Annotated in this window: 98 protein-coding genes (2 of these 98 running past the window's edge); 33 read left to right on the top strand and 65 right to left on the bottom strand. The window is 44.0% G+C overall.

Translation table 11 applies throughout. The annotated features are described in order from the left end of the window. Window positions 1-274: the 3' end of a G1 family glutamic endopeptidase gene (locus MKY99_RS08930; RefSeq protein ID WP_339269964.1), read on the top strand. Its footprint begins 398 nt before the window's first position; 274 of the gene's 672 nt are visible here — the last part of the coding sequence; its start codon lies beyond the left edge, outside the window; its stop codon occupies window positions 272-274. A gap of 172 nt (window positions 275-446) precedes the next feature. Here the strand turns inward: MKY99_RS08930 and pyk are convergent, their stop codons facing one another. The 6 genes from pyk to MKY99_RS08900 all read right to left on the bottom strand — a co-directional run bounded on the left by pyk (window position 447) and on the right by MKY99_RS08900 (window position 8,715). Then, window positions 447-1,865, bottom strand: coding sequence for a pyruvate kinase (pyk, locus tag MKY99_RS08925; RefSeq protein ID WP_042186514.1), 1,419 nt, complete (start codon window positions 1,863-1,865; stop codon window positions 447-449). Between the two features lie 332 nt (window positions 1,866-2,197). Then, window positions 2,198-3,199: an acetyl-CoA carboxylase carboxyltransferase subunit alpha gene (locus MKY99_RS08920; protein WP_042186511.1), complete on the bottom strand. Its 1,002-nt coding sequence runs from the start codon at window positions 3,197-3,199 to the stop codon at window positions 2,198-2,200. Window position 3,200: 1 nt separating this feature from the next. Continuing rightward, window positions 3,201-4,094 (bottom strand): acetyl-CoA carboxylase, carboxyltransferase subunit beta, encoded by an 894-nt coding sequence (gene accD, locus MKY99_RS08915; RefSeq protein WP_042186509.1) that lies wholly within the window; start codon window positions 4,092-4,094, stop codon window positions 3,201-3,203. 72 nt (window positions 4,095-4,166) lie between these two features. After that, window positions 4,167-4,355: a hypothetical protein gene (locus MKY99_RS08910; RefSeq protein WP_042125966.1), complete on the bottom strand. Its 189-nt coding sequence runs from the start codon at window positions 4,353-4,355 to the stop codon at window positions 4,167-4,169. A gap of 146 nt (window positions 4,356-4,501) precedes the next feature. Beyond that, the gene (locus MKY99_RS08905) at window positions 4,502-5,002 is read right to left on the bottom strand and encodes a phosphatidylglycerophosphatase A (RefSeq protein ID WP_076300905.1); all 501 of its coding nucleotides are present in this window, start codon (window positions 5,000-5,002) and stop codon (window positions 4,502-4,504) included. Window positions 5,003-5,076: 74 nt separating this feature from the next. Further along, window positions 5,077-8,715: a DNA polymerase III subunit alpha gene (locus MKY99_RS08900; RefSeq protein WP_339271562.1), complete on the bottom strand. Its 3,639-nt coding sequence runs from the start codon at window positions 8,713-8,715 to the stop codon at window positions 5,077-5,079. 325 nt (window positions 8,716-9,040) lie between these two features. Here MKY99_RS08900 and MKY99_RS08895 point away from each other — a divergent pair, with 325 nt between their 5' ends. The 3 genes from MKY99_RS08895 to MKY99_RS08885 all read left to right on the top strand — a co-directional run bounded on the left by MKY99_RS08895 (window position 9,041) and on the right by MKY99_RS08885 (window position 10,283). Continuing rightward, a complete protein-coding gene (locus tag MKY99_RS08895) occupies window positions 9,041-9,364 on the top strand; it encodes a YtrH family sporulation protein (RefSeq protein WP_042186502.1) in 324 nt (107 codons plus the stop codon). 5 nt (window positions 9,365-9,369) lie between these two features. Next, window positions 9,370-9,876, top strand: a complete 507-nt coding sequence (locus MKY99_RS08890; protein WP_283911060.1) for a hypothetical protein — start codon at window positions 9,370-9,372, stop codon at window positions 9,874-9,876. Window positions 9,877-9,962: 86 nt separating this feature from the next. Next, window positions 9,963-10,283 (top strand): YtpI family protein, encoded by a 321-nt coding sequence (locus MKY99_RS08885; protein WP_280786982.1) that lies wholly within the window; start codon window positions 9,963-9,965, stop codon window positions 10,281-10,283. A gap of 95 nt (window positions 10,284-10,378) precedes the next feature. Here MKY99_RS08885 and MKY99_RS08880 read toward each other — a convergent pair whose 3' ends face one another. After that, window positions 10,379-11,713, bottom strand: a complete 1,335-nt coding sequence (locus MKY99_RS08880) for a DRTGG domain-containing protein (protein WP_042186494.1) — start codon at window positions 11,711-11,713, stop codon at window positions 10,379-10,381. A 177-nt stretch (window positions 11,714-11,890) separates the two neighbouring features. On the opposite strand from MKY99_RS08880, the gene MKY99_RS08875 reads away from it, so the two are divergent. Beyond that, window positions 11,891-12,724, top strand: coding sequence for a hypothetical protein (locus tag MKY99_RS08875; RefSeq protein ID WP_339269954.1), 834 nt, complete (start codon window positions 11,891-11,893; stop codon window positions 12,722-12,724). Between the two features lie 104 nt (window positions 12,725-12,828). After that, window positions 12,829-12,969, top strand: coding sequence for a hypothetical protein (locus tag MKY99_RS08870; protein WP_179085720.1), 141 nt, complete (start codon window positions 12,829-12,831; stop codon window positions 12,967-12,969). A gap of 360 nt (window positions 12,970-13,329) precedes the next feature. Here MKY99_RS08870 and MKY99_RS08865 read toward each other — a convergent pair whose 3' ends face one another. Beyond that, on the bottom strand, window positions 13,330-13,614 hold the full coding sequence (locus MKY99_RS08865; RefSeq protein ID WP_042186490.1) for a hypothetical protein: 285 nt from the start codon (window positions 13,612-13,614) through the stop codon (window positions 13,330-13,332). A 192-nt stretch (window positions 13,615-13,806) separates the two neighbouring features. On the opposite strand from MKY99_RS08865, the gene MKY99_RS08860 reads away from it, so the two are divergent. Further along, on the top strand, window positions 13,807-14,382 hold the full coding sequence (locus MKY99_RS08860; RefSeq protein WP_042186488.1) for a hypothetical protein: 576 nt from the start codon (window positions 13,807-13,809) through the stop codon (window positions 14,380-14,382). Window positions 14,383-14,508: 126 nt separating this feature from the next. On the opposite strand, the gene MKY99_RS08855 is transcribed toward MKY99_RS08860, so the two are convergent. Continuing rightward, window positions 14,509-14,847: a YlbF family regulator gene (locus tag MKY99_RS08855; RefSeq protein WP_042186485.1), complete on the bottom strand. Its 339-nt coding sequence runs from the start codon at window positions 14,845-14,847 to the stop codon at window positions 14,509-14,511. A 330-nt stretch (window positions 14,848-15,177) separates the two neighbouring features. Between MKY99_RS08855 and MKY99_RS08850 the strand changes: the two genes are divergently transcribed. Genes MKY99_RS08850 through MKY99_RS08825 form a run of 6 tightly spaced genes read left to right on the top strand, consistent with a single transcriptional unit; the run spans window position 15,178 to window position 21,873 of the window. Beyond that, the gene (locus MKY99_RS08850; RefSeq protein ID WP_076283327.1) at window positions 15,178-16,545 is read left to right on the top strand and encodes a YheC/YheD family protein; all 1,368 of its coding nucleotides are present in this window, start codon (window positions 15,178-15,180) and stop codon (window positions 16,543-16,545) included. 10 nt (window positions 16,546-16,555) lie between these two features. Continuing rightward, entirely contained in the window at window positions 16,556-17,734 is a 1,179-nt protein-coding gene (locus tag MKY99_RS08845; protein ID WP_339269951.1) for a YheC/YheD family protein, read from the top strand. Next, on the top strand, window positions 17,735-19,108 hold the full coding sequence (locus tag MKY99_RS08840; RefSeq protein WP_042186478.1) for a YheC/YheD family protein: 1,374 nt from the start codon (window positions 17,735-17,737) through the stop codon (window positions 19,106-19,108). Further along, window positions 19,105-20,217 carry a YheC/YheD family protein gene (locus MKY99_RS08835; RefSeq protein ID WP_339269949.1) on the top strand — a complete coding sequence of 371 codons (1,113 nt, stop codon included), beginning with the start codon at window positions 19,105-19,107 and terminating at the stop codon, window positions 20,215-20,217. The genes MKY99_RS08840 and MKY99_RS08835 overlap by 4 nt, the downstream gene beginning before the upstream one ends. A 25-nt stretch (window positions 20,218-20,242) precedes the next feature. Beyond that, entirely contained in the window at window positions 20,243-20,761 is a 519-nt protein-coding gene (locus MKY99_RS08830; RefSeq protein WP_339269947.1) for an N-acetyltransferase, read from the top strand. Continuing rightward, the gene (locus MKY99_RS08825; RefSeq protein WP_076300900.1) at window positions 20,743-21,873 is read left to right on the top strand and encodes a YheC/YheD family protein; all 1,131 of its coding nucleotides are present in this window, start codon (window positions 20,743-20,745) and stop codon (window positions 21,871-21,873) included. The genes MKY99_RS08830 and MKY99_RS08825 overlap by 19 nt, the downstream gene beginning before the upstream one ends. 120 nt (window positions 21,874-21,993) lie before the next feature. On the opposite strand, the gene MKY99_RS08820 is transcribed toward MKY99_RS08825, so the two are convergent. Both MKY99_RS08820 and MKY99_RS08815 read right to left on the bottom strand, forming a co-directional pair. Then, a complete protein-coding gene (locus MKY99_RS08820) occupies window positions 21,994-22,269 on the bottom strand; it encodes a hypothetical protein (RefSeq protein WP_042186467.1) in 276 nt (91 codons plus the stop codon). A 217-nt stretch (window positions 22,270-22,486) separates the two neighbouring features. After that, window positions 22,487-23,212, bottom strand: a complete 726-nt coding sequence (locus MKY99_RS08815; RefSeq protein WP_149645921.1) for an HAD family hydrolase — start codon at window positions 23,210-23,212, stop codon at window positions 22,487-22,489. Window positions 23,213-23,406: 194 nt separating this feature from the next. Here MKY99_RS08815 and MKY99_RS08810 point away from each other — a divergent pair, with 194 nt between their 5' ends. Beyond that, window positions 23,407-24,570, top strand: a complete 1,164-nt coding sequence (locus tag MKY99_RS08810) for an ABC transporter permease (protein WP_339269943.1) — start codon at window positions 23,407-23,409, stop codon at window positions 24,568-24,570. Between the two features lie 96 nt (window positions 24,571-24,666). Further along, window positions 24,667-25,176 carry a PadR family transcriptional regulator gene (locus tag MKY99_RS08805; RefSeq protein WP_042186461.1) on the top strand — a complete coding sequence of 170 codons (510 nt, stop codon included), beginning with the start codon at window positions 24,667-24,669 and terminating at the stop codon, window positions 25,174-25,176. 144 nt (window positions 25,177-25,320) lie between these two features. On the opposite strand, the gene MKY99_RS08800 is transcribed toward MKY99_RS08805, so the two are convergent. The 6 genes from MKY99_RS08800 to MKY99_RS08775 form a co-directional block, all read right to left on the bottom strand. Continuing rightward, the gene (locus MKY99_RS08800) at window positions 25,321-25,578 is read right to left on the bottom strand and encodes an AbrB/MazE/SpoVT family DNA-binding domain-containing protein (RefSeq protein WP_042125931.1); all 258 of its coding nucleotides are present in this window, start codon (window positions 25,576-25,578) and stop codon (window positions 25,321-25,323) included. Window positions 25,579-26,118: 540 nt separating this feature from the next. Further along, window positions 26,119-27,171 carry a CapA family protein gene (locus MKY99_RS08795; protein WP_339269941.1) on the bottom strand — a complete coding sequence of 351 codons (1,053 nt, stop codon included), beginning with the start codon at window positions 27,169-27,171 and terminating at the stop codon, window positions 26,119-26,121. Between the two features lie 94 nt (window positions 27,172-27,265). Next, window positions 27,266-27,925 (bottom strand): class I SAM-dependent methyltransferase, encoded by a 660-nt coding sequence (locus MKY99_RS08790; protein ID WP_339269939.1) that lies wholly within the window; start codon window positions 27,923-27,925, stop codon window positions 27,266-27,268. 152 nt (window positions 27,926-28,077) lie between these two features. Next, on the bottom strand, window positions 28,078-29,100 hold the full coding sequence (locus tag MKY99_RS08785) for an SDR family oxidoreductase (protein ID WP_339269937.1): 1,023 nt from the start codon (window positions 29,098-29,100) through the stop codon (window positions 28,078-28,080). Window positions 29,101-29,182: 82 nt separating this feature from the next. Further along, window positions 29,183-30,031, bottom strand: coding sequence for an NAD(P)-dependent oxidoreductase (locus MKY99_RS08780; protein WP_076283337.1), 849 nt, complete (start codon window positions 30,029-30,031; stop codon window positions 29,183-29,185). Between the two features lie 30 nt (window positions 30,032-30,061). Next, on the bottom strand, window positions 30,062-30,994 hold the full coding sequence (locus MKY99_RS08775; protein ID WP_042186453.1) for an aldo/keto reductase family protein: 933 nt from the start codon (window positions 30,992-30,994) through the stop codon (window positions 30,062-30,064). Window positions 30,995-31,168: 174 nt separating this feature from the next. Between MKY99_RS08775 and MKY99_RS08770 the strand changes: the two genes are divergently transcribed. Beyond that, on the top strand, window positions 31,169-31,513 hold the full coding sequence (locus MKY99_RS08770) for a helix-turn-helix domain-containing protein (RefSeq protein ID WP_042186450.1): 345 nt from the start codon (window positions 31,169-31,171) through the stop codon (window positions 31,511-31,513). 157 nt (window positions 31,514-31,670) lie between these two features. Here the strand turns inward: MKY99_RS08770 and MKY99_RS08765 are convergent, their stop codons facing one another. The 10 genes from MKY99_RS08765 to MKY99_RS08720 all read right to left on the bottom strand — a co-directional run bounded on the left by MKY99_RS08765 (window position 31,671) and on the right by MKY99_RS08720 (window position 49,994). Further along, the gene (locus MKY99_RS08765; RefSeq protein ID WP_339269933.1) at window positions 31,671-32,672 is read right to left on the bottom strand and encodes an anti sigma factor C-terminal domain-containing protein; all 1,002 of its coding nucleotides are present in this window, start codon (window positions 32,670-32,672) and stop codon (window positions 31,671-31,673) included. Then, entirely contained in the window at window positions 32,669-33,160 is a 492-nt protein-coding gene (locus MKY99_RS08760; protein WP_042186445.1) for an RNA polymerase sigma factor, read from the bottom strand. The genes MKY99_RS08765 and MKY99_RS08760 overlap by 4 nt, the downstream gene beginning before the upstream one ends. A 179-nt stretch (window positions 33,161-33,339) precedes the next feature. Beyond that, window positions 33,340-41,061: an Ig-like domain-containing protein gene (locus tag MKY99_RS08755; RefSeq protein ID WP_339269931.1), complete on the bottom strand. Its 7,722-nt coding sequence runs from the start codon at window positions 41,059-41,061 to the stop codon at window positions 33,340-33,342. A 157-nt stretch (window positions 41,062-41,218) separates the two neighbouring features. Next, on the bottom strand, window positions 41,219-42,331 hold the full coding sequence (locus tag MKY99_RS08750) for a response regulator (RefSeq protein ID WP_339269929.1): 1,113 nt from the start codon (window positions 42,329-42,331) through the stop codon (window positions 41,219-41,221). Further along, on the bottom strand, window positions 42,328-45,414 hold the full coding sequence (locus MKY99_RS08745) for an ATP-binding protein (RefSeq protein ID WP_339271560.1): 3,087 nt from the start codon (window positions 45,412-45,414) through the stop codon (window positions 42,328-42,330). Before MKY99_RS08745 ends, MKY99_RS08750 begins: the two co-directional genes overlap by 4 nt. A 168-nt stretch (window positions 45,415-45,582) precedes the next feature. After that, complete coding sequence (locus MKY99_RS08740; protein WP_339269927.1) at window positions 45,583-46,710, bottom strand: hypothetical protein; 1,128 nt, start codon at window positions 46,708-46,710, stop codon at window positions 45,583-45,585. Between the two features lie 5 nt (window positions 46,711-46,715). Further along, window positions 46,716-47,579, bottom strand: coding sequence for an ABC transporter ATP-binding protein (locus MKY99_RS08735; protein ID WP_076301124.1), 864 nt, complete (start codon window positions 47,577-47,579; stop codon window positions 46,716-46,718). Then, window positions 47,569-48,393, bottom strand: coding sequence for a hypothetical protein (locus tag MKY99_RS08730; protein ID WP_339269924.1), 825 nt, complete (start codon window positions 48,391-48,393; stop codon window positions 47,569-47,571). Before MKY99_RS08730 ends, MKY99_RS08735 begins: the two co-directional genes overlap by 11 nt. Further along, window positions 48,390-48,995 (bottom strand): RNA polymerase sigma factor, encoded by a 606-nt coding sequence (locus MKY99_RS08725; RefSeq protein ID WP_339269922.1) that lies wholly within the window; start codon window positions 48,993-48,995, stop codon window positions 48,390-48,392. Before MKY99_RS08725 ends, MKY99_RS08730 begins: the two co-directional genes overlap by 4 nt. A 141-nt stretch (window positions 48,996-49,136) precedes the next feature. After that, window positions 49,137-49,994 (bottom strand): LysR family transcriptional regulator, encoded by an 858-nt coding sequence (locus MKY99_RS08720; protein WP_076301126.1) that lies wholly within the window; start codon window positions 49,992-49,994, stop codon window positions 49,137-49,139. Between the two features lie 124 nt (window positions 49,995-50,118). Here MKY99_RS08720 and MKY99_RS08715 point away from each other — a divergent pair, with 124 nt between their 5' ends. From MKY99_RS08715 to MKY99_RS08700, 4 genes are all read left to right on the top strand, one after another. Continuing rightward, window positions 50,119-50,628 carry a GNAT family N-acetyltransferase gene (locus tag MKY99_RS08715; protein ID WP_339269920.1) on the top strand — a complete coding sequence of 170 codons (510 nt, stop codon included), beginning with the start codon at window positions 50,119-50,121 and terminating at the stop codon, window positions 50,626-50,628. 66 nt (window positions 50,629-50,694) lie between these two features. Then, window positions 50,695-51,735, top strand: a complete 1,041-nt coding sequence (locus tag MKY99_RS08710) for an ROK family protein (RefSeq protein WP_339269918.1) — start codon at window positions 50,695-50,697, stop codon at window positions 51,733-51,735. Between the two features lie 74 nt (window positions 51,736-51,809). Further along, entirely contained in the window at window positions 51,810-52,427 is a 618-nt protein-coding gene (locus tag MKY99_RS08705) for a sugar O-acetyltransferase (protein ID WP_076283349.1), read from the top strand. A gap of 66 nt (window positions 52,428-52,493) precedes the next feature. Then, complete coding sequence (locus MKY99_RS08700; RefSeq protein WP_339271558.1) at window positions 52,494-53,693, top strand: MFS transporter; 1,200 nt, start codon at window positions 52,494-52,496, stop codon at window positions 53,691-53,693. A 156-nt stretch (window positions 53,694-53,849) separates the two neighbouring features. Here the strand turns inward: MKY99_RS08700 and MKY99_RS08695 are convergent, their stop codons facing one another. Beyond that, a complete protein-coding gene (locus MKY99_RS08695; protein WP_339269916.1) occupies window positions 53,850-54,602 on the bottom strand; it encodes an HAD family hydrolase in 753 nt (250 codons plus the stop codon). An 80-nt stretch (window positions 54,603-54,682) separates the two neighbouring features. Between MKY99_RS08695 and MKY99_RS08690 the strand changes: the two genes are divergently transcribed. Then, on the top strand, window positions 54,683-55,372 hold the full coding sequence (locus tag MKY99_RS08690) for a Crp/Fnr family transcriptional regulator (RefSeq protein WP_339269914.1): 690 nt from the start codon (window positions 54,683-54,685) through the stop codon (window positions 55,370-55,372). Between the two features lie 16 nt (window positions 55,373-55,388). Here MKY99_RS08690 and MKY99_RS08685 read toward each other — a convergent pair whose 3' ends face one another. The 3 genes from MKY99_RS08685 to MKY99_RS08675 all read right to left on the bottom strand — a co-directional run bounded on the left by MKY99_RS08685 (window position 55,389) and on the right by MKY99_RS08675 (window position 57,020). Beyond that, window positions 55,389-55,727, bottom strand: coding sequence for a hypothetical protein (locus MKY99_RS08685; protein WP_339269912.1), 339 nt, complete (start codon window positions 55,725-55,727; stop codon window positions 55,389-55,391). Next, window positions 55,728-56,111 (bottom strand): cupin domain-containing protein, encoded by a 384-nt coding sequence (locus tag MKY99_RS08680; protein ID WP_339269910.1) that lies wholly within the window; start codon window positions 56,109-56,111, stop codon window positions 55,728-55,730. A gap of 159 nt (window positions 56,112-56,270) precedes the next feature. Then, window positions 56,271-57,020 carry an AraC family transcriptional regulator gene (locus MKY99_RS08675; RefSeq protein WP_076301038.1) on the bottom strand — a complete coding sequence of 250 codons (750 nt, stop codon included), beginning with the start codon at window positions 57,018-57,020 and terminating at the stop codon, window positions 56,271-56,273. A gap of 110 nt (window positions 57,021-57,130) precedes the next feature. Here MKY99_RS08675 and MKY99_RS08670 point away from each other — a divergent pair, with 110 nt between their 5' ends. Next, a complete protein-coding gene (locus MKY99_RS08670) occupies window positions 57,131-59,419 on the top strand; it encodes a glycosyl hydrolase family 65 protein (protein WP_339269908.1) in 2,289 nt (762 codons plus the stop codon). Window positions 59,420-59,438: 19 nt separating this feature from the next. Further along, a complete protein-coding gene (gene pgmB, locus MKY99_RS08665; RefSeq protein ID WP_339269906.1) occupies window positions 59,439-60,131 on the top strand; it encodes a beta-phosphoglucomutase in 693 nt (230 codons plus the stop codon). A gap of 122 nt (window positions 60,132-60,253) precedes the next feature. Here the strand turns inward: pgmB and MKY99_RS08660 are convergent, their stop codons facing one another. From MKY99_RS08660 to MKY99_RS08580, 17 genes are all read right to left on the bottom strand, one after another. Continuing rightward, the gene (locus MKY99_RS08660) at window positions 60,254-61,969 is read right to left on the bottom strand and encodes an ABC transporter ATP-binding protein (protein WP_339269905.1); all 1,716 of its coding nucleotides are present in this window, start codon (window positions 61,967-61,969) and stop codon (window positions 60,254-60,256) included. A 72-nt stretch (window positions 61,970-62,041) separates the two neighbouring features. Next, entirely contained in the window at window positions 62,042-63,844 is a 1,803-nt protein-coding gene (locus MKY99_RS08655) for an ABC transporter ATP-binding protein (protein ID WP_339269903.1), read from the bottom strand. Between the two features lie 229 nt (window positions 63,845-64,073). Further along, window positions 64,074-65,453 (bottom strand): MATE family efflux transporter, encoded by a 1,380-nt coding sequence (locus tag MKY99_RS08650; RefSeq protein ID WP_339269901.1) that lies wholly within the window; start codon window positions 65,451-65,453, stop codon window positions 64,074-64,076. Then, window positions 65,450-65,812, bottom strand: a complete 363-nt coding sequence (locus MKY99_RS08645; protein ID WP_339269899.1) for an MmcQ/YjbR family DNA-binding protein — start codon at window positions 65,810-65,812, stop codon at window positions 65,450-65,452. Before MKY99_RS08645 ends, MKY99_RS08650 begins: the two co-directional genes overlap by 4 nt. 183 nt (window positions 65,813-65,995) lie before the next feature. Further along, the gene (locus MKY99_RS08640; RefSeq protein WP_149645896.1) at window positions 65,996-66,565 is read right to left on the bottom strand and encodes a manganese catalase family protein; all 570 of its coding nucleotides are present in this window, start codon (window positions 66,563-66,565) and stop codon (window positions 65,996-65,998) included. Between the two features lie 50 nt (window positions 66,566-66,615). Beyond that, window positions 66,616-66,882 carry a spore coat protein CotJB gene (locus MKY99_RS08635; RefSeq protein ID WP_042186389.1) on the bottom strand — a complete coding sequence of 89 codons (267 nt, stop codon included), beginning with the start codon at window positions 66,880-66,882 and terminating at the stop codon, window positions 66,616-66,618. Window positions 66,883-66,885: 3 nt separating this feature from the next. Beyond that, the gene (locus tag MKY99_RS08630) at window positions 66,886-67,104 is read right to left on the bottom strand and encodes a spore coat associated protein CotJA (protein WP_042186387.1); all 219 of its coding nucleotides are present in this window, start codon (window positions 67,102-67,104) and stop codon (window positions 66,886-66,888) included. Between the two features lie 201 nt (window positions 67,105-67,305). Next, window positions 67,306-68,322: an AI-2E family transporter gene (locus MKY99_RS08625; protein ID WP_042186385.1), complete on the bottom strand. Its 1,017-nt coding sequence runs from the start codon at window positions 68,320-68,322 to the stop codon at window positions 67,306-67,308. A 48-nt stretch (window positions 68,323-68,370) separates the two neighbouring features. Further along, window positions 68,371-68,865 carry a DedA family protein gene (locus MKY99_RS08620; protein ID WP_042186384.1) on the bottom strand — a complete coding sequence of 165 codons (495 nt, stop codon included), beginning with the start codon at window positions 68,863-68,865 and terminating at the stop codon, window positions 68,371-68,373. A gap of 7 nt (window positions 68,866-68,872) precedes the next feature. Continuing rightward, a complete protein-coding gene (gene pssA, locus MKY99_RS08615) occupies window positions 68,873-69,397 on the bottom strand; it encodes a CDP-diacylglycerol--serine O-phosphatidyltransferase (protein WP_042186382.1) in 525 nt (174 codons plus the stop codon). Between the two features lie 41 nt (window positions 69,398-69,438). After that, the gene (locus MKY99_RS08610; RefSeq protein WP_339269894.1) at window positions 69,439-71,193 is read right to left on the bottom strand and encodes a HAMP domain-containing sensor histidine kinase; all 1,755 of its coding nucleotides are present in this window, start codon (window positions 71,191-71,193) and stop codon (window positions 69,439-69,441) included. Then, complete coding sequence (locus MKY99_RS08605) at window positions 71,190-71,870, bottom strand: response regulator transcription factor (protein WP_060624606.1); 681 nt, start codon at window positions 71,868-71,870, stop codon at window positions 71,190-71,192. Before MKY99_RS08605 ends, MKY99_RS08610 begins: the two co-directional genes overlap by 4 nt. Before the next feature lie 164 nt (window positions 71,871-72,034). Continuing rightward, on the bottom strand, window positions 72,035-73,363 hold the full coding sequence (locus MKY99_RS08600; protein ID WP_339271556.1) for a hemolysin family protein: 1,329 nt from the start codon (window positions 73,361-73,363) through the stop codon (window positions 72,035-72,037). A 51-nt stretch (window positions 73,364-73,414) separates the two neighbouring features. Then, window positions 73,415-74,551: a radical SAM/CxCxxxxC motif protein YfkAB gene (gene yfkAB, locus MKY99_RS08595; protein WP_149645890.1), complete on the bottom strand. Its 1,137-nt coding sequence runs from the start codon at window positions 74,549-74,551 to the stop codon at window positions 73,415-73,417. Between the two features lie 231 nt (window positions 74,552-74,782). Continuing rightward, on the bottom strand, window positions 74,783-75,886 hold the full coding sequence (locus tag MKY99_RS08590; RefSeq protein WP_339269892.1) for an HD-GYP domain-containing protein: 1,104 nt from the start codon (window positions 75,884-75,886) through the stop codon (window positions 74,783-74,785). 145 nt (window positions 75,887-76,031) lie between these two features. Further along, complete coding sequence (locus tag MKY99_RS08585) at window positions 76,032-76,859, bottom strand: undecaprenyl-diphosphate phosphatase (RefSeq protein ID WP_042186371.1); 828 nt, start codon at window positions 76,857-76,859, stop codon at window positions 76,032-76,034. A gap of 72 nt (window positions 76,860-76,931) precedes the next feature. After that, window positions 76,932-78,371, bottom strand: a complete 1,440-nt coding sequence (locus MKY99_RS08580) for a bifunctional UDP-sugar hydrolase/5'-nucleotidase (RefSeq protein WP_339269890.1) — start codon at window positions 78,369-78,371, stop codon at window positions 76,932-76,934. A gap of 136 nt (window positions 78,372-78,507) precedes the next feature. On the opposite strand from MKY99_RS08580, the gene MKY99_RS08575 reads away from it, so the two are divergent. The 3 genes from MKY99_RS08575 to MKY99_RS08565 all read left to right on the top strand — a co-directional run bounded on the left by MKY99_RS08575 (window position 78,508) and on the right by MKY99_RS08565 (window position 81,203). Beyond that, the gene (locus MKY99_RS08575) at window positions 78,508-79,221 is read left to right on the top strand and encodes a molybdenum cofactor biosynthesis protein MoaE (protein ID WP_339269888.1); all 714 of its coding nucleotides are present in this window, start codon (window positions 78,508-78,510) and stop codon (window positions 79,219-79,221) included. A 77-nt stretch (window positions 79,222-79,298) separates the two neighbouring features. After that, on the top strand, window positions 79,299-80,339 hold the full coding sequence (locus tag MKY99_RS08570; protein ID WP_339246409.1) for an HD-GYP domain-containing protein: 1,041 nt from the start codon (window positions 79,299-79,301) through the stop codon (window positions 80,337-80,339). A gap of 615 nt (window positions 80,340-80,954) precedes the next feature. Next, complete coding sequence (locus tag MKY99_RS08565; RefSeq protein ID WP_042186363.1) at window positions 80,955-81,203, top strand: hypothetical protein; 249 nt, start codon at window positions 80,955-80,957, stop codon at window positions 81,201-81,203. A gap of 69 nt (window positions 81,204-81,272) precedes the next feature. Here the strand turns inward: MKY99_RS08565 and MKY99_RS08560 are convergent, their stop codons facing one another. The 9 genes from MKY99_RS08560 to MKY99_RS08520 form a co-directional block, all read right to left on the bottom strand. Then, window positions 81,273-83,132, bottom strand: a complete 1,860-nt coding sequence (locus MKY99_RS08560; RefSeq protein ID WP_042186361.1) for an ABC transporter ATP-binding protein — start codon at window positions 83,130-83,132, stop codon at window positions 81,273-81,275. A gap of 5 nt (window positions 83,133-83,137) precedes the next feature. Then, the gene (locus MKY99_RS08555) at window positions 83,138-84,898 is read right to left on the bottom strand and encodes an ABC transporter ATP-binding protein (protein WP_042186359.1); all 1,761 of its coding nucleotides are present in this window, start codon (window positions 84,896-84,898) and stop codon (window positions 83,138-83,140) included. 472 nt (window positions 84,899-85,370) lie between these two features. Then, window positions 85,371-86,768, bottom strand: coding sequence for a Fe-S cluster assembly protein SufB (gene sufB, locus MKY99_RS08550; protein WP_042186357.1), 1,398 nt, complete (start codon window positions 86,766-86,768; stop codon window positions 85,371-85,373). Window positions 86,769-86,786: 18 nt separating this feature from the next. Then, window positions 86,787-87,224 (bottom strand): Fe-S cluster assembly sulfur transfer protein SufU, encoded by a 438-nt coding sequence (gene sufU / locus MKY99_RS08545; RefSeq protein ID WP_339269885.1) that lies wholly within the window; start codon window positions 87,222-87,224, stop codon window positions 86,787-86,789. Next, window positions 87,211-88,437 carry a cysteine desulfurase gene (locus MKY99_RS08540; RefSeq protein ID WP_339269883.1) on the bottom strand — a complete coding sequence of 409 codons (1,227 nt, stop codon included), beginning with the start codon at window positions 88,435-88,437 and terminating at the stop codon, window positions 87,211-87,213. Before MKY99_RS08540 ends, sufU begins: the two co-directional genes overlap by 14 nt. Next, a complete protein-coding gene (gene sufD / locus MKY99_RS08535) occupies window positions 88,434-89,735 on the bottom strand; it encodes a Fe-S cluster assembly protein SufD (protein WP_042186353.1) in 1,302 nt (433 codons plus the stop codon). Before sufD ends, MKY99_RS08540 begins: the two co-directional genes overlap by 4 nt. A gap of 27 nt (window positions 89,736-89,762) precedes the next feature. Beyond that, window positions 89,763-90,545 (bottom strand): Fe-S cluster assembly ATPase SufC, encoded by a 783-nt coding sequence (sufC, locus tag MKY99_RS08530; RefSeq protein WP_042186351.1) that lies wholly within the window; start codon window positions 90,543-90,545, stop codon window positions 89,763-89,765. A gap of 285 nt (window positions 90,546-90,830) precedes the next feature. Continuing rightward, complete coding sequence (locus MKY99_RS08525; protein ID WP_042125852.1) at window positions 90,831-91,292, bottom strand: DNA starvation/stationary phase protection protein; 462 nt, start codon at window positions 91,290-91,292, stop codon at window positions 90,831-90,833. 243 nt (window positions 91,293-91,535) lie between these two features. Continuing rightward, complete coding sequence (locus MKY99_RS08520; protein ID WP_042186349.1) at window positions 91,536-91,838, bottom strand: DUF1805 domain-containing protein; 303 nt, start codon at window positions 91,836-91,838, stop codon at window positions 91,536-91,538. A gap of 215 nt (window positions 91,839-92,053) precedes the next feature. On the opposite strand from MKY99_RS08520, the gene MKY99_RS08515 reads away from it, so the two are divergent. Then, a complete protein-coding gene (locus tag MKY99_RS08515) occupies window positions 92,054-92,581 on the top strand; it encodes a hypothetical protein (RefSeq protein ID WP_042186347.1) in 528 nt (175 codons plus the stop codon). 79 nt (window positions 92,582-92,660) lie between these two features. Here the strand turns inward: MKY99_RS08515 and MKY99_RS08510 are convergent, their stop codons facing one another. Beyond that, window positions 92,661-93,047 carry a DUF423 domain-containing protein gene (locus MKY99_RS08510; protein ID WP_076284185.1) on the bottom strand — a complete coding sequence of 129 codons (387 nt, stop codon included), beginning with the start codon at window positions 93,045-93,047 and terminating at the stop codon, window positions 92,661-92,663. Between the two features lie 169 nt (window positions 93,048-93,216). Between MKY99_RS08510 and MKY99_RS08505 the strand changes: the two genes are divergently transcribed. Then, on the top strand, window positions 93,217-93,678 hold the full coding sequence (locus MKY99_RS08505) for a hypothetical protein (RefSeq protein WP_052404212.1): 462 nt from the start codon (window positions 93,217-93,219) through the stop codon (window positions 93,676-93,678). Between the two features lie 87 nt (window positions 93,679-93,765). Here the strand turns inward: MKY99_RS08505 and MKY99_RS08500 are convergent, their stop codons facing one another. Continuing rightward, window positions 93,766-94,233 carry a hypothetical protein gene (locus MKY99_RS08500; RefSeq protein WP_076284187.1) on the bottom strand — a complete coding sequence of 156 codons (468 nt, stop codon included), beginning with the start codon at window positions 94,231-94,233 and terminating at the stop codon, window positions 93,766-93,768. A 204-nt stretch (window positions 94,234-94,437) separates the two neighbouring features. On the opposite strand from MKY99_RS08500, the gene MKY99_RS08495 reads away from it, so the two are divergent. The 4 genes from MKY99_RS08495 to yhbH all read left to right on the top strand — a co-directional run bounded on the left by MKY99_RS08495 (window position 94,438) and on the right by yhbH (window position 104,873). Continuing rightward, window positions 94,438-95,082 (top strand): methyltransferase domain-containing protein, encoded by a 645-nt coding sequence (locus MKY99_RS08495; protein ID WP_339269879.1) that lies wholly within the window; start codon window positions 94,438-94,440, stop codon window positions 95,080-95,082. A gap of 121 nt (window positions 95,083-95,203) precedes the next feature. After that, the gene (locus tag MKY99_RS08490) at window positions 95,204-101,941 is read left to right on the top strand and encodes a hypothetical protein (protein ID WP_339269877.1); all 6,738 of its coding nucleotides are present in this window, start codon (window positions 95,204-95,206) and stop codon (window positions 101,939-101,941) included. Further along, on the top strand, window positions 101,938-103,623 hold the full coding sequence (locus MKY99_RS08485) for a DUF11 domain-containing protein (protein ID WP_339269875.1): 1,686 nt from the start codon (window positions 101,938-101,940) through the stop codon (window positions 103,621-103,623). Before MKY99_RS08490 ends, MKY99_RS08485 begins: the two co-directional genes overlap by 4 nt. A gap of 86 nt (window positions 103,624-103,709) precedes the next feature. Continuing rightward, entirely contained in the window at window positions 103,710-104,873 is a 1,164-nt protein-coding gene (gene yhbH / locus MKY99_RS08480) for a sporulation protein YhbH (protein ID WP_042193520.1), read from the top strand. Window positions 104,874-105,078: 205 nt separating this feature from the next. Here the strand turns inward: yhbH and MKY99_RS08475 are convergent, their stop codons facing one another. The 6 genes from MKY99_RS08475 to MKY99_RS08450 form a co-directional block, all read right to left on the bottom strand. Next, entirely contained in the window at window positions 105,079-106,584 is a 1,506-nt protein-coding gene (locus MKY99_RS08475; RefSeq protein WP_339269873.1) for an alpha-glucosidase/alpha-galactosidase, read from the bottom strand. 118 nt (window positions 106,585-106,702) lie between these two features. After that, complete coding sequence (locus tag MKY99_RS08470) at window positions 106,703-107,626, bottom strand: AraC family transcriptional regulator (protein ID WP_339271554.1); 924 nt, start codon at window positions 107,624-107,626, stop codon at window positions 106,703-106,705. Between the two features lie 175 nt (window positions 107,627-107,801). Next, window positions 107,802-109,856 (bottom strand): methyl-accepting chemotaxis protein, encoded by a 2,055-nt coding sequence (locus MKY99_RS08465; RefSeq protein ID WP_339269871.1) that lies wholly within the window; start codon window positions 109,854-109,856, stop codon window positions 107,802-107,804. 92 nt (window positions 109,857-109,948) lie between these two features. Continuing rightward, complete coding sequence (locus tag MKY99_RS08460) at window positions 109,949-110,791, bottom strand: sugar ABC transporter permease (RefSeq protein WP_339269869.1); 843 nt, start codon at window positions 110,789-110,791, stop codon at window positions 109,949-109,951. Next, the gene (locus MKY99_RS08455; protein ID WP_042125830.1) at window positions 110,788-112,101 is read right to left on the bottom strand and encodes a sugar ABC transporter permease; all 1,314 of its coding nucleotides are present in this window, start codon (window positions 112,099-112,101) and stop codon (window positions 110,788-110,790) included. Before MKY99_RS08455 ends, MKY99_RS08460 begins: the two co-directional genes overlap by 4 nt. Window positions 112,102-112,208: 107 nt before the next feature. Then, window positions 112,209-113,543 carry a maltose ABC transporter substrate-binding protein gene (locus MKY99_RS08450; RefSeq protein ID WP_339269867.1) on the bottom strand — a complete coding sequence of 445 codons (1,335 nt, stop codon included), beginning with the start codon at window positions 113,541-113,543 and terminating at the stop codon, window positions 112,209-112,211. 792 nt (window positions 113,544-114,335) lie between these two features. On the opposite strand from MKY99_RS08450, the gene MKY99_RS08445 reads away from it, so the two are divergent. Further along, window positions 114,336-115,343: the 5' portion of an alpha-glycosidase gene (locus MKY99_RS08445; protein ID WP_076300000.1), read on the top strand. The gene runs 738 nt beyond the window's last position; only the first 1,008 of its 1,746 coding nucleotides appear in the window; its start codon is at window positions 114,336-114,338; the stop codon falls past the right edge of the window.

The following is a 115,343-nucleotide window of genomic DNA, read 5'->3' as shown; positions in this document are numbered from 1 at the left end:
TTTAAGCAGAAATTGGACCTTCCGAACGCTTCAGCGATATACTGGTCCGCAGACCTCCGGCGAATGGATTATGGAGGCTCCTGAGGTCGATGGTTCCATCGCAAAGCTGGCCCGCGTGGGCACTACCTGCTTCAACTGCTGCCGAATCAATGGAAAACGACCTAGGTTAACTCTTTCTAATGGAGGGATCATGGTCCAGAATAACACCACCGTTGCGGTTCCTTCCAGTCCAAGCCCTCGAGGGGACTCTTTTAGCGTCAAACGTATATACTAACAGCATAAATGGATTCAGTACAAAAAAAAGAGCTGCCTCATTTGTAGATTTTCACTACATCTGAGACAGCTCTTCTATTTCTCGCATAAACGCTTACCGTCCTTTAGGGACGCCAACCGCGTTTGGGCTTGGCTAATTAAAAACTATGAATCAGGCAAAGCACAGTCGAGTACTACTCGATTGTGCTTACTTTTACCAAGTTAGTGGAACCGGAACGTCCAAGTGGAATTCCTGCAGTAATCACAACTAGGTCGCCAGCTTGAACCAGACCGGAATCCTTACCACCTTGGATTGCTGTTTCAAGCAATTCATCTGTGGAAGTAGCTACTTTACCGAATACTGGCGTTACGCCCCAAACGAGGGACAATTGACGCATAGTTCTTTCTTGTGTCGTAACAGCAATGATTGGTGCTTTAGGACGGTATTTGGAAACAACGCGTGCAGTATGACCTGTAACAGTCGAAGAAAGAATAGCCTTAGCGTTCAGATCCAAAGCGGAAATTGCAACGGATTGGCTGATAGCTTCTGTAACTGTAGTTTCTTGTAAAGTTTGTTGTTTTGAGAAAATTTCACGGTGGTCCAGAGCGGACTCCGCTTTCTCAGCAATACGGGACATTGTAAGAACGGATTCTACTGGATATTTACCAGCAGCAGTTTCTCCGGAAAGCATGATTGCATCTGTTCCGTCGAAAATAGCGTTTGCTACGTCACTTGCTTCAGCGCGAGTAGGACGTGGGTTACGTTGCATAGAATCCAGCATTTGTGTAGCTGTGATTACTGGTTTGCCAGCAACGTTACATTTTTGAATCATCAATTTTTGAGCCAAAGGTACATCTTCAGCTGGAATTTCAACACCAAGGTCACCACGAGCAACCATCAGGCCATCGGAAGCTTCTAAAATTTCATCAAGGTTGTCAACACCTTGTTGGTTTTCGATTTTGGAAATGATTTGAATGTGAGAAGCGTTGTTTTTCGAAAGCAGCTCACGAATTTCCTGAACGTCGCTAGCTTTGCGAACGAAGGAAGCGGCGATAAAATCGATGTCCTGTTCGATACCAAAAAGAATATCGTTGGTGTCTTTTTCCGTAATACCCGGCAAGGAGATGTTTACTCCTGGTACGTTAACGCCCTTCTTGCTCTTGATCGTACCACCGTTTACAATACGGGTCTTGATTTCAGTTCCTTGAATGTCGACAACTGTCAAACCAATCAGACCGTCATCAATAAGGATGGTGGAGCCTACTTGAACATCATTAGGAAGCTCGCTGTACGTGATGGAAATACGTTCTTGGGTGCCAAGGATTTCTTCCGTAGTTAGTGTCAGGTACTCGTCCTGAACTAGTTCAATCGGTTCTACTTCCAACTTGCCTGTGCGAATCTCCGGTCCTTTTGTATCGAGCAGGATAGCAACAGTTTTGTTCAGTTCCTTAGATGCTTGACGGATCGTTTTAATCCGAGCACCATGCTCTTCAAAATCGCCGTGGGAGAAATTCAAACGGGCCACATTCATACCAGCCAAAATCAATTTTTTGATATTCTCCAACGATTCACTCGCAGGTCCGATCGTACATACAATTTTACTTTTCCGCATTAGGTTTTCCTCCGTTTTTTCGTTCTCTCTGTCTCACTTTTTCCAACTACAAAATCTACTACAAGGCTAACTAATTAAATAGGAACTTTGTCACATGTGCCTTTAACTACGCCCTTATGAATATTACTGCAACTTAGACACAAAATCAATGTTGTAGGCTCTTTTAGATGTAATTTGAGCTCGAATTATCTGAACGCACAAAAAAAATTAAAATAATCCCGGCATTGCGTCGAGATTATTTTAATTCCAATAAAATGTATAATTTACACTTAATTCAATATGGTCCACTAAGTATGGTTATATGTCTTAAAGTGCAAATGGAAAGGCACTATTCACACTTCAGATTCCACTTCTTCTTCAAGGAAAATCTGCTCCTGCTGGACTTCAGCAAACTCACCAATTTTACGGAATTTACGATAACGATCTTCTTTCAATTCCGCTCTGTCCAGAGGAATTAGCTCCTGCAAGTGACGCCATAATGCATCCTTAATTGCAGCTGCCGTAGCTTCGTAATCACGATGTGCGCCGCCTTTTGGCTCAGGAACAATCTCTTCGATGACTTCCATTTCAAGCAGATCAGATGCCGTTATCTTCATAGCTTCTGCCGCTTGATCAGCCTTCGAAGCATCCTTCCATAGAATTGATGCAGCACCGTTAGGAGATATCGCTGAATAAATGGCATGTTCCAGCATAAGCACTCTATTACCAACTGCCAGTGCTAATGCGCCCCCACTTCCGCCTTCACCGATAACCACACAGATTACAGGAACACCAAACTGAGACATCTCGCGTAAATTACGGGCAATTGCTTCGGATTGTCCTCTTTCCTCAGCTGTATTGCCTGGATATGCACCTTTCGTATCTACAAAGGTTATAATGGGACGATTGAACTTGTCCGCTTGCTGCATCAGACGCAGTGACTTACGGAAGCCCTCAGGGTGTGCACTGCCGAAAAAGCGTAAAATATTCTCCTTCGTATCTTTACCGCGCTGCTGGCCAATGACCGTAACCGGGACGCCGTTAAGTTTAGCGATACCGCCTACAATTGCAAGATCATCCCCAAACATTCGATCCCCGTGAAGCTCGATAAAATCTGTGAAGATCTGCCCCATAAGATCAAGAGAAGTCGGACGTCCTTGATGTCTAGCTAGATGCATTTTTTGGGAAGGCGAGATATTAGAATAAACTTCCTCCTCAAGCACACGGTACCGTTCTTCCAGTCTTGCTACCTCATCCGTAAAATCAATACTTTTCTCTTCGCCAAACTGCTTTAGCTCGGCAATTTTCTTGCGCATTTCAACCAGAGGCATTTCAAAAGGCAACTCTCCTGCCAACCTAAAATCCCCCTTTCACATCATGCAATTCCAAAATTTTGGTCAGTGTGGCGCGCATTTCTTTACGGTGCACAACCATATCAATCAAGCCATGCTGCAGATTAAATTCAGCCGTCTGGAAATCATCCGGAAGCTTTTGGCGAATTGTCTGTTCAATGACTATACGTCCTGCGAAACCGAATACCGCCCCAGGCTCAGCAATAATAATATCGCCAAGACTAGCAAAACTCGCAGATACCCCGCCAGTTGTCGGATCCGTAATTATAGAAATATAAAGGCCGCCCACTTCGTTGAAACGAGCAAGCGCTGCACTGGTCTTCGCCATTTGCATAAGACTTAGAATACTCTCCTGCATTCTCGCTCCGCCAGAAGTAGAGAAAATAAGGAGTGGAAGCTGCTTCTCCGTGGCTTCTTCAATCGCCCGGGTAATCTTCTCACCAACTACAGATCCCATACTGCCAGAGAAAAATTCGAAATTCATCACAGCTACGATCACTGGATGTCCGCCAATAGATCCCTGACCCGTAATCACGGCATCAGTTTGTCCCGATTTTAGTTGCTGTTGCTCCAGTTTAGAGGCATAACCCGGGAATTTCAGCGGATCTATAGAATACATTTCACTATCAAACTCAATAAAGCCCTCTGGGTCTAACGTCATAGCAATACGCTCTACGGCGTTCAAGCGCAAATGATGACCACAAGTAGGACATACTTTTAGATTCTTTTCCAATTCCTTGCTATACTGGATCGTTCCGCATTTATTACATTTACTCATTAATCCTTCTGGAATTTCCCGTTTGGGGCGTTCGCCTTCTGCAGGCACGCCGCTTCGCTCCAGACGTTCTGAAGGAATAGTCGCGTACTTCCGTTTCTTCTGAAATAAATCTTTGAACACACCCGCACCTCTTCAGCCGTTTATTTGCGTTATGCAGCTTGCCGCTGTCATGACTTTTCTCTTGATAGAAATTCAGGGATGCAGAATAAGATTAAGGACTTCCTGTACTTCCTCCAGTTCACCCGAAGGAACCAATATCTCAAACTGCTGCTTGGACATATTGATTGGACGGCATTTTACTAAAAAACCTTCTTCAGTCAGCTTACTCTTAATCATATCCGCCACTTTGGCGGTCGGCGCGATATATATTACCGTCCACATGCCTTGCAAGGCCTCCCCAATCTTAATTCCCAGCCGTATCCCGTATAATGGAATTATGATAACACAGTTTACTTTTTTCCCGCAACAGGCGTAGGGCAAAGGAAGCAAGACTGAGGAACTCGTTCAAACGAAATGAATCGGGTCATTTATTCCGTATCCGTGACCAGAGGATATACTTTTGCCCCTTCCTGCCGATGAGCGATTCTAGCAGAAGCAGCTGCAGCGATACCCGCTACTAAGTCATCCAAGAACACGTGAATCCTCCCCTTATCATCGTTCAATTCACCAATGATTCCAAGCTTTATTTTGTCCAAGTACCCAAATCCTGTAAGTCCGATCATCCCATATACCCCTGTGATGCCAAGGGCTAGAGTCTCGTCCGCTCCATAAAGTGATTCATCCGCTTCCATTACTGCCTGGAGCGGCTGCGGAAGCAGTCTTTTCTCTGCCAGCTCATCAAGTGCGATCCCCGTCATTAACGTGTACTGCACTTCTCTTTTTCCCAATACAGATTTCACACTGGAAAGGCATTCTTCCTTGGATAAACCGGGATAATAGACCGATTGTAAAATATATACGATTTCAGCAATGGAAGAAAGTGTTACGCCTCTACGTTCCAACAGATCAACTGCCATTTGATAGGACATGATGTGATTCCCCTTTCCGCCCAGGGATTCGCCCTGTGGTTTCCTAATGTATGCGGAAAAGGGTGGAATTGTTCTTATTTTATTCTTACGGTACCTGCCCCCAGCATAGACTCGATAGCCGCGAATAGCTCCTCGGTAGGCTTAATCCGATAATTATCGCTAAGGGCCAGGAGCTTCTGATCCCGTTCGTAGAACAGAATCGTCGCTACTGGGCCTGGATGATTCTGCAGCAGCTCCTTCAGGCGCGACAGCTGCGCAGCATTCTCGGCGGCCGGCGTGATCTTGATAAAGACACGCTGGCCTGAGCCCGGCGCTGGCGCAGCGGCCGGTGCAGGTGTTGCAGGCGCAGCTGCGCCGCCTGCAGGTCTGCCAGCGGGGCCAGTGGCGGCCCCGCTAGCCCGCGAAGCAGGAGCCGCGCCACGCGGCGGCGCTCCTGCTGAGGCCGAGCGTCCTGCGCTATACGGGCGGGACGCAGCGGCACTACGGCGCTGCAGCAGGCCGCGGAGTGTCTCCGCGGATAGCAGCGCCACTTCCTCGGCCAGCAGCTTGAAGCCTTCGTCCTCCTGCTGCACCTTGGCGCGCAAGGCCAGCAGCGCACCCTTGGCAATCAAGCCGCGGCTTCGCTTCCACACCTCGGGGAAGAGCACGACTTCGCAGCGCTCGATCTGATCTTCCCATTCGATGAAGGCCATCGATTTTCCTTGCTTCGTCGTAATTTCCTTAACGGATACGACCATGCCGGCCGTAACCGTCTGGCTCTCATCTGCGGCTTCGCCGAGATCCATAAGCCGCTGTATACCCGTCTCCTCAAGCAGCTCAACACTATCGTCGAGCGGATGACCTGACAGATACAGCCCCAGCAGCTCACGTTCCATCTCCAGTTGCTGTCCTACTGTAAACTTAGAGATATCCGGATAGCGAATCTCCCAATTCGGCGTCTCCACCAAATCATCGAACAACTGAATTTGCAGTTCATCCCGCTCCTTGCGCCATTTCGTCGCGGCGTCAACGGTCTCGTCCAGCATAGCCAGCAGCTGGGCCCTATGACCCGGCAGACAGTCAAAGGCTCCTGCCTGCAGCAAAGACTCCACTACCCGCTTGTTGCAGACCCGCAGATCCACACGTCGACAGAAATCGAGCAGGCTGTCGAACGGCCGCTCCTTGCGGACCGACATAATATTCTCCACTGCTAGCGTGCCGACGTTCTTAATCGCTGCGAGCCCAAAGCGGATATGCCCTGTTCCCGTTTCCTCTCCTGGAACAGGGGTAAACAGTACGCCGCTCTCATTCACATCCGGCGGTAATACGCCGATGCCCGTCCGGCGGCAGTCCAGTACATATTCCGCCACCTTACGGTGGGTTCCCATCACAGCGGTCAGCATAGATGCCATAAACTGTACCGGATAATGCGCCTTAAGATAAGCCGTCTGAAAAGCCAGCACACCATAAGCCGCCGCATGCGCACGCGGGAAGCCGTAATCGGCAAATCGTACGATCATATCATAAACGGCATTCGCATCCGTTTCGTTATATCCTTGCTGCAAGCTCCCCTGTACAAAATGACTGCGTTCCTTATCCAACGTCTCGCGCTTCTTCTTAGAAACCGCTCGGCGGAGCAGATCCGCTTCACCAAGCGAGAATCCAGCCATAAGTGAAGCAATCTGCATAATCTGTTCCTGATACACAATTATCCCATAGGTATCCGCTAATATAGATTTCAAATCAGGATGCGGATACTCTACTTCGATCTGACCGTGCTTACCTGCTATATATTTCGGGATAAACTCCATCGGACCCGGACGATACAAGGCTAGGACCGATACGATATCTTCAAAACCATTAGGCTTCAAATCCTTAAGCACACGTCTTACACCCGCCGACTCCAGCTGGAAGACCCCAGTCGTCTCACCAGCACCTAACATTTCATACGTGAGCGGATCATGATCTGGTATGATTTTAAAATCTGGAACACTGCCACTCATTTCTTTAATCGAATTCATGCAGCGTTCGATAATCGACAAAGTACGCAGGCCCAGAAAATCCATCTTCAGCAGCCCAACACTTTCCAAATGCTCCATAGAGTATTGAGTTAACGCTGTACTTTCGTTGCCCTCTTGAAGGGGTACAGCATCAGTTAACGGACCTTTGGAAATAACAACCCCGGCAGCATGTGTCGAAGCATGACGAGGCATACCTTCCACTTTCATTGCCATATCCAGCAAGCCTTTGATCTTCGGATTACTGTCATACAGCGCTTTAAGGTCTGGAGTAGTCTCTAGTGCTCTAGCAAGGCTGATACCTAGTTGTCCTGGGATGAGCTTGGCAGCCTTATCTACCTCGTTATAAGGTAAATTCAGTACCCTGCCCACATCACGAACTGCAGCCCGTGCAGCCATGGTTCCGAACGTAATGATCTGTGCCACATGTTCTTTGCCGTATTTCTCCACCACATAAGCGATAACCTCATCACGACGCTCATCACTAAAATCGATATCAATATCCGGCATCGTGATCCGTTCTGGATTTAAGAAACGTTCAAAGAGCAAGTTATACTTAAGCGGATCTACATCCGTGATTCGTAGGGAATAAGCGGTAAGACTCCCCGCGGAAGAACCCCGGCCCGGACCAGTAGCAATCCCCTGACGATGACAATAAGCGATAAAATCCCACACAATTAGAAAATAATCACTAAAACCCATATTCTCGATGACGCCAAGCTCATAGGCAAGACGCTTTTCAGCGGTTTCTCTTTGCTCAGTTGATGCCCAAAGCGGTGTGTCTATATACCGTTCTTCAAGCCCTTTAAAGCACAACTCTCGCAAATATGCAGCGGAGTCCTTACCTTCTGGAATTGGTGAATAGGCAGGCAGAATGTGTTGACCGAAGGTAAGCTCCAAATTACATTTTTCTGCGATCAATAGCGTGTTACTGATAGCTTCAGGCACATGCGGGAACAACGCCGCCATCTGATCACTGCTTTTGAGAAACAGCTGATCTGTTCCGATCTTGAGCCGTTCCTCATCATCCACAGTTTTACCTGTTCCAATACAGATCAGAACATCCTGTACCTCTGCATCTTCCTTGGCTAAATAATGAACGTCATTCGTAGCTACAAGTGGGATCTCACAGGCCTTGGCAAGTGCGATCAGCTTCGGATTTACTCGCTTTTGCTCGGAAATTCCGTGATCTTGAAGCTCCAGGTAGAAGTCTTCGCCAAAAATCTCCTTATATCGCAGCGCAGCTTTTCGCGCCTCGTCATCTCTTCCATGCAACAAATGCTGCGGCACTTCGCCACCAAGACAGGCACTGAGGCATATGATCCCCTCCGAATGAGCGGCCAAAACCTCCATATCAATACGAGGTTTATAGTGATGACCTTCCAGATGACCGATAGAGATCAGCTTCATCAGGTTCTTGTAGCCGGTTTCATTCTTGACGAGCAGAATCAGGTGATAAATCGGTTGATCTTTACGACTGCCTCGCTCACGGCGAGAGCCCGCGGTTAAATAGGCTTCACAGCCGATAATCGGCTTGATTCCATTCTCTTTACACGCTTTATAAAAGGGGATCGCCCCATACATCACTCCATGATCCGTAAGCGCCAGCGACTTCATGCCGTATTCGCCGGCCCGGCGCACGAGATCGGTAATGCGCGCCGCCCCGTCCAGTAAACTGTATTCGCTGTGCACATGCAAATGCACGAAAGGGCTCATCATCCCACTTCCTTTCTACTACAAAAATCAAACATAAATAGTTGTTCAAAAAGTCCGCTTTTGATCACGAAGTAACCCAAGAAGCTTACTCGACATCGAATATTGGATTCAGGCGAAACTTCCGATGCTCACGTAGCTTCCACTACGCTCCGCTCCTCATTTTCTACCTTCTTTCAATCTTCTCGGTGCTGAAAACCGTACTTTTTGAACTCGCACTATAAGATGAAACTATTTTATCATATTAAAGGGGGACCCGCCCATAGAATGGATTAAGAGCACATGGACAGGCAACGATTAGAGATGCCTCGTCCGGGAAGGGGCCTTTATGAGCATTTTTATGAGCAAAGCCATCCTCGATTTCTTTATCGCCTTCGGCATCGTACTTGGCGGAGCTATGGTCGGCGGAATCGGCGCCGTAGTATCCCTGCAACCACCGACGCAAACAATGCTAGATGTAGCAGACCGGATTAAAATATGGGCACTTGCCGCCGCTGTAGGGGGTACTATGGACCCTTTACGGGTCATTGAAAGCAATGTGATTGGAGGTAACCTCTCCCCCGCCATCAAGCAAATCATGTATATTGCCTTCGCTTTTCTCGGAGCTCATATGGGCAGCGAGCTAGTAAAATGGGTGTGCGGCAGGGGGTAACGCCAGTGAGAGTTCCACCATTCAGTCGTTTTCGTAGATTCACCCAAATTTCCGCTATATTCATGCTGGGGATCGTCGTAGGAGCTGTCATATACAATGCTATATACCATGTTGGATTTAACGTGTTATGGCTGAATAATGCAGACCTGCGTGCACAGATCGAGCAATATCAAGAGGATATTAAAACACTCAAAAAATACAATAATACCTCTACGGTAATCAGAGAAATCAAAATTCGATCAGAGGAAAGCAAAGCCCAAGCAGAAGGCTCACCCTCAGTTGACCCCGTAACTTTAAAATTAATACTTAGTGAAATACGATCAGATCTGGAGCCGATGCGTGGCCGCAGCATGTTCGATATTGACACAGACAGTAAACTGGTTAGACTGCTGCTGGATGGAAAACTTTACATTGTGCGGGATAAAGAATACTCTGTCAAAATCCGGACGATGCTCGTCATGGAAGGTGTTCTGCAAATCTGGGTGGAAATCAGTCCTTTTAAGCGCAACTAACAACCATCGTGTGATACAATAATGGACAGACAAAAGTGGAAATTACTTCAAGGTTTTTCACGACATGATAAAGGAGCTGGCTGTCCATGGTTTTATTTATCAAGTACTTATTGTTTATCCTGCTGGTGATCTTTGTAATCGGTGCCGCTGTGTACAGCTTATCCTCTCGCCGTGCCTTAAATCCCCAAGATAAGGGGCTAAAACGCTCCGTCATGAATGTGATGCTGGGTGCAATGCTCGTAACACTCTCCCTGATTTCCATGTTTCTATTTCGCGGCTCCACCATTAATATCATTGTTGAAGCTGCCTTTCTTCTAATCGGTGTGTTTAACATCTTCTCAGGAATACGCAGCTATAGTTATTACAGCCGTAGCCGTAGCCAGGAACAACACCAGTCGAAAGCCTAGACTATCCCTCTGATAGGGTTACAAGAATAAAATAGACTACCCTCACTATCATCGTTGAGGGCAGTCTATTTAGCATGTTTGTGATTCATTATCTATTAGCCGTGATCAATGGATTGCAGCATCAGGACAGCTTTCGCTACCAGGGTATCCGAATAGCTGATCTCTATTTCAAGCTTACATGTACGGCGACTAATTTCGAGCAGTCTCGGCATTACAATAATCGCATGTTCGATCTGTACCGGCCGGATAAAATAGGTGGACATATTATCTAATACATAGTCATTTCCTGTAATATCCTTAGCTGCTTTAAACGCAGAGAGCGTCATTAGCGTAGACAATACACCTTCAGAAATGGTACCAAGGTCTGTGGCCATCTGAGGCGTAATAAAGCCGTGAAAAAACAATCGTCCCTCTTCATCCCGCTCATCCGCAAAACCGTTCCAGATGAGATGATCGAAGGTCTCCCCAAGCTGTGGAGTGTTACGGACATCTCGCAGACTTTGCAGCACTTCTTTACGGGTTAGGGAGCCCACCAATTTGCGGTTACGGTCTACAATGGGGAGAAAATCGACACCTTCCCACATCATGATCTGCGCAGCTGAAGCTAGTGAGGTATGCAGCGCAGCGGTAACCGGACTCCGAACCATAGCCTTTTCAATACTTTGCCCTTCTGTCAGGTTCTCTACTTCGCGTCGGCCGATAATCCCAATCACTCGGTTCCATTCATCTGTAACGGGAAAACGTTGCTCTCCAGTTTCCTCTGAAATCTGTCGTAGCTCACCTACGGTGCTTGAAATTTTTAACGTAATCATACGCGGTTTGCTGTCGACAATATCTTCTACCAGCATAATTTTTTTCTTAATCAATCTATCAAAAATCGCTCGGTTAATCATTGATGCCACGGTAAACGTGTCATGTCTTGATGAAATGATGGGGAGATCCAGTTCGTCGGCTAATGCCTTCACTTCACGACTCGTCCCGAAACCGCCTGTAACCAGAACTCCGGCACCCTGCTCTAGCGCCAAGGAGTGAACATCATCGCGGTTACCCACAATAAGCAGACTGTCTGCGTCTATATAACGAATCATCGCGTCGACCTTCATCGCACCGATTACATATTTATGTAGATGTTTACTCAGTCCGCTAGCCCCGCCGAGAACATGACCTTCCACAATATCAACCACGTCACCAAACGTCAGCTGTTCAGAAATGTTACGAGGCTTCTTTTCTACACGTACTGTACCAATCCGTTCCTTCGTAATTACAATTCCAAGATTCTCAGCTTCCTTAACGGCACGATAAGCCGTTCCCTCACTGACCAACATTTCTTTTGCAAGCTTACGAACAGATATTTTGGAGCCTACCTTAAGACTTTCAATATGCTGCAGCAGTTGCTCGTGTTTAGTAATTGCATCGCCTTGACCTTCCAACTGTTACACCCCCGTACTCCGATCTGTACTATACTGTACTCATTATACACGGAGAGAATGGCACAGTACAACCGATTCATAAGCATCGAATTCGAATTTAATTGCCTGTTATTTAGCAACCTTTTCCTCTTTTTTATAGTCTGAGAGTTAAAGAAAGAGGAAAGGAGCATTGTGGATATGAACAAGACCATGTTAATAATATTTACCATTACTTTGCTTTTCATAGGACTGATCGGCTGTGGAAATGCGAGAACCGAAGTAAAACAATCAAGCCAAATAGAGCTGGATGCACAAAATATAGTTTCTATTAACTTAATAGAAAAAGACCAGCCGGTGACGACTATTAATGAAGCATCATCCTTGGAACGTTTCGTTCAAGCCATAACTGCTGCTGAATATGATAAAGGACAACTAGATATTGCTCCAAGCGATTACAGAACCACCGTAAACATGAAGGACGGCATAAGTTATGAGTTCTCTTTTTGGATCGTCGGAAGCAACAGTGGGTTACTCATTAAATCGGGTCAAATGGGTCACTATCGTCTTTCAGATATCAGCAAAAAAGATCTGTTGGACTTATTCCAATCGACTGTTAAAGAAGATAAGAATTCTCCAGCAGACACTACTAACCCACGGCCCCCTAACGTTCAAGTTACTGTTGGCGATGAGCAATTCGCTGCCATTCAAGGCTCTTATTGCTGGAATGACAATGGCAAAGGCGTCTGTGTAGATATGGCTACTTACGATCAATTAGTTACCAAACAGAAGGTACATCCCAAAGCCACCAGCCGAGATCAGGTAAAACTCAAATTCTCATCTGCACCCAAGGAGATAGAGGTTGTGGCTTCATTTCCTGGTGAGGAACGTCCGGACGAAGCTCTTTCCGTAGAAAATAACAGTTTTCAACTCGCAGCAGGTAGCGGAAAACATCTGTATATAATCCAAGCAAGATGGCCTCAGGGGAGCGCCAGTTATGTATTTGAAGTAGAATGCTCTGCCAGTAAAGAGTAACCCGTTTGTTAGACAACCTGGGTAGTGGGTAGGCGAATAGAGAATAGTCCCTTAAGAAAAAAGGAAAAATATGTTATGATGGAGAGGTGAAAGGGGATGACTTTATGCAATTTCTTTTTATACTCGCGATTCTCGTTCCTGCGGTGTGGTACTACGCGGCTCTAGGTAAACGGATATCTGCAGAAGAAAAGAAAGCTGGAAAAGATCTCTCGGATGAGATCAATCCTTTTACAGGTGCAAGATAACTTTAATCCCCCTGCTTTGCGGGGCAATTTTAAAGCCCACTGGCTTAAGCTAGTGGGCTTTTCTGTGAATCTAGGGGATTTATACCCCTCTTTTCGCCAATTCGGTGCTTCTCACGGCAATCTAGGGGATTTATACCCTTCTTTTTGCTAATTCGGCGCTTTTGTCGGGAATTTAGGGGATTTATACCCCTCTTTTCGCCAATTCGGTGCTTCTCACGGGAATATAGGGGATTTATACCCCTCTTTTTGCTAATTCGGCGCTTTTCACGGGAATTTAGGGGATTTATACCCCCCTTTTAGCTAATTCAGCACTTTTCACGGGAATATCAAATCAAGTTACTTAAGGAAGCTACCCCAATTCTATGATCTTTGTGTAACTCTAGTTTCTTCTTTCCATTTGGACTGCCATTGCTCCAATTTTGCTTTTCGCACAGCTTCCAAACGCTTGGTCTTCTCCTCATCAACACCGATAATAAAATGCAGATGTGCCGCAATGACCATAAAGGCAAAAAGTGACCAGACCACCCCAAAACCAAATACCCAGCTAGGCCCATTCGCAAGCGATAACTTCGGCAGAGCATACAAAAGCATGGCCAACGCCAGCAACAGATAGACACCATGTTTAAACTTGTTTCTTTTTCTCATAACCAACAGCTCCTCGTAGACAAGATATTCGATTGAATCTATATCTCTACTCTATGAACATGAAGCCCGTAATATGAGACAAGTCCATAAAAATATACTTCTAATCAAAAAATTATATAAAATAATACGCATTTATGTAGCTAGCAAAGCTTATATATGAGATGATTATTTCATTTAGGGGGCGATTTAGAATTGAATGCAACTTATACTCATACCGAATACATAATTCGAAAAAAGGTATTTTCGATCATGGGTGCGAAACTTCATATTTATGATAACGCCGAGCAGCTTGTACTCTATTCACAAATGAAAGCATTCAAGTTGAAAGAGGATATTGCACTGTACACGGATGAGTCTATGCAAAAGGAGCTTCTGCGTATAAAAGCCCGCAATGCCATCGACTTTAGTGCTGTTTATGATGTACATGATTCGGAGACTGGCGAACACGTTGGTGCTCTTCGGCGTAAGGGACTCAAATCGATTTTGAAAGATGAATGGACGATTCTCGATCATCATGATCAGGAAATCGGAAAAATCAAGGAAGATAGCACCGCGATGGCTATACTCCGCCGCTTCATCTCTATTATCCCTCAAAAATATAATATCGAGATGAATGATACAACGATCCCGACTTTCAAACAAAATTTTAATCCATTCGTTACTAAAATCATCGCTGACTTCTCTGAGGATCCCAAGGGAATGCTTGATCGCCGCCTAGGTTTGGCTGCTGGTATTCTTCTCTGCGCAATCGAAGGAAAACAAGATTAGCGAGTTTACTCATGTGCTAGTCACAAGAATAAATAGGGTGTTCCCAATGCCAACCGGCTTCGGGAACACCCTATTTAGATTGCACTGATCAAACTTTTCAGGTGAATACCCGCTTACTAAAAGCGTTTATTCGCCATACAATTGCGACAAGCTCTCGGTAATGATCTTGTTTACATCCTCAATTACAACACTCAGACGGCGTTCTGCATCGAACAGACGGCGAATCCCAAGATTCATGTTAAGCACCTCGAATAATTTCTCCATCTTCTCCATTTCTTCCTGTGGAGGCATATCTCCGCTCATCATCCGTTGTTGAAGCTCCAATTGACCATTGCGGAAGTTGTCGAGCATTGCCTTGGCTTCAGGATCTGTTTCTACCAGTTTCATCGCGTTGGTGATATCCGCTACCTCAGTGCTTTCTTTAATGGCTTTCGCCAGTTCATGTGCTTTGTCGTGAATACTCATTATGATTCCTCCTAAAAGTTTTGTAAGTCACTACTTCTCGATTCGTCTTCGTACAAAACTCACTTCGAAAGCGATGCTTAAGTTTTGTTAGCGTTCGCTTCCTAGAGTTACTTCGTACAAAACTCACTTCGGAAGCACTGCTTAAGTTTCCAAATATTGATTCATCCCATGCTTGTTTCGCTTCTTGGGTCAGACTTATGAAATGATGCGGCAAGGTTTTTAAAGAGTAGGTCAATCACCAAGGGTCATATGTCTCCATATGATGAATGATATGTAACCCTTAGCTACCAAATTGCCGGCATCATGCTGCCTACCGGAAGGAGATCCACGATGTCCCAATTCAAGATCCCGGTCCATACGGTCCACACGGGCATCCTGCAGGAAAACGCTATAATGCTTGGCGAACGATCCATGAAAAGACTCAAAATCCCGGCTCACGGAACGCTCCAGCTGGCTTTCGGCTCTTTCCGGCAGGAGGTTACCATTATCCCGGCTCCCAAATCCGAAAGCCTGCGTGTAAGCGAAGGACTGGCGCGGCGGACCGGATGGAAACATCGGCAAACCCTCAACGCCTCTTACAGCTCCGTAAGTCGTACCTTGCGACTCGGACCGTTGATCGGTGTACTCGTCAGCCGTGACCATCCAGATAATCTCGACAGGCTGTTTGGACCCATTACCATGTTCTGTCGAGAATTAACAAATGCCTGCCACTCACAAGGCGCCTATGTATATTTCTTTACCCCGGAAGCGCTGGAAACAAGCAGCTCTTCCATCCAGGGCTGGGTATACAACGAGGGTTGGAGGAAAATGAGTCTGCCCATTGCCGATGTAATCAACAATCGGCTAACGACGCGAAAGGTGGAGAATAAACCTAGCGTACAGCATTTTTTGGCGGATGTAAAATCACGGTATGGAACGCATTTCTTCAACGAAAAATTTCTTGACAAGACAGAAGTATTTGAAGCTTTAGCGCAAGACCCTTCATTGAAGCGGTATTTACCGGAATCGCATGCTTTAAACGGTTTTGCTGTTGTAAAGAAAATGTGTAGCCAATACCCAAGCGTGTTTCTAAAGCCTGTACGGGGCAGTCTCGGCAAAGGCATTCTCCGAATCTCCAAAGATGAAGGCGGAGGATACCGTTTGTTATCTACTACCTCTATAGGTACACGCAAACAAAGCTACCCGACATTAGCTAAACTGTACCAGTCCATTGCTCCCAAGATGAAGACAACGCGCTACCAGATTCAACAAGGATTACCTTTGATGGAGCTCGGTAAGCGTCCTGTAGATTTCCGAGCACTTGTACAGAAGAATGGTACCGGAAAATGGGGCGTTACCTCCATTGTCGCTCGCACCGCTGGAAGCAATCATTTCGTCTCCAATCTAGCAAGAGGTGGCAGTCTCAGTACTGTCCGTGAAGCCGTTAGCAAGAGCAGCCTTCCTCCAGGTACCAAGGATAGCGTACAGCTTCAGCTTCCAAGAGCAGCACTTGCCATTGCAAGAGGAGTAGAAACCTTTATCCCTGCTCATTTCGGAGAGCTCGGAATCGATCTGGCACTGGATCAATCCGGACGAATATGGCTCTTGGAGGTCAACTCCAAACCTTCCAAGAACGATAATACACCGCTAAACGATCAAAAAATCAGACCGTCCGTCAAGCAAATGATTCTGTATTGCCGCTATTTGGCCGGTTTATAAGGAGGACACAATGACTGAAACAGCTATGGGGTTCCTCGGCATTATGACGGGCCGTCGCCATGGGAATCCTCCGATTGCCGAGCCAGAATTTTGCAGTCATTTATGCCGTGCAGCTCCGCGATACAACCTTAAAGTCCTCGTGTTTCATCCGGACGGAGTAGCGGCAGACGGGTCATCTATAACCGGTTATACATGGAAAGACGGAAGCTGGCACAATACGACCTCTACACCACCAGATATCATTTATAATCGTTGTTTTTACAATAGTCCGAAAGAAAGAAAAGAAGCCTCGTCTGCACTCTCTTTCCTTCACCGCTCACTACCTTGGTCAAGAGGTTTACCTGATAAATGGGGCGTATACGAGATCTTGAAGCGCAACCGAAGAGCCGCTATTTTACTGCCGGAAACTGTTCTTTATACCGGTACACGCAAGTTAAGCAATATGCTCGCTGAAAGAGAATACGGGGTCTTCCTAAAACCCAAAGCAGGCTCTCATGGCAAACGTACATTGCATGCCATACTGCAGAACAGACGCTCTGGAGGAGGCATAAGAGTACGAGGGCGTGATGGGACAAATACACCCTTTCAATATGTATTCAGCTCGCAGGATGAAGGACTGAACTGGATTCATGAATTTATCGGCAGACGCCGCTATATTATACAGCCTTATCTGCACCTAACTAATCGTAAGGGGCAACCGTTCGATGTGCGTGTATTGATGCAAAAGAATGGCCTCGGTCGCTGGGATCTTACTGGCATGGCCGTTCGGCTGGGTAATCATGGTTCACTGACTTCGAACCTGCATGGCGGTGGAACTGCGGTTCCTCCCTTGCCCTTTTTACTTGCAGAATATGGTCAGGACGGAAAAGACATCATGCAGGAGCTTGCTGCAGAAGCTGCATACTTGCCTCCTCTTCTGGAGGCCGCATGCGGTAGGCTTGGAGAACTCGGCCTAGATTTCGGTATTGATTCGAGCGGTCGGATTCATTTACTTGAAGCAAATTCCAAGCCAGGGCGCACGGTATTCCGGCTGACGGGCGACCGCCGGGCTGCTAAGCTCGCCGCCGAGAATCCACTGTCTTATGCGCGCCATCTGCTACTCACACAGCGACGGATACCATCCCTATCTACGGACAGCTCCGTTATAAACGGGAGAATGATAACAATGGTTCCTAAGGAGGATTCATAAATGAGTCTCACTTTTTGCAATGTGCATTTTACTAAGCAGCCCCAAAGAGTTGTATATGTATCAGGTGCACTGATGAAAAGCTTGAAATTAACCGGGAAGAAGAACATTCGCCTTAGACTCGGTAAAGATGCCATCCCGACCATGATCAAGCCCATCAAGCGCGCCGGAAATCATCTATTCCTCGCCACTGGTGTAAAGAGTGCTATCAAGGTTCCGAAATCTGGTGGTATCTATTTACGCAATCTGCAAAACGACGAGGTACAGCTTGGACCTTTGGTCGGTGTTTTGACCGATGGGCCAGCATCTTCAAATCAACCCTTCGGTTCTCGCACTGGCTTTATAAAGCAATTACTGCGGGAAGGCAGTAACAAATGTTATATATTTGCCTTTATGCCGCGTGATATCAACTGGCAACAGGAGCAGGTCTATGGTTATTTCTTAACCGCAGGCGGCAAATTCGAACGTAAAATGGTTCCTCTGCCTGATGTCGTCTACAATCGGCTCCCCAGTCGGAGAGCGGAGACTTCACCTTATATCAACCAGCTTCGCGAACGCTTTATGCGCAAGAAAATCCCTTACTTCAACTGGAGCTTCTTCAATAAGTCCGATATTTATCGGTTGCTAGAGAATGACGGAGCTGCAAACCGTTACGTACCTGAGACACACAGCAATCCCTCCTCCGAAAAAATGAGGGAAATGCTGGATCACCACCATTTTGTATATTACAAACCTTCCGCAGGCAGCCTGGGTCACGGGATTTACCGACTTACCTATCTGCCGAAAAAAGGATATTTTGCCCGCTACCGCAAGGGTGGAAAAAACGTACTTCTGCGCTTCACTACCTTTGAAAGCCTCATGCGTATGCTTCGGTCACGACACGGTCAAGGCCTGCAAAATTATATCGTCCAACAAGGAATACGTTTGATTGAAATTGATGGCTGCCCCATTGACTTCCGATTCCATATGCATAAAAACGGCAGTAATCAATGGATTGTAGTCGGAATAGGCGCTAAGAAAGCCGGCCGGGGCAGTGTCACCACTCACCTCAAAAACGGGGGGGCATTGCTTACACCTGGGCAGGCGCTCGGGCGTGTATTCGGCAGCCGAGCAGATGAAGTATTACAGCGTGCGAAGAGTACAGCCATTAAGCTGGCAGAATCCTTAGAAATCCAGCATCGTCATTTGCTCGGTGAAATTGGCTTTGATCTCGGCATTGATCAGGATGAAGACATCTGGATGTTCGAGGCCAACGCCAAACCAGGACGTTCCATCTTCCGTCATCCTTCCCTGCGCGCTGAGGGCAAAGCTTCCATCGAGCACATTCTGGAGCATTGTCTATACCTCAGCAAATTCCGCAGGAGGGATGAGATGTGAACACCCATATTCCGGATGAAACAAAACCCGTTATTGCCATACTGACAACCAGCGATAAAGTAAGGCATTTTAATGGCAACCGTAATAATTTCCGGGACATCATTCGCACAGGCAAGGAACTGGGATTTCTTGTCTACGTCGTCACTGTCCGTGACTTGAAGCTCGAGGAACGGATGGTGAACGGCTATGTCCCATCATCCAGCGGAAGAATATGGTACAGCATTCCGGTACCTCTTCCACAAATCATATATAACCGAATTCCTACCCGTGAGGATGAGGAAAAACCTGCTGTCGTACGCAAAATAGCTCAATGCCTGGAACATCCAGGCATTAAGCTATATAATCCATATTTTTTCAATAAATGGAGTCTATTTGAATGGTTGAAAGGCTCGTATGCTACCTCGAAGCATGTTCCAAAAACCAGACGTTTACGCAGTGCAAACACGCTTATTGCCATGCTAAATAATCATACCAGTCTCTACCTAAAACCTGAGAATGGCAAAGCAGGTAAAGGAATTATGCGTTTAAAATACCGTGCAGATACCACCTTACCCTATCGGCTGCAAATTCAAAGCGGCAAAAAAAATGTGACCTACAAAGCTGCCTCAGTAGAACGCCTCTGGGCACGGATAGGCAAAGAAAAGGGGAACTCGCGCTACATCGTACAGCAAGCTATTGAACTAGCGACTCACCGAGGACGACCATTTGATCTACGTGTACTTCTGCAGAAAAACGGCAGAGGCGGCTGGGCAATGACTGGCATAGGTGCGCGTCTAGCTGGTGCCCGCAGCATCACTACGCATGTACCTCGTGGCGGAAGTATCGAGGAGCCCTCCACCATGCTGGAAAGCACATTTGGAACCGAAAGAGCAGCCTCTATCTTAAAAAGTGTACCTACAACTGCTCTGTTAATTGCCAGACAAATTGAAAGAGCCTCTGATTCTATGCTTGGGGAGATGTCGATGGATCTCGGTGTCGATGAGAACGGTGGACTCTGGTTCTTTGAGGCAAACTCCCGGCCGATGAAATTTGATGAGCCTGCGATTCGCAAGCTTTCTTTGGAGCGAATCTTTCAATATGGCCAGCACTTAGCACGCCATATCAAGTAGAATTCATTAAAGGATGTGACACAGCATGCAGATATCCTCTATCTACGACACTGACGCTAAAAAGTGGAAATCGCGGCTAACCGGACTGCTTGAGTTTATAAGAGAGCATGGGGAGCGTCGGATTACAAACCAGGCTTGCAAGGTAATGGCCCGATTAACTCCAGAACAGTTGTCAGAGCCGGGTGTCTCGCTGCTTGTCGCCACCGTACGCGGTCAGAATGGGCGCCAGCTAGCAGGAGTAAGCTTCGTATCCGGTTTCGGTGAAGAGGCCTGTCTCGTTGCCGTGCATCCCTTATACCGAAATAGGCATACCGGCACCGCCCTTATGGCCGCCCAGTTAAAGCGTTTAGGCCGTCTGGAATGCAGTGTTGCCAGCGATAATACAGCCAGTCTGAAAATGTGTTTCAATGTTGGTCTTGCCGCAGTGGCGCTTACTAGTGGCCCTACTGGCAAGCCAACTTTATTGATCCGGTCACCACAGAATACCGTCAGTACTACAAACTCTACACAAGAAGGTGAACTCCTGTGCCAGAGCCCGTCTTAGGCATTCTTACTTTGTATATAAATGAAGCCAAGCAGCTTGAAGAAAAGGCCGTGTACCGGAGAATGATCATTGAGGGCAATCGAATGGGCTTGGATGTTTTTGTGTTTACCCCCATGGATGTCCATCCCAGCAAAGAGCAGATCCATGCCCTTGTCTTTGATCCAAAGAGCGGGAAATGGTCACGCAAATGGCGTTCCTTCCCGAACATGATTTATGACCGTTGCCGTATCCAGCGCAGCACGCGCTTTCAACAATTGCTTCGTTTCCGTGAACGCTATAAACATCTGCTGTTTCTGAATCGTCCACTGCGCAACAAATGGACCATACACCAAACATTCTCACAAAAGAGTCGCTTCCGGCAGCATATGCCAGAAACATTACTGTATCATTCCTCTGCCGATCTGCACCGAATGTTGAAGCAGAGCCCGGTACTCTATATCAAGCCAGCAAACGGCACAGGTGGACGCGGTATCCTTAGAATTGAGCGGGTAAAGGACAGTAAAGGGGGATTTGATATTCAAGGCCGTCGCCAAGATCGCCGGATTATTCCACCCCGAAAGGTCTCTGCCTCCCGATTGGATTCCATCGTTCGACAATGGTGTATTGGTGGACGTTTCCTCGTCCAACAGGGGATTCCACTACGTCTGCCTGGTGGACGTTTCCATGATTATCGCATGCTCGTTCAAAAGAATGGGCAAGGCGTCTGGGAACTGACAGGTATGGCAGCAAGGGTCGGTGCGGCGCGAAGCGTAACCTCCAATCTTCATGGCGGTGGGCACGCCGTTCGAGCTGAAACGCTCCTGAAGGAATGGCTGGGTAGTCAAGATAAAACCGATAAGGTTATGAAAACAGCCGAAAGGTTAGGTCTTGATGCCGCTGCCTTCTTGGAAGAAAGTTTCGGAGCCTTATGTGAACTTGCACTGGATCTTGCCATTGATCGAGAAGGAAAAATCTATGTGCTGGAGGTTAATCCAAAGCCTGCACGTGAAGTGTTTGCCCGATCAGGGGACGGCAACACCTATCGCAAAGCACTAGTGCGACCTTTAGAATATGCGTTATGGCTATATAATAACAAAGGTGCCCCAACCACAGCTAAGACTACTGAGGAATAAATTGATACTCAACAACAAAACGACCGCCTCTCTGCAATATGCAGAAAGTGCGGTTGTTGTATGACTTCTGATGTTCTGAGGAACTTATATTAGAAAAAATCGTTGTATTGAAGATTTTAATTAGCTGAGCCAAGGCGTTAGAAAAAAGAAGAGCATAGTTGTACCCACACAAATATGGAGCAAGAGCTGTAAGTCCTTCTCTAATAGATGTTTTATAAACAAAAGATAGCTCACGATACACAACAAAAAAACAGCAATATAAAAAAATAAGGAATCATAATGAGTAACTATAAATAAGTCTCCGCCACCAATAGAAAAGACTATACCTATTACTAAAAACCACATGCCCACTCCAAGTGCAGCGCTTAAAGCAATAAAAAGGAAGCTCATTATCATTTTTTATACTCCTTTAACATGCTTCTCTATTCCTTATCATCACATAGGAATAACCCCTTTCCATGATCTATCGGATCATCCCCTTTGTTTATGTATATCTTTTTAGCTTTGAGCTATTCCTGCATCTGCATTTAGAACCTTAACATTAAAAAAGGCAACCCTCTGCTTAGATGAGGTTTGCCTTTTATTCGTTTACCAAATACAAATCGCGATATTCCTATTCGCTAACCAATGCGTTGTCGTACAAGTCTATCAACTCATCGAAGGAAGTGATAATTACATCGGAGCCCTTCAGCTCATCCTGACGTCCAAAACCTGCATACGCACAGCCGATGACGGTTTGAGCATTTCCCTTACCTGCCTCCACATCGGACGAGCGATCGCCTACCATCCAGGCACTCTTGATTCCATGATTGTCCAGCAAAATGCGTAGCAATTCTGTCTTCGTCGCAGTGCCTTGACCACCGGCACTATACAATCCTTCAAATAACTCTTTAAGCTCATGCACCACAACTATACTGTGAATGTATTCCTCCAGCCCATTACTAGCCACAAACAACCGTACTCCACGCTCTTTTAGGGCAGTCAGTGTTTCGACCACCTGAGGATACAGCAACGTCCCACCTGCTTCAAGTCCTTCGACCTCAAGCTGCAATAGCAGCTCATCTGCACGGCGGTGCACCGCCTCATCGGCGTCAGGCATAACCTTCTTCCAAATATCTGCCAGCAGCATCCCTAAGCCGCTTAGAATAAGCTCTTCCGGCGGTGTTGGTCCTGAGTATAATCCCTCTTCCCGCAAAATATCGAACATTTTATGATATGCAGGTAATAAAAGACTTTCAGTCTGGAACAATGTTCCATCCATATCAAAAACAATCGCTTCCGGCTTGTTCAACTCCGAGTGAACCGCGTTCAGTTCTGTTCCTTGTACCTCTTTACTCATCTGTTGTTCCTCCCCATTCTCTTTTGCTTCAGGTAAGCACATTCATCTGCACGAAATTTCCAGTACAAGCCCTATGATATATGATATCACTTCGGAATGTCCATGCTCTCCACTTTTCTTGTTGCAGTTTATATTTCAACATGTTATATTACAACCTGTAATATAACATGTTGAAATATAAAGGAGAGATAACCATGTCACGTCCATTAATCATGCGCTTCCTCAAGCAGCCTGCTACCATCGTCGGGATTATAACTGCACTGTTGTTCCAAGTCTTTTTCAGCTTAATCTGGATTACAGGGTATGACCATGTAACTGATCGGATAGATCGGTTGCCCATTGCTATTGTGAATGAGGATGGTGCGAATGCTCAGCCTGTAGTCGATGGCATTACCCAGTCCCTTCAGTTCGTAACCAGACAGGACCTTCCACTAAAAGCTGCCAAGGAAGCCCTTGAGCATAGAGAAATCCGCATGATTATCAATATTCCACAAGGGTTCACCGGAGCGATTAGTAATCCATCCGGAAAGACTGAACTCCGTTACCTCATAAATGAATCTAATCCGCAAATGGTTAGCAATGTTATGCAGACTGTAGCCCTTAAAGTCACGGCTGCCATGAACACACAAAGCAGTAATACAGCACTAAACCAAACCCTCGAAGCTATGAAGCTGCCACAAGCACAAGCAGAGATCATCAAAAGTGCGGCAAGCAGCCGAATCTCCGCAAACATTGAAGTCATCCATCCTACAACTAATTTTGCACAAACTATGGTTCCGTTAATGATTGTTACTGCCTCCTTTACCGGAGCTATGCTACTCGCCATGAATCTGCAAAAAGCTTCTTCCAACTTATCGGGTCAATTTGGTAAATGGGATCGCTTTGGAGCCCGGTTTGCCATTATGGGTGCAACGGCTGTACTAACCTCTCTAGTGGGGACTATCATGGTTAACTCACTCGGGATCCACTCCAACCATGGCTTTCTGCTCATGTGGCTGTTCGAATTCACTGTGATTCTCTCCTGCATGATTCTTGCACAGTTCAGTCTGCTGTTACTCGGCGACGCTGGCGCCTGGCTAAATATCGCGCTTCTTTCCATACAAATGTTAGCTTCCGGAGCAACAATTCCTCGCGATGTGCTTTCTCCTTTTTATAGCTGGATCGGTCCCATCTCACCTGCTTACTACGCGGTAAATGGCATGCTCGACCTGGTTATCGGAGGCAATGGTATATGGAAAGATATGTTCTATCTACTCTGCATTGGTGCAGCAATAGCTGGATTAAGCATTATCCTAACCTTCATTCGTAAGGAAACTCAGTTATCACAAGAACAAGAGCCCGTACCAGCAAATGCATAATTATTTAGTTTGCCTCCTTGGTTATGCCTTTTCAAATTGAGAGCAAAATGCAGTTGTGATATGGTAGGAGGTGAAAGAGAGGAGCGACAATGATTCATGAATATACAAGATGTCATTCTAGGGATATTAAGTGAAAAACCTCATTCGGGTTATGAGATAAAACGGCATTTCGAGGAATACTTTTCTTTTTTCTTTGATGCCAGCTACGGCACCATCTACCCAACCCTGAGCAAGATGGAGAAGCTGGACCTAATCACCAAAGAATCCATACGGCAGGAAGGCAAACCTGACAAAAATGTATTTACAATTACTCGTGCTGGCTTGGATCAGTTCCATGCTTACTTGCAAACACCGGCTGAAAAGGAAGTTCTTCGATCAGACTTTTTTATGCATCTTTATTTCGGAGATAAGACCGATAAAGAGAACATAGATAATCTACTTCGGCAAGCATTGATAGAAAAGCAGGCAATGTACGACGATCTTGATCAGAAATTAAAGCAACTAGATTGCAAACTGTCCCCTTACCAGAAGCTGTGTATGGAATTGGGCCTAGTGCAATATGAAGCCTTTATCAAAAAGATTCAAAGTGTGCTGGAGTCTGAATAAGGATCGTGTGGGCAGTAGATTTCCTATTTTTCTAGGGGATTTGCTGCTTTTTTTTGTTGTGCTATCATAAAAAAGAACCGGCAGCATGCACAAATTGTGCTTGCTGTACCGGTTCTTTTTTAGCAAAAATGTGTAATCTATCGACTACACTCTGTCAAAGCTAGAAATCAGCTCATCGAGAACATCTTTGCTTACCATTTTACCTTTGAAATTGATGAGGTTCTCTGCGCTTCCGGAGAAGATACAAGTTGGCTCGTATTTTCTAAGAATAATTTTCTCTCCATCTACAAAAATCTCGAGCGGGTCTTTTATGTCAATTCCCATCGTTCTACGTAGTTCAATAGGAATTACGATACGTCCCAATTCATCTACTTTTCTTACTATGCCTGTCGCTTTCATCATCGTACATCCTCCCTTAAATTCACATTAATAATCATTTTTGCTAAAAGCTATGTAGGCTTCTAAGTGATAGTAATGATTACGCTATACTCTAATATTAAAGTGCTATTCATTCCCTGTCAATTTTATTTCTACAAAATATGATATTTATCGACAATTATTCGACAAAAATATGTACACTTTCGACAAAATGCTGTAAAGCGATCCAAATTATTTGTCTTGAAATTAATAAATATCCAACATTGCGATTACAAATCAGCTTGCAGAGTATCCCAATTGATACCCTCATTTACCCAATACATCAAGTCTGGAAACACTCCGACGTATATCAGAGCAAAGAAACGTTTAGTAGAGTTAATACAGACTATTTATGCTTTATGCATCTACTTTTTTCGACAATCCAGCTTTCTACTATGTACTGATTTAATATAAGTATTACATATTATTAATAGAAAGATCAAATATTGGATAAATTTAGTATAATTAATTGAATTTAATTACAAAAAAAACCGACCAGTGATCTCTGGTCGATCTATTCTATCGTTATAATGGCTTCTCCGTAACCCTGCCATTCGCATCAATAATTGCATTATAAGATAGGCTATTCATTAGCTTGATCGTCTTCTTATTATAAGAATCGTCCATGAAGTTCGGCTGTCCACCAATAATTTTGACTGGCGTAATCTTACTAGTCACCTTGGCCTCATTAATCTCAAAATTCACCAGCATCGAGTGAAGCGTCTTTTCTCCACCACGTGTTGAACGATTAAATACAAAGTTTCCAAGTGAATAATAGATCAGTTTATTTTTGTAGTATTCGATGCCCATCAGGCAATGGCTGTGTGCGCCGAGTATGATATCTGCACCACTATCAATCATCTGTTTGGCTAGCGTGCGGGCGTATTGTTCAGGATAATCCTTAAACTCTTCATTCCAGTGAATGTACACAATCGTGTAATCATTCTCCTTAGACATCTTCTGAATAGCCGTAAGCATAGGCTGCGAGGTGTACGCTGAGGCAGCTCCCGGTTTATTGTTGCCGGCATACCAAGAAGGGCCTGAAAGCACTCGACTTACACCTAAGATAGCGATCTTCTTCCCCTTTACCGTCCTTGTATACGGTTTGAACGCTTCCTCTACATTTTTGCCTGCTCCTGTACGGCCAATCTTATTTCGATCCAGATGCACCAGTGTATCGAGCATAGCGTCTGTTCCGAAATCTAAAATGTGATTATTAGCCAAAGAAACGCCGTCAATCCCAGCATAGGTTAAGCCACTAAGAACTGCTGGTTTGGACCTAAAGGCAAAGGTTTTCTCTGCTGCCCTCCCTCGAATAGACACTGGCGTTTCCAGATTCGCGAAGGCGATATCTGCCTTTTGCAAGGTAGGTGCGACTTTCACAAACGGAAAGTTCACTCCGTATTTCGCGATCTGATCACCCACAAAACCGTCCAAGAGAATATCACCAGCAAAAGCAAGTCTGATAGGTTCTGAAGATGGCGAAGCTGCACTAGATGCAATCGTCGAAGGGAGAATCAGTGATAATAGAAGTGTAGTAAGTAGCATGCTGCGCAGTACATTCGACCCTAATCTCAAAAAATACAGCCTCCTATCCTCATTATGGAATCTATATTAGCTATTATTCTAGCTTACTGGAAATAGATTACTAATTTAAGGGTAAGAAGACCTGTTATGCCTTTGATTTTTTCAAAACAGCCCGGAAGCATTGTAACCCACCCCACAAATCTGTGGACACAGCATCTGCAGGCAACTCAAAATCCGTCTCCCCCCAATATTGAAAACCAGCCTGCAGCAGCAAATCATTCATAAGATTTAAGTTTACCGTTGGGTAATCAAACGTTAGCACGAGCAGCCCCTCTTCATTCAACGTTCGGTGAAATTCCCGTAAAGTGCCGACCGTATCCTCTAAGGTCAAATGCTCCAGCACTGATATGCAAAAAATAGTGTCAAAGCTCTCATCCTCATATGGAAGAGCCGTAAGATTGGCCTGAGCAAGATGCAAGTTGTTCGTTCTTCTAGCTATAACCTGCTTTGCCGCTTTTTCCCCGATCTCATCAGTAATCGCATCTAGGATGTCCTCCCGGTAAATAACCCTGCTGTCCATATCGCAAGCATAAACCTCTGCACATACCCCAGCTAAATAAAATTTCAAGGGATGAGGAATTCCACAAGCAGCATCCAGCACCACACCATGTGGAGAAATAAAGTTAATACACCACTCATATTCAAAGGGACGGCTCCACCAGGATTCTGGCAAATCATAAATTAACTTCTCACGGCTTGCATCTGAGTTTACAAAAAAACGCGAGACAAAGGGATGTGTTGGCATGGCCAGGACTCCTTTTTAACGGAATTTAAGGTAGTGAGAGTATATTCATGATTTGCTGATTCATTCCATAACCTTACATTGAGCGAGACAAACCAAAAAAAACGGCTGCTCCCTTAGGAACAGACCGTCTTTAAATATTAACCGTACAAATCTTATGAGTAAAAGGATAGAAGCTTGGCCTCAACTCCATGTTTCTCGATCAAATGATCTAGTAAAGCAAACCATTCCGCATCAACTGTGCATTGATCTGGATGAGCCTCGAACCAAGCAATTGACTGCTTTATCCCTTCAGAGAAAGGAACGGCAGCCTGGAAGTCAGGCACGAGACGTTTGATTTTACGATTGTCAAAAACACTGCTGACCGCTTGATCGCCGATCAAGCCATCCGCCGTCCCTGGAGGGGAGAAGGCTGTGATAAAGTCTGTAGAGATATGAACCACTTTCGGCTCCACACCTGCCGCTTGCCCAATGGCCGCATAGATCTGATTCCAGTTCAACACCTCATCAGAAGTAATATGAATGGCCTCCCCAATCGCTTCCGGATGCCCAAGCAATCCGACGAACCCTTTGGCAAAATCTGAGTTATGCGTCAGTGTCCACAAAGATGTTCCATCTCCATGGATGACTAAAGGCAAGCCACGACGGATACGATCAATCAAGGACCAAGGATGCTGTCCGCTCGTGAGTGCCGCAGGGATGGCTGTATTTCCGTAAGTATGGGAAGGACGAACAATCGTAACCGGGAATCCGCTGCTCTTGTGTGCTTCCATCAATAGCTGCTCACAAGCAATTTTATTTCTCGAGTATTCCCAATAAGGATTCTCCAGGGGTGTCTCTTCTGTGATTATATAATTACGCTGTGGCTTCTGATAAGCCGAGGCCGAGCTGATAAAAATGTACTGCTTCGTTTTACCTGTAAACAGGTCAATATCTGTCTGCACATGTTCCGGTGTAAAAGCGATCCAGTCTACCACTACGTCAAATTCATAATCTCGCAATACTTCGGCAGCCTCCGCCGGATTACGAATGTCACCTTGAATCACCTTCGCCCCATCCGGAACGAATTCGCCTCTTTGTCCTCTGTTGAACAAATACAGCTCTATTCCTTGTTCTACCGCGTGCGGGGATACAGCCTGGCTAATCAGTCCCGTACCTCCGATAAATAATACCTTCATTTCACACGCTCCTTATAGAGGATGTTCAAAAACCGTACTTTTTGAACTCTCATTTATAGTAAAAGTAAACCTGGCTCGTCATTTATTCATTAACGTAATCTCGCCATAAGTGCTTGGGCTGCCAATTCAGCAGCTTCTTCGCCTTCGCATTGCTGAGTAACGACTCATGGCCTTCCAGCGGCTGGCGGAAATCCGTCACCTCTGGATAACGTGCGGCCATTAACTCTCTGCTAGGAACAGCCATACTGGTCTCATCTGCGCATATATTAAGAGCAACTGCGCCCAATCCGTCCGTTTCAATCGCCAATTGGCAAGCTGTCGCTACATCCCGTGTATCAATATAACTCCACAGAATCCGATCACGCTGCGCGGGATCATGAATGAAGGAAGGGAAACGTTCATACGTCGATGGGTCAATGACATTTCCGATTCTTAGGGAAACGACTTGTATACCCGTTCTGCGCTGGAACATCTCTGCTGTCTTTTCATTCACAACTTTAGATAGACCGTAGCTGTCTTCAGGAAGTTGTGGATGATCTTCATCCATCGGTACATACTGGGGTCCCAACGGGTTAACCGCAAAACAGATGCCATAAGAGGATTCACTGGAAGCAATAACTGCTTTGCGAATGCCTAGTCCAGCAGCAGCCTCCAGAATGTTATAGGTGGATACTACATTATTTTGAAAGGTGACTTCACTCGTCTTTATATTTGCGGCCGGGATCGCAGCCAGATGCACAACTGCATCAGCGCCTGCAAGTACGCCGTACACTTCACCTAAATTATTCAAATCAGCAATGATCGTTTGGCACAAGGAATCTGGAGATTTTTGCGTATCCACATTCACAACCTCATACCCTTGCTCAACAAAATGCCGGACCACCCATCTGCCGAGCATCCCGCTTCCGCCAGTAACAACTACTTTCGCCATGATCATATCTCCTTTTTTATGAATCTATCTCTAGTTAAGAATCTCTTCAATTTTCTTAAGCATATCCTCGGAAAGCTCTATTCCCGAAGCCTTAACATTCTCTTCGACCTGCTGCGGACGACTGGCACCCACTAGCGCACTTGCTACATTAGGCTGACGCAGAATCCAAGCCAAAGCCAGATTTCCCACAGAAATATTCAACTCCGCAGCTACCCCGCTTAGTTGGCGAACCTTTTCAATCTTCTCTTCTGTAATCGCCTTTTTCAACCGATCCAGCTTAGCCGCACGGCTATCTTCAGGGATGTCCGCGTTATACTTTCCTGTTAACAGCCCTTGAGCCAGTGGAGAAAAAACAACCTGTCCAATGCCACGTCGCTCGCCGAGCGGAATAATTTCTTTCTCAATATAACGTTCGAACATATTATAAATCGGTTGGTTAACCACGATATGATCCAGTAAATAGCGGTCTGCTACAGCTAGCGCATCTGTCATTTGCGCCGCAGTCCACTCACTTACACCGACATAATATACCTTGCCTTGACGAACCAGATCATCCAGCGCACGTAAGGTCTCTTCAATTGGAGTTTCCGTATCGAAACGATGGCAATACATAATATCCACGTATTCTACGCCGAGACGCTGCAAGCTTGCGTGACATTGTTCCGTAATATGCTTGCGGGATAGACCACGATCGTTAGGCCCCGTCCCCATTTCGCCAAACACTTTAGTGGCCAGCACATAGGATTCTCTCGGATAGTTCCGCAAGGTCTCGCCTAGCACCTTCTCAGCAGCACCCTTTTCGTAAACATTTGCCGTATCAAAAAAATTCACGCCTAGGTCGTAAGCGGTTTCAATGGCTTTAACAGCATTATCTCTTTCTACATATCCTCCGTATGTCAGCCAGCTTCCCAGACTAATCTCGCTAACTTTTAGGCCTGTTCCACCTAATCTACGATATTTCATAATAACTGCTCCTTTCCATAGTTCCGTGTTATGATTTCGGCAGGTTGCCTAACGCACATATTCATTCTAGAATAGTTTGTATATAATAGGAAGAAGTGAAATTTAGTTTACTATATGATCTCTAGAGTAGTTACTATACAAGAGTATAGTGGCACCAAAACAGGAGGAGATTCTTTGACAACAGCTAAATCTAGCAATAATTATATCCCTAAAACCCCACTTACTATTGAATGTAATGTAGAAAAAACACTTGAGGTATTGGGCGGAAAATGGGCTTTTCTCGTACTAAGAGAGTTATTCGACGGTACCCAACGCTTTGGAGCACTTCAACGAAAAATCACTAATGTCAGCCCTCGTGCTTTGACTAGTACTCTACGCCATTTAGAGGAACACGGTGTGCTAGAACGCCATGTTTTTCCTACCGTACCGGTAACAGTGGAATATTCTTTAACTCCAAAAGGTGAGGATTTGCATCAAATTTTGAAGGAAATGAAACTATGGTCGGCCAAATGGACGTAGGTTTGGTAGGGTAGGTTGCGTTGTGCGCTAGAGAGTAATTAGTTATGATGGACTCAGAATGCTTGGGCAACGCAGAGCAGCGATCCTCCAATAACAGGAGAATCGCTGCTCTGTTGAACACTTATGGGACAACCTCTTCAGTATTTTTACTATAAGCTTAATATTTATCCACAACCGCGCCGAGTACTGCCGTATTTACATACGGTTTTCCTCTAAGGCTCTGCAGCTCCTTAGCAGTTCCTGTAACAACAACTCCCAATAGCTGTACGTCACTGGCATCCGGTGCCGCTTTATCCTTTTTCAAATAGTTCGAGATTCGCTCAAATTCTCCGTAATACTTGCCCTCTTTCTGAAGCCCATATGCTAGTGATTGTAAAAAACCCTCTGGTTTCGGTTTAAATAAGCCTTCCCAATTGACACCGTAACCGTATACTTGTCTCGCTGATTCCGGTAATGCATATTTATTCGGGCTGCTGTCATTCGTAATAAACTCAAGCTTCTTTTTATTGTCATACGTATCTACCCAATACCACTTCTGTGTCAGCTCTGTTGGCAGCATCTTCTCTACTTCTGCTTGTGTATAGCTTTTATCAAATGAAACTGCCATTTCTACCAGCTTACCAGGTTCCATTTGTTCAAGTGCAGGTAGGTCATTCAACACCTTTCCGTTATAATTCACCCCAGGTACATAGAACATCATTTCCCGCTGTCCATTTTGTCTGTTATATCCTCGGTAATATTCATAATTTTGGCTAGTCATTATTGGATCAGGAACATTAATACTAGAGTACCCCCTATTAAGCAGAGAAAAGCGGCTGCTCATACTGAATTCCAGCTTTTTAGTATCCCACACGACAGGTACACCCTCAACAACCTTGTACGTACTCAGTTCAACTTTGCCCGATAAAAAGCCTAAATCCAGCTCAGTTCTCAGTTCATGAAGATTAGGACTGCTAATTTCCATCATAATCCTCTCCTCATCCAGCCCACGCATCGCTAACCAGCTTGTCAGTTGAGTGATACCGAGCATGCCGCTAAGCAATACAATAATGGTCACGATCAGAGAAATGACCGTATTACGGATCATTGTTTTTCGTTTTGCTTTCTTAATTATTTTTGAAAGGTTTTGATCATCCTTTTGTTCCCATGGAGCCGTCATTCCGCTTCACCTCTGTATTTTTTTTGAAATTGCTTGCGGGCACGAAACAATGCCGATTTGACCGTATCCGTTGTGATCCCAAGGAGCTCAGCTATCTCCTGATAGGACAGCTCCAGCTCGTACTTCATAATAATGAGCTGTTTGTGGAGAGGAAGAAGCTCATCTAGTACACGTTCGATGTCCTCTCGTTTCTCTTTTAACAGCACATGATCCTCCGGCAGTTCCATATCTGGCACATCCACATAATCAATAGGAATGACTATCCGCTTGCTGCGGCGGCACAGATCATAATAACGATTAATCGCCACTTTATATAGCCATGCACTGAATTTGTTCTCATCAATGGAATCGATATACAAAAGCGCCTTATACACCGTATCCTGTACAATATCTTCAGCATCGGCTGCAGGTGCCCCGAGACGAATCAAGTATTTTTGAATTTCTAACATTTTCGGTTGAAGTATCTGATGTAGCTGCCCGGGCTTCATCCTGCACCTCCCTTCGTATGTATAACGGTTAAGTTCTCGAAATGTTAGCTGATAGTAGAAAAAACTTATAAAAGAAAAGTTTCGCAAAAAAATCCCCTTACCGCTAACAGTATATAGATACCGTATAGCGTAAGGGGTTCTCTTTAAAAAAAATATTTATTCACTTATAAAAGATTCATTTATTTTACCTCAGGAATGTATTGCTCTCCACCAATTTGCTGTCTCTCAAAGGAATGGTTCATACTAGCTTCCTGAATGTGTCCGTACGCCCAGTGTTTATCGCTGACGTCTTTCCACTTCTGCTGTGCTCCATGCAATGGTCCTCTGCCCAAAAGTCTGTTAATCATCACAACGGCTTCTGCACGAGTTAATGTCTGATTCGGACGGAATGTTCCATCCAAATATCCGTTGATAATACCAGCTGCTTTGGCCCCATCAATCGCATTTTTTGCCCAATGTCCACTATTAATGTCTTTAAAGCTGCTGGTCCCACTTTGTGCATTATCCAGCAAGCGCTCTACAATGATAGCCATTTCTGCACGAGTAATTAGCTGATTCGGCTTAAAGCTGCCATCTTCATACCCCTTCATTAATCCTTGTGCTGTAACTATACTAATAGACTGCAAAGCCCAATAAGTTGTATCTACATCTTTATAAGATAAGGAAACTTGTGCTTCATTCTTACCCCATAACCGTGCCAAAATCGTTGCCATTTCTGCACGGGTAATCATTCGTTCCGGGTTGAAGCTGCCATCCGCATAGCCTAAAATATATCCTTTATGCGATTCATGGACTACATTTGGATTGTTAGGTTGTTCCTTGTCCGTGCCACTATTTTTAGTAAGATTAGTGATTGTAGTGCCACCGGAAGTGTTCGTTCCTTCCGAATTATTCTCTTTATTCGGCTGAGCGGAGAAACTCACGATTTGAAAACGACTGAACTTCGAAATCTCAAATTGGATCCCTTTTGCTACGCCGTTCTCATATTGAATAGTTCCTGATACCAACTCTGTCGTGCCATCCGTATGTTCGATGAACACCTTTAAAGCGTCTAGGAAAGCTTGTCTATTCTCAGTTGGAATAGTAATTCCACTTAATGGGAGAACAACCTTTGTGGTAAATCCAGCAAAGTTTGTTTCAATCTTTCTTGGCAGACCCAGTAAGTTAATCTGATTCCCAGCAGCGGCTAAAGTAACCTTAGAGTCAGTATTCGCTGCTTTTTTAGCCTCACTATCCTCTTGTGCGTTCTTAATCGGTACAATTCGGAAATAAAGATCTGTCCCCTTAGCTGCTGCGTCTTTTAAAGCTTCCTGACTCAACTTTACAGAACCTTCATCGGTAAAGATATTCATACCCGCATTTCTGTCAGCCAGTGCCGAAACCGCTGCAGCCGGAATCTCTACGGCAATCTCATCTGCCTTATCATCTGCTTGCTGCTTAATCTCAACAGTTAGCGTCCGGTTATTAATATCTTCATCCTGAGGATTAAAAGAATTCGTCAGACTTTCCACTTTTGACGGATCAACGATAACAGTATCAATCTTAACCTGATTGCTGAGCGTTGTTCTGAGTATGTTCAGACTCTCCGTGTGAATCGTGTCATTTGCGTTTGCCTTTACATCAGCCGTTCTTCCACTCTCTTGGCGTGTATTTTCTTTTTCCTTCACTATGCTCTTGTTAGTAACAACCAGAAGGAAACTCTTTGTGATGTTGGCGGTACCCTTAGAGATCGTAGCGGTAACAATTACATTCTTATCACCAACTTCAGGTCTGTTCACGGTACCATGTTCCTCACCATCTTTGCTGGATAGCTTAAGAACATCGATATTGGTCGAGGTCCATGTAATCTTCGTTCCATGTTTTCCTTTACCAAGCAACAAGAATTCATTTGTAACTGACTCCCATGTATCTCCATCCGAGAATTTAAAAGCCTTATCTACCCCTAATGCTTTAGCAGCATCTCTAACAGCATCCTCATCTGACATTCTGACAATGGTCACTTTAAATGTCTTTGTACGCTTTTCACCAGTCTCTTTGTCAAGAATCGTTGCAGTTAAAGTGACTTCGATATCCCTTTCATCAGGTCCAGGCTGAACTACTTTACCCGTTGCACTAACGACATCCGGTTTACTTGATTCCCAAGTGATTGATGTTTTTCCTGAAGAACCTTTTTCAGTCAAATATAACGTTTCGGTCACATGCTTCGCATGATCCCCTGCACCATAGATAATATCCAACTTATTGTAATCATTTATTAGATTACTTAAGGATGGCTTCGTGGCATCCGTTGGGAACGGATCATCCTTATCATTGATTCCATCGTGATCTGTATCGGGATGCTTCGGATTGGTGCCGTTAATGAGTTCTTCTGTATCCGGAATACCATCGTTATCATCATCTGGATCTAGGCTATCTGGAATACCATCTCCGTCTGTATCCAGTTCGCCACCGTTACCTGGCTTCGTCGGGTCGGTTGGGAATGGATCATCCTTATCATTGATTCCGTCATGATCTGTATCTGGATGCTTCGGATTAGTTCCGTTAATGAGTTCCTGTTCATCGCTCAGGCCATCATTATCATCATCTGGATCTAGACTGTCCGGAATACCATCTCCGTCTGTATCCAGCTCATCACCGACTTTTCCCGGTTTCGTTGCATCCGTCGGGAATGGATCATCCTTATCGTTGATTCCATCGCCATCCGTATCTGCCTTCTTAGGATCTGTGCCGAGCACGATTTCCTGCTCATCGGTCAGACCATCGTTATCATCATCTGGATCTAGGCTATCTGGAATACCATCTCCGTCTGTATCCAGTTCGCCACCGTTACCTGGCTTCGTCGGGTCGGTTGGGAATGGATCATCCTTATCATTGATTCCGTCATGATCTGTATCTGGATGCTTCGGATTAGTTCCGTTAATGAGTTCCTGTTCATCGCTCAGGCCATCATTATCATCATCTGGATCTAGACTATCTGGAATGCCGTCTCCATCCGTATCCAACTCATCACCGGCTTTTCCCGGTTTCGTTGCATCCGTCGGGAATGGATCTTCCTTATCGTTGATTCCATCGCCGTCTGTATCTGCCTTCTTCGGATCTGTTCCGAGCACGATTTCCTGTTCATCCGTCAGGCCATCGTTATCATCATCTGGATCTAGACTATCTGGAATACCATCTCCGTCTGTATCCAGCTCACCACCACCGTTACCTGGCTTTGTCGGATCGGTTGGGAACGGATCTTCCTTATCATTGATTCCGTCATGATCTGTATCTGGATGCTTCGGATTAGTTCCGTTAATGAGTTCCTGTTCATCGCTCAGGCCATCATTATCATCATCTGGATCTAGACTATCTGGAATGCCGTCTCCATCCGTATCCAACTCATCACCGGCTTTTCCCGGTTTCGTTGCATCCGTCGGGAATGGATCTTCCTTATCGTTGATTCCATCGCCGTCTGTATCTGCCTTCTTCGGATCTGTTCCGAGCACGATTTCCTGTTCATCCGTCAGGCCATCGTTATCATCATCTGGATCTAGACTATCTGGAATACCATCTCCGTCTGTATCCAGCTCACCACCACCGTTACCTGGCTTTGTCGGATCGGTTGGGAACGGATCTTCCTTATCATTGATTCCGTCATGATCTGTATCTGGATGCTTCGGATTAGTTCCGTTAATGAGTTCCTGTTCATCGCTCAGGCCATCATTATCATCATCTGGATCTAGACTATCTGGAATGCCGTCTCCATCTGTATCCAGCTCATCACCGACTTTTCCCGGTTTCGTTGCATCCGTCGGGAATGGATCATCCTTATCGTTGATTCCATCGCCATCCGTATCTGCCTTCTTCGGATCTGTTCCGAGCACGATTTCCTGCTCATCTGTCAGACCGTCGTTATCATCATCTGGATCTAGGCTGTCCGGAATACCATCGCCGTCTGTATCCAGTTCGCCACCGTTACCTGGCTTCGTCGCATCCAATGGGAACGGATCATCCTTATCGTTGATTCCATCATGATCGCTATCGGGGTGCTTCGGATTCGTTCCAAGTACGTTTTCTTGTTCATCCGTCAGACCATCGTTATCATCATCTGGATCTAGACTATCTGGAATGCCGTCTCCGTCTGTATCCAGCTCAACACCAACTTTTCCCGGTTTCGTTGCATCCGTCGGGAATGGATCATCCTTATCGTTAATTCCATCGCCATCCGTATCTGCCTTCTTCGGATCTGTTCCGAGCACGATTTCCTGCTCATCTGTCAGACCGTCGTTATCATCATCTGGATCTAGGCTATCTGGAATACCATCTCCGTCTGTATCCAGTTCGCCACCGTTACCTGGCTTCGTCGGGTCGGTTGGGAATGGATCTAAGCTATCTGGAATACCGTCCCCATCCGTATCTGGTTCAGTCGTAAACGTCCAAGTTGCTTTATCCGTAATTCCAGCGTACTTGTTACCCGCAGCATCCTTAAACGCTCCAGCCGCAACAAGGACATAATATTCTGTACTTGGTTGTAAATAACCCACTTTCACACCGTTACCAGGCGTTACAATCATTGGATTAAACGTTACGGTGTTACCCAATACATTGACGCCCATAGCACCTGTTTCGAAGCTGTAGACAACACTATCATCAGATTTCTTGCGAATTTCAATTTTTTTACCCCACACATCTTGAACAGCTGAGCTGAATGTCAGCTTCAAATTTGTATCCGCTGCTACATTCGTAGCCCCTTTTACTGGCGAATAAGCTGTAGCTGTAAGATCCGTCTTTACTGGAGCTAATCCTGTCGTGAAGTTCCAAGTGGTCTTATCCGTAATTCCTGCAAAAGCGTTACCTTTCGCATCCTTTATTGCTCCGGCATCAACCTGTACATAATATTTCGTATTATAGTCCATATATTTTCCGTCATGATCTGACAGCATCAAATAAGGATTGATCGTCACTGTTTTGCCCGATACGCTAACACGGGTTATATCGCCCATATCGAATGTATAAATCACGCTGTTATCTAGCTCTTTTTTGAGTACTACCTTTTTGCCCGCTACTCCTTGTACATCTTTACTAAATGTAAGCTTCAAACTGGAGTCCACCCCAACATTTGTTGCCTCATCAGCAGGCGATAGTGTCGTTACAGTTGGTAGTGCGGTATCCGGTTTGGCTACCATTTCAAAGACCCATGTATTTTCTGCTACTTCCTTACCTACCGCAGGTGACCCTGAGAAATATCTATATTCCACAAAACCGTATAGTCCTTCGTAACTGTTTCCTGCTAAATCTACCAAAGCACCTTGATCAATGGTTACATAGTATTCTCGACCATAATCCAATTTGGTCTGTTTGATCGTTACTACGTTGCCTGTGATTGTTACTTTATTAGTATCATCAATAGCAATCAATTCTACCTCTTCAGGGGGTTGAGATTCATAAAAATTCTCAGAATAAGAAGCACTACCCGGCGACATGATTCTGATATATTTTTCTTCTCCCGCTACTGCCTTCACTTTCTCGCTGAACGTGACAGTGAGTTCCGTGTTCAGAGGTACTTTTGTTGCATTAATAGCGGGTGCCAGTGAGGTCACTATTGGAGCAGTTTCATCTGGCGCAACGGTTGTGAAGTTCCATTTCGTCTTGTCACTAATACCCGCATAGCTATTACCTGCGATATCTTGAACGGCTCCAGCTTCAATCTGCACGTAGTACCCAGTACCATACGCCAAATCTGTAGCAGGCTTAATCGTTATTTTGCTTCCAGATACCGTAACTTTCGTAGCATCACTCGCTGTTATCGTCTCTATAACACTGTCGTCTGCCTTGTTAAGAATCTTGATCGTTTTACCAGTCACCTTGACATTTTCACTGAACGCCAATACGAGGTTGGTATTCACCGGAACATCCTTGGCATCATTCGCAGGAGTCAATCCCAATACCGTTGGCGCGACTAGATCAGCTGGGGCTCCGGTTTTGAAATACCACGGAGCTGTGCCCATCTCCATTAGTACATTATTAATATACTGTACCGAAGTGGCAATCCCAACATAATCATTATTGAAGGTATCTTGGAAAGCTCCACTATCCATGGTTACATAATAATATTTATTATTTGCCATGTTTTTTGCTGGATTGATCGTAACTTTATTGCCTGAAATCGTCACTTTTGTAGTATCACTCGTGGAAATCCGTTCGAACTCGACTGCCTCAGTATAATTGTTAGATGATCCATCCGAGAACATTGTTCCCGGTACCATAATCCTTATAAATTTCCCCCTGCCCGCTCGTACGTTTTCACTAAAAGTTAGAGTCAAATTAGCATCTGTTGCTACATTCAATTCTTTCTTCGCAGGAGAGAACTCTGTTGCTATAGGTACAGTGGTATCATTACCGGCGCCTGTTTTGAAATCCCATACCTCAGCACCCGTGAAGCCATCCGGCACATGGACTTGGCCATCAAGAATCTCTATCTCTCCATTCAATCCCTCATAGAGATTACCTGCTGAATCCTTAAACGCTGCCGGGTCGATCTTCACGAAATAATTCGTTTTATAATCTAGGTCAGCAGCTGGGTTGATCTTTACAACATTGTTCGAAATCGTCACTTTACTTGTATCATCAGCGGCGATCGTCTCTATTTTGGTTGAGTTTGCAAGCACCTCCGGATATTCGGAACCACTGGCGTTAGAAGTAACTTGTGGTTTCCAAATCGATATATTTTTACCCGAAACGGCCTTTACACCTTCATTAAAGGTCAACGTAAGGTCTGAGTCGACCTTTACATTCTGCGCATTTTTCTCAGGGGCATATGTCGATACTATCGGCGCATCTTTATCCTCTGGACCACCACTATTCCCGGGGTCTGTATTAACAGCTACAGCTACAGGAACCATGAAGGTACCTACCATAAAAGGTCCTGGGCTGAGTGGTATCGTCTTAATAACTGAGTTCGTAGTTGTATCAATTACGCTCATATTATCCGAAGTATAATTAACTGTGTACGCTTGAAGACCATCTTTGGAAATACCAATAACGTATGGATTACCACCAACAGAAATTGTGGATTCCACTTCAAGAGTGGCCGTATTGATCACCGACAACGTATTGTCATATGTATTTACGGCATACACTTTACTGCCATCTGGACTCACTTCTGTTGCAGAGGTTTCCTTACCAAGCGTTACATCGGCTTCTTTAACCCCGGTTGCCGTATCGATAATAGACACTGATCCAGGTTGTTGTTCAGGTCCCATATTAGCTACATAAATCTTGGTGCCTGCGGCATTTACTGAAAGTCCAAATGGACGCTGCCCTACAGGAATCTCCGAAATTACTGAATCGCTTAGCATATCTACTACAGAAACCATACCCGCTTTATGCCTTGTTACATAAAGCATATCTCCAATTATAACCATTGCAATTGGCTCACCTGGCGCTGTTATTACATTAACGACCTCAAGTGTTCTCGTATTAATAACCGAAAGTGTACCATCAAATTTATTTGCCACATAGGCTTTGCTCCCATCCCGATTAAAGGCAACCCCATTTGGATCCTTCCCAACTGCAAGTGTTTTGCTAACGCTATCCGTTGTCGGGTCAATAACTGAAACGGTATTATCTAACCGGTTCGTTACAAATACCTGTGTTTTATCCGGATTTATAGCAGCACTATTGGGTGTCCTTCCCACTTTAATCTTCGCCTTCTCCACCGTCAAATCTAACAGATTTACAACATCAACGGTGCCATTAGAAAAGCTAGTAATGTACGCTTTATTGAATACCTGAACTGAGCTATCTTCAGCCGCATATACACGCCCTCCTTCCCTAATAAATAGGGACGAGCTTATGTTGACCAGTAATACAACTAACAGAATGCTGATTGCCTTCTTGGACCTGACTAATCGAAGCACACTCTCAACTTCTTTCCTATGTATTTTGTTACTCCCATGTTTAGGAAAATCATATCAACCACAACTCACCAAATTCTCACAAATTGTCGGTTAATGCCGAACAAAAGAAAAAAACAGAGAGATTTCTCTCTCTGCTGTAACTTTTTTCATATAAATACTAGGCCAGATATGCAGCTACACGTTCTTTAAACTCTGATGAAGGAACCATTCCCAGCTCCGTACGATAAGCAATCTCGAATTTCTCATAGAGCCGTGCGATCTTATCCTTATTTCCGAGCCTAGCATATATATCAATCATTTGCTGGTTCATCTCTTCATGAAGAGGATATAAACCCAAGAACTTTTCTAATCGTTGCTCCGCTTTATGCCAATCCTGAGTAGCACAATCTCTATCCACTAGCAATCGAGTCCAGGTTGTAAAATACTTGCAATAAGCTTCCTCCAGCGAAATCTTCCATAGATAAGGCTTTCCATCCAACAGGGGCCCCTGATATAAGAAACAAAGCCGCTCCATTTGAGTAGTGTTTTGTTTCCCTTCAGCCATTTCTAAATGAAACCTTTGATAATCAAGAGCATCATAACTTTCATTTCCGGTCTCCAGCATATAACCATCATTCATTTTACGGATTTCCATGCCGAAGCCCTTTTCTTTTAGCATTTTTTTCAAGAGGTAAATCGTATTATACAGGTTGGATGCCCCTCTCTCATCCTGCATATCTGGCCATAACAAATCAATTATTCTCCATTTACTGATATAACGACCTGCGTTACATAGAAAATATGCGAATAATTCCTCTGCTCTGCGCGTTCGAAAATGAATGGGCTTGCCTTCTGAATCACAAACTTCAAATCCGCCAAAACAGCGGATCATAGGCCTCGTTTTCTTTGGCTCTAGGATCACCGCAGGTCTCATTCGTTTAATAAGTCGTTCAGTGACTCTGTTGATCGCTTCGGGTGTTATTGGCTTAAGTATATAATCTAGTGCACTAACCTCGAATGCTTCCAGTGCATAATTCTTGTAGGCCGTTGTAAATACAATTTCCGGTTGATGCATCAGCTTCTGAATTCTGCTTGCCAGCTCAATACCATTCATCTTAGGCATTTCAACATCTATAAACACGACATCCGGTTGTAAATCAGGTATGCATTCCAGTGCCTCTAATGGATTTGAGAAGGCCCCGCTAATGGTATAATCTGGATTACGACCGATCAGTACCTTCATCAAATTCAAAATTGGCTTCTCATCTTCAACAATCACTACACGAATCATCGTGTTTCTCCCTCCATGCCCCCAAGGCTTGCTGGTAAATACATTGTTACTTTGGTCCCAAACCCAAGGTCGGAATGAATGGTTAGGGTAGCTCCGGGTATAGCGCCTAGACGCTTTCGAATGTTATGGATTCCAATACTGCCATCCAGCTGCTCGTCTCCAGTTAATTGATATAGCAAGTCATCTGGCATACCCACACCATCATCTTCGATGATAACTTTCATATAGTTACTACCTGCTTGAACCGTGAGCGAAACTCTGCCCTGACCCTCTTTTTCAAACAATCCATGTCTGATCGCATTTTCAACAAATGGCTGAATACATAAGGAAGGGATTTCAACAGAACGCAGACCCTCATCCATAAAAAAAATAAAATCAAACCGTTCTCCAAAACGCGCTTTTTCGATCTCCACGTAGGCTTGAATCAGCTCTAACTCCCGGTGCAAAGGAACAACTAAAGTGGAACGGTCCATATCGAGAATATAACGGATGTATTGACTTAACATGGATAACAAATAGGCGGCTTTCTCTCCATCTGTATAACAGAAAGAGATCACACTGCTCAGTGCGTTATACAGAAAATGCGGTTTGATTTGCGCTTGATGAAAGGCATACTCATTTCGTATCGCTTCTTGTATCGATGTCTTCATTGCAATCAGCGTTTGAATTCTCGCAATCAGCGTTTCTCCATCAAATGGCTTAGTTATATAATCATTCGCCCCAGCCCTGAAGCCAAGCGCAATATCTGTTGGCGCGTCTTTTACTGTAGCAAACAAAATAGGTAAATCCAGAATGGAGTAACGCACCCGCAACGTTCGGCACAACTCAATTCCTGAAATCCCCGGCATCATGACATCTAATATAACTAGGTCCATATTAGGGTACTGCTCCATTTTGTCCATTGCTTCATTCGCTGAAAACGCCGTAATTACATTGTAATGATGCCGTCTTAAAATATTCAACAGAATATGAATGTTAGAGGCCTCATCATCCACAATTAGGATCGTATATCCACTCTGATCCACTATATCAAGCGATGTCTGCTCAAAATGCGCGTGCTGCCCCCCCCCTGTAGCTGCTACTTCGCGGTAGCCTGGGATCCGCTCGATTTTGGGCAAGGTGAAAATCATTCGAGTGCCTTGACCAACCTCAGACCAATCCACCCGAATCTCACCGCCCATCCGCTCAATTAGCTTTCTGCTAATATACAGACCCACACCCATTCCTGTGTAACCATCTTGCGGAAGTGGTTTATCGACTTGTTCAAAATATTCAAATATGGCGGTATGCATATCAGGGGATATCCCAGTTCCTGAATCTTCCACCGTAACAGATACTGTATTCCCCTCTACATAAGATTTTATGGTAATAAATCCTTTATCTGTATGTTTGATCGCATTATGAACTAAATTGTACATGACTTGTCTTAATCGACTATCATCCGCAAGCACCCACACATCGGGTTCCACCTGATTATCTAATCGCACAGATTTCCCTGCGAGCTCAAACTGCAACACATCAAATACAATTTGTGAAGCCACCCTTAGATCAACCACTGTCTGCTGTAGTCGTAATTCTCCATGCTTCAAAAGACTAACATCAATCAAATCCTGAATGAGCATAGACAGTTTTGTAGAAGTGTCCTTAATTAACCAAAGATTCTGTTTCTGTAATGGATACAGATTATCTTCGCCATCTTCTAATAAAAAGGATGTCATATTCATAATGCCATGCAGCGGAGTTTTGATCTCATGAGAAGTGTTCATCAGAAATTCATCTTTAAGCTGGTTCGAGATTAGTAACTGACGGGACAGCATTTCCGTCTTATCATAAGTGTTTGAGAATCGTACAGCTAACATAATATTGAAGAAAACAATAAAACCAATGACTCCGCACTTACCCACCAAATCGGTCTGCAGAACATTTTCAGAGTAAAGACTTACATCTAAGAAAAAAATCAGGAGCGAAATCGCACCACCAATGAACAAAAATAGTTCTTTTCGATCCGTCGTCTGGCTCTGGCTGCGAACATATAAATAGATCATTCTGACTATGATTACCACCATAACGATTCCAAGATAGGTTACGAATAGATACTTCATACGAATGTGTACACCATAAGGGAGCACCAAAACCGATACAAGATACAGGACAAATGGAGACAACACAATCTTCATCCTCTTACTTGACATCAACCGGGACTCGACCGAGCAGTAAAACATAATAATGATAATCGAACCGACAAACTGGCTTATTTCCAATAGCTTGTAAGTTGATTCAAAAGGGAAATGGGGTAGTAACTGTTGAAATATCTTCTCTCCATATAGAGAATTGTTCAAAGAAAGAATAAGCAAATATAAACCGCTGAGCAAATAGGCCTTTTCTCTACGCCCAACGAAATAGAAGCTGAGATGATATGCTCCAAACATCCCCAGGATCAATATAATTCCAATGTCAGTACCCGTCTGAATACTGTTCAGTTTTGTAATATCCCTGTGCACGCCCAGTGGGATTGAATTCACGATCCCCCCAGTAATAAAGTTGAAGTTAGACACTTGAATTACAATTTCTATCTCTTGGGTATTAGACTGAAAAAATACCGTATACGGAGTATTCCCTGGCTTAAATGACTCACTTTCTGTTGAAGGAACCCCGTCCTCTCCTTCCTGCTTCCCATTGATAAATAACTTTTGAGACATACGGATACTTCTTATTTTCAAACCAAGAATCTCATCCGAATCTTTGACCAACACTTTAAGTCGATAGGTGCCAGCCCCTTTACGGTCCATTCCATCTTCTATGATCTTGCCTTTCCATGTGCCTGGGACAGATAGATATGTAGATTTCTTATCTATACTTTGCTGAATCTCAGATGGACTCAGTAATTTATTTTCATAAAACTCCCATTCTCCGTCTAGATCAACTAATCCCTGTTTCTCAAAGTCCCATCTCGACAAATCCAGTACGCCCTGCTTGGCCACCGGGGTATCTTGGTCCTGAATCGTTGGGGAAATAATACTTACTAATAGGGAAAAGGCAAGGATAAAAAACAACCCCATCCCAACTATTCCACGATATTTCATCGTCCTCAACCTTCAGGCTCCTCTCACCAGCGAGTAATTCTACCATTCTACCCCGCTGCTCTCACAAAAATCTCTCAAAGTCCCGCCTGTAAGTTACTTCCAGACACTGTAATTGTTTGCTGACGTTACTCAGTATAATCGGCACTTAGGTAGGCGTCTATCTACATTTCAAGCCTTTAATCGACGTTCAAACGCCTTTGGAAGGAGTAGCGTAGCAATCACACCTATAACTATCACCGAAACGATGGATACGGTCAGATGCAATATCGGTATACCAAAAATATTATAAGATACATATTTTTCGATTAAGGATGTGCTCATGATTACACCTGATGGCAAAAAATCTATCCAATCACCAACAACACCTGGCAGTGAGAAATAAGGCAACATGACTAAACATGCCGCTAGTCCAAGAGTACTTAGACTGCTCCGAAACAAAGCGGAGATCAGCGCAGTCAATAATAAAAGGCCACATGCTGCTAGCAAGGTTACGGCATATTTTAAGAGCATGCCCTGAAGCTGGGTTAAGTCATATGGGCTTTCTACAAAGTAACTATTCAAGGGCGCATTCCAACCCACGAAACCAAACGGCAAACAAGAAAACAATATACATACACCGTAAAAAAGTGTCACAAAGCCACCGGTTACTATAAATCCCGCTAACAATTTTGCAGTGACAATCTTAAGTCTCCCATTCTTACTGGATAGAATAAGAGAATCCATTCTGTAGTTTGCCTCACCGGAATATAGTGGTGCCAAAGCGAAGACTAGAATCAGACCTATCAGCATGTTGCCTACACCCGGGATTGAAAAAAATCTGTACAGAGATCCCCAGTCATTCGTCACATAAAATCCGGGCGGCCGAATCCCTTCCAGCATTGAAAGTCTTTTCGTAACATCCTTTAGTACATATGACCCTTGATCCTGCCTCTCCAGCAGAGCTTTCTGCCCTCTTAAATCGTTCAAATTTTTATTGAATAGATCCAGACTATAAGCCGAAGCTGCATAACGCTGCTCCAGAATTCGAGTCATTTTTTGCTCTTTAGATCCCACGCTATCCTCGGCATATTCTTCTTTAAGCCTTGGTGCGTATTTAAGAGCTAACTCTGGTTGAATCGGTCCCGTATGTGCAGCGATAACTTCGGGTTTTTCCTTATTTACAACCAACAGACTATTTGTACCGGATGGATAGAAGCTGATAAAATAGAAAATTGCAATCGCCAAACCTCCTGCTATGGAAATCCAGACTCTAAGAATCATGATTTTACGGAACTCAAATATAATCAGACGTCTCATGCGAATTATCCCCTCCGAAAGTAGTGCATATATACATCCTCTAGTGAAGGATTCACTAACCTTGCGTCCTCACATGGTGGATCTTTACTAACTACCCGAAGCGCTAATCCGTTATCTGTCTGCTGTACGTTAACCACAGTACCCTTTTCTTCGATTTGAGCGAGCATCCGTCCAGGGACATCTGCCTCCCAAACCTCCCCTTCCAAATCAAAGGTCAAGTCCTTAATCGTTCCTTGACGGAGTAGCTCTCCTCGCCCCATCAGAAGCACCTGCTTGGCGATATGATCGACATCGGAAACGATGTGGGTTGACAAAATAACAATACGCTCAGCTGAAATTTCAGAAATCAGATTTCGAAATCGCACGCGTTCCATAGGATCTAACCCTACCGTCGGTTCATCCAGAATGAGAATACTCGGATGATTAAGCAAAGCTTGAGCGATGCCGAGTCTACGCTTCATGCCGCCGGAATACTTTCCGCATTTTTTATCCATCTCTCCAGATAGATTCACCGTTTGAGCCAACACCTCTATACGGTCGCCTGCCTCCTTCTTGGACAGCCCCTTTAGAGCGGCAACATAATACAAGAAATCGCGAGCTGAAAAATGATTGTACATCCCCAGATCTTGTGGCAAATAACCAATCTGAGCCCGGTACAAATCCCCCATCTCATCCTTGTTCTGTTCATTCAGCAGTACCTTTCCACGAGTTGGATATAGAACATCTGCAACAATACGCATCAATGTCGTTTTTCCTGTTCCGTTGGGACCTAGAAGGCCATACACACCAGGAGACATAGTAAGGTTAATGCTATTCAAAATCCGCTTCTTGCCGAAATTATGCTCGATACCCTGCAGCTTAAGCTCCAATCAGAAACCCTCCTTTTCTCAGCATTCTGGATTGAAAGATCATAGCCACCGTAAAAATAGCTACTGACAGAATAGTGAGTCCCATCAATCCAAGTAATTGGACGGAGGTTGCCCAGTTCGCTACCACTTCTCCTGAAAAGAGAAGCATCCAAAAAAAAGGCAGCATGGAGAGCACAGTCGTCAGATGTCTAAAATTACGGATCTGACCAGACAATACTAACGCTGCAGCCCCATTGATTAGAATCGGAATGAACCATAACAGTGTCGTACGGAACACCAGTTCATGATCCCTTACTGGGAATGCCATTACGGTAACACAAAGGTTAAGCAGTATTGAAATCACACCTGCTATAAGGAAGCGTGCTTGTACATACTTATGCAGAGGGATTCGAAAGCTCCGTGCAAGTTCACCCATCCCACAGAGTATATTACGCGCCGTATGGGAGACGACCACCAGTAAAGGCATGCAACCCACAATAGACAAAATAAACATGGGACTGACCATCTCTGTAACGCTTAAAACTAGATATCCAATTACAAACAAGATCACGCCAAGTACAAGCTCTCTCCACCATCCTTGTGAAAAAAGAATCTTTATCTGTTGCCGAGCCGATAGAGGAACTGGAGATTCCTGCGCCGGTAAAGCTCGCTTGGAGCTTCTCCATCGATTCATTGCTTCTTCTGCAAAACCGTCAAGTAGCGGTGGTTCAGGAATATACTTAATATGAGTCACGATCTCATTCAGTTCCTCTGACGTCATCTCGTGCTGTAAATTCAATTTCATGTAATCTTGTTCATTACGTTGAGTGCTCATTTCTTTACTCCTTTCTTAAAAGGGTGGGATAAAGCATTTGGCTTGGTCTGCTTAAGTAGCTCACGTAGTTTCAATAAAGAGCGGCTCACCCTAGATTTCACTGTAGACTCCGGTTCATGGGTTATTGCAGCTATTTCTGTAAACGTAAATTCATATTTATACCTTAATAAGAGTGCATCTCTTTGATCATCTGGAAGCGAGCAGATTGCGGCGTATACCGTTTTAACCTCTTCACGAAGTAATATGCCTTCTAAAAAATCTTCGTCAACTGTGATCTCATCAGATATGCTTTGGTTCAACTCTGCTTGCCGAGTACTTTTACTGCGAAAATAGTCAATGCAGACATTTTGTGCGATTGCCATCAGCCAAGCCCGAAAGCTTCCGTGTTCATTTTGATACCTGTCGAGCTTGGCCCATGCTTTTTCATATACGGTCTGTGCAAGATCCCAAGCTAATTCATCATTATGTATTTTCCATCTGATAAATCGATAGACATCACTATAGGTATGCCGAATTAATAACTCCACGGCTGCTTCATTCCCTTGCTGTGCTTCTACGATCCATTTGTCCTCGCTAATTTCATTTCCCCTCCAATCTTTCACTCTACTACATATAACGAAATCACCTATGAACTAGACGCATCCTACTATGTACATTTTTACTAGAATCCATAATTCCACATAAAAAAGCCACCCAGAACATGGTTCTGACTAGACTAAAATAAGATACAATCCAGATACAACTTACCTATCCACCCCAAGCATCTCCAGCCCAAGCCGTACACGAATATCTTCTGCATTCTCAGTTAAATAAAGAGCGTAAGCCTTTATAATCGGCGTGTCTAACTCACATTGAAGTTGAAATAGCTTCTGTTGATCGAGATAAGGTTGGGCTATAGATCGTGGTAGAAATCCAAAGCCTGCTCCTAGTAGCAGCATGTCCAGCATAATCATTGAGTGATCGGTCTGAAGTGTCGGCACATAGCCCGCTCCAACGATACTAGTAAACCATTCCGGAAACGGACCTCCCCACTCTAAATGACAATACTCCCGCTGAAAAAAATCCTCCCTGCTTACAGGCGTTTCTCTTAATCGTGTGGAGACCAGAATAATCTCATCTTCAAACAGGAGATGTCTGGTCACCTTAGGATGTTCCGGCGGGTCATATTTAATAGCAACCTGGACTATTCCATCCAGCAAAAGATCACGGATCATATAGCTAGAATCAATATAACTTAGGAATTTGATAGCTACCTTGGGATGATCACGTCTAAATGAAAGAATATGCTGCAGGTAATAATAATGCCATACGGACCCGGGTCCACTCAAAATGATATAGTTCTCCAGTTCTTCGGATAGAGTTACCTTACTCTCTTCAAACAAACGAAGCATCCGCTCAGCATATGGAACAAAAGATATCCCTGCCTGCGTTAAGCTAACATTCCGGTTATCACGAGTAAAGAGCACCTTGCCCACGGAGTTTTCTAAAGCTTTTATTCTTGCAGTAACAGCGGACTGGGAGATATGTAGATGTTCTGAGGCCTTGGTGAAATTTCGAATTCTGCATACCGCCAAAAAAGCTTCTAATTGAGATAAGTCCATGGATAACACCCTCTATGATTCAAAATATTAATGATTAAGATCTATAAAATTCGTTATACAAATTATATGTATTCAGTTATGATTTCGCTATATTTTTAAACTTATAAGTGCTGGAGGAATTTATATGGTTAGCAATGTCAGAATCGAACAATTATTTACGATTAAGGAATCTATTAATGAGCTTTCAAAGCTTCTAATACAGGTGGTGGAGGAAGGAGCCTCCATTGGTTTTTTACCACCCTTAGATCCGTCAGACTCTACATCATATTGGCACAATGTTTTGGCGCCCGATGTGATTCTTTTTGTCGCAACAATGAATGATATTATCGTGGGAAGTGTACAACTACATTTAAGTACAAAAGCAAACGGAACACACCGAGCCGAAATCGCAAAGCTAATGACACACCCTAATTATCGTCGTAATGGTATTGCTCGTTCTCTTATGGAAAAGGCTGAAGAAAGAGCTAAGCAGGAAGAACGATCGTTATTAGTGCTTGATACAAGAGAAGGCGACCCTTCCAACCTCCTCTATACTTCAATGGGCTACATACAAGCTGGACGTATTCCGAGCTATGCGATATCAGCAAATGGTGAATTACATGCGACGATTTTTTATTATAAGGTCATTGGCTAGACATTTATAAAACACCAAGTTATAGTATTGATAACACTTTTAATAACTATTTTCAAAAGTCTAGAGGTGAATAAAATAAACCAAATCGCAAACAATTCTATTCGTGTTAAAAAGATAAATCAGGAGCTCATCAAGCAAGCCTTGAAATCGATGAAAGAAGGAACCAAATCAACGATTGCAACCGCCACCGGGTTAAGTATTGCCACTTGCGGAAATATTCTGAATGAGCTTATGGAGACAGGTGAAGTCATTGAGACGGAGCTGGAGGCTTCGAATGGAGGTCGGCCGGCCCGAAGATTCATCTATAATGTCGATTTCTCCTACATCGCATGCATCTATGCCAAAATTGAAGATGGCCAACAATCCTTAACCTATGCAGTAACGAATTCCGTTGGCGAACGTGTAGATGATGGATATATCAAGGCTGAGAGTATTGACGCTACAACCATTGATCACTTAGTAGGCACACTAATTCAAGCCTATAACAACATCAAAGCCGTTGGCATTGGAATCCCGGGACTGGTTCACCGAGGCGTCATCAATATTTGTGATATCAACACTTTAATTCACGCTCCCTTAGAGTCACTCCTCAGAGAGAAATACGAGGTTGAAGTCACAGTTGAAAATGACATGAATCTAACCGTTTACGGATTCTATAAACAGCAGGATTACGAAGAGGATAAGACCATCGTCGTGTTGACCTTTATCAAAGGTGCCTTTCCAGGTGCAGGGATGATGATCGACGGGCATATCCACAAAGGCAATACTAGATTCGCGGGCGAAGTCTCATTTTTACCGTTTGGAATCTCTCGTGACGAGCAATTCATTCGTTTGGGGCAGACAGAAACGTTTATCCCATTGGCTGCTCATACCATCGCTTCATTGACGGCAGTTATTAACCCTGAGACGATTGCGCTCACAGGTGAACAAGTTAGACAAGAGGATGTGCCACATATCTATCAAAGTTGTCTGGTATTCATTCCAGAAGAGCATATGCCTCATCTAATTGTGCTGGATCACCCTGATGATTATTACATGAACGGATTAATTGCGATCACACTGGAAAGCTTGACCTATTCGTTGCAGCTGGTTGAGAAGCGGCGGTAAGTATTTTTTATGACCCTAACATTTGCATCATGGTTTGGATCTAAAACCAACAAGAACTTCAGGAGGAATTACGAATGGCAACAAACAAAGAGAATATGATTGCAGGAAAGCTTTACATGGCTGGTGGAGAAGAATTAGCTAGAGATAGCAAAAAATCCAGAATGCTCACTCGTTTATTTAACAATACGACGGAAGAACAAGGCGAATATAGAGTAGAATTACTTAAGCAATTATTCGAGTCTACGGGTGAATCGTTGCATATTGAGCCACCTTTCCGCTGCGATTATGGCAGCAATATTACTGTCGGAAATAACTTTTACGCCAATTTCGACTGCATTATCCTGGACGTAGCAAAAGTAACGATAGGTGAGAATGTTCTCTTTGGACCTAGAGTAAGCGTATATACCGCTGGCCACCCCATAGATGCAGACGTTCGTATTAGTCTGCTCGAATTCGGTACACCGATTACCATTGGAAACAATGTCTGGGTTGGCGGAAATGCCGTTATCAATCCCGGGGTAAATATCGGCAACAATGTAATCATCGGCGCAGGCTCCGTCGTGACTAAAGATATACCTGACAATGTAATCGCAGTGGGGAATCCTTGCAGAGTACTAAGAGAAATTACAGAAGACGATAAACAACACTGGGAGAAGCTTAAAGAAGAGTACTACAGAGACATCGAGCAATAAAGATACCCGATTCTGGAGGTTCTCACGTTGAAAAAGCGTTTTGGCGGATTTAATAAGGTTTATGCCATGCAATTGGCTACGATCTTTTTGGGGTTTATTGTGTTTGGGATATCGGAAAATATTAAAGGGCCAGCCATTCCAAGAATTCAGTTTGACTTCAGTCTGGACGAAAAGCAGCTGGGTACCCTTCTATCCCTAAACGCACTAGGTTATTTAATCGCCTGTTCCTTCACAGCTGTATTGGTTCGTAAGTGGGGAATCAAGGCTGTCAGTATTATCGCTTTCGCATCCATGATATTCTCTGGCGTTCTAATTTACATCTCCCATAGCTATCCCCTCTTCTCGGCTTCATACTTCCTGATGTATATTGGAAACGGAATGCTTGAGATTGGACTTGCCATTCTGGGAGCACGTATCTTCGTTAAAAATACCGGGACGATGATGAACTTATCCCATTTCTTTTACGGATTTAGTTCCACGTTAGCACCCCTACTGGCAACAGGGCTGATGACGGTAAGTGTATTCGGTCATACTCTGGATTGGCGCGGAATGTATCTAATAATGCTTAGCCTTTCTTTACTGCCTATTTTATTTGCCTTACGGAGTACGTTTCCGGGTGACGATCTTCCACATGAGGACCGTATTCCCTTAAAAACACTTGTCCGTGATCCTGCTTTATGGCTAATGGTTCTTATCCTTTCCTTCGGAGTAGTGTCGGAGCTTGCTGTAGGCGGATGGCTCGTAAATTTCCTTGAAAAAGCATACCTCTGGGATACGGTTACTGCTTCTGGGATGCTGTCGACCTTCTTTCTCTGCTTCTCGTTAGCAAGGCTTCTGCTGGGGCCGGTTACAGATAAGATTGGATTCAACCTATCGCTTATCATCTTTTCAGCCTTCTCTGCCCTGTGTACTTTTGCCGCAATTTTGGGTGGTGAAAAGCTCGCCTTTCTATTCGCCGCAGCAGGTATTGGGATTGCGATGATTTATCCAACGGTTATGGCTTTTATCGCCAAAAGATATCCACTTGGTAGCGACACCGCCATCACATTTACAGTCACGTTAATGGGAGTAGGGAGCGTAATTGGCAACTATGCTATAGGTGCTGTGATCGAAGGCGTGAAGCGGCTTTACGGTGCAGAGACGCAAATAGGCTTATTACGCGGACTTCAAGCCGGTTATGGTTTTATCGGATTATGTGCAGCGATATGCGCGATATCCGGTTGTATTCTATATCGTTATTTACATCGCCGACAAGAACTTATCTAACCTCATCTATATTACTTAAAAAACCTGTCGATTGAATCGGCAGGTTTTTTGGATTTGAACTATAGTTTCCCTGTATGTGCTGCACTGTACGATGAGCTAAGATCATGTATGATACGCGTAACAATGGCATCTGCTCTCGCGATTCCGCCAAGACACCTACTGCAGCCCACTCATCAGCCCCAGTATTTTTCTAACAATTTGTTCCTCTTCGTTGCTCACCTTTTCCGTTGCCAATTCACCAAGCTCTGTGTGTTCTCCAACACAAACTGAATGAGCGGAATGTCTAAACATTTCTATGTCGTTAGCATCGTTACCAAAAGCAATAAATTGCTGCGGGTCTACGCCTAATCTCTTTAGTCCTGTCCATTTGTTCACACCTTGTGGACTTATATCAATAATATCTTCTTGTCCATGCTGGTAGATCACAATAGGCAGATTTTGCAGCTTATGTATAAGCTGTTCCCCGTTCAGACTTCTCAAAATAACTACTTTCACAAGCTCATCCAGCTCAGATGGACTTACATTTTTGGCGCGTTGTTCTGGATCTACATTTCTCCGAATGGGATGATCATCAGAACCCGAATATGAATAATCCCAGTGACTGTCAATCAAATAAGCTGCATTAAACTCTTCAATTAATTTCAAGAGGATGTCCGAAGTTTGCGCGTCAAAATGTATAGTCGAAATAACCTCTCCACCTTTTGCAATAAACGCACCATTCCCGCCAACCATTGAAAAATGATGCATATGTGCAGGCAACACAGGCAACAAATCACGAATAGGTCGGGCTGACGCAAAAATAACCTCATGACCTTTTTCAATTAAAGTATCCAAGGCTTGTACGATTCGTTTACTCAGAGGTTTGCCGCTAAAACATATGGTTCCATCTAAATCAAAAATAAATTTCATCGTCTATATCCTCCCCTTTTTCTCTATAATAACGAGTTCGTATATAATAGAAAGGACCGATGTCCAAAAAGGAGTACGCAATGAAAACTATTCAGGATCCAAATCTTATAGCACATTACATTACCCAATTTAATCTAAATCTAGTATTCACGATATCAAAACATGCTTTAATTCAGTTACGTGTCTATGAGCAGAATGAAATCATTTTGCATGAGGGCGATGAGCTGGACGGAATTTATTTTCTAGTGGAGGGGCGTACTAAGGTCTCTTCTAGTGTGGGAACGGGAAAATCCTTGTTATTACGGTTCTGCTCACCCTTGTCATTATTCGGGGACATTGAATACGTGCAGGAGGTTGTGGTCCAATCCCAAGTGGAAGCGGTACAACAAACCTCTCTCTTATTTATCCCGAAACAAAAGGTTGAGTCTGACCTAATGGATAACCATAGCTTTAAAGATTTATTGCTGAAACATCTTTCTTACAAGCTTCTAACCTGCACATCCGCATCACGAACGAACTTACTAGGCGCTGTCGAGGAAAGGTTTGCAAGTTATCTATTAACGATACAGCTCCAACGGGAGTTTGGAAAAGAAATTCAGACACCCTATATCCCAGATATAGCTTCGTTAATTGGGACTACTCCCCGCCATTTAAACCGTGTCATTCAGCGGCTCACCGACATGGAAATTTTATATAAAGTTAAGCAAGAAATTGTAGTACTCGACTGGGAGCGTTTGGATGAAATGTCTAACGGAATAAGATTTGAATAACCTAAAAGCCCATCATTTAATTGAGGATAAAATGATCGATGTCATCATAACGGATATCGATCTTTTCTCCGTTTCTTTTGACAAGATTTATATACAGAGGAGTTGTATCAACACTTCCGCCACCAACTAATACATGGTAGTCATCATTGATTTCATATTTGCGGATGTACAAACCTGAACCGACGTCTTCAAAGGGATAACCTTCAAAATCCTTCCACGACAACGCCTCGCCTTGCTGAGCTAGATCCCGTACTTCATCCATGGATAATATCGCAGTTTTTTTATCATTACAGGCTGAAAGTATAATCGCCAATGCAAACAATAACAGCATTATCAAGTTACGCTTACTTCTCATTCATAAACCTCCCAACTCTTGAATATCCGGTCTCCAGAACGTGGAATACGGTTCAATTGAGGCAAATAGCTCCTCTAGTGTAAAAGGTGTGTTATTCAGAACCATCACGTCCTGAAAAAAACTAAGGTCAAATTGGAAGACCAGCCGCTCACTTTTAGGTGAAGCCATCACATAATGAATATCTCCACCTTTGATGAAGACGAACTCATTTTCTTTTAGCTGCATCGGCTGGTCATTTACTCCAAGGTTCACTTTCCCTTTAACAATCCAGATAATTTCCATTTCCTTATGCCAATGTGGTGTAGTTAATATACTGCCATCGTTCTCAATACAGCGGTAAGGAAAGGCTTTATCCAGTCGTGGGAATTCCAAATAAATGGCCATCTGATCGTCTCTCTTACTTATTTAGTGGATTTATAATCTCATTTATAGCGGACAAAGGCGAGTTTGGCTATTGAAGCTGAAACGTAAAAAGAGCTATCCATTACCCAACCAGGGAGCATGGACAGCAAATTTTAGGGATCGTTAATGATTCAATTTCTCTCATTTCGTAATTGCTCCACCATCCCGACGAAACTGCTTGGGGGTCAAGCCAGTGTATTTTTTAAATAACTGTGTATAGTAACTTTGGCTACAAAATTTAAACATCAAAGCGATTTCGGAAATAGACTGATTCGTGTGAATGAGGATCGACTGCGATTCCTCAATTCTACGCCGGTTGACAAATTCCGTGAGCGGCATACCCGTTTCACGCTTGAAGCGGTCGGACAAATAACTGGGATGCACACCAACATGCCGGGAGATCAGGCTAAGGCTCAAATCTTGAAACAGATGCTCGCGTATAAAATATACGGATAAATTGACAATATGTGAATAGTGAAGGTTCTCCTTCTGCTGGCGCATCACTGTAATGAATTGCAGGACCATTTCATATTCGTATCGATGAAGTGCCTCAATCTCCGTCGTAGCTTCCACCGCACGGATGAACGTATCACTCAGCTGAAAAGCGGTCTCAGGGTCAACACCACCCCGGATAATCGCACGTGTAAACAAGGTGCAGGATGCAATCATAGCGTTTTTCTTGGAGCGCAGCGGATATCGGGCTAGCGTAGCAGCTTCCATTGCGTTAATTCTATGCAGTGCTTCCAGTGCCCGGTTCTCGTCACCAAGTCGGATAGCTTCCAAAAGCTCTTGTTCATAATCCAGCGGAGGATGGACAAATCCCTCTGACAGATCCACAGAACGTGTGGACCAATATTCCGGTAGTTTATGTTGTCCTTTAAGTTGATCCATACTTGTTACCTCACCTAAAAATTTTGATAATATCCTAAATAATTTAGTATAATTCTAGCCCTTTCGGACTTAAAATTCAATTCATAACCATCAAGGGAGGAAACATAAGCATGAGCTGGAGCATTGCCAATCAGGGATTGTCGGCAGATACCCTACTGAATTTGGAAAGTATTTTTGCGCTGGGGAATGGATATTTGGGCGTGCGTGGCAATTTTGAAGAAGGGTATTCCGATAAAGAAATCCGCAGTATCCGCGGAACGTATTTAAACGCCTTTCACGATGTAATTGACATTCCCTATGGGGAGAAGCTATTCGCCTTCCCTGGTACACAGCAAAAATTGGTTAATATTATAGATTCCCAAGGGATAAATATTTATATAGGCGAAGATATGGAGCCATTTGCACTTACAGCAGAGAATGTCCTCGCCTATGAGCGTAACCTCCATCTGGACAAGGGATATTCGGAGCGTAAAATCCACTGGAAATCCCCCTCCGGTAAAGAACTCAAGCTGCATTTCCGTAGACTCGTTTCTTTCACTACCCGTGAACTTTTTGCCATTCATCTGACTGTTGAGCCTATCAATTTCACCGGTCCAATCCGGGTTGTCTCTCGTGTAAATGGCGATGTTAGTAACTATACTAACCCGAATGACCCGCGTGTAGCTGCAGGACATTCCAAACGCCTGAGCGTAGTAGCGTGCGAAGCTCGGGGTGAATATGTATGCCTGGAGAACGTGACGATGTCTTCGGCCCTGCGGACCTCCTGTGTTACCCGACATGAATGGGAAGGGGACTGGCAGGTTGAAACTCAGGCTGGAGAAACCGATGCTACAGTGACGGCAACCGCCTCCTTGTCTGGGCCACTATCACTGACCAAATGGAATGTCTATACCGATACACTACGACATGAACAAATGCTTGTAGATACCGGTATTCAGGTACAAGAATCATTGAAGCACCTCTCCTTTGAAGACATGCTGGAACAGCAGGAGCATTATTTGGCTGATTTCTGGAAGCGTTCCGATGTAGTCATTGAGAACGACTTGTCGCTTCAGGAGGGCATACGTTTCAACCTTTATCAGCTGCTGCAATCAGCCGGACGCGACGCGCATAGCAACATCTCCGCTAAAGGCTTATCCGGTGAAGGGTACGAAGGCCATTATTTCTGGGACACGGAGATTTATATGTTCCCTGTGTTCCTAATGACTTCGCCTGACTTGGCCCGGCAGCTCCTATTATACCGGTATTCCAAGCTGGAGGAGGCAAGGGAACGTGCTAAAGAGATGGGTCACGCCCAAGGTGCATTGTTCCCATGGCGGACGATTTCAGGTACGGAATGTTCCTCCTTCTTCCCATCCGGTACAGCTCAATATCATATCAGCGCCGATGTAGCCTACAGCTATATCCAATACCATCTAGCGGAAGAAGATGACGCCTTCTTGCTCCAATACGGCGCCGAGGTGCTATTTGAGACAGCGCGGCTTTGGATGGAGATCGGTCATTACTACGAAGGCAAGTTTCACATCGATGAAGTGACTGGACCGGACGAATACACATGTCTTGTGAACAACAACTATTACACCAATGTAATGGCCAAACATAATTTAAAATGGGCCGCACGCAGTTTTGCGCGACTTCAAGAATATGACGAGGCTGCATTCCAAGCTTTGTGTGTGCGCCTGCATGTAACTGGACCAGAAGCAGACAGCTGGCTGAAGGCGGCGAATGCCATGCTGCTTCCTTACGACGAGAAGCTGGGCATTAATCCGCAGGATGATACTTTTTTACGCAAAGCGGTCTGGGATTTCGAGAATACACCACCGGAGAAACATCCGTTGTTGCTGCATTACCATCCACTCACGCTATACCGTTATCAGGTCTGCAAGCAAGCCGATACTGTACTGGCTCATTACTTGCTGGAAGACGAGCAGTCGCATGAGACCATTCGTAAGTCGTATGATTATTATGAGCAAATCACTACCCATGATTCCTCCTTGTCCTCTTGCATATTCAGCATTATGGCTTCGAAGATCGGGTATAAGGACAAAGCGTATAACTATTTTATAGAGACAGCGCGGCTCGATCTCGACAATACGCACGGAAACACTAAAGACGGATTACATCTCGCCAATATGGGTGGAACGTGGATGGCTATTGTGTACGGTTTTGCCGGAACACGTCTCAAGGAAAATGGCCTGTCGCTCGCTCCGTCCCTACCTGCGGGCTGGCAGAAATATAACTTCCGCCTCACCTTCCGCGGCCGCCTCATTGCTGTAACCATTCGCGAGGAAGGTGTGGAGCTTGAACTGCTAGAGGGTGAAGCACTTGAACTTACGCTCTACGGCCAATCGGTAACTCTGGGCAACGAGAAGCCGGTAACTCAGGCGCTGCAAGCCTAATCATAAGGAGCGAAACACAATGAATGCAACATCTCAAATTCAAGCCGTAATCTTTGATCTAGACGGCGTTATTACCGATACCGCAGAATATCATTATCAGGCTTGGGGCATGATTGCGAAAGAGCTGAGCCTCCCGTTCACCCGAGAGTTCAATGAGAACCTCAAAGGTGTATCGCGCATAGCCTCACTGGAGTTGCTACTTGGACAAGCGGCAACTCCGCACACCTATTCTCCCGAAGAGATGGAGGAGATGGCGACCCGCAAAAATGAGTTTTATCAGCAACTCATTCAGCAGGTAACCCCAGCCGATGTGCTGCCTGGTATTTCTGAATTGCTCGCCGAGCTGAAGGACCACGGAGTGAAGACTGGCATTGCCTCCGCTAGTAAAAATGCCTTTACAGTTATCCGCCTTCTAGGTATGGAGAAAGACTTCGGAGTTATTGTAGATGCAGCCAAGCTTGCTCGCAACAAACCAGACCCGGAAGTGTTCCTGACCGCCGCCGATGCGCTTGGTGTAGATCCGCAATTTTGCGTCGGGGTCGAAGACGCAGTCGCCGGGGTAGAAGCGATCAGAGCGGCAGGTATGTTCGCTGTATATATCTCCTTACAGGAGAGCTTGTCCAACGCTGATATGAACTTGAACAACACTGCTGAACTTAACTACTCCGAGCTAAACCAACAATTCGCTAATAAGAATAGAGTAACTAAATAATCGGGTATTCCAGTCTCAATATATGTAAGTCACGAACTAAGCCGGCAAGCTCCTAAGGGAAGCTTGCCGGCTTTTGTTTGAAATTTCCAGAAAATCCGCTTCTGATTTCGATCATCAATAACCTATTGATAATATTGCGCTTGCGCTTTCCACATCGAACTATACTCTTGTTGGTCTTTCAACAATTGATCATGTGGACCGTATTCGCGCAATTCACCATTGTTAAAAAGTGCGATTTTATCGCAGAATTTACAAGCAGATAAACGATGTGAGATATAAATAACAGTATGATTTGCTGCCAAAAGATTAAAGTTGTTGTACATCTCAAACTCCGCATAAGGGTCCAACGCAGCTGTAGGCTCATCCAGAATAAGAATAGGTGACTTTTTGAGTATAGCCCTAGCAATTGCTATCTTCTGACTTTCACCACCCGAAAAGTCTGTGCCTCTATCATCAAAGATTTTAAACACCTGTGTATCTAGTCCTCTTTCTAAATATTTCATTTTTGCTCCCACTCCTACTTGATTAAGCACTTCTTCCATTTCCTTATCCGATGTTTCGCTATCCTTCGCGCATAAGTTGTCTTTGATAGAAAATGAAAATAATTTATAATCCTGAAACACAACACCTAAGATTTTCATATATTCATCGTATCGATAATCTTGAATAGATCTTCCATTCAGAAGAATCTCTCCTTGATCAGGTTCATACAATCGGCAAAGCAGTTTAATAAAAGTCGTTTTACCCGCGCCATTTTGACCTACTATGGCTAATTTCTCTCCATTTTTTATGGTCATTGACACATTTTTCAATGAATAGGTCTCACTTCCCGCATATTTAAAAGACACATTACAAAATTCAATCTCAACATTCATGAGTTTCTCAAGACGCTCTTCTCCGCTTTTCATTGTTGGTTTTAGACTTTCAAATTCTCTAAACACCTCAATGTACTTACACATTTGGCGAAAATCAACATAAGCATTCATTCCCAGAGACACTTGCGTAGAAAAGCTATTGGCGGCGGAGATATACATAACAAAACCACCAATTTGAATTTTCCCCGTAACTACTTTCACAACCATGTAGGCGTAGATAATGACCATTTGCAATTGAAGATTAGCACTGGCCAGTCCCTTATATCTCCCTACTTTTTCGTAAAGCCCTCCAAAACCACGAACGCTTTCATTATGATATGCATCCACTTTATTCAGTAAATAAGGAGCCATCCCAAACAAACGGACATCTTTAGCCATGGAAAAATCAACGGCCAGTTTAGAATAATAACCAAATTTCCGATTCAGAGGAGCTAATAATTTATGAAAATTGAATTGAGCTTGTTGCGACTTTTTAAAGATAAAGGTATTAAGTACAATCATCCCAATAATCAGCACGATGATTCCAATGTTTAACGTAGAGATTAAGGCCGTTAGTCCCAATAGGGAGAGCATTGTTTGAAGCAAAATCTTCATACTATCTAGCATTTTACGTATAACATCCTGCTGCCTAATGGGAGTAAGCGCCTGTTCTTTAAGATCTAGCACTTTGGAATTCTCTAAACTCTCATAATCCAGATTCATAATATGATTTCCAATATGTAGCTCTAAACTATCCATGACCACTAAATTGGACAGTTCAATTTGTTTATTAAGATAACTTTGGAGCAGCCCCAAGACAGCATTACCTGCCACCAAAATTCCTATCCAGAGGATAATATACATTTCGCGGCCGGCTCCCATCATTTCATCAATCAAATATTTGGGAAGAATGATGTTTATAAACGGGAAGATTGCACTGCATAATGAAGAAACCACCATTAGCGGAATGTACGATTTAGACATGGTATGTACTAACTTGCAAAAGTAAAGGGTCACATTCCAATCCTTTTTCGGTGCAGGGAATGGATTCATCAGCTAGGATTCACTCCCTTTATAATATTGTGCTTGAATCTGATACATTTGATTGTATCTTCCATTTTGTTTCATTAATTCACTGTGAGAACCCGCTTCGGCAATTTCTCCTTGCTCCATATACAGTATCTGATCACAGAACCGTGTGCTGGACAAGCGATGGGAAATATATAATGCTGTTCTCTCTCCGATCATTTCATTAAATCTTGTATACAGATTGAATTCTGCAATTGCATCAACTGCTGCAGTCGGCTCATCCAAAATAATCAAATCTCCATTCTTATAAAGCGCCCTTGCCAACATCATTCTTTGATTCTCCCCTCCAGAGAACTCAACGCCTTGATCATCTAAAAACTTTTGCATTGGGGTGAGAATACCTGATTTCAATGAGGCGACTTTTTCGCTTAGTCCCGCTTTTTCAAGACTGTCATGAATTCTTAAAGCGTCAGACTCTCTATGTTCTTTTAGAGAAATATTCTCTGCTAATGAGAAAGCGAGTACGCGAATTTCTTGAAATACCGTAGAAAATAATCTCCAGTAATCCGTTTTAGCAAAATGTTTGATATTGATTCCATTCAGCGTAATCTCTCCACCATCGGGTTCATACAACCTGCATAACAATTTGATAAGCGTTGTCTTGCCAGCACCATTATGACCCACAATAGCAAGTCGTTGATGTGGAGGGATGATGAAGGATATTTTATTAAACACAGGCTGGCTAGTACCAGGATAAGTAAAGGAAACTTCTTTAAATTCTATCGAATAAGGGCCAGTTGGGAGTGTATGCATACCTCCTTCCCCCTGCTTATCTTGCGGTATCTCTAAAAAGTTACGGAGTTCCTCTATGTATAAATTCTGTGTGCGCAGATGGGCTAAATCTTTCATAAATCCCTGAAGAACGCCAGAAAATCCAGCGACAGCAGTTGTGTACATCACAAAATCACCTATAGTTATCCTCTGATGAAGGTAAAGATACGCCAAATAACCATATACAATCCCCTCACGGAATAACCGGATCAAAATATCTAATATTTCACTTTGAAAATAAGAGCTGCTGATTGAGGACTGAATTTTCTGTCTATTTTGAACACTTGAATGGTATAGGGAGACCAATGTATTGTTAAAGGAATTAATCCGAATTTCCTTACCAAAAGTAAAGTCTTGCATAATATCCGAATAATACTTTCTCTTCCTCTCCAATTCCGAAAGTTGTTGTTCATGTTCATACTCATAACGTTTAGCACGTAGGGAAAACACATAAGAACACCCAATACTTACAATTAGAAAAACAATAACAGCAAAATTTAATCCTCCAATTACAGTGATATAGCCCACAAAAGTAAGAAATCCAGCCAGACATGAAAAAAATGTATGAAAAAATCCCTGAAACCCATTCTGCACACTTTGTAGAGAACGCTTGGCCTGCTCCATCTGATTAAGATAACCGGGATCTTCTGTATTTTTGAAATCAACATTCATATTTTGTGCAGTGTGGGCGTGGATCTGTTTAAATACAACTTTCATTAATTGAGTTAAACCCAAATTTTGTAGATATCCTGTAAAATAGCTAGTGATAGTCAGTATTAAAAACATCAGTGAAATTAGGAAGATAAAATGTTGAGGTCTTTGCTGTCCCGTCAGTTCATCTATAATAAATTTTGGGAATAGGATTAAAAGGAAGGGCTGCACAGCTAAAAGAAGCGTTACAGTAGAGTAATAAATAATGGAACGTCTACTGTTAATCCATGATGTGGAGAGGACATAGCGAATGCTGGTCCAAGTGGAGGTTAATGATTTTGTTCTCATTACATAAAGTTCCCCTTAGTATTTAAAATGTTTCTTGATTACATTTTATCAATACTATTATTTGGAAACAGTATGAATAAATTAGTATAAACAGTATTATTTTAGGTGGATTAACGAGTGAATTCATGCATCACAAATAAAAAGGTTCTTGCTAGCCGAAGCTAGCAAGAACCTTAATCTTTAGTTTCATCCTCAGAACACCGACTTCTATTCGCCATTGCGGGCATCCTCACAGTATTCCGACTTTATCAGACCTATCTTTAAAAAGCTTCTTTATAGTGAGTCCAAATAAAACACAGCAAGTCAGTGCCGCACAAAAATCAGCAATAGGCTCAGCAATAATCACTGCATCTGTTTTCGGACTAATAAATGTCGGGAGCAAAAGTACTAATGGAATAAGCAAGATAATCTTACGCAAGATCGCGATAAAAATAGAAACTCGTGCTTGTCCCAAAGCAATAAATACTTGTTGAAACGCTAATTGAATACCAAAAATACAAGTGCCAAGGAAAAATATCTTCATTAATCTAGCGGTCAGAGCCACAAGCTCAGGATTATTGGTAAAAATGATAATGGGCAGCTTCGGAACAAAAATGGCCACGCCCCACATCGACAATCCGAAAGCTGCGCAAAAAACACTGCAATATAAAATGGTAGATTTTACACGTGCGAAATCGCGAGCTCCATAATTATAGCTAATAATAGGCTGTGCCCCTTGTGCAAAACCAGATAACAACGTCCCAAATATTTGCATCAGCGTGCCCATAATCCCCATGGCAGCAACGTACATATCGCCTCCAAATTTAGCTAAGGACGTGTTAAATACAATTTGAATTAAACTTTCGGTCGACATCATAATAAACGGAGAAAGCCCCAATGCAAGTACACTTGCCGCTTCTTTAGGTTTAATGCGCATATTCGATAGACGCAAGCGCAGATGAGCTCGTTTAGAGATTAAGAACCCTAATACCCAAATAGCCGAAATAAATTGGGCAATTACAGTTGCCAACGCTGCACCCTTAATGCCCATATTCATCTCAAAAATAAAAATGGCGTCAAGGACGATATTCACAACCGCTCCAATACATACCGTGAGCATGGCTGTTTTGGCGTATCCTTGTGCTGCAATGAACGGATTCAATCCTAAAGAAATGAGCACAGCCACAGTTCCTAGAAGGTAAATGCTTAAAAAATCGTCGGCTAGCGGCAATGTATCGTGACTCGCCCCGAATAACGTTAAGAATGGCGACTTAAAGATAAGAAACAAAGCGGTTAGGATTATGGATGCCATCAGCAGCATAGTAAAACAACTTCCCAGTAATTCTTCTGCTTTTTTATGTTCTCCTTCGCCCATCTTTATGGAAGCTAGGGGTGCCCCACCAGCTCCGATTAGAGCTGCAAATGCTGAAATCAACATAATAATCGGAAAAGATATCCCTATAGCGGATAAGGCAAGCGTTCCCCCCTCCTCCATTCTTCCAAGAAACATCCGGTCAACTACACTGTACATGGCATTGATTAGCTGAGCTATAACGGCAGGAATAGCCAATAAGAAAATAAGCTTGGGTATACTTTGGTTGGCAAAACGATCCTTCATTTGATTATTCATTTATTCATTTCCAATATAGCTTCACGGAGGCTTTTAGGAAGCTTTTTGACAACCATATCGTAGGAATGGTCTATCATGTCAAAGACATCCGACGCTGACAAGGAACCATCGATCATGATTGAATTCCAGTGTTTTTTATTCATATGAAAGCCTGGTCGAACGCAATCATGTTGCTCTCTTAAGTTCTCCGCAATGATCGGGTCACATTTTAGATTTAAGCGAACAACCTTCCCTGTTTCCTCAAAAATAAGTGCGAACATTTTATCAGCCACTTTGATGACCAATGGAGTAGGCCCAAACGGATGCTCCTTAGTCGCCCCTTTCTTTTTCAAACAATATTCGATGATGTTATTCTTCAACTCTCTCTCTCCTTTTCTGATCAAAGATCTGATCATTTCTGCCATTAACCACGTTTCTTAATTATATCATTTTGTTCACCCGAGCAGTTCCCACAATCATTTATAACAGAGAAAAGACCGTCTCCATCAGGAGCGGTCATAAAGTTCATTAATATATAAATAATAGTAATGCGACAACTTCTCTCAGAACACCCGCTTCTGATCCCGGTCATCAATAATAATCTGGACGGCTTCTTTAAACCGAATCGCATGAATAATTTCCCGCTCCCGCAGGAACTTAAGGCTATCCTGCAGATCCACATCATCCGTCATATCAATCAGCCACTGGTATGTAGCCCGAGCTTTTTCCTCCGCTGCAATGTCCTCATACAAATCTGCCAGCGGGTCACCCTTAGCTTGAATATAAGCAGTTGTAAACGGTACGCCTGAGGCATTATTGTAGAACAAGGCATGATCATGTGCTGCAAAATGCGGTCCTAATCCAGCTTCCTCTAATTCGCAAACCGACGCATCCTTTGTCAGCTTGTAGATCATCGTGGCAATCATCTCGAGGTGGGCGAATTCTTCTGTAGAAATATCGTTCAAAACGCCAATAACTTTATCCGGAATCGTGTATCTTTGATTCATATAGCGCAGGGCTGCGGCGAGCTCACCGTCGGCTCCTCCGTATTGCTCACTTAAATAACGCGCCATCCGGATATCACATTTACCGACCCGTACCGGATATTGCAGCTTCTTCTCATATATCCACATTCGGGAACTTCCCCTCCTCTAGAAACTTAGTTCCTTACAGTACACACTTCTTACACCTGCCAAGGCCAAGGAGCCTGATTCCATTCCCACGGACATTTCGAATAAGCGCGACCAAAATTCTGCAGCGGACCATATAATTCCTGAAATTGATTCGCTAGCTTGGTACGTTCCTGAGTCAGTTGATTAAATTGTTCAATACTTCTTAAATCATCTGGATGAGTGTTCAGATATAAGTTTAATTCCACCAAGGCAAAATCAAGAGTCTGCAGCTGTTCAAGCATTTCATAATATCGTTGATCGCAAGGGTTTGCCTCCATAGTCTACTTCCCTCCTCCTTTGCACTTAGATTCATACGGGCTGAACAGTGCTGGCCAGAGCGTGCCATACTTCAAAGCTTCCTGTAAACTAAACTGCGGAAGATCGGGTGGCTGAAAGTTAATGAACTGATTCGGTGGAACTACATATGTCTTGAATGGTACCGGTGGGCAAGGATCAAACGGGCCCCTAAACGGGGTATACCTCCGTAGCTGTGATTCCATTTTTCGTACCTCCTTTGTTCCTGTTCCTTGTTTATTACTCCCTTAGCTAACTTATGACAGCAGGACACATTATAAAACGTTATTTATAAAAAAAGCACTGGAGCAAGATTGTCATGCAATTGCACAACAAATAAGCTGCCTTCGGAAAAGTACCGAAAACAGCTTATTATTTGGATCTTATTGAATATTAAGATCTAGACTTCACTTTTTTGACGAATCTTCGTGGGTAATCTCAAGGATATCCAACATAAAAACAAAGATGGGAATGCCAAGAAGAAGTCCCCAGACACCTATATAATGCTCAGAAAACAACAACACTATAAAGGTGTAGAACATCGGCAAATTCATTTTTGTGGACATCAACTTTGGGTTCAAGAAATACCCTTCGATAAAATGTAATACCGCAATAATCGCCAGCACATAAGTGACTGTTGTCAGACCGCCGATGTTGTAGCCGATGATTAAGAGCGGAATGAGCGAAATCAAAAAACCAACCACCGGAATGAGACTGAGCAGAAAAATCAAGATCGATAAGGCAAATAAATATGGGAAGTTAAGCAGCCACAAGCCAATAATAGTAAGACAGGTGTTGAATAAGGCAATGAGAATTTGCGCTTCAATTACTTTCCCAAAGGAAACGATGAATTTTCGGCTAAAATACTCCAGATCTATATAAAACCAGGCAATTCGGCTCTCTCTCATTCTAGAAGTGAAACTGACAACCCGGTTCTTCTCCAGAATAAACACAAAACTTAGAATGGTCGATATAACGAAAGTCGCACCCCAGTTGCTAACCTTCAACACATAATCGATACCTCTTTTGATGTAGGACTGATAGTTAAGGTCCCTGAGCATATCATACAAATACAATGTAATCTTGTTCTGCGGGAGATCTTCTGGTTTGAGATTGGTAAGGAAGATGGTTAATTGCTTAATCTGTTCCAATACTTTAGGGAGATATTTAGCAAGGGCCAGTACAATCACTGCGATTAAAGCGAGGTATAAAATGACAATAATCACCTTACTGTTAACCTTCATAAATTTACCAATTCGTTTACTAAGCAATGTCTGAAAGCTGTTCATGACAAAAGCAATCAAAAACGTCAGCAACACCAGATTAAGCATCCCTCGAATACTGAACAGCAGCAACCCGATAAGTGCGAGAATAAAAAAACGCCTGGTGGTTATATTCGCGTAGAATCGCTTCAATACATTCATAGATCTTGCTCCATTCGATTGCGATTAATATTGCTGATCATCCACTGGCTATAAAAAGGAAAACTTAGCCCCCACAAAAAAGCCGATGGAAACAAAAAGGAGTGACCAGGTTAGCGCTCCTGCAGTCGTTATGAGTATATATTTTTTGAAAGACATAGCACTGATTCCAGAGATATAGCTTGATACATGCCTCAGACCGGGAATGAAATAGGCAATGAAAATCGCCCAGTTGCCGAACCGCAAAAACCATCTCTTCATACTGGCAAAACGCTTGGGTGTAAGGCCAACCCACTTGCCGAATTTTTCTACCACAGGTTGCCCTAGTCTTAAACCAATGGTATAGCTGATAAGCATCCCGGTGATAGATCCCATGAAACAGACCAATACCGAAAGTGAAAAGTCCAAAACCATAACGGAGGATAAATAGCCTACAAACAGCATTAACACCTCATCCGGTACAGGAAGTCCGATAATCCCAAGTGCCATAAGGGCAAATATGGCTAAATATCCGTACTGCGAAATGATCTCAATAATCCAAGGCATGGGTGTATCACTTCCTGTTGAAGGATTTTTTAAGTGACGGAAATGGAATACGACTGACCATCATTACAGACAGTATTGCCATTAATACGATGACCAGTCCTGGTTTCATGCGTTCATCTAGTAAAGAAATCATCGACAGAATGACTCCAGCAGCAGTAATGGGCATCCCCACGAACCCTTTGGAAGGTGCCGATAGATTAAATCTGGCCAAACGAAGTGCACCACAGATCAAAAAGAATACTGAAGCTGCAGGTCCAATCCAGTGAGCATCTTCTAACCTATACAATAAGATAAGGAAGGTTGGCGCTAAACCAAATGATATAATATCCGCCAATGAGTCCAATTGTTTACCGAATTCACTGGTACATTGCAGTATTCTTGCCAGTAATCCATCGAGTACATCGCATATTGCCGCAAGCAATATCATAAATAAAGCCAGGCTGTATCGTTCTTGAATCGTGAAATACAAAGATAGTGATCCGAGTCCCAAGTTTGCAAGTGTGCACATTGAAGGCAACCAATTCAATTTCATACGATTTCACCCCTTTCATTGTAGTATTTTTGTTGATCCGTTTAACCTTCAAAGGTCACAGTAAAGCTGACGCCGTTCTCCGTATTTTTCACAGTATAAAGACAAGCGTGCATATCTAATATTCGCTTCGCAATGGAAAGCCCCAGACCTGTACCGCCCGTCATTCGACTGCGAGATGGCTCAGACCGATAGAACCGTTCCCAGATTTGCTCTAGCTGATCTTCGGGGATGGATTCTCCTATATTTTGAACAGTGAATACAATAGTCTGGGCATGACTCTCAATATTGACGGTGATAGAACTTCTTTCTTCCGCATGTCTGATAGCATTGGTCATAAAATTCAGCAGAACTTGTTCGATCCAGTTCACATCAGCATATATCGGTAATTCGTTTGCAGGAATAATGATGACCTCCAAATGTTTTTCACTCAGCAAGTGAACCAGCTTGTCCGTCACCTTTTCCGTCAGTTCACTTAACATAAAGGAAGTTTTCCGAAGTTTAATCGTGCCCGACTCCAACCGCGCTAGATCTAGCATATTTTTAACAAGAAACTCCATTTTATCTGCTTCCTCAATAATCACCTTAATGTAGTGATCCTGCTTGCCGGCGCTAACGCCGTCTTCTAATCCCTCGGCAAAACCTTTGATAATACTGAGCGGTGTCTTCAATTCATGGGAGGCATTGGCAAAAAAGTCCTGCTGCATGATCTCCATTCTTTGTTTCTGCTCCATATCCTCAACTAGCTGCTGATTGGCCTCTCTTAACTCTCGTAAAGCAGAATCCAGACTTAGTGATAAGGTGAACATGCTATTAGAAAGACTGCCTAGCTCATCCTTCTGCCGAATCGATGTGTCCCCTGTAAAGTCCAGAGAAACCATCCGTTTGGCTATGTTGTTTAACTTAATTAGCGGACGTGTTACCATTTTCGAAAAAAAGAGAGAAAGAACCAAAATCAGAACAATGCCGCCTATCCCCAGATATAAAAAGAACCAACGCAACGCCTCGTTCGAATCCTTGACTTCCTGTAATGAGGTGACTGTGAATAGTAGTTCAATTTCTCCGGTACTTTGTTTAAGGGGTAAAATAATCACCGTATTGCGACTCCCACTCCAGGGAGCAATCCAGTCTTGCTTCTGTATTTTCAAATTCTTGAAGTCGTTTATCTGCGCCGGTGTCAAAGGAAACCATTCCTCTAGAGCTTCAAACAGTATTCCCTGGCGTGGATTCCATATTTTCAAATCAGGCAATACAATTTCTGTAACAGTACCTGAAGCGTGAATCATCCCAGTCTCTTCCGTATCCCCTATTGTTCCGGTCTCTTTTTTTGTAATACTTATTGGGTAGATTATAGCGGGTGAAGAACTGTCTTCATCCAGTAGTTCGCCTTCGATGCTGAGCTGATCATCTACTTTAATGTTCGCTGCTCTAAGCGCATCTCCGTACTGATTCATGAATAGGGATAAAGAAACAACCATACTCTTTCCATCATCATCGATTAACTTTATATGAAATGGATCTTCCGAATTCATCTTTCCATCCAGCTTCAAAATAACCATTTGTGTTTTATTCCGCAGCATAAACCGAACGAGCTCCTGAGAGGTTCGAGTGCTTCCCCACGGCTCGCTTATATATCTTGCAGCAAAGCTTTTAAGATGTTTCTCCACGCGGTTTTCTTTTTGCTTCTGATAGAAATTGTCAAACAACAGCAATTGGCTTAGAATGACCATGCCATAAAAGCAGAGGAAAAAGATAACGGTCATCACAAACAGTTTAAAAGTAATTCCCCGTCTTCTCATGCCTCTTCCTCGAACATGTACCCTGTGCCAATCACCGTACGAATAAAACGTGATTCATAACCCAATTTACTTCGCAGCTTTTTAATATGACTGTCCACAACTCTAGAATCTCCTTCAAATTCAATTCCCCAGATCCGACTAAGGATCGTATCCCTTGAAATGACAATCCCTTTGTTTCGTATTAAAAGCCATAAAAGATCATATTCCTTAGGGGTAAGCTCCACTTCCGCATCTTCTACCTCTAAGCGATGAGCTAAGGTGTTAAACATCGCGGAACCAAATTTTATTATGCTGGATTCAGGCTGATGAGAGCCTTCAACACGCTTCATAAGTGCATTTGCCCGGGCTACCAGCACCTTTGGACTAAATGGCTTTGTAACATAATCATCGGCTCCTAATTCAAAGCCGTAGATTTTGTCGTCATCCGTAGACTTGGCGGTTAACAAAATGATAGGTACCGCTGATTTTTCACGAACTTCACGGCATACTTCAAAGCCATTCATAGCAGGCATCATGATATCCAAAATCAGCAGATCCGGCAGTAGTGAGTCAAACCAAACCAATGCATCTATTCCATTATCGGCTTCGAGTACTTCCCAATCATTCTGTATGAAATAATCAGACACCAGTTCACGAATACGAATTTCATCCTCAACGAGAAGGAGCTTTTTTTTCAATCTAGACCCCGCTTTCAAACCATTTATAAATATTAGCATAGTCGAACGCTATGTCCTTTATGTGTCCACAAAAAACTCCTCCTGTCATGAGCCATGCAGCTCTAGCAGGAGGAGTTCACTTTATCCCTGAACATCCGGAACAATACTTTACTATTTTCAATAGGTTATTCTTTATTTCCGTCCGGCTCTGATGGATTTTCTTCGTTCTCAACAGGGGGTTCCCGATGGATATTAATTCGAGTAATCCGCAATCTTGTCGATTCCTCGACTTCAAATATCACATCTTCTACTTTAACCCGTTTTCCTTTGGTTGGATTCCCCTCCAGCTCCTTAAACAACCAGCCACCAATGGAATCCACTTCATCATCCTCGATCACTACACCCGTAAGATCGTTGACATCTTCAATCAGCATCCGGCCTTCAACGGAAATATAATCACCATTACGCTCCACACTCGGACGCTCATCTTCGAATTCGTCATGCAGATCGCCTACGATTTCTTCCAGAATTTCTTCTGCTGTCAGTAGCCCGGCTGTACCGCCGTATTCATCGACAACTAGCGTTAGCTGAGCTTTATTCTTCTGCATAAAACGAAGCGTATGGCTAATCTCCATCGATTCCGGCACGTTAAGGATTGGTCGAACCAGCGTCGTAAGATCATTCTGCTGCTCAAGTGGAGCAAACAGCAAGTCGGTAATATGAATAAAACCAATAATACGGTCCTTGTCTTCAAAAGCAACCGGATAACGTGAATGTCTTGTTTCGGTAATAATCTTCATATTTTCTTCGAGCGAAAGATTGCTGTACAGCACATCCATATCCGTACGAGGCAACATGACTTCACGGGCGAGAAGATCAGAGAATTCAAAGATGTTATCCATCAGCTTCATCTCATCTTTATCAATGACACCACTCTTAGCACTCTGATTCATCAGGATACGAATTTCCTCTTCCGAATGAGCTGCCTCACTCTCATTCGCGGGCTCAACACCCACTAAACGAAGCAATGCGTTCGCCGATGCATTCAGTATCCAGATAAAAGGCATAAAGAGATTATAGAAGAACATCAGCGGTGCCGAGAGCAGTAGCGCAGATCCTTCTGTTCTTTGAATCGCAAGTGATTTCGGTGCAAGCTCACCAAGTACAATATGTAAAAATGTAATAATCGAAAATCCGATAACAACAGAAACAGTAGAAATCAGAGTACCGTCGGTAATCCCCATTTTATACATTAACGGTTCAACGAGCAGCTCTGAAATGGCCGGCTCACCGACCCAGCCTAATCCCAGTGACGCGAGTGTAATCCCAAACTGGGTGGCAGATAAGTAAGAATCCAGTCTCTTATTTACCTTGAGTGCATATCCAGCCATTTTATTACCTTCACTGACAAGTTGGGTCAGACGAGACTGCCTGACCTTAACTAATGAGAACTCCGCTGCTACAAAAATACCGTTCAATAATACGAGCACCAGAACAAGCAAAAGATTAAGCATTAATCTCCCTACTTCAAATTCCGTATGCGCCACTTTAACAACGCCTCATTTCTACAGATTGATCGCTTTTCTAGTTTTGAAATCAACTTCCGGATAATACATATCCGCTACTAACAGGTTAGGTCCGCAACAACCTGCTGCATCGCAGTAACAATTCACCTTCTGGTTCAGCGGATGCTTCGTCTGCCAATCGATAAATATATCATCCAGTTTTTGGTTGTCTATGTTACCAAAGGCTGCGATATCAGCGAAATCTGTAACGAAAACATCTCCAGTAAACATATTAACGTTCACACGATTCCGACCATCCGGATCGTTACGAAGCGTAACATTCTTCTCTGCGCGCATTCTACTTAGCAATTTCTGATCTTCTTCAAGGAAGCTGCAAGCAAAAAACGGAAGCGTGCCGAACAACATCCATACCTCTGGATCACGCTGGTCCAGTAACGAATGGATCGCTGTCCGCATTTCATTTAAAGATAACACTGGCAAAGCGGAAGCAAAGCTCGAATTGTACATCGGATGAACTTCATGGCGTTTTGCTCCCATGTCGAGAATCAGCTTATGAATTTCAGGCAGCTTAGTGTGGGTACGGTAATTAATCATAGTTTCCGCAGAAATTAACATACCATCCTCACTTAGTTGGCGAGAGTTCTCAATCATTGTATTATATAGCCGGTAAGCGGCTTCCTTAGCAACCGCATGACCACTGTTCGCAAAACCGACTTCATGAAAATCGTCACCGTTCACATAATTAAATGAAATATGCATAACGTCCAGATATGGAAGCAGCTTCTCATAACGGGAATACGGCATCGTCAGATTAGAATTAATTTGGGATCTGATTCCCCGCTCTTTGGCGTATTTCAACAATGGCACAATGATATTATCCACCGTTCCGGCGCGGAACATGGGCTCTCCGCCCGTAATACTAATAGTTTCTAGATGCTCAACTTCCTCTAAACGGTCTAGCATGTTCTTAAGCGGTAGCATATCTCCTTCTTTGGAGGTTAGACTATCACCAACAGCACAGTGCTCACACCGCATATTGCATAAATTGGTTACAGTGAATTCCACACTCGTTAGCACATGGCGGCCATGCTTACGTAGAGAAGTGATTGGATCCCATGGATCGTAACTTGGCGACAGCTCCCTCGGTGAAGATGTTAATGGTCTTAAAACATTCATTTGTACTAGCTCCTTTAAATCTTATTCCTATTATTAACCCAAAATCATGAAGAAAGAACGATGACTTACCCTATATCATACCACGTTAGTCAAAAAAACTGCACTTATGATGTCTTTCTGGCCTTCTATACTTGCCCTACATTTCAAAAAAATAAAAGCAGCGAGACGAAAAATAGGCTTCCGATATATCTTCGGACAAGCCTAATCTTCTCTCCACGCTGCTATAAATAATCAATTTGGCGTTTCCAGAGAACCGCCTTGTTCTGCGACGTCAATAATAACAACGGAGAGGGCTTTACTAAGATCTCGTTCAAACGGTACGACTTTCTCTCCTTCAGGACCCGTAAGCACACGTACGGCGGGTCTGTGAGGCGTACTTGGATCTATTTTGACCACAACCCCGCTCTCCCCCGTACTGAGCTTCACCGTAAGCCCCAGCGGATAGATAGCTACGCGATCTCTAAACAACTCTAAATGCTTCTGCTCATATAAAGTACCGGAACCAACATAGAGCGCCTCAACGGCTTGATGTGGCAGCATAGCCTTTTTGTAGACCCTATTGGAGGTCATGGCATCGTAGGAGTCCGCTACACCCAGCCACTTGGCATATTCATGGATTTGGGGTCCTGTTAATCCGCGAGGATATCCGGAACCATCAATGCGTTCATGATGCTGCAAGGCACAATGTGCTGCGAGCAGCGGGATATTCGGCTCCTCCTTTAGAATCTGAAACCCAATCTCGGTATGAGCCTGCATGTGGCGGAATTCTTCATCACTGAGCCTGCCGGGTTTCTGTACGATTTTTATCGGGATTTGTGTCTTCCCAATATCATGCAGCAGTGCGCCTAGCCCAATCACTCGAAGTTCCTCTTTACTATACCCGTGAGCAATACCAAGCACTAAAGTGTACAAGCAGACATTCAGGGAATGGACATATAAATAGTTATCAGCAGTGTGCATATCCATCAGCATGATCATCGGATCTTCTTGTAAAGACATATCGTCTAAAATGTTATCCATGATCTTAGAAAATTTTTTGTCCAGATGATACAGACCCTTGGTAATTCCTGAAGCCCCAGACATTTGCTGAAATTGATTACGAATCACCTTTAGGGCCTGATTGCGCGTCTCATCCTGTAGAATACCAGTAATCACAATATCGTCCGTGACAGAATCCTCTATGTAGATATAGCCGATATCAATTCTTGCAAGACGCTTGATCAATGCATCCGTAAGCTCTACCCCGTCCGCGAGTAGAGTTAGACCTTCATCATTATATATTTTTTTACCTAATTTCATGCCTGCTTGAAGCTGATTCACGGATACTAAACGCACTAAACTCACTCCTGCCTTTAACGGTAAAATGCTATTCTGTATTGAAATCCTTGGGTCACACGCTTTGTCTATACCGTTTCTATGGAAATTCAGACAGGTGTACCTTAAAGAAAATCAGATGTGTCTAGGTCTATGCCAATGGGCATTAACGCATAATAAACAACCAGAATACAGCAGCAAGAATAAATCGATAGATCGCGAAATGCGTTAATCGAATCTTTTGAATCCATTTCATAAACAAAATGACCACTAAATATGCCACTACAAAAGAAATCAGAAAACCAATTACAAAATAACCAATCGTCTCACTTGTGAAGTTTTTATACGAATCCAGCAGTTCATACCCGGAAGCCGCACACATAATAGGAATGGCTATGAGGAAGGAGAAATCCGCAGAAGCCTTATAGCTGACCCCGCTTAACATCCCCCCGGAAATAGTAGACCCGGAACGGGAGAAGCCCGGCCAAAGTACCGAAATAATCTGATACAATCCAATCGCGAGCGCCTGTCCGTAAGACAAATCATCCAGTTCGTGAGCAGTAATTCGTATTTTGCGTCTGTTCACCCATTCTGCAACAATCATTAGAATCCCTCCGGCCACAAGTGCCCAGAGTACAGTCGAAGCTCCAAAAAGACTTTTGATAAAATCGCGGGCAAAAAATGCCACAGCAAGTGCTGGGGCAATCCCGAGAATCACATGAATTAAGTTCAGACGGGATGCCGGCATAACGCCTCCTCTACCTGAACTACTACGTCCAATCCCTAGCAAATTGAGTACTCGCTTGCGGTAAACAAGTGCAATCGCCAAAATCGCCCCTAGTTGAATTACAATTTCATAAGTCTTCATAATCGAATCTTGCTCAGCGAAACCTAATAGCTTCGTGGTCAAGATCATGTGTCCGGTCGAAGATACAGGAATAAATTCAGTGATTCCTTCGACAATTGCTAAAATAATAGCTGTAATCGTGTCCATAATGTCCTCCTATTTTTGGGAATCTAGCACTGTTAAATGGAGTCTATAAGTGTAGATTATGAGCTGTCGGCCTTATTCAGACTTAGCCTCCCAGCGAGTGAGCATGCATTCATCGAGGCTGTTTGGACGCTGTAACTCCATCCGCAAGAGATCGCGCAAAAAATGTGGCAATAGAAACAAAGCATCCTTCCCATTCGCGATCGTCTCATAGCCGGCCCTGAAAGTAAACATGTCCAGCGTACCAACATTATACTCTCTTTCATCCTCCAGTGGGTTTCCTTCGACAAAAACTGCAACACTCTTATCATACGGTATCATTAGTGGGTCGTACAAGATTTTTAATCCATCTACTGCCAAGCTGCCCAGATGATTCCCGCGGAAACCGTACCCGTAAATGACCTTACTATAAAACTCCTCTGTAAGGCTCTGTTCCAAAGCTGTGCGAATATCTATACCCTTCAGCTTAATGATGCAAGTATTGATGGGAGAAGGACAAAGTGCGTGCAGCATCCCTGTCGTAACCTCGCCTTCGGGCAATGGTCCTAGCAGCTGACCCGTGTTAACTAATGACATACTAGTTCCTGTAAATCTACGTACTGCTTGTGCCAAAAGATTGCCAAAGGGGGACTCTCCCCGTAAGTTCAAAGGAAGCTCACGGTCAGTAATCGCAGCGATCGTCTGAAGAGATTCTTGGCCATGCTTCAAATGAATAGCGACTGCAGGACCTATAACCTCCTCCTTTAGAAGGGGGTCAATAGGAATACATCCACCCGTCACTAAGCTGAAATCAGACTGAGGATCTAGTCGCTCAAATTGTAGACGCCCGAGATACCGACCGAATTTCCCAGCACCGCATACGGCAGTACCATTAATCATAATAGGCTCTTCTAACAGATGATGCGTATGTCCACCAAGAATGGCATGTACGCCCTCTAACCGTTCTGCCAGAATTTTATCCGTAGGAAGTCCGAGATGAGATAGAACGATTAAAATATCCACCTGTGGCGCTAAAAGTAGGCATTGTTCCCGGAGTGCTGTCTCAGGATCTAAAGCATCCCAGCCCAAAAGGGAATAGAACGAAGTAAATGCCGCTGTTGCTCCGGTCACTCCAATTCTAATTCCATCCTTCTCCAAAACCGCATGACGCTTCATCCAGCTTGGTGGCTCTCCTGTCGAAGACTCTACAAAATTACAGCATACTACCGGACACTGTAACCCGGAAAAAATAGATGACAACATCTCCTGAGAGAAAGTGAGCCCCTCATTATTGCCAATGGTTACAGCATCATATCCTGTTAAGTTTAATACGTCGATGTTAGCCTGACCCATAGTGCCTTCTGTCTCAACAGCTGCACGATCCATATGATCACCAATATCCAGCAGCAGTACAGGCTCTTCTCCCGCTGCAGCCCTTTGTGCGGCGATTTCCGCTGCCACCGGACTTACCATTTCAAAATGGCTATGTATATCATTGGTATGAAGTATGGTCAGTCTTTGTGGCACATGCCCCATAAGCAACATCCCTCCTACCCTTGAGCTGCTCTTTAATGAAGCAGTCGGTGCGTGATCTTATAGAGCCTAGCATAACATTTTCAGACACATTATGGTATATTGAAGACATCAGATCATACATCAGAGGAGAATAAAAATGCATATTACTATCCGACTATTCGCGGGTCTGGCTGAGACAATCGGCTCTTCTTCTCTGTCCTTCCAAGCGACTGAGATTCCCTTAACAGCTGGCAAGCTAAAGGAGCTTCTATCTGCCTCTTATCCTAATGCAGCATCCCAAATTGGGGCTTCTTTAATTGCCATTGACCGGGAGTATGCTCCTGATGATTCTATCATCACAGCGTCTTCCGAAGTCGCACTTATTCCTCCAGTTTCCGGGGGGGAGAATGGCACTATATATGAAGCTACTACTGATGGTCTCTATAGCATAACGGACCAGCCTTTAAATGCAGAGAAGCTTCTAGATGACGTTCTTGACGTCAATCACGGAGCATCCTTATTATTTATCGGCACTACACGTGAAATGACCGGAGAACAACGTACAACCGTACTTCATTATGATGCCTATATTCCTATGGCCTTAAGTAAACTAGAGGAGATTGGTAAAGAAGTGAAGAACCGCTGGAACGCAAACTGCGCCATATCTCACCGCATTGGGCTTGTAGGTTTAAAGGAAGCAAGTGTTATCATTGCCGTCTCCACACCTCATCGCGATACCTGCTACGAAGCCAGTCGCTTTGCCATTGAACAATTGAAACAGACGGTTCCCGTTTGGAAAAAAGACATTAATGAATCGGGCCAACATTGGGTGAACTCTGATCAAAAAGCCAGTGATACAATCCACAAATAATCTTTTCTCCTTTTTGATTGAAAAATCTGAACTTTGTTGATATTCTGGATAAAATCGGATAAAAGGTGGCATAGGCATTGAGAGTACACGTCTCGGATCTAAAACCTGGTAATCACCTTAACGCGGACGCGTATAGTTCTAGGGGTTTACATGTACTACCAAAAGGATCACTGCTCCAAATAAATGATATCGCCAAGCTGATGCAGCTTGGAGTTGATTATGTTGATATCGAGACGTTAGAAGAAGAGGTATCACCCCTCAGCAGACCTTCAATTATTCAGACGGTGACCACTAGTTTTGATACCATGATTGACGGCTTCGAGTCTCTTTATATGGAAGCGTTATTAAAAGGAAGCTTCAACCAATCCGTGGTAAACGACATTCTTCAGCCTTCGCTTCAAACTTTGGACAAGCATAAAGATGTAGTGTCCCTCCTGCTTTTGCTAGATCGGGAAGATAACTATACCTATAATCACTCCCTTCAGGTAGGCATGCTCTCTTATTATATTGCGATATGGCTTGGTTATTCCAAACAAGAATGCTATGAAATTGGTCGTGCAGGCTATTTGATTGATATTGGAAAATGCCGAATTTCACCCTCTCTCTTGAATAAACCAGGGAAGCTAACGCCAGATGAGTTCGAGGAAATCAAACTACATACTAAGTACGGCTACGAAATTATACGTAATTCCATGGACGATTCTTACACAGCTTTGGCTGCGCTCCAACATCATGAGCGTGAGGACGGCTCTGGCTATCCGAGCGGTCTAACCAAAACTGATATTCATCCTTATGCACAAATTGCAGCTGTAGCTGACATTTATAGTGCGATGACTTCTAAACGAGTCTATCAGTCGAAGCAAGAGCTTATTTCCGTCCTGCGTGAAATTAACAATCTAAGTTTCGGTAAACTGAACGCTAAAACCGTTCAAGCCTTTATCCAGCATTTAATGCCCAACTTCATCGGCAAGCGTGTGTTGCTGAACACAGGTGATATTGGCGTAATTATTATGAACAATCTGGTCGATATTTTCCGACCACTGGTAAAGGTTGACGGAATGTTCGTGGATCTTTCCCGCGAACGGAACGTTGCCATTGTAGAAATTTACATGGACTAAGGCATTTCGATCCCTCCCAAACCCTCCCTTCCAAGGGAGGGCCCCAAGGGCTCCGCCCTCTGGACACCCGGAAGTTTGATGTATACTTGTGGCGATGGTGGATAGAAGGAACGCCTTGTGTAACCTCACCTTGAGGCTCCTGCTTTGCTGGCGCAAAGATCGGGGCCTCAAAGCTATCTTTCGAAATCCATGATCCCCCGTTTTCTTTCGGGGGATTTTTTCTGTTGTATTTTGCACAACAGAATTTATGAACGTAGAGCTGGATTGTAGTTCTGTTGTATTTTATGCAATCAAAAATAAAGAAAACGTCTTTTATAAGCACATTTTCCTAATACTGTTGCACAAAGTGCAGTAGATGCTATTTTATGAGTGGATTCGGAGCTTTCTATTGTAAATACTGCAATAGAAAGCTCCGAATCCAGGTTCCTTATTCCTTACCTTCTTTAATCTGTACCTACCTAAATTCTTCCTTCCTACAAATCCCCAACAAATCCTCCCATTGCCCATAATCCTTAGTCAGTTGTACCCCTCCTATCATTAATCTCTTGATGATTGAATTACACTTTTCTTGGCGAGACTAATATGTGGTTTAAATATTTCTAGGAGGTAAAAAGTATGCTTCCAGTCCATGAACGTCTTGCCGAGCTGTTCACTCTAAGTCGTCTACGCCAGCTTACAGCCTCCGAAGAAACGGAACAACAGCAATGCCTTCAGGTGAATGCCACTTACTGTTGGGAGATGGCACGACTACAGAATGAAATACTGTTAGCGGAACAAACAACGGATACACAGTGGCATCAGGATATTTGTGCCCAAATGTTTGAGCTACGTATAACAGGTAGATTACCTAAACGCCCGAAATAATTGGACGTACGATATAAAACAGCCCACTCCTCATTTGCTTTCGCAAGGGGAATGGGCTGTTGTTCTTTGCTATAGAAAGCGGAACTGCGCTTCTATTAATCCGTTATACACACCATCACGTGATGTCAGTTCTCGGTGGGTTCCTTCTTCTTTAATCTCACCATGGTCCAGAACGACTATTTTATCCGCATGGCGAATGGTAGATAGTCTATGAGCGACGATAAAGGAGGTCCTGCCCTGAAGTAAGATTTTGAGTGCCTCTTGAATCTTCAGCTCCGTCTCTGTATCAATACTTGCCGTAGCTTCATCAAGGATCAGAATTCGTGGATTCGCCAATAGTGCACGGGCAAAGGAGAGCAGCTGACGCTGTCCCATGGACAAGGCACTACCACGCTCTTCTACCTCTGTCTCATACCCTCCAGGAAGCTTCATAATAAAGTCATGGGCATCTACTGCTTTCGCGGCATTTTCCACTTCTTCATCGGTAGCATCCAGTCGACCAAATCGGATATTATCGCGAATCGTTCCTGAGAAAATGAAGGTGTCCTGCAGCACGATTCCGATCTGCCTTCTCAGACTATCTAGAGTAACTTCACGGATATCTTCACCGTCAATCGTAATTCTTCCGCTCTTAATATCATAGAACCGGCCAATCAGGTTAATAATCGTACTTTTCCCCGAGCCAGTATGACCCACCAGCGCGATCGATTGCCCAGCTTTTACATCCAGATCGATGCCCTTTAAAGCCGCCCGACCTTTTTCATATTCAAAAACAACCTTATTAAAGTTAATATCTCCACGAATCGTCCCTAGTGGTTTAGCCCCTGGATTATCTTGAACCGAAGGCTGCTCATCCAAATATTCAAAGATCCGTTCTGAGGAGGCCATCGCTACCAGCAGTTGGTTATACATCTGCCCCAGACGGTTGATCGGGTCCCAGAAGTTGCTGACATAAGAACTAAACGCTACCAACAAACCGACAGTAAGCTCGCCAGATTGGATGAGATACGCCCCTAACCAAAAGAGGATCATCGTTCCAAAACCACCAGTGATCTCGATCATCGGCCCGAAAGCTTGGTTCATCGCAGAAGCTTTATTCCAGGACTTTTTGCTATCTGTATTCATAAAATCGAAATAATTCATGTTTTCACGTTCTTGTGTATAGGCCTGTGTGACTCTGATCCCCTGAATCGATTCGTTCAAGTGAGAATTAATTCTAGAGTTCTTCATCCGCACATCCTGCCAAGCGATCCGAATCTTCTGCCGTAGCTTAGTAGAAATAAAGAACATGATCGGAACCGTAACCATTACTGCAAGACCAAGTTTCCAGTTGATCAATAACAGAATAATGGTAATCCCTAAAAGCTGTACACAGTCAATCATCAGATTGACTACCCCGTTCGTGAACAAATCCTGCAGTGAGTTGATATCATTCGTCACACGTACTAATACCGAACCTGCTGGGCGTTTATCGAAGAAGTTAAAAGAGAGCTTCTGAATATGCTTGAACAAGTCAGAACGCAAGTCATAAATGACTCTTTGTCCAATGATGTTCGTGTACTTAATCCGGTACACACCTGCAATCCATTGAATGAGATATAAGACAATGACACCTGCCGTAAGCGAATAAAGAAGTGTTAAGCTTGGATTCCCAACCTTAGGCGCTATAGCACGGTCGATAGCTAAACTTGTCAAGAAAGGAACGGTCAGCTTCGTAATGGTTCCCAGAATCATCATGATAGAAACCAGTGGAAGCATCTGTTTGGCGTAAGGCTTCATATAGCTGAATAATCTGGTGAACTGCTTCCAGTCAAACGCTTTGTCGATCACATCATCATCTTTGTACACGAAACGTTCATCAAGTGTCTTCTGCTCGGCTGCTTTACGCTTTGCTCCCGAAGCGGTGTTCTGTTTGGCTTCAAGTTTCATATGCCTCACTCCTCCCCTCTTCCGGTAGCTCTGGCCAGATAGTCAGCATATTGTATCCGGTATACATCTTGGTATGGACCCGGAACTTCAATTAGCTCCTGATGAGTACCACGCTGCTGAACATGACCTTCGTTCATAACAATGATCTGATCCGCATGTCGCAAGGAGGATATCCGATGGGCGATTATAAGTGTTGTACGCCCATTCATGACCTCCTGGAATCCCGCTTGAATCTCATGTTCCGTTTCCATATCGACCGCACTGGTCGCATCGTCGAGGATGAGGATACGCGGATTCTTAAGCAGGGCTCTTGCGATCGCAATCCGCTGCTTTTGTCCGCCAGAGAGACCCATCCCGCGTTCACCCACTACAGTGTCATAGCCGTCTGCCATCTCCATAATGAAATCATGCGCCTTTGCCAGCTGTGCAGCACGGATAATCTCCTCCATGCTTACATTTTTCAAGCCATATGAAATATTGTTGCGGATGGATGAGGAGAACAGGAATGTTTCCTGGAATACGGTGGCAATCTGTGACCGCAGGCTGCGCACACTGTACTCTCTAATATCAATGCCATCCAGCGTAATACTCCCTTCATTGACATCATAAGCACGCATCATCAGTTGAGTAATAGTGGATTTACCTGAACCTGTGCCTCCAAGAAATCCGATAATTTCACCTGATTTAGCTTCAAAATGGATGTCAGTAACAGCAGGCATTTTGTTCCCGTACGCAAAGGTGACATGATTAAAGGCAACGTCCCCCTTAACCTCGGAAGGTACTAGTTCACGGGCATCCTCTTTATCCTTAACATCAATTTTTTGATTAAGTACTTCAAGTACACGTTCTCCCGAAGCTTTGGACTGTGTATAGTTATTAATATGAAAGCCTAGACCCCATACCGGTCCAATGATGTACCAAATCAAACTGAAGAAGGCAACCAATTCACCTAGTGACATTTTCCCGTTAATGACGAGTGTACCACCTACGCCTAACAGGATAGCTATACTTACCGATGCTAGAAGCTCCATGACCGGAAAAAACTTACTCCAGAGCTCAGCGGCAAAAATCTGATTATTCTTATAACGTTCATTACGGTGTGAGAATTTTTCAACTTCGTGAGCCTCTCTAGCAAACGATTTGACAGTTCGCACACCCGTGATATTCTCCTGTACAGCCGTTGTCAGAGAACTCAGCGCAAGGCGCATCTCTTGGAAGGCCGGATGAATCTTGGACTCAAATCTTAAAGCTACTGCTGCCAGAAATGGCATAGTAATCAAAGTAACCAATGTTAGCTGCCAATTAATGGTGAACATCATGATAGAACCAAAGAGCACCATAAAAAACACATTTAACAACTGAGCAAAACCAAAACCGATAAAGTTCCGAATCGCTTCCAAATCCCCGGTCAGCCGGGACATCAGATCTCCTGTTTTCGCGGTATCATAATAACGGAAAGATAGAAATTGTAATTTCTCATAACAAGCGTTACGTAGCCGATATGCTAGAAAATTACCTAACCGCCCTCCAAAAAAACCATGTGCAAATTGCAGGCATGCTTTTACGATTACTACAGCTAACACACTGAGAGCCAACACGGGCACCTCTTTAAACTTGAGTGGAACAATTACTTCATCGATCAGCTTCCTTAACAAATTGGGGGTAATTAGCCCCACTGCAGTTGCGGCGGCCAAGCATACAATCGAAAGAATCAAATAATGTAGCTTCTCTCGGTAATAGCCTCGCAGTTGCCTGAGAACATCCATATCTCTCCTCCTTAAAGCTTTACGAAGTAAAGCTGCTTCGTAAGCATAGACTTAGCTTTACAAAATAAAGCTATTTTTTAGCGCTTTCAATTTTAGTGACTTTAAGCAGTGTATCATCCCTAATTTAAAGCGGCAAAGGGTAGAATTGAGCGTTTATCCTGTTATTTCGGAAAAAAGACCCATATATAGGTGATAAACGACCATCATTGTCTTAAAATACTCGAGTTTCCTCCTTAATGCTGTTGAATTAAGAAACATCATGATCCTTGATCTGATCACCCCCTCCAAAATAAACTTTTATCAAGCTTATTTGCATAAAATTTGGATTTAACCTTCTAGAATGAAAATCCCCATCTCAATTTGCAATAAAAAATACGTATTCGAGTGACTTGAGCATAAAAGCATCAAGATCACTGCGAATACGTATTTTGTATTACTTATTAGAATGAAGCCGGAACCTTGAAGATCAAGGTTAACCGATACTTCCTTCCATTTCGAATTTTATCAAACGGTTCATTTCAACCGCATATTCCATCGGCAGTTCTTTGGTGAACGGTTCGATGAAGCCCATAACGATCATTTGAGTTGCCTCAGCTTCTGTTAGGCCGCGGCTCATTAGATAGAACAGCTGCTCCTCAGAAACTTTGGATACCGTTGCTTCGTGCTCAAGCACGATGTTATCGTTCATGATTTCATTGTAAGGAATCGTATCCGAAGTGGATTCGTTATCCAAAATGAGTGTATCACATTTAATGTTCGATTTCGCACCTTCTGCCTGACGGCCAAAGGAAGCAAGACCACGATAAGTTACTTTACCGCCGTGCTTACTGATCGATTTCGATACAATAGTTGATGTTGTGTCTGGAGCCAAATGGATCATCTTGGCACCAGCATCCTGATGCTGGCCTTTACCCGCTACCGCGATGGACAGTACTGAACCTTTAGCTCCACGGCCTTTAAGAACAACCGCAGGGTATTTCATAGTCAGCTTGGAACCGATGTTGCCATCGACCCATTCCATCGTAGCATTCTCTTCTGCAACCGCACGTTTAGTAACGAGGTTGTAGATGTTTGGAGCCCAGTTCTGAATCGTAGTATAACGAACGCGTGAGTTCTTCATACACAAGATTTCAACAACCGCACTGTGCAGAGAATTCGTGCTGTAGATTGGCGCTGTACAGCCTTCTACATAATGCACGAAGCTATCTTCGTCAGCGAGGATCAAGGTACGCTCAAATTGTCCCATGTTCTCGGAGTTAATACGGAAGTAAGCCTGCAAAGGAACTTCACATTTCACACCTTTAGGAACGTAGATGAAGCTTCCGCCTGACCAAACTGCACTGTTAAGTGCTGCAAATTTATTATCGGTTGGAGGGATGATCGTCCCGAAGAACTTCTTAAGAAGTTCTGGATGTTCACGCAGTGCAGTATCGGTATCTGTAAAAATAACCCCTTGATCTTCAAGGCTCTTCTGCATGCTGTGGTATACAACCTCAGATTCATATTGTGCCGATACGCCGGCGAGGAACTTCTGTTCCGCTTCAGGAATACCCAGCTTATCAAAGGTTTCCTTGATTTCGGAAGGAACTTCTTCCCAAGTCTTCCCTTGTTTTTCGGAAGGTCTTACATAATATTGAATATCCTCAAAATCTAAATCATCCATATTGCCGCCCCATGTAGGCATCGGCATTTTACGGAACTGTTCAAGGGATTTTAAGCGGAAATCAAGCATCCACTGTGGTTCATTTTTGATTGCTGAAATTTCTTTAACAATTTCGGCCGTCAAACCTTTACCAGACTGGAATATCGACTTATGCTCATCACGGAACCCGTATTGGTACTCTTCCATATCAGGCGCTTTCTTAGCCATGGTGTCAGCCTCCTTGTTCTACTGTTTTTTATGTTGCTCTTCTTCGTCAATTCCTTTACGAAGCGCGTTCCAAGCCAGTGTTGCACATTTGATCCGTGCAGGGAATTTATTCACACCCGATAGGGCTTCAATGTCTTCATAATCTCCAAAATCCACGTCTTCACCCTTCATCAGTAAGGAGAAGTTATCGGCTAGTTCGAGTGCTCGTTCAACCGTTTGTCCTTTGATCGCCTCAGTCATCATCGAAGCCGATGACATACTGATCGAGCAACCTTCACCGTTATAACGGGCATCCTTGACGATTCCATCCTCTACCTTAAGCTGAAGTGTAATACGGTCACCACAAGTTGGGTTATTCAGTTCAATTTTCAGAGCATCATCTTCAAATGAACCACGATTCCTAGGACTTTTATAATGATCCATAATTACGCGTCTGTACAAGTCATCCAAGTTCATAGCCGAAGTACTCCTTTGTCTTGATTAAACCGTCCACCAGTCGATCTACATCCTGCTCGGTGTTATACAGGTAAAAGCTCGCACGTGCTGTTGAGCTGGCTTCCAGCCAGCGCATCAGCGGCTGACAGCAGTGATGACCAGCACGGATAGCAATTCCCTCCGCATCTAGTACTGTAGCGACATCATGCGGGTGAACGTCACCCAGATTAAAAGTCACAACGCCAACTTCACGATTGCGCGGACCATAAATGGTCAAGCCATCAATTTCAGATAAACGCTGTTCTGCGTATGCGGCAAGCTGCTTCTCATGGCTGTGAATCTCATCCATGCCGATTTCTTGTAAGAAATCTACGGCTGCACCTAATCCAACAGCTCCTGCAATGATCGGCGTACCGCCCTCAAACTTCCAAGGAAGTTCTTTCCATGTCGATTCATAGAGACCCACATCATCGATCATTTCGCCACCGAACTCAATAGGTTCCATGGATTCAAGGAGTGCTCTTTTGCCGTACAAAGCCCCAATTCCAGTCGGTGCTAGCATTTTATGTCCGGAAAGTGCATAGAAATCACAATCCAGATCCTGCATATCGACCTTCACATGAGGTGTGCTCTGTGCGCCGTCTACGACAATTACCGCACCGTTTCGATGAGCAATCGCCGCAAGCTCTTTAATCGGATGAGTTACTCCCATAACATTAGACACATAAGCGATAGCAACGATCTTGGTTTTATCCGTAATCATCTTCTCAGCATCTTCAAGCGTAATCGTTCCGTCAGGTTGCAACGGTATATATTTTAAAGTAGCACCTGTCTTCTTAGCTAGCTGCTGCCAGGGGATCAAATTACTATGATGCTCCATCAGGGTGATGACAATTTCATCGCCTTCACCCACTGCAGATGGCCCGTAAGAAGAGGCAACAAGATTTAGGGCAGTGGTTGTGCCGCGCGTAAAGATGATTTCTTTAGTGCTGCGGGCGTTAATAAACTTAGCTAGCTTCTCCCGGGCTCCCTCGTAGGCATCTGTTGCACGGCTGCCTAGAGTATGGACGCCACGGTGTACGTTGGCGTTATCCCACTCATAATACGACTTGACCGCCTCAATCACTTGACGAGGCTTCTGTGAAGTAGCAGCACTGTCAAGATAGACCAGTGGATGGCCGTTCACATTCTGGTTCAGTATGGGAAATTGCTCCCGGATGGCGTTGCTAATCATTGACCTAACTTCCTTTCCACAAGAGATTGGAGCTGATTGCGCAGTCCCTCTAGTGGAATTTGCGACACAACAGGAGCCAAGAAGCCATAGATGATTAGAGTTTCTGCATCATGCCGTGTAATTCCGCGGGACATCAGGTAAAAGACTTGCTCGTGATTGACCTGTCCTACGGAAGCGGCATGGCCTGCTGTAACATCATCTTCATCGATCAGCAGGATCGGATTGGCGTCACCACGGGCTTTTGGACTCAGCATCAATACTTTCTCTGTTTGCTGACCGTCGGCTCTTGTAGCACCTTTCTCGATCTTGGTAATTCCGTTGATGATAGAAGTAGCATTATCACGCATAACCGCACGAGTGATCATGTCACTTGGGGTATTTTTGCCGAAATGCTGAGCTTGAGTAGTGTAATTCAGTTTCTGTGATCCCGTACCTACAGCAATTACTTTAGCATCCGAGCTAGAGCCATTACCTTTGAGCACAGATTTGGTATCACTTGCTGTATCACCATAGTTCATCTCTCCAACAATCCATTCGATCGTTCCGTCATTCTCAACAACAGCGCGGCGGTAAGTCACATCTGTTGTATCCACGCCCAGCTGATGCACTGTAGCATAACGTACTTTAGCACCTGCACCCACGAATACTTCTACAGCACCATTGTGCAAGCCAGCTTCCTCTTTATCCGACACGTAGTTGTCTACGTATGTCAGGGAGCTGTTAGTATCCGCTACAATCAGAATGTGAGGAACAAATGAAGCTTCCGCATCATCTGTTAACAGCACCGCCTGAAGTGGAGTTTCAACCACTACATTCTTAGGAACATAGAGGAATACTCCACCGTTCCATAGTGCTGCATGAAGCGCAGCGATAGAATGCTCGTCAGGCTGAATCGCCTTATGAAGGTAACGTTGTACCAAATCTCCATGCTCTTTAACAGCCGTTTGCAGATCGGTAAAAATAACACCTTGTGCTGCAAGTTCAGGAGCTAGTCGTGTATATACTGCACCAGAGTTACGTTGAATAATCAGACTGCCTTCTTCCTGATCCTTGATCAAGGAGGAAATGGAAGCAGGTGCATCCTTCAGTGAAGCAATGGTCTCGCTTGCTTTGTAGCTACCATAATTATTCACATTCCAACGATCAATCCGTGTCTTCTCTAATTTAGGCAGTGTCAGAGTAGCTGCCAGTTCAAGTGCTTTCAAGCGGCTTTCTTTCAGCCAACCCGGTTCGCCGCTACTATGCGATAATTCGCTCAAGCGCTCGGCATCCACCGGAAGAATGGTCTGTGTCGTCATAAGTGTTCTCCTCCTTCCTGGCGTTTCTTACGCGTCTTGCCCTACTGTTTCGTCTTCAATTCCAAGTTCTTCTTTAATCCATTCGTAGCCTTCTGCTTCCAGACGTTGTGCAAGCTCAGGACCACCGGATTTTACAATTCTGCCCTGCATCATAACATGTACAAAATCAGGCTTGATGTAGTTCAAGAGACGTTGATAGTGGGTAATAACCAGGAAACCGCGATCTTCACTCCGCATGGAGTTTACGCCTTCGGCAACAATTTTCAAAGCATCAATATCAAGACCAGAGTCAATTTCGTCCAGAATCACGATTTTTGGATCTAGCATCATCATTTGTAGAATTTCGTTACGCTTCTTCTCACCACCGGAGAAGCCTTCGTTCAGGTAACGGTGTAGGAACTCAGGATTCATGTCCAGTTCTTTCATCTTCGCTTCCATAAGACGGATAAAACGAATCAAAGAAATTTCGCTTCCCTCTTCACGACGGGCATTAATGGCAGAGCGCAAGAAATCGGAGTTTGTTACTCCGGAAATTTCACTTGGGTACTGCATAGCAAGGAAAAGACCTGCACGTGCGCGTTCATCAACCGCCATCTCCAGAAGATCTTCACCTTCAAGTGTTGCTGTTCCTTCAGTTACTTCATATTTAGGATGACCCATAAGAGCTGACGCCAAGGTACTTTTACCTGTACCGTTTGGTCCCATGATGGCGTGAATTTCGCCACCTTTCATTTGAAGGTTAATCCCCTTCAAAATCTCTTTTCCCTCAATCGTCGCTTTAAGTCCCTCAATGACAAAATCTGCTGCCATAATATTATTCCCTCCATTGATCGATTTGCGAAATCAAAAGTTGTATTGAAACAGGATGATCCTGATTCCCAGCACAATTAGATTTTATATCACATTATAATTATTATAAATTGAATCACAGTGATTATCAATGATTCTCAACAATTTTATAACAAACCCTGTCTTTTTACAAATATCTCTTTTTATTTATCCTTTAATGCACCGCATGTTTCGCTATTTTCCGTAACCACCTAACGCAAAAAATAAGACCTCCCGCAGGAAGCCTTATTTCATATACTTTATCGTTTAGCTAAGGTAGGAACGCAGCATCCATTGATGTTTCTCAAGATCACCACGAATTTTAATAAACATGTCAGAGGTAGGCTGGTCCTTAATTTCCTCAGCAAGCTCAATGCCTTCTGTCAACTCTTCAGAAATAGTAGCGAAGTCTTCAATCAGAGACTGGACCATACCACGAGTATCCTCTTTACCAGTAGCTTCTTGAATCGTTGCCAATTCCAGATATTCTTTCATCGTTGCAGCGGGACTTCCTTTGATGCTTAGCAGACGCTCTGCAACTTCATCCATTTGCAGCGTCACTTCATTATATAGATCCTCAAATTTCACGTGAAGAGAGAAGAATTGTTCTCCTTTTACGTACCAATGAAAATTATGGATTTTAACGTACAATACATTCAAGTTAGCAACCTGACGATTCAAAATTTGTTCCAGTGAAGTTGTATTTACTTTATTAGATGCTTTAGCCATGAGATGATCCCATCCTTATCCTTTATATTTACCGGGCTACTTAATCCTTCATCCGGCAGCAACTTGTCTATTCTTAATTTACCCCTTAGCATGTAAGACGAAACAAGGAGAACCCTTCCATAAAATCTCTGTTTAAATTATTTACACTAAAGACGCTCTCTATAATGTTCAAATTCTGATTCTTGCAAAAAAACACAAGAGGCCAATGGCCTCTTGTGTTTTGGATTTTGTAAGATTGTTCAGTCAGACCATGAGAAGTAATGCATCCGCACCCGTCATGCCGGGTACGATACCTAGACGCTCCGCTTCTATGGTTACAGACTCCAATGGGGCAGCTAACAGCTGTGACAGCGTACGTACACCAACCGCCCGGGCTGCGATAATATGCCGATCACTGAGCTTCTCATTGAGCAAACCAACATCCAGCGCACCACACATAATATACCCTCGGCTTGTGCTGATTGAGAGCAGCGTTGTTTTCGGAAGCTTAACTTCTACCCCGATCAGCGTATGTTCACCTACGGTAATGGGCTCCATAGTAACCAATAGCAGCACCTCCTTTATTCACCAACCACGATGTATATGTATGCTTCACCCCCTGCTGATGTGCAGTTGGTAGTCCTAGGCTTTTCGTAAAAAACACAGTACCTTGGTCCCATTTTCTCTAGTGTCAGGTATATGATTATTACTTGTTTAATGTTATAGTTTATTTACATTCTTATAATTGTAAAGAAATGTTCAAACGAAAAGCTGGGGGATCTATGGACGAGAAACTACAACACACAGACGGCAACTATTTATTTAATGTCGACATCCTGATTAATGCCCGTACCAACCCGCTTGCATTGCAATATCTGCTTGAAATGTTGAACAATAATGACAAAATCACAGATTTCAACATTAACTCCGGTCTTGAATTGGGGAGAACCATTGACAGCTTGCTTCGTTCTGCCAAACTAGCCTTGAATCAAAGCTCTGCTCCTCCAACTTCATTTAAGCTGCCACCAAAGACCACTAAAAAGCAGCTCGATAAACCGATTGATAAACAGGCAATATTGCCTGCACAACAGTCAGCTATTGAGACGCCAGCTGATGCATACGGGAAAATTCGACAGTATATTCAGAACAACCAATTAGTACGTTTACGAGCGAATCGGTACGGAAAACAAGTGTCCATGCCCTGTCGTATTTTAAATTTTGATGAAGCAGCCAACTCTATTAGTGTCTATCACGTGGATGAGAAACAGGTATACAGCTTTAATTTAAATGAGATCGACGAATTTCTGTAAACGTATACGTTACAGATAAATAAGCATCCGCCCCTTTATGGAACGGATGCTTATTTATCAACTTCTGTAACTTGATTGCTTAGGATGCCTCTTTGCTGCGTGAGAATGCTTCCACAGCCAGACATAACCAGCCTGCTATGAAGCATACACCACCAATAGGTGTTATCGCTCCGAGCACCTTAATCCCGGAAATGCTCAGTACATATAAGCTACCAGAGAACAAAATCGTCCCTGCTATTAATAGCCTTCCTGCCCAGCGTAACCGGGTACTTTCTCCCCATTGACCTACAGCCAGTGCTATCAGAATTACACCCAGCGCATGTACCAAATGATACTGTACACCCGTCTCATATACCTTCATATATTCTTCGCTAATAACAGGTTTTAATAAATGAGCGCCAAAAGCGCCTACTCCTACTGCCAGCATTGCTAGCACAGCCCCCCAGGCCATAAGTTTCCGTTGCATTCGATTACAACTCCTTAATATTAGACTTCTTCTATCATAAACGATTACCGATTGCTTTTTCCAGCAGCCATTTACGAATTAGCCACAATCAGGGGTTGCTTTTTTAGCATCAATATGAAAAAGTGGATATTAACAACATTTCATTCTTATCTCTCAAGGAGTGCAACCTATGGACCTTAATTCTCTCTCAAAATCTGACGCGCCTACAGCAGAGGTAGGAAATACCCAACCTGATCTGAGTCAGCCAAGTGCTGGTTCGTCGTATTCGTACCAGAAAGTAGATCATGACCTGCAACACTCTGGACCTGGTATTGCTTCTTTCATCATCAGCCTCGTGACCATAATGGGTTATGCAGCTCTCTTCGTTTTCATTATTATGAAGGCTTCTTCCATGGTTAACGAGAACTCGAATCTATTAGCCGAATCATCGCAGTCCATCATGCTTCTTGGAATGACTGTTATTATTCTTTCAGCTCTTAATGTAATTGGTGTTGTCATCGGCATTATTGGACTTTCCATCCGGAAGAGACGTAAGGTTTTCGGCGTTATAGGCACTATCATCAACGGTGTGATTATCTTACTCTTTATGCTGCTTATTACTATTTTCTTAGTCAATGCCGGGACGTTATAACGTTCATTTCTAATTCCAAGACAAAAGGGCTGTTCCTGAAATCAATCAGGAGCAGCCCTTTTGTTATTTATAAATGATAGCGTTTCTTTATTTTGCAAGTGACAGCTTCGAAAGTACACGCTGTTTAACTGTAGCATCGCCTTCCACTGCTTTTTCAACATATTCAAAAGCTACAGGATCATCCGTATTTAACTTCTCAATAACGCTCTCCATACCTGCTGTGATCTCAAAAGCCGTAGGACCTTCTTTGGTCTCAATCTCAACAGAATGACTATCTATTTGGCCGACGTAAACGCCTGTTCCTTTAAGAATTTTAGCTTCTGGATTTGCAGTAGGTTTGGGTGCGGGAGTACTTGGATTCTCTGTTGGTGCAGTGGTACTTGTACCTTCTGTAGGTACGGGTGTGCTTGTGGTCTCCTCTGTTGGCACTGGAGAAGCTGTTGCACTTGGTTCTGCAGATGGCTGTGCTGAATTATTAGTAGCACCGCAAGCGGTTAGGGCTAGCGTTAATGCTGCGATTGCAGCTATAGCGGGTAAGGAACGTTGTTTTTTCATGTTGACTGCCTCCTCTATGTTTAGCGGTTGTTTGCAAAGTCATTTTCTATAAGCCTACTCCTATAAACGTATCAACTCTGCTAAGGTTTCATAATACGTTATTTTTAGTAACTTCCAATCTTTAATAGGCATCCGCCGGATGCAGGCTTAAGCGAGATTAATACAATAGTGTTGAGCCTGATTTATCCCTAAGGAGTGGTCCCCTTGAGAATCGATATCGGCTGCGGATCCAATAAAGAAGCAGGTTATCTCGGGATCGATCGCATCGCGGGTCCCAACGTAGATATTGTCTGTGACATTAGCCAAGGCATCCCTTTGCCGGACAATACCGCCGAGTTTGTAATGGCTAGTCGTGTATTACCTTATATCGACGATTTATCCGCGGTTATGTCGGAAATTCACAGAATTAGCACCCACAAAGCCATTGTTTGTATACTGGCCCCGTATGCCCACAGTTTTGTTCATATGTCCAATCCTTCCTTTAAGCAGAAGTTTGATGAATATACTCCGAGGTATTTCACAGGATCCTTTTTCCAGCCCCCATCCGGTCCAGTATGCCCATCGATTCCTGACTATCCCATCCCGGTGCCGCCGTTCGATTATCGATTGCTGCGGATGGAGCTTTTCTATCAATACCCTTATGAAGATCCTCTTTATGAAACAGAAGAACTAGAAATACTAAAGACGCTTCAAGCCAATGTTGTGCATGAAATCATGTACCATTTCACCGTAATCAAAGAAAATATTTCTATTCATGAGCTGGAATTGATGAGTAGAGGGCTTTACGCTGAACCGCGTGTTCTTATGAAACGCAGGCTAAAATCACACGATAGACAAAATTTCCTATAATTTATTGATGGGACATACAATTATACCCGAATTACATCATAGGCTAACATACAGGTATTAACTGTGCCGTCCTGACTATGGGACGGTTCACTTTTTTAAAAGAAAATTAACCTCGAAGGAGGTGAGAATCATTCCACTAGTCGTACGGGCAACGATCAATGCGACCGGTGCTATCACATTTACGGGCAACACACTTGGACTTAGTCGCTCTGATACAGTCGGAGTACCTGGGACACAGGACAGCATCGGTGGCTTTACCACTGTCAATACATCGTCTATTTTTGGAACCTACCCTAACGGAACGACTAGTCTTTATACAAGCAATAGTTCAGCAGCCATACTGGTCCTTCCTTCAGGTAGCACAGTGCTGTATGCAGAGCTGATATGGGGTGGCACCTATATAAATGGAACCGTAAACCTCAGTTCGGCGATAAACAACCCAGTCACCTTCATTACCCCTGCCGGGACTTCATTTAGCGTTACACCTGATTCTGCAACGAGTAACGTAGTCGATTTGGGAGGTGGTGCTTCTGCATATGTCCGTTCCGCCAATGTAACCAGCATTATACAACAAGGTGGTGCCGGTACCTATACTACAGGCGGCGTTGTAGGCACAATTGTAATTCCAGGAGACTCGACAGCCAACCATGCCGGCTGGACTTTAGGTGTTATCTACCAGAATACAGCCCTCCCATTCCGCAATATGTCCCTTCGGGCAGGTGCAATACTAGTACAGGCAACATCAGCCCCGGTTTCAACTACGATAACTGGGTTCGCAACACCAATAACAGGTGCGCTTGGAGGCAGAGCATTATTCAGCGCACAGGAGGGAGATGCAAACCGTTCAGGCGACCAGGCCTTGTTTGGTCCAACTGCTGCTACACTCGTAGCGTTATCTGGCCCCAATAACTTTGCTAACAACTTTTTCGCATCACAAATCAACAATGATACAGGTAATCTCAATACAACTGGAACATTTGGAACACGCAATCAGACGAACGGGAATCCAGGAACCAACATCATCGGTGGCCGACAAGGCTGGGACATTACTAATGTTGACGTGTCAGCCAGACTTGCAAATAATCAGTCTTCAGCGATTTTACAATTAACTACCTCTGGTGACGCTTATGTGCTTAATGGAAATGCCATACAAGTAGATATAAATGCACCCAAAATAAACCTTACTAAAAGTGCCAATGTGTCCGGCCCTATAGTCGGGGATACGGTAACTTATACTGTAACTGTCAGTAACACTGGTACAGCGAGTGCAGCTAGCGTCGTTTTATCAGATGCTCTGCCAGCAGGCTCAACCTTTGTCACTGGAAGTGTAGTAGTAGCCGGTGTTGTAAGACCCACCTTTGATATTACAGCAGGCATCTCCTTGGGGTCATTAGCTTTGAACTCTTCAATAACGGTTACATATCAAGCTAAAGTCACTTCATTACCACCAAGTCCACAAAATATAGCCAATACCGCCAATGCTGCTTTTACGTTTCAAAGTGTAGCAGGAGGCCCTATCATGACCGGGGTTATTCCATCCAATACGGTAACTTTACCCGTATATTCCCCTATTCTTAACATTGTAAAAACTGCCAATACTGCAAATGCGACGGTCGGAGATCAGATCACCTATTCCCTTCAAATTACGAACACTGGAAATATTGGTGCTATAACAACCCTTACCGACAATATTCCTTCAGGTAGCTCATATATTGCGGGTAGCTTTACCGTCAATGGAACACCTGTCGCTGGAAATCCTGCTACAGGTATTGCTATTGGAACGATAGCTGCTGGAGGCAGCTCTACCGTTCAATTCCGCGTAGTGGTGAACAGTCTCCCTTCACCGCCACAACTGGTCGACCAAGCGAGCACCACTTACACCTTTCAAGTTCCAGATGGGCGAACCGTAGCTGGATCAGCCTCATCCAATTCATTGTCTATTCCAGTTACAACTCCCAACGTAACGGTGCTCAAAAGCGCTGGATTTGCTGACGTCGCTGTAGGAGATACACTGCTCTACACCTCCGTTATCAGCAATAATGGAATTGCAGCAGTTACCAACGTATCGCTTTCAGACATTATCCCTGCTGGGACTTCACTAGTCTCAGGTAGTGTTACGGTAGGTGGAACGCCGCAGCCATCTGCTAATCCCGGTACAGGAATTTCTATTGGAACCATAACGCCTGGAAGTTCCGTTGCGGTCACCTTTCAGGTCAACGTGATCTCATTGCCAACTCCCGCTCAACTATTAAACAGATCCTCTACATCCTTCAGCTCAGGATCGTTTACTGGCATTTCACTTTCCAACACGACTACAACTCCTGTATATCAACCTGTAATCCAGATTGTCAAAAGTTCGAACGTTTCCAGTGCCACTGTAGGGGGCAATATTCTCTACACGTTGAATGTTCAGAATTCTGGAAATATCGGGGCATCTGTAGTCCTCAGTGACAATATTCCTTCAGGGAGTTCCTTTGTCTCGGGGAGTGTCACAGTTAATGGAGTTGTTAAACCAACAGACTCTCCACTTACAGGAATTAACTTAGGAACTGTAGCTTCAGGGGCTAGTGTTCCTGTAACCTTTCTTGTCTCTGTGCAATCTTTGCCTTCACCACCTGTTCTGAACAATCAAGGCAGCAGCAGCTACACCTACCAACTACCAAGCGGTAGATCCTTATCCGGAACCAGCCAATCAAACACCGTCAGCATCCCAGTCTCCGCTCCAAATATTACGCTAACCAAATCCGCAAGCCTTGCTGATGTCACAGTCGGTGAGAATCTGACTTACACAGTCCAAGTGTCCAACTCAAGCAGCGTAGCTGTGAATAACGTTGTCGTCTCTGACCCCATTCCTTCGGGAGGCACTTTTGTAGCAGGCAGCGTTATTGTTGGCGGTTCATCGGTACCAGCCGCAAATCCAGGTACAGGAATATCTATCGGTAGTATTGCGGCTGGCAGCTCTATTACAGTCTCTTTTAGAGTGAATGTTTCTTCTTTACCAAATCCATCACAATTTACAAACAGAGCTAGTGCGTCTTTCTCATCCGGTGCCTTCACTGGTTCTTCACTTTCGAACACGGTAGTAACCCCTGTGTATCAACCTATTATTAGTATGGTCAAAAGCGCGAATACCGCTCAGGCATCCGTAGGAGGATCTTTGTCTTTCTCGATTCTTATCAGCAATACCGGGAATATTGCAACCACTCTACTATTAACTGATAATCTTCCACCCCAAGCTTTATTTAACGCGAACAGTGTAATCATCGGGGGAACACCTTTACCCGGATATAATCCAGTAACCGGAATCCCTGTAGGCCCATTGGCACCAGGTGACAGCGTATCTGTGAGCTTTCTGGTTACGATAACAGCGTTACCTCCTTCACAGATGTTACTGAACTCCGCTTCGGCAACATATAGCTTCACCCTCCCGGACGGGCGTCAACTCGGAGGAAACGTAGTATCAAATACGCTCTCTGTCCCTGTATCCGCACCTAACGTCAGTGTCGTAAAAAGTGTGAATGCAGCTACTGCCGTTACGGGAGATATCCTTACATTCACCTCAGTATTGACGAACAACAGCATAGCTACTGTAAGCAACATCATTCTCAGCGATCCTCTGCCTGAGAATGTAGCTTTTATTCCCGGAACCGTAATTGTAGGCGGCATTACTCAGCCGCTAGCAGTTCCGTCCGCCGGCATTCCAATCGGTAGTCTGGGTCCAGGCGCCACAGCTACCGTAACATTCGAGGTGAGGATAACGATGCCGATACCATCACAAATTAATAATCAGTCGTCCGTCAGTTTTACATCCGGTGTATTCTCCGGTTCTTCTTCATCCAACATTACTAGCACACCAGTCATTCAGCCACAGATCTCCTTATTAAAAAGTGCCGTCGATGGAGATGGTGATGCCGATGCTCTCGTTGTAGGTGATACCATCATCTACACAGTGGTTGTAAGTAATGCAGGTAATCTTGCTGCAAATGTAACCTTAACCGACAACGTTCCTACTGGAACTGTCTTCAATCCTAACAGTGTTATTGTAGGAGGCATGCCCCAACCAGGTGCAGCACCCAATACCGGCATAGCTGTAGGAAGTGTAGCTCCGGGAACCAGTGTCCCTGTTAGCTTCTCTGTTAATATCGTTTCCTTACCATCACCACAACAAATCAGCAATCAAGCTTCTGCAAGCTTCACCTATACTCCGCCTGACGGTAGACCCTTAAGCGGAACTGCTGTATCTAATACCGTCACACTACAGGTCTCAGCTCCTAATATCGTGGTAGTCAAAAGCTCCACCTCAACTTCCGTAGCGATCGGAGATACGGTCACTTATAACGTAAATATTTCAAATAACGGTATAGAAGCTGTCAATAGCATAATCCTTAATGATCCAACACCAGCAGGTGCTGCTTTTGTAACGGGTAGCGTATCCGTGAACGGAGTACCTTTCCCAAACCTGAATCCTTCTTCGGGGATATCAATTGGTACCCTGGCGCCTGGAGCTTCAGCTCTGGTTGCTTACAGTGTTACCGTGACCTCTGTTCCTCCTACTGCTACACTTATCAATAAGGCATCCGTAACCTTTACATCAGGTGTTTTTTCCGGTTCGACCTTCTCCAATACCGTTACCATCCCTGTGTACCAGCCGAACATCTCGGTCGTCAAAACAGCAAGTACGAATAACGCTACAACAGGTGACGCTGTCAGCTATACCCTGACCGTGAGTAACACAGGAAACTACCCGGCAAGCTTAATCATTACGGACAATATTCCTGCGGGTACTACCTTCGTTCCGAATAGTGTGCTCATTAATGGACTCCCCTTAGCGCAAGCAGATCCATCTACGGGGATTCCAGCTGGAGTTATTGCACCCGGTGCTACTACTGCAGTAATATTCACTGTTAATATCACCTCACTGCCCAATCCTCAGCAGTTGGTCAATCAGGGTACCGTAGCGTATAGCTTCACTTTGCCTGACGGCCGCACACTTGGTGGTTCCGTCCTATCCAATACAATTTCTATCCCTGTCTCTTCACCAAATCTGGCTGTAGTAAAATCTACGCCTACCACATCAACTACAGTTGGAGACACGATCACCTATTCAGTTACAATTACCAATAACGGAATCGAAACGGTAAATAACGCTGTGTTCACAGACGCACTTCCTGCGGGTACTACATTCGTATCTGGCAGTGTTTTAGTAGATGGCGTACCTCGTCCAGGGGGTAGCCCTTCCACCGGGGTAACCTTGGGCAGTATTGCACCAGGTGTAACTGTAACTGTGGCATTCACAGTGAATACAGTCTCATTGCCACCTTCAGGCCTCCTAAATAACCAGTCAACAGTGAGCTTCACCTCTGGAGTTCTCTCGAATGTTGCCTTCTCTAATATTGTATCAACGCCTATTTACTTACCGATTCTAGCCGCAGCAAAAAGCTCGAATTCAATTCAAGCGACCGTCGGAGATACGATTACCTACACGATTAATGTAACCAATTCAGGGAATTACGGGGCTTTGGCTACTCTGAGTGATACTATCCCATCTGGAACAACATTTGTGCCAAACAGTGTGCTTATTCAAGGTGCCCCAGCTCCGGGAGCAGATCCAGCGGCTGGCATTCCACTCGGTGTCATATCCGCAGGTGCAACACTATCTGTTATGTTCTCAGTACTCATTTCAACATTGCCAGCAAGCCAGCAACTGATTAACCAAGCATCGGTAGCATTTGCTTACACCTTGCCTGATGGGCGGACGTTTAACAGTTCGATCAATTCCAATTCGACAACGATTTCGGTATCCTCACCGAATGTGATCGTAACTAAGTCATCACCAGCAACAGATGCCGTTGTTGGCGATACAATTACTTACAACCTTACAGTTACCAATAGCGGAATCGCCAATATCAGCAATGTAAACATCAGTGATCCAATACCAGCAGGTTCTTCTTTTGTTGCTGGCAGTGTGATCGTTGATGGCACTCCGCATCCTAATGCCAATCCAGCGAATGGCATCTCGCTCGGCACAATTGCACCGGGCGTTTCGGTCAATATCTCGTTCAACACTATCGTCAATGTACTGCCTAATCCTGCCACGCTCACCGATCAAGCTTCCGTCAGCTTCACATCTGGAGCATTCTCGGGATCCTCATTCTCTAATACACTTGTTATTCCTGTGTATCAGCCTATCATCGTTGTAGTCAAAGGGGCAGACAGAACCGCCGCAACTGTCGGAGATACGATTACTTACTCCTTGAATGTGACTAATACTGGTAACCTCATAGCAAATGTAGTCATAACTGACACGATTCCTAGCGGAGCTATCTTCGTTCCAAACAGCGTGCTCATTAATGGGGTGCCACAACCAGGCTCCGACCCGGCTACTGGATTAAATATTGGAGCAGTTGCTCCGGGAAGCACGGTAACAGTGACCATAACCCTGCAGGTTACAGTAGCCTCCCTCCCGTCACCGCAGCAGTTAGTCAATCAGGCTTCAGCAACTTTCTCATTCACACCTCCAGATGGTCGTCTGCTCACCGGAACTTCACTTTCAAATGTCCTAATCATCCCTGTCTCTTCTCCGGATGTAAGTGTCGTTAAGAGCACTACTTCTATTGATGCCGTTGTCGGCGATATCATCACCTATACGATTGTTGTTACCAACTTAGGGATTTCACCAGTCAATAACGTCATCATGGTTGACCCTATCCCAGCAGGCAGCCAGTTTGTAACAGGCAGCATCACTGTAGACGGAACCCCACGACCTAATGGCAGCCCGGCTTCCGGTATTGCCATCGGAACGATTGCTGCTGGCGCTTCCTCAACCATCACCTTCCAGGTTCAGGTAGTAGCGTTATGATTCCCGGCTCACGTACCCAACCTGTCGTAACCAATCAATCTATGGTACTCTTCAACTCGGCAGCGGGTGTTGACGGCATTGTCTATTCCAATACCGTTAACACCCCGGTCGTGGGCCCCGTGCTTTCATTGCTGAAGAGTACAGACAAACTCCATGCCTCTTTAGGTGACACTCTGGTGTATACCATTAAAGCTTCTAATAATGGAAACACAGATGCTTCGCTAACCGTGTATGACATTCTTCCAGAGGGTGTATCCTTTATTTCCAACAGCGTGCTTAGAGACGGTGTGCCTCTCCCAGGGGCTACACCGTCTTCGGGCATACCGCTAGGTTCTATTGCTCCGCAGAGTCAAGTGAGCATCGCCTTTCAAGTGGTTATCATTTCACTTCCCTCTTCACTAGTGCTGCAAAATAAAGCACTGGGCCGTTTTTCTTTTGCCACACCCGAGGGAAGAATCGTTAATGGAGATTTATATTCTAATTCCGTACTAGTTTCTTTACGCTCCTACCAGCTCTCTACCTTGTTGTCTGCAAGCACTCCGACCTCTTTTATAGGTGATGTAATTACCTATACATTACGGCTTACGAACGAAGGTAACAGCCTATTAAACCAAATCATCGCAACGATTTCTATTCCTAACGGATCTGTGTTCATTCCAGGGAGTGTCATTGCAGGTGGCGTCTATTATCCAGAATCAGAGCCTACGCAAGGAATATTAATTGGTCAACTTGATAAAGACCTAAGCATTGATATTACTTTTCGCGTTCGAGTTACTGAGGTCCCCTCATCCTTAGACCTGACTAACCATGCAGCTGTCACTTATACCGTCGACGACGATCCCAATACCACCGAGAGTAACACCCTCGTTGTCTCACTTGTTTTGGCAGGCGTCACCATCAGCAAGAGAGTAGATCATGTTACAGCAGCTCCAGGTGACAACCTAAGATATGAACTAACGGTAACCAACAGCGGGAACTTGGCCGTAAATGCGGTTCTGACCGATGCTATCCCTTCGGGCACTCTTTTCGTATGGGATAGTGTTCTCTTAAACGGAGTGATGCAAAAAGGCGCCCGTCCTGCTGATGGCATTCAGCTAGGCACATTAAGAGGCGGAACTTCAGCGGTCGTGGTCTTTCAAGTGAGCATTCCTGCAGCTATAAACATTCATGCCCACGCAGCTGTCCAAAATCATGGCAGTGTTCAGTATACTTTTGTGCTCCCGGACGGACGGACAGTAAGACAAACCTCTCGTTCCAATATCGTTACTACCTTAATAGTCCTGCCTATCATTTCTCTCGAAACTCATGCAAAGCCTACCCTTGTAGAAGAAGGAGAACATGTCCAATGCTGGATCTCCCTAACGAATAGTGGGAATTGGCCAGCAGAAGTATCCCTTGATCGGCTCACACCGGAGGAATGTCTTATTGATCCTAGCAGCATTGTGATTGATGGGATTCCAAATCCACAATCTTCATTTAACGGTATTTTGTCGCTAGGGACAGTCAAAGCTGCTACCACTGTAAACATCCATTATTTTGTGAGGGTTAGTGAACATGTACTGGGTCGTTTCCTTAAAGGCTTAGTAACCGCTCCATACTTCTTCAATCTGGATGGACGTGAATACACTGGCGAGAGCCAGTCGAACAGTTATATATTGACCGTGGAAGAGATCAGTGAATAAGAAATCACATATCCCCCATCCCCATGAATATACTTTAGTTACAACCCCAAAACATAAATATTTATATCCCATGGGAGGTGGTCATCCTGTCGCAATCATCTGGTCCCTTTTCCTTTGTAGTCTCAAAAGAAGACTGGTCCCTTCATCGCAAAGGCCATCAGGATCAGGAACGTCATCAGCAAAAGGTCAGAGAAGCTATCAAGGATAATTTGCCGGATCTCGTGACCGAAGAAAATATTATTTTGTCAGGCGGTAAGCAGATTGTAAAGGTTCCGATTCGCAGTCTGGATGAATATCGAATTATCTATAACTTTCGTAAGCAAAAGCATGTAGGACAGGGCGACGGGGAAAGTCAGGTCGGTGATGTACTTGGGCGGGATTCACAGTCGGCACAGCCCGGCAAAGGGGAAAAAGCAGGCGATCAACCCGGTCAGGACACCGTGGAAGCAGAGGTCAATCTGGAGGATCTGGAGGACATCTTGTTTCAGGATATGGAGTTGCCACATCTGAAGCCCAAGAATAAGGAAGAGATCGAGGTTAAATCCATCATCTTCAACGATATTCGTAAAAAAGGCATGATGTCCAACATCGATAAGAAACGTACCCTGCTGGAGAATCTTCGGCGTAATGCAAGCAGAGGGAATCCCGGCATTCACAGTATAAGTCCTGATGATCTGCGCTACAAAACATGGGATGACATTCGAACGCCTCACTCCAATGCGGTCATTATTGCGATGATGGATACGTCAGGTTCGATGGGATCTTTTGAAAAATACTGCGCCCGCAGCTTCTTCTTCTGGATGACACGCTTTCTACGCCGCCAGTATGAAAAGGTAGAGATTGTCTTTCTCGCCCACCACACGGAGGCTAAAGAGGTCAGCGAGCATGATTTCTTCACCCGCGGCGAGAGTGGAGGAACCATCTGTTCCTCAGCTTATCAAAAAGCGATTGAGATTATCGACAGCCGATACCCGCCAGCGCAGTACAACATTTATCCGTTTCACTTCTCTGATGGCGATAACCTCACCTCCGACAACGAACGCTGTGTAAAGCTAATTGGAGAACTGCTAAAACGAAGCAATATGTTTGGTTACGGGGAAGTGAATCAGTACAACCGCAGCAGCACACTAATGTCCGCTTATCGTCATCTGAAGCACGAGCAATTCATGCATTATGTCATTAAAGACAAAAAAGAAGTGTACCAGGCGCTAAAGACCTTCTTCAGTCAAAAGGGCACTGTTAATTCATAATTTCTACGTTTAATTATAGCCCACAGCTAGACTGCCTGTTCTATTGTCCTCCCCATATAAAAAAACCTCCATTCCAGAGCTTGGTAGGGGAGGTTTTTTTATTGAAATCTATTCAACTGTCCTAAACCGTTCCATAATACTTTTATTACCACTCAGAAAATAGATGGCAAGAGTCATATTCCAAATGAGTTGTAAACTCTACTACCTATTGAACCTTCTCTCTATCCTTGCCTTTATCAGATTCACTGGCATTTCTATTCGCTGCTTCCCGGTCCTCCATCATCTCATCCACTGTCTTTACCTTCAGGCGGGCTGCGCCTTCATTGTTGGCATTCGTTGGAATAAGATCTCCTGAAGCTAAGCGTTCCTTCGCTTTTGCAATGGCCTCGCTGTATTGTGGCAGCCACTGCTCCCCAGCTACAAGCATCTCATCGACCATCTGCCAGATTTCTTTCGGGTTACATACGGCGCCTACCAACGGATCCATCATAAATGCTTGACGTAGCAGCTTGTCATCGCCGTGCACAGCAGCTTCGACGGCTAAACGTTGCACCGAGATACTAACGTTGCACACTGCGGCTGCTCCTAAAGGCAATTCACCTACAAGCGGCATCGATATACCGTTCCGATCCACATACCCTGGTGCTTCGATGATCGCATCATCTGGCAAATTAGAGATCACGCCATTGTTCACAGTGTTAAAGTGACCTCTATACACTCTGCCCGTTTCCAAGCCTTCAATAATAAACGAACCATGTTCTTCTCCGCGATTCTCCACTGTATACTCCAATGCCGAGTCCTTCATCCAATTTGGAAAATCCGTTTCGAACCAATTCCGCCCTTCGGTGCAGACACGTAGATATCCACCCGTCTCACCGTTAATCCAGCTTCCCAGGTCGATCCAATCCATAATTTCATCGCGGCGTTTACGATACCATGGCACATATTCACTTAGATGACCATTGGATTCTGTACTGTAATATCCAAAGCGTCGCAGCATGTCGATCCGAACTTTTTCTGTGCGACTGAATTCTGGATGACTCTCAAAAGCTTCTAAAAGACCTTCGGTCAAATCTTTGCCCTTATGACTCGCCGAAATATACCAAGTCTGGTGATTGATACCCGCACAAATAATATCGACTTCCGACTTTTTCAGCCCATACACATCTGCAATTTGTCCATGCCCATGCTGCACCCCATGACACAGACCAATCGTCCGTACACCACCGTATTTGTTGCATGCCCAAGTCAGCATAGCCATAGGGTTCGAATAGTTAAGTAGGAGTACATCCGGCGCAGCCATTTCCCTAATATCACGGCAAATATTTAGCATTTCCGCAATCCCGCGCTGACCATACATGATGCCTCCTGCACAAAGGGTATCCCCTACGCACTGATCGACTCCGTATTTCAATGGAATATCCACATCTGTAGCAAATGCTTCCAGTCCACCCATACGAATAGTACAAAATACATACTTCGCATCCTTCAAGGCTTCTCTTCGATCCGTCGTTGCCTGGATTTGAATATTTAATCCATTCTCTTTAATATCACGTTGGCACAGCTCGGTAACCATCTCCAAGTTGTGGCTATTAATATCCATAAATGAGACTTCAATATTATTAAATTCCGGCACGGTTAGTAAGTCCCGCAACAATCCACGGGTAAATCCAATGCTGCCTGCCCCTATAAAAGACACTTTAAATGACATCCTTATCATCCTCCGGTAATGAATTGATTGTTCCTGTCCATTGTAGCAAGGGCGCTAAGGAAAGCGTAACCAATATCATGACCTCTTTTGAAGGAAGGTGTCAAAAATCCTAACTTATCTATTGAACATCCATCTCTTCATAACTCCAAGAATGACGCTCAATGGAATTACGATATTCTACGGGCGTGTTGTCAGTATATTTTTTGAAGAGGAGATGAAAATATTGTCTGCTACTAACCCCTACATAATCGGCAATTTCAGCAATTGGAATATCACTCTGCCCCAGCAGCATCTTTGCTTTCTCCATTCGCAGCATATTCAAATAATCACTGAGTGTCCTACCTGTATGTGACTTAAAAATACGATGCAGATATCCGGGATGCAGATTGACCGCGGCAGCGATATCCTTAACCTGAATACTCTGGTCGTAATTCTGATGCAGGAATTCGATACTGCGCCGCACATAGAGCTGCGAAGGCTGTTGACTGGCATGAAGCTGATCCTGTCGCAAGCTAGATAATCGAAGCAGAAGCTCACAGAACAATAAGTCAACCATACTTCCGCCTTTCCCGCCACTTTGATCAAGCTCTAGTACAAGTCCTTTTAGAACATGATAAATTTCCTCCGGATCAGGCATAACTAGACTGGAAAAGGGCATCTGTAACCATTCAGCTAGTGCCGCTTCTTTCCGAGCGAGCTTGCCGATAGATGGAGCAACCCCTGTATATTCCATAAATCCAAACTCCACATTCAGCATTCGGCAGGGCGTCCCATCCTCGACAATCAGTCTGTGCGGTACATTTGCATCGAGGATGATCAGTTCTCCCCGCTTCAACCTAAATCTCTCTTCTTCACCTGCTTTTGAACGGACATCCACGACACAGCTTCCTGAGATCAAATACATGATTTCAGTTGAATTATGCTGATGGTAGGTCATATAGTAGTTGTTCCATTGTTTATAATAGTAAGCAAAAAAATGAGGACTATAATCCCCTTCGATTAATGCCTGCTGAAAAAGACTCCCACTAAGACTTAGATGCAATTTCGTCAATCGATCATTCCTTTCTTCTATTAAAATGTTAACCCAAGTGTATCTCTCAAACTACTTCTAAGACAAGAAGAGCTACTTGAAGTCATTAAGTTAGAAAAAAACGAGCAAAACTCCATTAGACAGGAGAGTTGCTCGTTTTATTGTTTTTACTAATAAGATTTAATTCTCATACTTGAAAAGAAACCATAGATTGCTTAAGATCTGCTGCTAAGCTCTCCAGCTTTTGGGATAAGGAAACTAGCTCCTCACTTACAGTAAATTGCTGTGAAGACATCGAAGCTACCTCCTGCGTCGAAGCCGTCGTCTGCTGCACAATGGAACTGACACTCGCCATGGATTCACCTAATTGACGCTGAAACTCTATCAGTTCATGAATAGAAGCAGAGGATTCACTAAGATGCCCCATGAAGTGTTCCATTTCCTCTTTGACACTCGCAAAAATCGTTGACGACTCACGCACGGAAGAAATCTGCTCACGGAACTTTGGAGCGGTCTCATTGATATCTTTTACCGTGTTCTCAATGTGTAGACCAATCTCTTCCGTAATCTTGGAGACCGATTGGATCGACTCATTCGATTGGTTAGCGAGCTGTCTGATTTCATCAGCAATCACTATAAAGCCTCTGCCTGCTGCACCGGCTCTTACCGCCTCTATAGTGGCATTTAGCGCCAAAATATTGGTCTGCTTATTTACGGCAATCATAGGACTAAGAATACTACGAATTAAATGAGTACTCTCTCTTAGCTTATTGGAGTTCTCTTGTATTCGATTGAACATCTCCACCGTAGATTCACTCTGCTCTACCAGCAGCTTCATCAGCTCTGTCCCCTGATCACTAACCTCAATAACCCGCTCCGCCGAAGCGTCCATTACTGTATTTAGTTCAGTTACTTCACTCATCTTAATGCCAATGATTTCGACATTAGCATGGCTTTTTTCTGCTTCGACAGCAAGGCTTGCTGCTCCAAGTGCAATTTCACCCGTAGCAGATGCAACCTCTCTGGCATGAAGTGATGTTGTACCTGACGCTTTGACTAATTGCTCTGAAGTACCAAGCACTTCATCCGCTGACATTTCACTCTGGCTTGCAAGTAGAGAAATTTGCTCCATCATTTTGTTAAAGCTATGCCCGAGCCGACCAATCTCATCCTTACCCTTAAAATTCGTTCGTACACGAAGGTTTCCTCGCTCACCTTCTTCCATTAAGGTCGCCAGTTTACCTAGTGGACGCCCAACCAAACGAACAAGAACATAACCAATTAGCAGAGCTATCACGGCAGCTGCCAGCACCACAGAGAACGTGATATAAAGAAGCTTATCTGCCGACTTCGTAAAATCACTAACGGGTGCATATCCCATGAGCGTCCACTTTGCAGTCTTTAAAGGCTGATACACAACAAGCTGCGGACTTCCGTTCTCATCGGCTGCTGTAAATGAATGTTTCTTTTCTACATCTTGCCCTTCTGATACTTTTATGTAAGAGGGTTGACCCAGTTTAGCATGATCCGCACCATAAACTATGTTACCTTCTGAGCTCAAAATTCGAATCTCACCTGTAATTCCAATCTGAAGATTAGACAACATTTCGGTCATTGCCTTGCCTTTAACTTCGATCAGCATGTAATACTCCGCTTCAGGATGTACAAGATTGCGAAGCAATCTCCCCATAGTTAAAGTAGGTTCAGTATAAGAATCAAAGAAGCCCTTCTCACGAACCGGAAACCACACTGGCTCCCCTTTAGCATCTGCAATTTGTTTCAGTCTTTCAGCAATACCTTCATCACTACGAAGGCCACTAATTCCTGTAGATTTATACGATTCTGTTTCTTCCAAGCTCTTAGATACCAGTCTGACGCCATACATCCGCTCATCTGATCCTTTAACTAAGTCTAGCTTTCTACGAATCCGATCTTCTGCGGAAACTTTGGCTACCGTTGTAAGTTCTCCACTTTTTATGTTTTCCAAATCACCTTTTAATGTGGAGTCGAGGGCAAACTGCCTTGAGAGCGCTTCGTATTCTGTTAGAACAAAATCCAGCTTGTCCGCTGCTTGAACTATAGACTGTGAGGAGGCCGCGGCAACCTCATCTGTAATGATATCTTTGGCAGCAAAATATGAAGTCAATCCTAGAACAGAGGATAAGAGCACTATGGAGCTGAAAAGAATAACGAACAATTTTATCCCAACTGATCTAAACTGTAGGGTCCATAGCTTTTTCATTAAGTTCACTCCCTATGATGGAAAAAGGGTACAGCCTTCCATTTCTGTACAAAGGCTGTACCCAGTTCATTCTTTAGTATGAAGCGAAATTGTTACCCCTTACTAGCTCCTGCAGTCAATCCATCAACAAGCAGACGTTGCAAGAATACAAACAAAATCATAATCGGGATAGAGATCAGAACAGCACCGGCAGAGAATAAGGTGAAGTTAGTGTTTTGGTTCGTGTTAACCATATCCCACATTCCGACTGCGACGGTCCAGTTCTCCTTTGTCCGCAAAATAAGTCTGGCGAAAATGAAATCGACCCAAGGACCGACAAACTGAGTCAGTGCCATATAAGTGATCATAGGACGTGACAAGGGAAGAATCACTCGCATAAAGATCCCGAAATTACTCGCCCCGTCTATTCGAGCCGCCTCATCCAAAGAACGAGGAATCGTGTCGAGGAAGCCTTTGGCGATAAAGGTTCCCCCCAGCGGCGCCCCGGCTGCATAGACGATAATCAAGGCAATATGCGTATCCAGCAAATTAAACTCCTTAAGGAGCATATAAATGGCAATCATACTCATAAAACCAGGGAACATACCAAGAATCAGAACCGTAGATAACGCTGTTTTACGCGCTTTAAAACGGAATCTGGATACTGCATAACTGGTTAACAAGGTAAGAACTACACCGATAAGCATGGAGAATATAGCTATCTTCAATGTATTCGCATACCAAGTTCCAAACATATAGCTTGGTGACGTGAACAATTCTCTGTAGTGATCAAAGGTGAATTGCTCAGGGATAAACGATTTACTGTACAGTGATTTACCAGGCCGGAAGGAAGCAAACAGAATCCAGAGGGCCGGATAGAGTGCCGCTATCGACAAAGCAATCAAGATGATGTAACTACCACTTAAGCGAATAAAGTTCGCGATCTTTCTGCTCATTGGATCATATCCTCCTCTTTGAATGATTTCGTCCGGCGGTAATTGTACAGGGAGAATGAAGCAACAATGATAAAGATAATAATCCCTATAGCCGAAGCCATGTTGTTTTTATTCTGATCAAGTGTTAATTTGTATAGCCAGGTTACTAGCAAGTCCGTGGAACCGGCATATTGATAATCACCATTTACAGGACTACCGCCTGTCAATAGGAAGATCGCATTAAAGTTGTTAATGTTACCTGCGAATTGCGTAATTAAAGTAGGCGCTGTGGAGAACAATACCATTGGTAACGTAACGATACGGAACTTCTGATAACCTGATGCTCCATCCACCTCAGCGGCTTCATACATATCCCGAGGAATTGTAGTCAGTACGCCCATAATAAGTAACATCGAGACTGGAATACCAACCCACATGTTAACAATAATTACGGTAACCTTAGCCCAGAATGGATCTGTCAACCATGGTAATCCACCCATTCCAAAATACCCAAGGTATTGGTTGATCGGACCGAATTGACCGTTAAATAAATTGCGCATGAGCAGCAAAGAGATTAACTGCGGTACTGCGTAAGGTACAATCAGAATAACTCTCCACATTCCTTTGAAACGAATACCTTTTTGGCTCACCAATAAGGCTACCAATAGTCCTCCGAAATATGTAGTGATCGTCGAAAGAACTGCCCATATAATCGTCCATGTTAATACACCATAAAAAGTGTGGCTCCATGTTTTGAGAACTAATAAATTTCGGAAAGTCTGAAATCCAACCCAGTCAACCAATTTAGCGGGTGGAAGATGATCAGGTGCGGAATAGTTCGTAAACGCCAGCAGGATCATGAAGATGATTGGCATGATCGTAAAGAATAAAACACCAATACCCGGCAAGACCAAGAACGTCTGAGCGAACTTATAATCCAGTATATAGCGAACACTTTGTTTAAAGGTGTTTGCCTGAAGACCGTTATCGCGTTTCTCTCCAGTCTTATAAGCATCTTTAATGTTCAAATACCAAGCGAGGATTATGATGATAAGCATTAAAATGGTGATCAAGCTTTGAATCAAAATATAAATCGAGTGATCCCCAGCTACCATCTTAGCGATGCCTTTTACTTTTACCAAACGGCTAGGGTTTTCTCCTAGTGTAACAAAACCCCATAGAGCAGTAGCAAGATTCTGAATAAAATAATAAACAGCGGCGGCTTCTACAACTAAAAACATGATACCTTTGATGAATTGGCGGTTATATATTTGTCCCAATCCCATGAAAATCGTCGACAGTACTGCGGCCCTCGTGCGATGTCGCTGCATTTCGCTTCCGTTCTCCTCTCCGAGTGAAAATAAGAAGCTGCCCTCCGCTAAACATGCGACGGGCAGCTTGATTCACTGTATGCTGTTAAGACTGTGATTTATGATCCTTATTGCGATGAACTGTTGTTCAAATCTTTGATTTGTTGAACGGCTTTGTCCATTGCTGCTTTTGGATCTACACCCTTATCCCAAATTTCTGGAAGCGCTGCATTTACAGGGCTCCAAACGTTACCCATTTCAGGGATAGAAGGCATTGGTTGGGAACTCTTAGCTTGTGCTGCAAAAGCGGACACGAATGGATCATTAACGATTTGTGGATCAAGAAGCGCCTCGTTGTTTGTAGGAACAGAACCGATCGTTTTGTTCAGTAACAATTGAGCGTCTTTGCTTGAAGCAAAATGAGCGTACAATTTAGCAGCATTCGGATATTGAGTAAACGAGTTAACTGCGAAAATTTTGATACCAGAGAATGTAATAGCTGTTTTGCCATTTACTGTAGGGATCGGTGCGATACCAAGGTTATCTCCAAGAGCTGCTTTGTATCCTCCAAGCTCCCAAGGACCAGTGATATCCATCGCTACATCACCTGAGTTGAACAAGCTGCGTTTGATATCACTATTGATATCTCCGCTCTTAATTGGCAATGCTTCTTTCATTTTCACAAATTCTTTAAGTCCTGCAACAGCTCCTTCATTAGCAAGTCCGATGTCATCTTTATCTGTACCGTCCTTACCGAATAGATATCCACCATCAGAAGCGATAAACATGTAGTTGAAGTACAGGTTTCCTACTTCCCACATAATTCCGTATCTGTTCTTGGATTTATCTGTGAATGTTTTGCTGAAAGCAAGAACATCGTCGAAAGACTTAGGTGCTTCTTTAACGAGTGATTTATTGTAGAACAATGCATAAGTTTCTGCTGCTCTTGGGTATCCATACAATTCGCCATCGTACGAAGATCCGATAATTGAAGCTTCAGTATTGCTAGCTTTTGTTTCTTCACCGAAGACGTCATTAGGAAGAACCAAGCTCGCACTTGCCGCTTTACCTAAGTTGTCGTGAGGGATAAGAACAACGTCTGCTGCTAATCCTGAAGGACCATCTTGCGTAAGTTTTGTTACTTGATCTGGTGGTGCCAACTCTTCAATCTTGACTGGAACGTTATATTTTGCTGTGAACTGCTTAGCAATTTCATCTGCGAATGGTCTTTCTTCCTTACTTTCCCATACAACTAGTGTCGCTCCATCTTCAGGTACAATTTCTTCTGTTGCTGCTGCATCTGTGGTCTCTGGCGCTGCAGTCTCTGTAGTGTTGTTAGCAGCATTAGTAGCTTTTGCTGCATTGTTTCCCCCGGCATTCCCATTGTTGCTCGAACCACACGCTGTAACGGACAGTGCCATAGAGACAGCAGCGGTGATAACCATCACTTTTTTTAACTTCATTACTTTAACCCCTCCCAATTTTAAAAAAGCATAAGATGATAAAATAGTAGAGCTAGAAATTTGCGCAAACGATTTCAGAAAAGCTAAAAAAAAAGTTATTCTTTTAGCTCGCTCCTTCTTGAGATGCAATTCGCAGTGCAAGAAAGCGCTTCATTCATGAATACATCATACAACAGTATCGTTTGTTTTTAAAAACGTTTGCACATACCATATTTGACCATTTTCCATTAATTTATAAACACTATAGGCATTTATCTCCATTTTTCACATGATATCTTTTAATTAATCGATAATTCATGTGTTTAAAAATGGAATTGTTATTTTATTTGCCCCTCATATCCCACAAATTCACTTTTCCTATAGATTTACAATTATCTGAGAGTAGAAACGCTCATATACTCAAGTGAAAATTTGTGCAATGGTTTGAACAAGAGTATTGAAAGCCCTTTTATTCCATGCTATAATCCAAATCGTTAAGAGGCAACCCAACATGAATCATTTCATCTATTGTCTGCCTCCTGTTCTATATAACTAAAAGGCAATGTTACTTATGAAAGGTACAACCTCGGACAAGCTACTTCGCGGCGGTTGTGCCTCTTTGTTATGTGCAAGTTTGCCTCATCATTTGCGCATGTTGCATAAAAAACTGTGCAACCAATAACAATAGCGACATTCTAAAACCCACACGCAGTAATCAATTGTTCGGGAAAGTATCGCTCACAAAACTTAAGCGTATGCTTTCGAGGTAGTTTTGCCGAAGCTGGTCTTACAAAACTTTAGGAGGACTTATTCATGTTACTGGAAGCTGTGTACCATCGCCCGCGGTTAAATTGGTCTTATGCCTATAATGAGAGTACGATTCACTTGCGTCTCCGCGCTAAAAAAGGGGATTTAACAGAAGTATTTGCTTTTGCAGGGGATAAGTACACTTGGGATACCACGAAAGAGCTAATTCCCATGACCCTCTTCACCTCTGATGCGATGTTCGATTATTGGGAATGTGCTTCAGTTCCCATCTATCGCCGATTGAAATACGGATTCTTACTGCAAAAGGATAACGAGAAGGTTTGGATGACCGAAAATGATTTTCAAACGAACCGGCCAGAAAATCCAAACAAGCTTTTCGAGTTCCCATTTATTAACCCTGTTGATGTGTTCACTCCACCTGCCTGGGTAAAGGATGCTGTTTTCTATCAGATCTTCCCTGAACGCTTTGCAAATGGCGACCCTAGCCTTGATCCAAAAGATGTTCAGCCATGGGGAGCAGAGCCAACACCAACCAACTTTTTTGGCGGCGATCTGCAAGGGGTTATTGATCATCTGGATCATCTTAACGAGCTTGGCATCAATGCTATTTATTTCACACCACTCTTCACTGCAACTACTAATCATAAATACGATACAGAAGATTACATGAAAGTTGATCCGCATTTCGGGGATATTGCAACGTTAAAAAAACTCGTCGAACTCTGCCATAAACGTGGTATTCGTGTGCTGTTAGACGCAGTATTCAACCACTCCGGTGGAACCTTCGCTCCATTTTTAGATGTTCAGGAAAAGGGAGAAGACTCCATTTATAAAGACTGGTTCCATATTCGTGAGTTTCCGCTTCAAGTTGTAAACGGGATTCCTACTTATGATACTTTTGCCTTTGAACCACATATGCCAAAGCTTAATACCGAACATCCTGAAGTTAAAGAGTACTTACTGAAGGTCGCTGAATTCTGGATTACAGAAGTTGGAATCGATGGTTGGCGCCTCGACGTAGCCAATGAAGTAGATCATGATTTCTGGCGTGAA

Origin of the sequence: Paenibacillus sp. FSL R5-0470, from assembly GCF_037975205.1 — a bacterium.
Classification (GTDB): domain Bacteria; phylum Bacillota; class Bacilli; order Paenibacillales; family Paenibacillaceae; genus Paenibacillus_AQ.
This window is presented reverse-complemented; position numbering and strand designations above follow the sequence as displayed.

Coding starts and splice junctions, on each gene's coding strand:
- pyk (WP_042186514.1), bottom strand. CDS start 1,865: ATGCGGAAAAGTAAAATTGTATGTACGATCGGACCTGCGAGTGAATCG.
- MKY99_RS08910 (WP_042125966.1), bottom strand. CDS start 4,355: ATGTGGACGGTAATATATATCGCGCCGACCGCCAAAGTGGCGGATATG.
- MKY99_RS08905 (WP_076300905.1), bottom strand. CDS start 5,002: ATGTCCTATCAAATGGCAGTTGATCTGTTGGAACGTAGAGGCGTAACA.
- MKY99_RS08900 (WP_339271562.1), bottom strand. CDS start 8,715: ATGAGCCCTTTCGTGCATTTGCATGTGCACAGCGAATACAGTTTACTG.
- MKY99_RS08895 (WP_042186502.1), top strand. CDS start 9,041: ATGAGCATTTTTATGAGCAAAGCCATCCTCGATTTCTTTATCGCCTTC.
- MKY99_RS08885 (WP_280786982.1), top strand. CDS start 9,963: ATGGTTTTATTTATCAAGTACTTATTGTTTATCCTGCTGGTGATCTTT.
- MKY99_RS08875 (WP_339269954.1), top strand. CDS start 11,891: ATGAACAAGACCATGTTAATAATATTTACCATTACTTTGCTTTTCATA.
- MKY99_RS08870 (WP_179085720.1), top strand. CDS start 12,829: ATGCAATTTCTTTTTATACTCGCGATTCTCGTTCCTGCGGTGTGGTAC.
- MKY99_RS08865 (WP_042186490.1), bottom strand. CDS start 13,614: ATGAGAAAAAGAAACAAGTTTAAACATGGTGTCTATCTGTTGCTGGCG.
- MKY99_RS08855 (WP_042186485.1), bottom strand. CDS start 14,847: ATGAGTATTCACGACAAAGCACATGAACTGGCGAAAGCCATTAAAGAA.
- MKY99_RS08850 (WP_076283327.1), top strand. CDS start 15,178: ATGTCCCAATTCAAGATCCCGGTCCATACGGTCCACACGGGCATCCTG.
- MKY99_RS08845 (WP_339269951.1), top strand. CDS start 16,556: ATGACTGAAACAGCTATGGGGTTCCTCGGCATTATGACGGGCCGTCGC.
- MKY99_RS08840 (WP_042186478.1), top strand. CDS start 17,735: ATGAGTCTCACTTTTTGCAATGTGCATTTTACTAAGCAGCCCCAAAGA.
- MKY99_RS08830 (WP_339269947.1), top strand. CDS start 20,243: ATGCAGATATCCTCTATCTACGACACTGACGCTAAAAAGTGGAAATCG.
- MKY99_RS08820 (WP_042186467.1), bottom strand. CDS start 22,269: ATGATAATGAGCTTCCTTTTTATTGCTTTAAGCGCTGCACTTGGAGTG.
- MKY99_RS08815 (WP_149645921.1), bottom strand. CDS start 23,212: ATGAGTAAAGAGGTACAAGGAACAGAACTGAACGCGGTTCACTCGGAG.
- MKY99_RS08810 (WP_339269943.1), top strand. CDS start 23,407: ATGTCACGTCCATTAATCATGCGCTTCCTCAAGCAGCCTGCTACCATC.
- MKY99_RS08805 (WP_042186461.1), top strand. CDS start 24,667: ATGAATATACAAGATGTCATTCTAGGGATATTAAGTGAAAAACCTCAT.
- MKY99_RS08800 (WP_042125931.1), bottom strand. CDS start 25,578: ATGATGAAAGCGACAGGCATAGTAAGAAAAGTAGATGAATTGGGACGT.
- MKY99_RS08790 (WP_339269939.1), bottom strand. CDS start 27,925: ATGCCAACACATCCCTTTGTCTCGCGTTTTTTTGTAAACTCAGATGCA.
- MKY99_RS08785 (WP_339269937.1), bottom strand. CDS start 29,100: ATGAAGGTATTATTTATCGGAGGTACGGGACTGATTAGCCAGGCTGTA.
- MKY99_RS08780 (WP_076283337.1), bottom strand. CDS start 30,031: ATGGCGAAAGTAGTTGTTACTGGCGGAAGCGGGATGCTCGGCAGATGG.
- MKY99_RS08775 (WP_042186453.1), bottom strand. CDS start 30,994: ATGAAATATCGTAGATTAGGTGGAACAGGCCTAAAAGTTAGCGAGATT.
- MKY99_RS08765 (WP_339269933.1), bottom strand. CDS start 32,672: ATGACGGCTCCATGGGAACAAAAGGATGATCAAAACCTTTCAAAAATA.
- MKY99_RS08760 (WP_042186445.1), bottom strand. CDS start 33,160: ATGAAGCCCGGGCAGCTACATCAGATACTTCAACCGAAAATGTTAGAA.
- MKY99_RS08750 (WP_339269929.1), bottom strand. CDS start 42,331: ATGATTCGTGTAGTGATTGTTGAAGATGAGAAGCCAATTTTGAATTTG.
- MKY99_RS08745 (WP_339271560.1), bottom strand. CDS start 45,414: ATGAAATATCGTGGAATAGTTGGGATGGGGTTGTTTTTTATCCTTGCC.
- MKY99_RS08740 (WP_339269927.1), bottom strand. CDS start 46,710: ATGAGACGTCTGATTATATTTGAGTTCCGTAAAATCATGATTCTTAGA.
- MKY99_RS08730 (WP_339269924.1), bottom strand. CDS start 48,393: ATGAGCACTCAACGTAATGAACAAGATTACATGAAATTGAATTTACAG.
- MKY99_RS08720 (WP_076301126.1), bottom strand. CDS start 49,994: ATGGACTTATCTCAATTAGAAGCTTTTTTGGCGGTATGCAGAATTCGA.
- MKY99_RS08715 (WP_339269920.1), top strand. CDS start 50,119: ATGGTTAGCAATGTCAGAATCGAACAATTATTTACGATTAAGGAATCT.
- MKY99_RS08705 (WP_076283349.1), top strand. CDS start 51,810: ATGGCAACAAACAAAGAGAATATGATTGCAGGAAAGCTTTACATGGCT.
- MKY99_RS08700 (WP_339271558.1), top strand. CDS start 52,494: ATGCAATTGGCTACGATCTTTTTGGGGTTTATTGTGTTTGGGATATCG.
- MKY99_RS08695 (WP_339269916.1), bottom strand. CDS start 54,602: ATGAAATTTATTTTTGATTTAGATGGAACCATATGTTTTAGCGGCAAA.
- MKY99_RS08690 (WP_339269914.1), top strand. CDS start 54,683: ATGAAAACTATTCAGGATCCAAATCTTATAGCACATTACATTACCCAA.
- MKY99_RS08685 (WP_339269912.1), bottom strand. CDS start 55,727: ATGAGAAGTAAGCGTAACTTGATAATGCTGTTATTGTTTGCATTGGCG.
- MKY99_RS08680 (WP_339269910.1), bottom strand. CDS start 56,111: ATGGCCATTTATTTGGAATTCCCACGACTGGATAAAGCCTTTCCTTAC.
- MKY99_RS08675 (WP_076301038.1), bottom strand. CDS start 57,020: ATGGATCAACTTAAAGGACAACATAAACTACCGGAATATTGGTCCACA.
- MKY99_RS08670 (WP_339269908.1), top strand. CDS start 57,131: ATGAGCTGGAGCATTGCCAATCAGGGATTGTCGGCAGATACCCTACTG.
- pgmB (WP_339269906.1), top strand. CDS start 59,439: ATGAATGCAACATCTCAAATTCAAGCCGTAATCTTTGATCTAGACGGC.
- MKY99_RS08660 (WP_339269905.1), bottom strand. CDS start 61,969: ATGTCTAAATCGTACATTCCGCTAATGGTGGTTTCTTCATTATGCAGT.
- MKY99_RS08655 (WP_339269903.1), bottom strand. CDS start 63,844: ATGAGAACAAAATCATTAACCTCCACTTGGACCAGCATTCGCTATGTC.
- MKY99_RS08650 (WP_339269901.1), bottom strand. CDS start 65,453: ATGAATAATCAAATGAAGGATCGTTTTGCCAACCAAAGTATACCCAAG.
- MKY99_RS08640 (WP_149645896.1), bottom strand. CDS start 66,565: ATGTGGATATATGAGAAGAAGCTGCAATATCCGGTACGGGTCGGTAAA.
- MKY99_RS08635 (WP_042186389.1), bottom strand. CDS start 66,882: ATGGAGGCAAACCCTTGCGATCAACGATATTATGAAATGCTTGAACAG.
- MKY99_RS08630 (WP_042186387.1), bottom strand. CDS start 67,104: ATGGAATCACAGCTACGGAGGTATACCCCGTTTAGGGGCCCGTTTGAT.
- MKY99_RS08625 (WP_042186385.1), bottom strand. CDS start 68,322: ATGAATGTATTGAAGCGATTCTACGCGAATATAACCACCAGGCGTTTT.
- MKY99_RS08620 (WP_042186384.1), bottom strand. CDS start 68,865: ATGCCTTGGATTATTGAGATCATTTCGCAGTACGGATATTTAGCCATA.
- pssA (WP_042186382.1), bottom strand. CDS start 69,397: ATGAAATTGAATTGGTTGCCTTCAATGTGCACACTTGCAAACTTGGGA.
- MKY99_RS08610 (WP_339269894.1), bottom strand. CDS start 71,193: ATGAGAAGACGGGGAATTACTTTTAAACTGTTTGTGATGACCGTTATC.
- MKY99_RS08600 (WP_339271556.1), bottom strand. CDS start 73,363: ATGCTTAATCTTTTGCTTGTTCTGGTGCTCGTATTATTGAACGGTATT.
- yfkAB (WP_149645890.1), bottom strand. CDS start 74,551: ATGAATGTTTTAAGACCATTAACATCTTCACCGAGGGAGCTGTCGCCA.
- MKY99_RS08585 (WP_042186371.1), bottom strand. CDS start 76,859: ATGGACACGATTACAGCTATTATTTTAGCAATTGTCGAAGGAATCACT.
- MKY99_RS08580 (WP_339269890.1), bottom strand. CDS start 78,371: ATGGGGCATGTGCCACAAAGACTGACCATACTTCATACCAATGATATA.
- MKY99_RS08575 (WP_339269888.1), top strand. CDS start 78,508: ATGCATATTACTATCCGACTATTCGCGGGTCTGGCTGAGACAATCGGC.
- MKY99_RS08565 (WP_042186363.1), top strand. CDS start 80,955: ATGCTTCCAGTCCATGAACGTCTTGCCGAGCTGTTCACTCTAAGTCGT.
- MKY99_RS08560 (WP_042186361.1), bottom strand. CDS start 83,132: ATGAAACTTGAAGCCAAACAGAACACCGCTTCGGGAGCAAAGCGTAAA.
- MKY99_RS08555 (WP_042186359.1), bottom strand. CDS start 84,898: ATGGATGTTCTCAGGCAACTGCGAGGCTATTACCGAGAGAAGCTACAT.
- sufB (WP_042186357.1), bottom strand. CDS start 86,768: ATGGCTAAGAAAGCGCCTGATATGGAAGAGTACCAATACGGGTTCCGT.
- sufU (WP_339269885.1), bottom strand. CDS start 87,224: ATGAACTTGGATGACTTGTACAGACGCGTAATTATGGATCATTATAAA.
- MKY99_RS08540 (WP_339269883.1), bottom strand. CDS start 88,437: ATGATTAGCAACGCCATCCGGGAGCAATTTCCCATACTGAACCAGAAT.
- sufD (WP_042186353.1), bottom strand. CDS start 89,735: ATGACGACACAGACCATTCTTCCGGTGGATGCCGAGCGCTTGAGCGAA.
- sufC (WP_042186351.1), bottom strand. CDS start 90,545: ATGGCAGCAGATTTTGTCATTGAGGGACTTAAAGCGACGATTGAGGGA.
- MKY99_RS08525 (WP_042125852.1), bottom strand. CDS start 91,292: ATGGCTAAAGCATCTAATAAAGTAAATACAACTTCACTGGAACAAATT.
- MKY99_RS08515 (WP_042186347.1), top strand. CDS start 92,054: ATGGACGAGAAACTACAACACACAGACGGCAACTATTTATTTAATGTC.
- MKY99_RS08510 (WP_076284185.1), bottom strand. CDS start 93,047: ATGCAACGGAAACTTATGGCCTGGGGGGCTGTGCTAGCAATGCTGGCA.
- MKY99_RS08505 (WP_052404212.1), top strand. CDS start 93,217: ATGGACCTTAATTCTCTCTCAAAATCTGACGCGCCTACAGCAGAGGTA.
- MKY99_RS08500 (WP_076284187.1), bottom strand. CDS start 94,233: ATGAAAAAACAACGTTCCTTACCCGCTATAGCTGCAATCGCAGCATTA.
- MKY99_RS08485 (WP_339269875.1), top strand. CDS start 101,938: ATGATTCCCGGCTCACGTACCCAACCTGTCGTAACCAATCAATCTATG.
- MKY99_RS08475 (WP_339269873.1), bottom strand. CDS start 106,584: ATGTCATTTAAAGTGTCTTTTATAGGGGCAGGCAGCATTGGATTTACC.
- MKY99_RS08465 (WP_339269871.1), bottom strand. CDS start 109,856: ATGAAAAAGCTATGGACCCTACAGTTTAGATCAGTTGGGATAAAATTG.
- MKY99_RS08460 (WP_339269869.1), bottom strand. CDS start 110,791: ATGAGCAGAAAGATCGCGAACTTTATTCGCTTAAGTGGTAGTTACATC.
- MKY99_RS08455 (WP_042125830.1), bottom strand. CDS start 112,101: ATGCAGCGACATCGCACGAGGGCCGCAGTACTGTCGACGATTTTCATG.
- MKY99_RS08450 (WP_339269867.1), bottom strand. CDS start 113,543: ATGAAGTTAAAAAAAGTGATGGTTATCACCGCTGCTGTCTCTATGGCA.